Annotated in this window: 73 protein-coding genes, 7 tRNA genes, 1 rRNA gene, 1 pseudogene, 2 riboswitches and 1 other annotated feature; of the genes and pseudogenes, 24 read left to right on the top strand and 58 right to left on the bottom strand. The window is 35.9% G+C overall.

Annotated elements, in window-relative coordinates; all coding sequences use genetic code 11:
• The first annotated feature begins 1415 nt into the window (after window positions 1–1415).
• Together FFM71_RS09490 and FFM71_RS09485 are read left to right on the top strand one after the other, a co-directional pair.
• Complete coding sequence (locus tag FFM71_RS09490; protein WP_137611931.1) at window positions 1416–1877, top strand: universal stress protein; 462 nt, start codon at window positions 1416–1418, stop codon at window positions 1875–1877.
• Between the two features lie 54 nt (window positions 1878–1931).
• Entirely contained in the window at window positions 1932–3299 is a 1368-nt protein-coding gene (locus tag FFM71_RS09485) for an Nramp family divalent metal transporter (protein WP_373278802.1), read from the top strand.
• Window positions 3300–3783: 484 nt separating this feature from the next.
• On the opposite strand, the gene FFM71_RS09480 is transcribed toward FFM71_RS09485, so the two are convergent.
• From FFM71_RS09480 to FFM71_RS09460, 5 genes are read right to left on the bottom strand one after another with little or no spacing between them, the layout of a single operon-like run.
• Window positions 3784–4728: a 3'-5' exoribonuclease YhaM family protein gene (locus FFM71_RS09480; RefSeq protein WP_373278801.1), complete on the bottom strand. Its 945-nt coding sequence runs from the start codon at window positions 4726–4728 to the stop codon at window positions 3784–3786.
• A complete protein-coding gene (locus tag FFM71_RS09475; protein WP_171000526.1) occupies window positions 4715–7147 on the bottom strand; it encodes an ATP-binding protein in 2433 nt (810 codons plus the stop codon). Before FFM71_RS09475 ends, FFM71_RS09480 begins: the two co-directional genes overlap by 14 nt.
• Window positions 7148–7149: 2 nt before the next feature.
• A complete protein-coding gene (locus FFM71_RS09470; protein WP_137611927.1) occupies window positions 7150–8313 on the bottom strand; it encodes a metallophosphoesterase family protein in 1164 nt (387 codons plus the stop codon).
• Window positions 8314–8373: 60 nt separating this feature from the next.
• A complete protein-coding gene (locus FFM71_RS09465; protein ID WP_137611926.1) occupies window positions 8374–8715 on the bottom strand; it encodes a YlbF family regulator in 342 nt (113 codons plus the stop codon).
• 9 nt (window positions 8716–8724) lie between these two features.
• Window positions 8725–10797, bottom strand: coding sequence for a PBP1A family penicillin-binding protein (locus tag FFM71_RS09460; protein WP_137611925.1), 2073 nt, complete (start codon window positions 10795–10797; stop codon window positions 8725–8727).
• Between the two features lie 547 nt (window positions 10798–11344).
• Here FFM71_RS09460 and FFM71_RS09455 point away from each other — a divergent pair.
• Complete coding sequence (locus tag FFM71_RS09455) at window positions 11345–12259, top strand: RluA family pseudouridine synthase (RefSeq protein ID WP_137611924.1); 915 nt, start codon at window positions 11345–11347, stop codon at window positions 12257–12259.
• Window positions 12260–12330: 71 nt separating this feature from the next.
• Here FFM71_RS09455 and FFM71_RS09450 read toward each other — a convergent pair whose 3' ends face one another.
• The 8 genes from FFM71_RS09450 to FFM71_RS09415 form a co-directional block, all read right to left on the bottom strand.
• Complete coding sequence (locus tag FFM71_RS09450) at window positions 12331–13251, bottom strand: prenyltransferase (RefSeq protein WP_171000525.1); 921 nt, start codon at window positions 13249–13251, stop codon at window positions 12331–12333.
• Between the two features lie 11 nt (window positions 13252–13262).
• Window positions 13263–14957, bottom strand: coding sequence for an arginine--tRNA ligase (gene argS / locus FFM71_RS09445; RefSeq protein ID WP_137611922.1), 1695 nt, complete (start codon window positions 14955–14957; stop codon window positions 13263–13265).
• 654 nt (window positions 14958–15611) lie between these two features.
• A complete protein-coding gene (gene arcC, locus FFM71_RS09440) occupies window positions 15612–16553 on the bottom strand; it encodes a carbamate kinase (protein WP_137611921.1) in 942 nt (313 codons plus the stop codon).
• 34 nt (window positions 16554–16587) lie between these two features.
• Window positions 16588–17694 carry an aminotransferase gene (locus FFM71_RS09435; protein ID WP_137611920.1) on the bottom strand — a complete coding sequence of 369 codons (1107 nt, stop codon included), beginning with the start codon at window positions 17692–17694 and terminating at the stop codon, window positions 16588–16590.
• A gap of 12 nt (window positions 17695–17706) precedes the next feature.
• A complete protein-coding gene (arcD, locus tag FFM71_RS09430) occupies window positions 17707–19119 on the bottom strand; it encodes an arginine-ornithine antiporter (protein ID WP_137611919.1) in 1413 nt (470 codons plus the stop codon).
• A gap of 79 nt (window positions 19120–19198) precedes the next feature.
• On the bottom strand, window positions 19199–20242 hold the full coding sequence (gene argF, locus FFM71_RS09425) for an ornithine carbamoyltransferase (protein WP_137611918.1): 1044 nt from the start codon (window positions 20240–20242) through the stop codon (window positions 19199–19201).
• Between the two features lie 54 nt (window positions 20243–20296).
• The gene (arcA, locus tag FFM71_RS09420; RefSeq protein WP_137611917.1) at window positions 20297–21526 is read right to left on the bottom strand and encodes an arginine deiminase; all 1230 of its coding nucleotides are present in this window, start codon (window positions 21524–21526) and stop codon (window positions 20297–20299) included.
• 474 nt (window positions 21527–22000) lie between these two features.
• Complete coding sequence (locus tag FFM71_RS09415; protein WP_137611916.1) at window positions 22001–22483, bottom strand: hypothetical protein; 483 nt, start codon at window positions 22481–22483, stop codon at window positions 22001–22003.
• Window positions 22484–22648: 165 nt separating this feature from the next.
• On the opposite strand from FFM71_RS09415, the gene FFM71_RS09410 reads away from it, so the two are divergent.
• Window positions 22649–22719, top strand: a tRNA-Gly gene (locus FFM71_RS09410).
• Between the two features lie 289 nt (window positions 22720–23008).
• On the opposite strand, the gene FFM71_RS09405 is transcribed toward FFM71_RS09410, so the two are convergent.
• Window positions 23009–23557, bottom strand: a complete 549-nt coding sequence (locus FFM71_RS09405) for a TetR/AcrR family transcriptional regulator (RefSeq protein ID WP_137611915.1) — start codon at window positions 23555–23557, stop codon at window positions 23009–23011.
• A gap of 369 nt (window positions 23558–23926) precedes the next feature.
• Window positions 23927–24049 carry a hypothetical protein gene (locus tag FFM71_RS13815; RefSeq protein ID WP_263390694.1) on the bottom strand — a complete coding sequence of 41 codons (123 nt, stop codon included), beginning with the start codon at window positions 24047–24049 and terminating at the stop codon, window positions 23927–23929.
• A 187-nt stretch (window positions 24050–24236) separates the two neighbouring features.
• On the opposite strand from FFM71_RS13815, the gene FFM71_RS13435 reads away from it, so the two are divergent.
• Window positions 24237–24392, top strand: coding sequence for a hypothetical protein (locus FFM71_RS13435; RefSeq protein ID WP_171000524.1), 156 nt, complete (start codon window positions 24237–24239; stop codon window positions 24390–24392).
• A gap of 110 nt (window positions 24393–24502) precedes the next feature.
• Here the strand turns inward: FFM71_RS13435 and FFM71_RS09400 are convergent, their stop codons facing one another.
• The 7 genes from FFM71_RS09400 to FFM71_RS09375 are packed head-to-tail and all read right to left on the bottom strand — an operon-like array spanning window position 24503 to window position 32845.
• The gene (locus tag FFM71_RS09400) at window positions 24503–25357 is read right to left on the bottom strand and encodes a GGDEF domain-containing protein (protein WP_137611914.1); all 855 of its coding nucleotides are present in this window, start codon (window positions 25355–25357) and stop codon (window positions 24503–24505) included.
• Window positions 25347–26549, bottom strand: coding sequence for a cellulose biosynthesis cyclic di-GMP-binding regulatory protein BcsB (locus FFM71_RS13860; protein ID WP_306437283.1), 1203 nt, complete (start codon window positions 26547–26549; stop codon window positions 25347–25349). Before FFM71_RS13860 ends, FFM71_RS09400 begins: the two co-directional genes overlap by 11 nt.
• A complete protein-coding gene (locus FFM71_RS13855) occupies window positions 26531–27472 on the bottom strand; it encodes a cellulose biosynthesis cyclic di-GMP-binding regulatory protein BcsB (protein ID WP_306437282.1) in 942 nt (313 codons plus the stop codon). The genes FFM71_RS13860 and FFM71_RS13855 overlap by 19 nt, the downstream gene beginning before the upstream one ends.
• Entirely contained in the window at window positions 27417–28670 is a 1254-nt protein-coding gene (locus tag FFM71_RS09390) for a glycosyltransferase family 2 protein (RefSeq protein WP_137611913.1), read from the bottom strand. The genes FFM71_RS13855 and FFM71_RS09390 overlap by 56 nt, the downstream gene beginning before the upstream one ends.
• 11 nt (window positions 28671–28681) lie before the next feature.
• The gene (locus tag FFM71_RS09385) at window positions 28682–30229 is read right to left on the bottom strand and encodes a hypothetical protein (RefSeq protein WP_137611912.1); all 1548 of its coding nucleotides are present in this window, start codon (window positions 30227–30229) and stop codon (window positions 28682–28684) included.
• The gene (wsfD, locus tag FFM71_RS09380) at window positions 30216–31709 is read right to left on the bottom strand and encodes a glycan biosynthesis hexose transferase WsfD (protein ID WP_223876517.1); all 1494 of its coding nucleotides are present in this window, start codon (window positions 31707–31709) and stop codon (window positions 30216–30218) included. Before wsfD ends, FFM71_RS09385 begins: the two co-directional genes overlap by 14 nt.
• 11 nt (window positions 31710–31720) lie before the next feature.
• Window positions 31721–32845, bottom strand: a complete 1125-nt coding sequence (locus FFM71_RS09375) for a hypothetical protein (protein WP_137611911.1) — start codon at window positions 32843–32845, stop codon at window positions 31721–31723.
• A 202-nt stretch (window positions 32846–33047) separates the two neighbouring features.
• Here FFM71_RS09375 and FFM71_RS09370 point away from each other — a divergent pair, with 202 nt between their 5' ends.
• A complete protein-coding gene (locus tag FFM71_RS09370; protein WP_137611910.1) occupies window positions 33048–33329 on the top strand; it encodes a hypothetical protein in 282 nt (93 codons plus the stop codon).
• A gap of 139 nt (window positions 33330–33468) precedes the next feature.
• On the opposite strand, the gene FFM71_RS09365 is transcribed toward FFM71_RS09370, so the two are convergent.
• The 8 genes from FFM71_RS09365 to glnA form a co-directional block, all read right to left on the bottom strand.
• The gene (locus tag FFM71_RS09365) at window positions 33469–33906 is read right to left on the bottom strand and encodes a MerR family transcriptional regulator (RefSeq protein WP_137611909.1); all 438 of its coding nucleotides are present in this window, start codon (window positions 33904–33906) and stop codon (window positions 33469–33471) included.
• 562 nt (window positions 33907–34468) lie between these two features.
• A complete protein-coding gene (locus tag FFM71_RS09360; protein ID WP_137611908.1) occupies window positions 34469–35320 on the bottom strand; it encodes a lysophospholipid acyltransferase family protein in 852 nt (283 codons plus the stop codon).
• Window positions 35317–36276: a glycosyltransferase family 8 protein gene (locus FFM71_RS09355; RefSeq protein ID WP_137611907.1), complete on the bottom strand. Its 960-nt coding sequence runs from the start codon at window positions 36274–36276 to the stop codon at window positions 35317–35319. Before FFM71_RS09355 ends, FFM71_RS09360 begins: the two co-directional genes overlap by 4 nt.
• A gap of 13 nt (window positions 36277–36289) precedes the next feature.
• A complete protein-coding gene (locus FFM71_RS09350; protein ID WP_137611906.1) occupies window positions 36290–37111 on the bottom strand; it encodes a glycosyltransferase in 822 nt (273 codons plus the stop codon).
• Window positions 37112–37113: 2 nt separating this feature from the next.
• Entirely contained in the window at window positions 37114–37887 is a 774-nt protein-coding gene (locus FFM71_RS09345; protein ID WP_223876516.1) for a 1-acyl-sn-glycerol-3-phosphate acyltransferase, read from the bottom strand.
• A gap of 78 nt (window positions 37888–37965) precedes the next feature.
• Window positions 37966–38577 (bottom strand): TetR/AcrR family transcriptional regulator, encoded by a 612-nt coding sequence (locus tag FFM71_RS09340; protein ID WP_137611904.1) that lies wholly within the window; start codon window positions 38575–38577, stop codon window positions 37966–37968.
• Between the two features lie 8 nt (window positions 38578–38585).
• Window positions 38586–39959 (bottom strand): Nramp family divalent metal transporter, encoded by a 1374-nt coding sequence (locus FFM71_RS09335; RefSeq protein ID WP_137611903.1) that lies wholly within the window; start codon window positions 39957–39959, stop codon window positions 38586–38588.
• 298 nt (window positions 39960–40257) lie between these two features.
• Complete coding sequence (gene glnA, locus FFM71_RS09330) at window positions 40258–41586, bottom strand: type I glutamate--ammonia ligase (protein WP_137611902.1); 1329 nt, start codon at window positions 41584–41586, stop codon at window positions 40258–40260.
• Window positions 41587–42361: 775 nt separating this feature from the next.
• On the opposite strand from glnA, the gene guaC reads away from it, so the two are divergent.
• Window positions 42362–43339 (top strand): GMP reductase, encoded by a 978-nt coding sequence (gene guaC / locus FFM71_RS09325; protein ID WP_137611901.1) that lies wholly within the window; start codon window positions 42362–42364, stop codon window positions 43337–43339.
• Window positions 43340–43725: 386 nt separating this feature from the next.
• Here the strand turns inward: guaC and FFM71_RS09320 are convergent, their stop codons facing one another.
• Window positions 43726–44694, bottom strand: a complete 969-nt coding sequence (locus FFM71_RS09320; protein ID WP_137611900.1) for a glycosyltransferase family 2 protein — start codon at window positions 44692–44694, stop codon at window positions 43726–43728.
• 134 nt (window positions 44695–44828) lie between these two features.
• Window positions 44829–47228: a glycosyltransferase family 39 protein gene (locus FFM71_RS09315; RefSeq protein WP_137611933.1), complete on the bottom strand. Its 2400-nt coding sequence runs from the start codon at window positions 47226–47228 to the stop codon at window positions 44829–44831.
• A 755-nt stretch (window positions 47229–47983) separates the two neighbouring features.
• Here FFM71_RS09315 and FFM71_RS09310 point away from each other — a divergent pair.
• From FFM71_RS09310 to FFM71_RS09275, 8 genes and pseudogenes are all read left to right on the top strand, one after another.
• Window positions 47984–48676 carry a response regulator transcription factor gene (locus FFM71_RS09310; RefSeq protein WP_041501423.1) on the top strand — a complete coding sequence of 231 codons (693 nt, stop codon included), beginning with the start codon at window positions 47984–47986 and terminating at the stop codon, window positions 48674–48676.
• Window positions 48660–49973, top strand: coding sequence for a sensor histidine kinase (locus FFM71_RS09305; RefSeq protein WP_223876515.1), 1314 nt, complete (start codon window positions 48660–48662; stop codon window positions 49971–49973). The genes FFM71_RS09310 and FFM71_RS09305 overlap by 17 nt, the downstream gene beginning before the upstream one ends.
• An 18-nt stretch (window positions 49974–49991) precedes the next feature.
• Window positions 49992–50438: an ASCH domain-containing protein gene (locus FFM71_RS09300; RefSeq protein ID WP_137611898.1), complete on the top strand. Its 447-nt coding sequence runs from the start codon at window positions 49992–49994 to the stop codon at window positions 50436–50438.
• A gap of 79 nt (window positions 50439–50517) precedes the next feature.
• Window positions 50518–50658, top strand: a pseudogene (locus FFM71_RS09295) (NAD(P)-dependent alcohol dehydrogenase); the annotation flags it as partial.
• Window positions 50659–50810: 152 nt separating this feature from the next.
• On the top strand, window positions 50811–51695 hold the full coding sequence (locus FFM71_RS09290; RefSeq protein WP_137611897.1) for an ABC transporter ATP-binding protein: 885 nt from the start codon (window positions 50811–50813) through the stop codon (window positions 51693–51695).
• On the top strand, window positions 51688–52449 hold the full coding sequence (locus FFM71_RS09285; protein ID WP_137611896.1) for an ABC transporter permease: 762 nt from the start codon (window positions 51688–51690) through the stop codon (window positions 52447–52449). The genes FFM71_RS09290 and FFM71_RS09285 overlap by 8 nt, the downstream gene beginning before the upstream one ends.
• A complete protein-coding gene (locus FFM71_RS09280) occupies window positions 52446–53546 on the top strand; it encodes a sensor histidine kinase (protein ID WP_137611895.1) in 1101 nt (366 codons plus the stop codon). Before FFM71_RS09285 ends, FFM71_RS09280 begins: the two co-directional genes overlap by 4 nt.
• 1 nt (window position 53547) lies before the next feature.
• A complete protein-coding gene (locus tag FFM71_RS09275) occupies window positions 53548–54153 on the top strand; it encodes a DNA-binding response regulator (protein ID WP_137611894.1) in 606 nt (201 codons plus the stop codon).
• A gap of 99 nt (window positions 54154–54252) precedes the next feature.
• Here FFM71_RS09275 and FFM71_RS09270 read toward each other — a convergent pair whose 3' ends face one another.
• Together FFM71_RS09270 and mscL are read right to left on the bottom strand one after the other, a co-directional pair.
• Window positions 54253–54360, bottom strand: coding sequence for a DUF4931 family protein (locus tag FFM71_RS09270; protein ID WP_223876519.1), 108 nt, complete (start codon window positions 54358–54360; stop codon window positions 54253–54255).
• An 816-nt stretch (window positions 54361–55176) separates the two neighbouring features.
• The gene (mscL, locus tag FFM71_RS09265; RefSeq protein WP_137611892.1) at window positions 55177–55572 is read right to left on the bottom strand and encodes a large-conductance mechanosensitive channel protein MscL; all 396 of its coding nucleotides are present in this window, start codon (window positions 55570–55572) and stop codon (window positions 55177–55179) included.
• Window positions 55573–55737: 165 nt separating this feature from the next.
• On the opposite strand from mscL, the gene FFM71_RS09260 reads away from it, so the two are divergent.
• Window positions 55738–56124, top strand: coding sequence for a hypothetical protein (locus FFM71_RS09260; RefSeq protein WP_137611891.1), 387 nt, complete (start codon window positions 55738–55740; stop codon window positions 56122–56124).
• A gap of 137 nt (window positions 56125–56261) precedes the next feature.
• On the opposite strand, the gene FFM71_RS09255 is transcribed toward FFM71_RS09260, so the two are convergent.
• Together FFM71_RS09255 and FFM71_RS09250 are read right to left on the bottom strand one after the other, a co-directional pair.
• Complete coding sequence (locus tag FFM71_RS09255) at window positions 56262–57518, bottom strand: PTS sugar transporter subunit IIC (RefSeq protein WP_137611890.1); 1257 nt, start codon at window positions 57516–57518, stop codon at window positions 56262–56264.
• A gap of 338 nt (window positions 57519–57856) precedes the next feature.
• Window positions 57857–57941: transfer RNA gene (locus FFM71_RS09250), tRNA-Leu, on the bottom strand.
• 67 nt (window positions 57942–58008) lie between these two features.
• Here FFM71_RS09250 and FFM71_RS09245 point away from each other — a divergent pair.
• On the top strand, window positions 58009–58851 hold the full coding sequence (locus tag FFM71_RS09245; protein ID WP_137611889.1) for an NAD(P)H-hydrate dehydratase: 843 nt from the start codon (window positions 58009–58011) through the stop codon (window positions 58849–58851).
• Window positions 58852–58935: 84 nt separating this feature from the next.
• Here FFM71_RS09245 and FFM71_RS09240 read toward each other — a convergent pair whose 3' ends face one another.
• The 3 genes from FFM71_RS09240 to FFM71_RS13850 all read right to left on the bottom strand — a co-directional run bounded on the left by FFM71_RS09240 (window position 58936) and on the right by FFM71_RS13850 (window position 65175).
• Window positions 58936–60573 carry a putative polysaccharide biosynthesis protein gene (locus tag FFM71_RS09240; RefSeq protein WP_137611932.1) on the bottom strand — a complete coding sequence of 546 codons (1638 nt, stop codon included), beginning with the start codon at window positions 60571–60573 and terminating at the stop codon, window positions 58936–58938.
• Between the two features lie 683 nt (window positions 60574–61256).
• Window positions 61257–63671 (bottom strand): leucine--tRNA ligase, encoded by a 2415-nt coding sequence (leuS, locus tag FFM71_RS09235; RefSeq protein WP_137611888.1) that lies wholly within the window; start codon window positions 63669–63671, stop codon window positions 61257–61259.
• Window positions 63672–63714: 43 nt separating this feature from the next.
• Window positions 63715–63925 (bottom strand) — a binding site (T-box leader).
• Window positions 63922–65175, bottom strand: coding sequence for a glucosaminidase domain-containing protein (locus FFM71_RS13850; RefSeq protein WP_137611887.1), 1254 nt, complete (start codon window positions 65173–65175; stop codon window positions 63922–63924). (Overlaps the previous feature by 4 nt.)
• A gap of 80 nt (window positions 65176–65255) precedes the next feature.
• Between FFM71_RS13850 and FFM71_RS09225 the strand changes: the two genes are divergently transcribed.
• On the top strand, window positions 65256–65906 hold the full coding sequence (locus FFM71_RS09225; protein ID WP_137611886.1) for a phosphatase PAP2 family protein: 651 nt from the start codon (window positions 65256–65258) through the stop codon (window positions 65904–65906).
• Here FFM71_RS09225 and FFM71_RS09220 read toward each other — a convergent pair.
• Both FFM71_RS09220 and metK read right to left on the bottom strand, forming a co-directional pair.
• Window positions 65853–67328 (bottom strand): MDR family MFS transporter, encoded by a 1476-nt coding sequence (locus tag FFM71_RS09220; RefSeq protein ID WP_137611885.1) that lies wholly within the window; start codon window positions 67326–67328, stop codon window positions 65853–65855. The two genes, FFM71_RS09225 and FFM71_RS09220, sit on opposite strands and share 54 nt — an antisense overlap.
• A gap of 73 nt (window positions 67329–67401) precedes the next feature.
• Window positions 67402–68595 (bottom strand): methionine adenosyltransferase, encoded by a 1194-nt coding sequence (gene metK, locus FFM71_RS09215; protein WP_137611884.1) that lies wholly within the window; start codon window positions 68593–68595, stop codon window positions 67402–67404.
• Window positions 68593–68670, bottom strand: a riboswitch (SMK box riboswitch). Its footprint overlaps the gene before it by 3 nt.
• Window positions 68671–68762: 92 nt before the next feature.
• On the opposite strand from metK, the gene FFM71_RS09210 reads away from it, so the two are divergent.
• The gene (locus tag FFM71_RS09210; protein WP_137611883.1) at window positions 68763–69437 is read left to right on the top strand and encodes a hypothetical protein; all 675 of its coding nucleotides are present in this window, start codon (window positions 68763–68765) and stop codon (window positions 69435–69437) included.
• Window positions 69438–69833: 396 nt separating this feature from the next.
• Here the strand turns inward: FFM71_RS09210 and FFM71_RS09205 are convergent.
• Together FFM71_RS09205 and FFM71_RS09200 are read right to left on the bottom strand one after the other, a co-directional pair.
• A tRNA-Val gene (locus FFM71_RS09205) sits at window positions 69834–69906 on the bottom strand.
• A 5-nt stretch (window positions 69907–69911) separates the two neighbouring features.
• Window positions 69912–69983 (bottom strand) — tRNA-Glu (locus FFM71_RS09200).
• A gap of 124 nt (window positions 69984–70107) precedes the next feature.
• Here FFM71_RS09200 and FFM71_RS09195 point away from each other — a divergent pair.
• On the top strand, window positions 70108–70731 hold the full coding sequence (locus FFM71_RS09195; protein ID WP_137611882.1) for a DNA-3-methyladenine glycosylase: 624 nt from the start codon (window positions 70108–70110) through the stop codon (window positions 70729–70731).
• Here FFM71_RS09195 and FFM71_RS09190 read toward each other — a convergent pair.
• The 11 genes from FFM71_RS09190 to lysA all read right to left on the bottom strand — a co-directional run bounded on the left by FFM71_RS09190 (window position 70726) and on the right by lysA (window position 85436).
• A complete protein-coding gene (locus tag FFM71_RS09190) occupies window positions 70726–72525 on the bottom strand; it encodes a heavy metal translocating P-type ATPase (RefSeq protein WP_137611881.1) in 1800 nt (599 codons plus the stop codon). The genes FFM71_RS09195 and FFM71_RS09190 overlap by 6 nt on opposite strands.
• A gap of 683 nt (window positions 72526–73208) precedes the next feature.
• Window positions 73209–73790, bottom strand: a complete 582-nt coding sequence (nrdG, locus tag FFM71_RS09185) for an anaerobic ribonucleoside-triphosphate reductase activating protein (RefSeq protein ID WP_137611880.1) — start codon at window positions 73788–73790, stop codon at window positions 73209–73211.
• Window positions 73720–75930: an anaerobic ribonucleoside-triphosphate reductase gene (nrdD, locus tag FFM71_RS09180; RefSeq protein ID WP_137611879.1), complete on the bottom strand. Its 2211-nt coding sequence runs from the start codon at window positions 75928–75930 to the stop codon at window positions 73720–73722. The genes nrdG and nrdD overlap by 71 nt, the downstream gene beginning before the upstream one ends.
• Before the next feature lie 258 nt (window positions 75931–76188).
• On the bottom strand, window positions 76189–77523 hold the full coding sequence (locus tag FFM71_RS09175) for a hypothetical protein (RefSeq protein WP_137611878.1): 1335 nt from the start codon (window positions 77521–77523) through the stop codon (window positions 76189–76191).
• A 667-nt stretch (window positions 77524–78190) separates the two neighbouring features.
• Entirely contained in the window at window positions 78191–79261 is a 1071-nt protein-coding gene (locus FFM71_RS09170) for an aspartate-semialdehyde dehydrogenase (protein WP_137611877.1), read from the bottom strand.
• 23 nt (window positions 79262–79284) lie between these two features.
• The gene (locus FFM71_RS09165) at window positions 79285–80469 is read right to left on the bottom strand and encodes an aminotransferase class I/II-fold pyridoxal phosphate-dependent enzyme (protein ID WP_137611876.1); all 1185 of its coding nucleotides are present in this window, start codon (window positions 80467–80469) and stop codon (window positions 79285–79287) included.
• A 149-nt stretch (window positions 80470–80618) separates the two neighbouring features.
• Window positions 80619–81392 carry a 4-hydroxy-tetrahydrodipicolinate reductase gene (gene dapB, locus FFM71_RS09160; RefSeq protein WP_137611875.1) on the bottom strand — a complete coding sequence of 258 codons (774 nt, stop codon included), beginning with the start codon at window positions 81390–81392 and terminating at the stop codon, window positions 80619–80621.
• Between the two features lie 11 nt (window positions 81393–81403).
• Window positions 81404–82273: a 4-hydroxy-tetrahydrodipicolinate synthase gene (dapA, locus tag FFM71_RS09155; protein WP_137611874.1), complete on the bottom strand. Its 870-nt coding sequence runs from the start codon at window positions 82271–82273 to the stop codon at window positions 81404–81406.
• A complete protein-coding gene (locus FFM71_RS09150; RefSeq protein ID WP_137611873.1) occupies window positions 82273–83430 on the bottom strand; it encodes an N-acetyldiaminopimelate deacetylase in 1158 nt (385 codons plus the stop codon). The genes dapA and FFM71_RS09150 overlap by 1 nt, the downstream gene beginning before the upstream one ends.
• 2 nt (window positions 83431–83432) lie before the next feature.
• On the bottom strand, window positions 83433–84137 hold the full coding sequence (dapD, locus tag FFM71_RS09145; protein ID WP_137611872.1) for a 2,3,4,5-tetrahydropyridine-2,6-dicarboxylate N-acetyltransferase: 705 nt from the start codon (window positions 84135–84137) through the stop codon (window positions 83433–83435).
• A 15-nt stretch (window positions 84138–84152) separates the two neighbouring features.
• Window positions 84153–85436 carry a diaminopimelate decarboxylase gene (lysA, locus tag FFM71_RS09140; RefSeq protein WP_137611871.1) on the bottom strand — a complete coding sequence of 428 codons (1284 nt, stop codon included), beginning with the start codon at window positions 85434–85436 and terminating at the stop codon, window positions 84153–84155.
• Between the two features lie 77 nt (window positions 85437–85513).
• Window positions 85514–85695, bottom strand: a riboswitch (Lysine riboswitch).
• A 146-nt stretch (window positions 85696–85841) separates the two neighbouring features.
• Between lysA and FFM71_RS09135 the strand changes: the two genes are divergently transcribed.
• Together FFM71_RS09135 and dapF are read left to right on the top strand one after the other, a co-directional pair.
• Window positions 85842–87200, top strand: coding sequence for an aspartate kinase (locus FFM71_RS09135; protein WP_137611870.1), 1359 nt, complete (start codon window positions 85842–85844; stop codon window positions 87198–87200).
• A 16-nt stretch (window positions 87201–87216) separates the two neighbouring features.
• Window positions 87217–88182, top strand: coding sequence for a diaminopimelate epimerase (dapF, locus tag FFM71_RS09130; RefSeq protein ID WP_137611869.1), 966 nt, complete (start codon window positions 87217–87219; stop codon window positions 88180–88182).
• A gap of 338 nt (window positions 88183–88520) precedes the next feature.
• On the opposite strand, the gene FFM71_RS09125 is transcribed toward dapF, so the two are convergent.
• Window positions 88521–88594, bottom strand: a tRNA-Arg gene (locus tag FFM71_RS09125).
• Between the two features lie 254 nt (window positions 88595–88848).
• Between FFM71_RS09125 and FFM71_RS09120 the strand changes: the two genes are divergently transcribed.
• Window positions 88849–89316, top strand: coding sequence for a hypothetical protein (locus tag FFM71_RS09120; protein WP_179951377.1), 468 nt, complete (start codon window positions 88849–88851; stop codon window positions 89314–89316).
• A 70-nt stretch (window positions 89317–89386) separates the two neighbouring features.
• A complete protein-coding gene (locus tag FFM71_RS09115) occupies window positions 89387–89854 on the top strand; it encodes a VOC family protein (RefSeq protein ID WP_137611868.1) in 468 nt (155 codons plus the stop codon).
• A gap of 72 nt (window positions 89855–89926) precedes the next feature.
• On the opposite strand, the gene FFM71_RS09110 is transcribed toward FFM71_RS09115, so the two are convergent.
• From FFM71_RS09110 to rrf, 3 genes are all read right to left on the bottom strand, one after another.
• Window positions 89927–90017: transfer RNA gene (locus tag FFM71_RS09110), tRNA-Ser, on the bottom strand.
• A 14-nt stretch (window positions 90018–90031) separates the two neighbouring features.
• Window positions 90032–90104, bottom strand: a tRNA-Asn gene (locus tag FFM71_RS09105).
• 9 nt (window positions 90105–90113) lie between these two features.
• Window positions 90114–90211, bottom strand: a 5S ribosomal RNA gene (gene rrf, locus FFM71_RS09100); the annotation flags it as partial.

The raw sequence follows: 90211 nt of genomic DNA, 5'->3' as shown, positions 1-90211 counted from the left end.
ACGATTTTTTGTGTGAATATGAAACGAATCCAACAATTGTTAAAGGAAAAAAGCAAAGAAAATAAGTAAATAATAGAAAAAATGGCACGCTAATTGGTTGAAAACATCAATTAACGTGCCATTTTTGAATTCCATGAATCCTTATTAAAAAAATACTATAGTTTTTCAGCAGCCTCGTCTCGCACCTCGATTTGAATCCTTGCACAAACCGCAAGTATCCAAACTCGCCCCGTGGTGTAATGGCTGAAGCCATAACGCCACCTCCACTGCGTACTATATTTACTGACAATCTCCGGCTAGTTTATTTCTTACAACAGAAAAACCTTTCATAAATAAACTAGTTCTTTCTTAAATTTGGTTATAGAAGTATAAAAATATATCAATAATTATTTTGTCAATCATTAAATAACTGAAGGTTGAAAGGTGAAAAATTAATCTAACCATTATTGTTACAGGCCTAGAGCTAATTTATTTAAAGCCTGATTTTAAATAATCAGAAGTTTCCATTTTATTATTCCCATCATTAAAAAAATTAACTAGTTGGAAGAGCTGAGAGTATTCATTTGCAGCGAAAGTGGCGTTATTGCTTCAGCAATTACACCACCGGGCGTGTTGAAGACTCGCGGGTTTTGCGAGGCTTCAACCGAGGTTCGAGACCGCTTCCCAGGCTCGGGCCGTTCCGCGCAGCACATGAATACTCTCAGCTCTGGAAACGGCATACTTAACTAAACTTTCAACCTTGAGTTAAATAGTAAAATCAACAAAGATAAGTTGTATCATACTTAATTATTTGATTATTAAAAAAGTTAAATGCCGTTATAAATATTTTTCAAATAACCAAACAATTTTCTCAATAACTGATACAACTGCAACAATAATAATTATAATTGGGTAGGATGTTATTAATTACATACTGAAGGTTGAAAGGTGAAAAATTAATCTAACGATTGCTATTACAGGCCTAGAGCTAATTTATTTAAATACTCAGAAATCCTCATTTTATTGTTCCGTCTATTAAAAAAATAAACTAGTTGGAAGAGCTGAGAGTATTCATTTGCAGCGAAAGTGGCGTTATTGCTTCAGCAATTACACCACCGGGCGTGTTGAAGCCTCGCGGGTTTTGCGAGGCTTCAACCGAGGTTCGAGACCGCTTCCCAGGCTCGGGCCGTTCCGCGCAGCAATTGAATACTCCCAGCTCTGGAAACGGCATACTTAACTAAACTTTCAACCTTTAATTACACATCAATGACATTATTATTTAACTTGAGATTCAAGCTAAACTATTTTTGTTAGCTACTGTTAACTTAAGAATTATGAACCCTTTTAATTTATTTTTAGAAGCTCCTGACTGTGGTCTCTCCTACTTGCGCTGCCCTTAGACACATGTATGATAAAGGTATCAGGAGGAATATATTATGGATAAAAATGCAGTTCAGGATCCTTTAGTTTACAGACGTATTTTACTTACGGTCGATGAGGATGATCATGAATCAAATACTCGTGCCTTTCGTTTTGCCATTACTTTAGCAAACGACTACGATGCCACACTAGGAATTGTTTCGGTGATGGAAAGCGAGGATATTAATATTTTTGATTCTTTGACACCATCAAGAATCAGTGCCAAACGTGATGATCTCAAACAAGCGGTCGAACAGTATGTTAAAGCAGCCGAAGAGAATGGTTTGGAAAAAGTTGAACCTCTTGCCTATGAGGGTGGCGATGTTGACGACGTCATCTTAGAACGTGTGATTCCAGACTTTAAACCGGATTTGATAGTAACTGGAGCTGATACTCAATTCCCTCACTCTAAAATTAGTGGTGCAATTGGACCCCGATTAGCTAAGCGAGCACCTGTTTCGGTTATTGTAGTCCGTTAAAAAAAGGAACCTCACAAGTAGGATCAACAAACTACGAAAAGAGGTCTTGTCATTTTGAAACATAAGAATGATAAAGAACACGAAAGCAAATTCATTGAGGGTACTGGCAAACAACGAAAGAGCCTTGACGAGATCAATGGCTCAATTGATGTTCCTGACAATGCCGGCTATTTTAAAACTCTGCTAGCATACACGGGCCCTGGCGCATTGATTGCTGTTGGTTACATGGATCCTGGTAACTGGATAACTTCTATTGGTGGTGGTGCTCAATTCAAGTACACCCTACTGAGTGTTGTTTTACTATCAAGTTTAATTGCTATGCTTTTACAGGCAATGTCAGCCCGTTTAGGTATTGTTACTGGAAGGGACTTAGCCCAGTTAACACGAGACCGGACGTCAAAGGTCGGTGGTTTCATTCTTTGGATTATTACTGAAGCCGCTATCATGGCAACCGATGTGGCGGAAATAATTGGTTCTGGTATTGCGCTGGAATTACTATTTGGATTTCCACTGATTCTTGGTATTACAATTACCGCCTTCGATGTTTTGATTTTACTATTTTTAATGCGTTTAGGATTCCACAAAATTGAGGCAATCGTCGCTACTTTAGTGGCTGTCATCTTGTTGGTTTTCGCATATGAAGTCTTTCTATCAAAACCTGATTCCTTAGGAGTCTTGGGTGGGTATGTTCCTAGAGCTAAAATTTTAACTAATCAACCAATGCTATACATGGCACTAGGTATTGTCGGTGCAACAGTTATGCCACACGACTTGTACCTTGGCTCATCTATTTCTCAAACTAGAAAGTATGATATTCACGATCATGCTTCAGTTAAAAAGACGATTCGCTTTACAATTGCTGATTCAAATATTCAATTAACAATCGCCTTTGTTGTCAACAGTTTGCTATTGATATTAGGTGCTGCTTTATTTTATGGAACTCATAGTGATTTAGGACGTTTCGTCGATTTATTCAATGCTTTAAGCAATTCGAAAATTGTCGGTGCCATTGCCAGTCCAATGTTGAGCATGCTCTTTGCAATTGCACTATTAGCATCTGGTCAAAGCTCAACTATCACTGGAACACTTGCTGGACAAATAATTATGGAAGGATTCATCCACTTGAGAATGCCTCTTTGGGCACAGAGACTTTTAACACGATTGATTTCAATCACCCCAGTTTTGGCTTTCGCTATTTATTACAAAGGTAACGAAGCTAAAATTGAAAGTCTGTTAACATTCTCGCAAGTCTTCCTATCAGTAGCATTGCCATTCGCAATGATTCCATTGATTATTTTTACTAGTGATAAGAAATTGATGGGAGCTTTTGTTAATCGGAAATGGGTCAAGTATCTCTCTTGGATCGTGGCTGTCATTTTAGTTATTTTAAATGTGCAGTTGATTTGGACCACGATTTTTTAATGCCGCCTCCAGGTTGGAGGGAGAGATGTAAACCGGCTGTGGGACCGACTTGAGCCAAGGTCTCAAGTCTCGGTTTTGAACTTCGCAAAAACCGCGAATTTCAAAACACGTCCTGTGCTTTAAGGGCGAAACGCCCTAACACCACTACCACTGCTGGTTACATCTCTCCCTCCAACCTTCCAGCTAGTGCGACTATGATAACTAATATTATTTTAAATACTTTAAGATGGTCAATATTCCGGTTTCTTCTCAAAGCGGATATAAAAATAAAAAATTGCCTATTATTTCAACATTTAATTACGATTTAATTTTGATTCAAAAAAGAGTTATTTTTCACTTAAGGATATCAGGTTAATCCAAGTAAAAATAACTCTTTTTTTATTTTCATCAATTACTAAAATAGATATAACTTAGTTGAAAGAGCTGAGAGTATTAACCGGTCCGCATAGCAGGTTAATACTCTCAGCTCTGGAGACGGCATTAATTAGCTATGTTTATAAAAGGCTCGATTATCAAGACCAAAGATTCGTTCGGAAAATTTGCCATTTTCTGTCTTATCAATTGCCTTGGTTATCATATTGATTGAAGCATCCATCATATCAATATTGTGTAACACTTCTGCCTCCAAAATTTTGGGACGTTCAGGAGAGCCGTATTCCAATAATCCGTGATGTGACAAGATCATATGGCGAAGTAAGATCATATCTTCGCTTTCAAGGCTGATTTTGAGCTCCTGTGCCGCTTTTACAATTTCTTCATCAACTATCGTAATGTGGCCTAACATGTTTCCTTCGAAAGTATATTCAATATCTAGGCTTCCTGTTAACTCGATAATTTTACCAAAGTCATGCAAACATGCTCCTGCAATTAGGAGTGCCCGATTTATTTGTGGGTACTGGTCTGAAATACTTTCGGCCATCCTTACCATGCTCAAAGTATGATAGGCTAAGCCACCTTGAAAATCATGATGGTTGCTTTTAGCCGCAGCACTAGTGAAGAAACGGTCATGATACTCTTTGAACAAATATCTGACAATACGGTTCCACGAACCATTGGTAATCTGCAAGAAAACATCATCGAATTCATTTTCCATATCGGCTTTTTTCATTGGAGCAGTCTGAACGAATTGTGACATATCAACTGTTTCAGAATCCAATAATCCCAAACGGGTAATGTTAACTTGGGGTTTGCCTTGGTATAAATCACGACGTCCTTCTAATTGAACAATTGTACCAACGTGAAATTTTTCGGCATCTGACTCACTAGCATCCCAATATTTACCAGGAATCTGACCTGATTTATCTTCAAATACTAATGATAAGAAGTTTTTACCATTCTTGGCTAAACGAAAGTCGGAACGTTTGATAATAACTTCCAAACTCATGTCTTCACCTTTATTAAAATCAATTATCTGCTTAGGCAATTTCATTCTCCTCCAATTTTAAAATATGGTCTTCTGGAACCCCTTCAGGTTGGTTAGCAGTTACATAAATTACTTGATTCGTCTCGGCAATCTCTTGAATCAATTCAAAGACATTCTCTTTACGCGAAAGATCGAAATCAACAAAGGCATCGTCAATCAAAATTGGCAACTTTATCAAATCGGAAATTTCCGTCACAAAGGCCAAACGTAGAGCTAAATACAGTTGAATCGTTGTTGCTTTCGACAATTCATGAACATCGAAGACATTTTTGTTAGCACTTGTAACTACAATATCTCGGCTCTTGAAATCAATTTTAATATAATGATGATTCGTCAGCAAACTAAAATACTGCGTTGCCTTTTCTATCATCTTCGGATAACGATTCTCAGTCGCAATGTTCAGCATATTTCGAATCCAACTGCTGGCCAATTTGTTCGAAATCCATTCATCATAATTCTCAATAATATCCTGTCTATTTTGAGCTAATTCGCTAACAATATGTTGATACTGTTTATTGTCAAAAATCTGTTGCATCTGTTCTTTTAATGAACCCATCTGACGACTAAACTCATTATTCTTATCTGCCAAAGCATTCTTTTTAGCTGTCGCTTGATTCAACTCTTCACTCAAAACATTGTGGTCAGCATATTTTTGTAACTCTGATAAGTCAGTTCCAAGGAAATCTTGATCTTGCTTAATTTGTGACAAAGTCTTTTGATTCTCGATTTGTTGTGTATGCATCTGTGTGAACATATTCATATTGATTGCTTGATACTTCTGCAAAATCGCAAAAATTTCTTTATTCAACTGCGTTAACCGTCTTTCACGATTATCGGCAATCTTTTGTGTTTGGGCCTGACTCTGTTCGGCAATATCTGCCTTGGCTTGAATCTGATCCAAACGGGCAAAGTATTTCTCAATCTGTTCATTATAATTGTCATCTTTATAAGATTCATCAACAACATTTAATTCCAAAAGGATCTTACGCCACTTGTTCAAGTCAACTTCAATCGACTTGATACCATCAGTTAATCCGTTCTGAGTCGTGTGATAATTATCCAGGGCAATCACAGTTCCTTGAATACCTAAAATGGCTTCTCTAGAAAGGCCACCATAACCCTTATCTTGCAAAAATTGATAATTACCTAAGTCAGCTTTAGCACTGCTAACACGATCTTGATACCAATACCAACCACCACTTGCAATGGCTACCAAAATGAATATCCAACGTAATGGACTAATTATAAAAGCAAAAACTACTGCTAACCCACAGACAATCAAAGGAATATTGTTTCCCTTATTGACCTGTGGCGTCAATTGGTCAATCTCATCCCCAGTTAACGGCAACATATGCTCCGACAATTCGGGATGATTTTTGAATAGTTGATCCACTTGAGTATCAACTTTCAAAAGTTTGGAATTCATATCGTCACGATGAAATTGTAGATTTTGTAATTCAAACTTCTGATTGCGAACATAATCTAAACGTGTTTGATTAATTCGATAATTTTTGAGAACGTTTTTTTCAACATTATCTAAATCGGCAATCCTAGTGGACGTTGAAGTTTCCTTGAGTGTACTCAATTCTTGATTAGCTTTTAAAACCAGTTCCCAATCTTCGCTTTGAATCAAACGACCCGAGGTGTGGTTCGGATCTTGGCTCTGCTGCAACTTCTCGTAACGTGACCACTTCTTATCTAAATTACGTAAATTGTTTTCAGCTTCACTAGCCTGCTTCAATAAAACTGCATTATCATTGAAATCTTTTTCAACTTTATCCAATTCTGACTTGACTCGTTGATAAGCTGCTTGCTGATTCTCAATTTCTGATTTCTCTTCAGCCAACTCATCTTGTTTTTTCAAATTGACGATTAACGGTTGCTTTTGACCACGAGGCTTATAAATATCGTCAGCTGAATGTTCCAAACTATCGGCGGTGGATAACCATTCTTTACTACCCACAGCACCAATCGACATCACTTCAGTTTCTAATTTAGTTTCATCTAAGCCATAGATTGACAAAATACTTTTGTCGTCAAATACATGAGTATTCTCAAAATCAGTTTTTGTAAAACTACCGATAATTTCCGACAACAAACTGACTGGAACTTCTTCATCATCATGATAAAGCGTCACTTCTCCGTCACCTTTACCATCAATTCGACGTACTGTCCAAAAGCTATTGTCGTCATCTTTAAAAACTAATTCCCCACCGTATTTACCACTATTACGGGGTTTATATTGTAAAAATTTATTATCGCCACGTGCTGAAGCAAATCCAAAAAGGATGCTCTGAATGAAATTCAACAGTGTCGTTTTCCCAGCTTCGTTGTCACCAAAAATAACCTGATAATCTTGTTCAAAGTTAAATTTTTGGTCGATCCACTTACCGAAACCATAGATGTTTGCTTTAACTAATTTCACGATTACTCTCCAGTATATTTTTGATTGATCGTATTACGAGTCATTTCCGTGATGACTTTCAAGAAATCAGGATCATTAATATGATCACGGATAATACTTGATGAATACAACTTACTATCGAGATCCTTAATATCATCTAAATTAATGGCTTTCTTCTCAGCCTCATCCCAATATTTTTGGTCAATTTGTGACAATTGCGGATTGTCATTGAATTTCAAATAAATTTTATATAGAACACTTTGAGTTTGAATTTGATTAAAATGTTGCAAAATTTCATTACGATTAATAGTTTTCAATACATCAATACTCAACTTCTGTGCGTTATTAATAGTTAACGTCAACAATAATGTTGGGTTGTCCAGAATATCGGTGATTTTGTTGATCAAGGAATCAACTGTATCTTCCGTTCTCGACTCAATCGTTGCCTTATCCCACGTGTAAATACTACTCTTAACAAACTTCATTTCAGTAACATGGTTCTCAACTGTGACGATGTAAAAACCCTTCGGATTGATATCATTTTGGTTTCGACCTTGGATATCGCCAGAATAAACGACCATAGGTGATTCATGAAGAATTTGACGTTTATGAATATGTCCCAGGGCCCAGTAATCATAACCTTTTTGCAATAAATCACTAACCTGAAATGGCGCATAGTTATCATCCCCGACGCCGGCATGTAAAATACCGATTTGGTAGTCAAAATCACCACGACTAGGATATTCCTTGCCTATGGCCTGATTGATATGTTGTTGATGATAACTAAAACCAGTCAATCCAACGTGCTGACCGTCTTTAGTTATCTGCTCAACAGTTGAAACCTCTGGTCCAAAAACTGTCACATTCTTAGGAAATTTAACCACAGCAAAATTATTGCGATAATAATCATGATTACCGTAAATTAAATAGACCTTGATCTTGGCTTGATTTAATTTTTCAAATTCAGCTTTCAAAAACATTTGTGCCTTAAGCGAACTATCGGTATCGTCAAAAATATCGCCCGCTAGAATAACAAAATCAACCTGCTCAGTCACCGCAGTTTCAAAGAGTTTTTTAGCCGCTTGATAAGTTGAATCTTGCAGTTGTTTTTGTAATTCTTTTGAAAAATTACTAATGCCAATAAAAGGTGTATCCAAATGTAAATCTGCTGCGTGCAAAAACTTCATGCTAAAACTCCCTTGTAAAAGAAAAGGACTTGAGCAAATTACTTAAGCCCTAAGTCCTTGTTATTTATCTTGATAAATTTCTGCGATAGGCTTTGAAATGATTTTGTTCAATTCATCCATCATTGAATTCATCTTTTGCTCTTTTTCCATTAAGTTTTGGATTTCAGTGTAATTTGAAAGTTGGTCTGTTAATTCACGCATTCCATTAATGTCGTCATCCGTGATTTCTTGACCTTGCATTTGTTTTTGTTGAAGTTCAAATTGTTTTGTTTGAACCTTGTCAAAAAGTTTGAAAGCCAAGTCATTAGCTTTAACAGCTTCGAAAGCAAGCTTTAAATCAGCAACTTCAGTTGTCTTTCTCAAATCTTGTTCAAGTTGATTAGCGCTATCGTAAATGTTCATATAGTCCTCCTATTGACCAAAAAAGTTCTTAACATCATTATACCATTCTGTGGCTTTATTTTTAACGTTGTTTACCCCATCTTGGATAGATTTAGCAATATCATTATTGCCACTATCAGAAGTATTTCCTTCGGCTAAACTTGACGCATCCTTAACACCAAAACTAGTAGCTTTGGTGTCTGGTAAAATATTCGACATTTCATTCTTAAATAACGTCGACATACCATTCTCATTGGCACCAGATAAGAAGTGATCCTTGTCAGTATTATCGTAACCCATCCAACTAGCGACTACGACATCGGGCGTGTACCCTATCATCCACTGATCCTTAGTACCAGCATAACCATAAGATTCAGGAACTTCAGTACTACCAGTCTTACCCGCAATTTGATAACCAGCCGGTTTAGCAAGTTTACCAGTACCTTCATTGTAGACACCAAGCATCATACTAGTCATTTCTTTAGCAGTATTCTTACTGATAATTTGCTTTGTCGAACTGTTTGTATTATTAACCAACACAGTACCAGTTGAATCGACGACTTTAGTAATAAAGTGTGTATCAGAAAGTTTTCCTTCATTAGCAAAGGCAGTATATGCTCGTGCCATTTGAAGTGGTGAGACACCTGTTTCCAAACCACCCAATGCTAAGGCGAGATTTTGATCATTCTTATGTACTTTGATACCAAAGTTTTCAACTGAATTGACACCTTTTTTGACGCCAATTTTATCTAACAGAGCTACAGCTGGAACATTTTCACTTTGATACAAAGCCTTGTACATTGGTAATGTATCTTGATAAATTCCGTCTGCATTAGTTGGTGTATATTTATTTTTACCAAAACTAGTGATTTTATCAGGTAACTCTGAATCATAACTGTAACCATTTTCAATTGCTGGCGTATAAACGGCTAATGGTTTAATTGTCGAACCAGGTTGCCGCCTCATTTGTGTAGCTCGATTAAAGCCACGGAATGTGTGATCGCCACGACCACCAACGACCGCTAAAATCCCACCATTTTTAGGATCAACAGCAACTGAAGCACCCTGAACCTTGGTTCCATCGGCGGAATTGCTTGGGAACAAGTAACTATTGTCAAACGACGTCTGCATTGAACTTTGAATTTTCTGATCCAAAGTCGTATAAATTTTATAGCCCTTATTCAAAATATCATCTTCTTTAAGACCATACTTATTAACAGCTTCGTCAATAACGGCATCAAAGAAATATGGATACTTGTAAGAACTACCAACTTCATAATTGTCATTCAAAGCAATTGCGGTATTCTTATAATAAGTGGCTTGTGAAGACGTCAATTTATTATTTTCAACCATCAAGTCTAAAACCAAATTTCGACGTGCCGTTGAATTACTCATACTGTCAATTGGATTGTAATTATTTGGTGCTTTTAAAATACCGGCTAAGTCAGCTGCTTCAGCAGGATTCAGTTCAGAAGCATTTTTACCGAAGTATTTCTCGGAAGCATCCTGAACACCCCAGACTCCGTTACCAAAGTAAGCATTATTCAGATACATAGTAATAATTTCCTTTTTTGAATAAACTCGATTAATTTCAATCGATAAGAAAAGTTCTTCACCTTTTCTAGCCAAGGTTTGTTTCTGAGTCAAAAGTGAATTTTTAGCTAACTGTTGTGTTAATGTGCTACCACCACCGGAAATACCGTGATGAATAACGTATCCAAGCGCTGCTCTAGCGTACCCTTTAATACTGAATCCCGGATTGGTCCAAAAAGTTCGATCCTCAGTCGAAGTTACCGCATTCTGAATATTTTTAGAAATTTTATCATAACTAACGTAAGTACCCTTATTAGCATATAATTGACCGGCGTCATCGCCGTCTTTATCTAAAATAGTCGTCTTCGTTTGCAACGATGATTGTAAATCGTCCACGTTGCTCGTCTTAGCCTTGTATGTCCAATAACTACTCAAGACCAAGATCAATGTCAAAACAAGCAAGATCAACCATCTTGTAAGCTGATATCTCTTCCAATATTTTTTTATAAAAGACCAAGCAACTAGTAATTTAGGCTTAAGCCAAGCCCAAAAAACATTGTTATTATTCATTGTTTAAATACCTCTGTATAAGAACAAATTTTATCACATTATGTTGAGATTTAAAAAAGTTGTTTAAAAAGGGCCGTCTCCAGAGCTGGGAGTATTCACCTGCTGTGCGGACCGGTCCGAGCCAAAGTACGGTCTCGGGCCTCGGTTGGAAGCCTTGCACAAACCGCAAGTCTTCCAACACGTCCAGTGATGTAAGAGCTAAAGCTCTAACATCACTCTCACTGCTGGTGAATACTCCCAGCTCTTCCGACTAGTTGTTCTCTATTAATTTATTATTAAAAATATGAAGTTATACTTCTGTGATTCTTTCAATAATGTTTTTGCAGAATTAAAATGCGTATTATTAAAAAATTAATAATCGCATGTCTAGTCAGAAGAACTGAAAAATATTTGTGGACAGTGGAAGTGGTAGATACTTACAGTTTGTGCAAGGATTCAAACCGAGTTTCAAAACGCGTCTACTTTTTGACTCAGACTGGTCCGCACAGCCAATGAATATTTCTCTGCTCTGGGGACGACATAATATATTCACCCGAGGAGTCCTAAAATGTACCAGAAAATCATTACATATCATCGTGAAAACCATGAAAGCTTGACCATTCGAGAACTTTTGAAAAAATGGCTAATTCCAAAAAAGTGGCAGCATTTTTTCCGCATTCAAGAGGATGTGCTTATCAATGGTCAATATCATTCCTTTAACACTATTGTCCACGATTTAGATGTCATAACTTTGAACTTTAATTTTCCACCTCGGACTGAGCAACACTACTTGCCCGGGCATGACCCAATCGAGGTTGTCTACGAGGATGAAGATATTATCGTTGTCAATAAGGCTGCCGGTAAGAAAACCCATCCGAATTTGGCAACTGAGGATGACTCTTTAATGAATGATGTTGAAGCTTATCTTAAAGATGGTCATCCCTACATGGTTCATCGAATCGATATGGAAACCTCTGGCTTAGTTTTGATAAGTAAAACTCCTTATTTGGTTCCAATATTTAATCGCCAACTAAGTAGCAAAACACTTCATCGTGAATACTTAGCCTTAGTTAATCTTGACGCCCCTATTGAGGATTCTGGTACGATAAATCAACCAATTGGTCAGGATCCCACGGATGTTCGTAAACGTATGGTTACTGCTGACGGTTTGAATGCCACAACTAATTATCAAGTTATTGAAAGAAATTCTGAATTTGCACTGTTAAAATTAAATTTATTGACCGGTCGAACTCATCAATTACGTGTTCATTTGGCATATAACCATTGGCCAATCGTAAATGATGTGCTCTATAATCCGCACGAAAAAGCTGGAAACTTATTCTTATTTGCACACAAATTGACATTTAGCCAACCTTTTACCGACAAAAGAAAAATTATCCAAGCAAAATTGCCCGAAAATATGTATAATTTAATATGTGCTATTTTAAAGCAACCAAAAAGCTCACCTAATCCCGACAATTAGGTGAGCTCTTCTTTTATATTCAGAAAGAAGTTTTAGGAGTGATTTTTTGACTTTTTCTGAGCTGGCTGTAATTAAATCACTGACATAACTAGTTTAATAACCGCCCCGACAGCGATTAATAAAATATATGTTACGGAGAATTTACTTACAGCTTTGATTACTAAAGGATACGTTTTTGTCTTAACTTGTTCCTTCAGATAAGGACGAATATCGTCCCAGATATTTGGATAAAGTAGCACGATTAACAGTGTAATGCAAGGTACTACTTTTAAAATAGCTAGAATTGGAACTAGCAGGAAGGCTAAGGACCAACTAGCTTTGAACAAACTTAATGCATTGGCTTTTCCTACTTTACTAACCAATGTGTGACGACCATTTTTAACGTCTGCTTCTAGATCACAAGTTCCATTACTCAACTCCGCACAGAAGAATGCGAATGTATTGGGCAAACAGATTATGATTACCGAAATGGCAGTACTAGAATCAAACTTAGCTGTTCCGACAAGCCCTAGATAGGAGTAGGCCGTTGGAACTAGCTGGCTTATGGCAATAGCCACCGCTGCTTCCCCAAACATTGTTGAGTTCAGCGGCTTAGGACCTGCTGAGTATAACAAACCGATCAAAACTCCTGCGACCCCGATCGCCAAAGTAATCCAACCTGTTCGATATACCAGATAAGCCCCAATAATTAATGGAAAAATGGCCAAACCGTACATCCATTTTCTGACTATTGCCAATGATTCGCGATTAATACCAATGGTACTAATCTTTTCACGATACTCTTCATTAGTTGAATTTTTATAATCCATATAATTATTATGAAAATTAATAAATAAATGAATAAAGAATACAACGACAAAGCCTAAGAGTCCGTATAAGAAATTAAAGGTTCCATAATTCAGATAAGAAAAACCTATTGCCAGTAACAACCATGCTAAGTCTAGCGTGGTTGTTTTTATTTCTGATAGTTCGCTGAAAAGTTTTCTATCCAAACCGATTCACCCTACATTTCTTCTGGAGCTTTAACACCTAATAATCCTAATGACATTTGAAGAACAATTGAAACTGACTTAACTAATGCAAGTCTTGCTTTCAAGCCTTCGTCATCAGATAAAATTTTGCTGTGTGCGTAATATTGATTGAAACTCTTAGCTAACTTCAAAACATACTTAGCAACAACTGATGGTTCGTAATCCTTAGCGGCACGTTCCACAATGTTAGGGAAGTTTTGAAGCATCTTGATAGTGTCCCAAGCTTCTGGATCAGTAACAGACAAGTCTTTAGCATTGCTGTAATCAACATTCCCAGCTTTTCTCAAAATACTTAATGCACGAGCATTTGTATATTGAACATAAGGACCAGTTTCACCTTCAAAACGAACAACTTCTTCAAGATTAAAGTCAAAACTATCACGACGATCATTCTTCAAATCATGGAAGACAACCGCACCAACACCAACTGCTTCAGCAACGGCATCTTTATTCTTAAGATTTGGATTCTTTTCTTCAATTTGTTTCTTAGCAAGGTTAACAGCATCGTTTAGCACATCATCTAACAAGATAACATTCCCTTTACGAGTTGAAAGTTTCTTGCCACCAGTTGTGATCAAACCAAATGGGATGTAATCAATATCGTCTGACCAGGCGTAACCCATCTTCTTTAAAACAATCTTTAATTTAGTAAAGTGCTCTGCTTGTTCACTACCAACAACATAAAGTGATTTAACGAAGTCAAAAGTATCTTTACGGTACTTAGCAGCAGCCAAGTCACGAGTGATGTAAAGTGTTGCACCATCAGTCTTCTTGATCAAAGCTGGTGAAAGATCGTATTCTGATAAATCAACGATCTCAGCACCACGGCTTTCTTTAAGAAGGCCCTTTTCTTCAAGTGTATCAACGATAGCATCCATCTTGTCATTGTAGAATGATTCACCAGTGAAGTGATCAAATTGAACATCAAGACGATCATAGATTGTTTGGAATTCCTTCAATGAAAGTTCCTTGAACCATGACCAAAGTGAAAGTGCTTCTTCGTCACCATCTTCCATCTTCTTAAACCATGCACGAGCCTCATCGTCAAGTTCTGGTTTATCTTCAGCTTCCTTGTGGAAACGAACATAGTATTTCAAAAGATTGTTGATTGGATCAGCTTCAACTTCTTCAACTGAACCCCAAAGTTTGTAACCAACGATCAACTTACCAAATTGAGTTCCCCAGTCACCTAAGTGATTGATTTTTACTGGTTGATAATTTAATTTTGTAATGATTTTAGCAATTGAGTTACCAATAACAGTTGAACGTAAGTGTCCCATTGACATTGGTTTAGCGATATTAGGTGATGACATATCGATAGGAACATTACGTCCCTTACCGTCATCAGCATTACCAAATTCATCTTGTTTAGTTAAAACTTCATGTAGCACGCTGTTTGAGAAAGCTGCTTTATCTGAGAAGAAATTAATGTAGGCACCAGTGTTAACGACTTTTTCAAAACCAGTCGTGTCGATTTTGCCAACCAAATCTTCAGCAATCATATTAGGTGCTTTGTGCAATGTCTTTGCCAAAATAAATGTTGGGAAGGCATAGTCACCAAGATCTGAAGTCTTAGGCTTCTCAATCAAGTTTGAAACTTGTTCCTCTGTAATGTCTTCTGGTAAAACCTTAACTAGTGTATCTACTACTTGTTGTTTAAAATCCATATTTTCCTCCTTTAGATAAAAAAAACGCCTCTCTCAATAAACAGTTGTTCATTGAAAGAGACGAGATTTCCCGCGGTACCACTCTAATTGATTAATATCCACTCATTAATTGAATTATTTAATTTTATTAAGACGGGTGCGACTTGATCTTCGAAATAGCTAACTCTCACCAATGCTTAGCCTCGCTTTAAATCTTATGATCAATTAATCCCTCTTTTGCATGAGTATGATAGCATATAACGCCATCAATAACAATAATTATTTAATATATGCCGTCTCCAGGGTAGAGAATATTCACCTGCTATGCGGAACGGCCCGAGCCAAAATGCGGTCTCGGACCTCGGTTTGAATCCTTGCACAAACCGCAAGTATCCAAACTCGCCCGGTGGTGTAATGGCTAAAGCCATAACGCCACTCCCACATCTGGTAAATATTCTCTACCCTTACGACTAATTTCTTTTAATAAACTAATTCATAGTAATATTTAGTTAATATCATTGTCTGATACTTAATGTCAATCAATTACTCTCAAAAAGGCTTGATAAACCAATCTAAGACGTTTTCTAGATACAACGATAATTAGAAAAAATAACAACAAATTTGATATTTAAGAGCTACAGCTCTGGAGACGGAATATCTAACTGCCACATTACGTTATTTATGAATAACTGTTCCCTTTTTACCTGCAATAATTTCTTTAACATCATCCAAAGCACCGATAACGGCTGGTTTGCCTGTTGCTTTAACAAAGGCAACTGCAGCTTGAACTTTAGGCATCATACTTCCCTTAGCAAATTCGTCATTATCAATATGTTTTTGAATATCGTCGGCAGCTACGTCAAAAATTTCTTCTTGATTAGGCTTGCCAAAGTTATAAAATACTCCCCCCACAGAAGTCAAAATAATCAATTGATCCGCATCAACTAATTGAGCAATCTTTGAGGCACCAAAATCTTTATCAATTACGGCTTCTTTACCGATTAAACGGTCGCCATCTTTCACTACTGGAATACCGCCACCACCGGCAACGATAGGAATAACGCCCGCTTTTGAAATAGCTTCAATTGCTGGATATTCATTGATCTCAACCGGCTTTGGTGATGGAACTACACGTCTGTAACCACGGCCTGAATCTTCAACAATTGTCCAATCTGGATGATCTGCTTGAAGGCCTGAAACCTCATCTTCTTTATAAAATGGTCCGATTGGCTTTGTTGGATCTTTAAAGGCTGGGTCATCTTTATCAACAATTGTTTGGGTGATCAAAGTCACAACTTGCTTATTAATATCATTTTTAAGCATGACTTCTTTCATTGAATTTTGGAACCAATAACCGATACTTCCTTCAGTCATGGCTCCACATGTATCAAGTGGCAATGCTGGATTCTTCACACTATCAGCTGCTGCTTGTTGCAACAATAGGTTACCAACTTGAGGACCATTACCATGTGTAATAATCAAATCTTTGTCACTCTTCACGAATTCAACAAGTGATTCACAAGTCTTCTTCACAGCTGCCTGTTGAGCTGTTGCACTTGCGTCTGTACTTAAAATAGCATTACCACCTAAAGCAACCACAATACGTTCTTTTGTCATAATCGTTTTCTCCTCAGAATAAGCGAATTTATTTTTAATTGTCTTGTAAATATGCTCCTAAAACTTCTAACCCTTTGGTAAGTGTTGCGTGCGGTGCACAGTAACCTAACCTTGCATAGCCGGGTACATCGAATGCTTCACCTGGGACAAGTAGGACCCCAGTATCTTTTAATAAATCACGGCAAAATTCTAAGCTTGATTTCTTCGTGTCTAATTTAACAAATGACGTCGACACACCATTTGGGAAGACACAGCTAACCTTGGGAGTCTCCTCCACCCAGTTTTTGAAATAAGCTAAATTACCTAACACGATCCTCTTATTACGTGCCAAAATCTTATCCCTATTTTCTAATACTAAACAGGCCATTTGGTCGTTGAAAACACCGGAACAGATCATCGTATAGTCACGATATTTTCGAAAAATATCGGCTATTTCACTATTAGTAGCCGTCCAACCAACACGAATTCCGGGCATGGAGTACGTTTTAGACAACGAATTTGTCGAAATACCTTTTTTATAAAGATCAACAATCGGTGCATAATCAACTGATTCGTCGAATGGTAAGTAAACCTCATCTACTAAAATATAAGCACCAACTTCTTTGGCAATTGCGACAACTTGTTCCAGAAATTTCCTATCCAAAATTGTTCCAGTTGGATTGTTAGCATTATTGATACAAATCATTTTAGTATTAGGGCGAATCAATCTTTTTAATTCTTCAATATCTGGATACCAATTCTTTTCTTCACGTAATTTCCAAAAGCTAACATCAGCCCCTAATGATCTCGGGATATCGTAGAGTTGCTGATAACTTGGATAAACGCTGATGACATGGTCACCTGGTTCGATCAGTGAATAAATTGCTAAGAGATTGGCACCGGTAGCACCATTTGTCTGCAGAATATTATCGGGGTCAACATTCTGATACATTTGGCTAATTCCTTTTTTAAACGTTGGTGAACCTTCGATCCATCCATAATTCATTTTCTGTTCATCAAGTTGACCGTAGATATCAGCTTGAGTTAAATTTTGAAGTTCATTCATCGAAAATGAAGTGATCGTGCTTTGAGCTAAATCATATTTAGCTTCTCGTTCGTGGACATTTAACCACTCTTCAACGCCAAATCCGGCTATTTTCATTTCAAACACTTCCTAGATTTTAATTGCTCCCGTTGCGACCATGAAAATACTTATAATTGCGAAAATAACAATCATAATTGACCACATAATTTCCGAATTTGTTAGCTTTCCACCGTCTAAGTTGTAATCTTTCTTAGCTCGATAATAGAAATAAATCCCTGGTAAATAACCAATACAGACTAACATCAAGAAATGTAGACCTGCTAAAACGATGGCAATTACTTGAAAAGCAGCTGCGAAGATACCGATCCAAAGTTGTTTCATATCTTTATTTTGGAGTGAAAATTTGATTTGGTATAAACCAACGAAGATATAGCAAACGACGATAGCTGCCGTACAAAGTGAAAGCGCAAAGTTATAAGCCTCCTTAGAGAACAATAGAACAACTAGGAAAACTTGAATCAATGAAGCTGTTAACACCAATGAAAAGGTTGGTGCACCATTCTTATTTTTTTTACCAAATGAAGCTGGCAAGAGTTTGTCTTCAGCCATCAACATTGTCGTATCAGCTGGTAGCATTGTCCATGACAACCAAGCTCCAACGATTGCAACCACTAGACCAACGCCGATGAAAACGCCACCCCATTTTCCAACCATTTCCTGAAAAATATAAAGCATGGCTGGTTGATCCATTCGAGCTAACTCGCTCTGTGACAAGTAACCATATGGCAAAACTGATGCTAAAACATAAATAACTAATAAACTGACGATTCCAATGATAGTAGCTTTTCCGGCGTCATTCTTATCTTGAGCACGTGATGACAACATACTTGCTCCTTCAACACCTACGAAAACCCACATCATAATCATCAAACAAGACCTAAACTGTCCACTAACACTGGTATTTCCAGCCACCCCAGAGGCCACGTTGGACCAGAAGTGAGCTGTGAAGATACCACCTTTGAAAACAAAAATCCCTACAATGATAAATGCAAACAACGGAATCAGCTTGCAGATCGTAATGACCGTATTCATTGCCGCAGCTGATTCAACACCTCGATTAACAATAAAGGTCAACATCCAGGAAACGATACTCGCAAAGATTACCGACGGAATGTTTTGTCCACCTTTAAAAATTGGGAAGAAATAACCTAACGAACTCATTAAAACGGTCGCAAAGGCCACGTTTCCAAGCCACGCACTCAACCAATATCCCCATCCACTGACAAAGCCAGCAAAATTTCCAAATCCTGCTTGTGCATAAGCTTGAATTCCTTCTGATTCGGGTTGCTTCAGTAAAAGATTATTGAGCGATAAGGCCAACATCATAATACCGAATCCAACCACCAACCATGCTAGTAAAACCGGACCAGGGGCAGCACCACCTGCTAGTGAGCTTGTTAAGGTAAATACACCTGAGCCAATGGAACTCGTAACAACAGTTGCTGTCAGAGCTCCTAGTGATAGACCCTTTTTTTCTTCCATACTAATCATTCCTTTTTAAAAAATTCAGAATGAAAAAAGGGCCAACCATTATATGATTAGCCCCTTCTCCAATAACTGATTAAACCTTAGGGATGAACAAGTTACCTAGAGTTGCTGCCATAATGGCTTTAATGGAGTGCATTCTGTTTTCAGCTTCTTCAAATTGACGTGCATATTTGCTTCTGAAGACTTCGTCTGTTACTTCCATTTCATTTAGACCATATTTAGCCTTGATGTCTTGTCCATATTTTGTATTTGTATCATGGAAAGCAGGTAGACAGTGCATGAAGATGATTTGGTCATCTGGTTGACCTGTCTTCTTGATCATATCCATGTTTACTTGATATGGCTTGAGTAATTTAATTCTTTCGTCCCATTGACTTTCTTCACCCATTGATACCCATACGTCAGTATAGATAACGTTAGTGCCTTTAACACCTTCTTCAATGTTGTCAGTAATCATGAACTTGCTACCTGATTTGTCAGCATATGCTTGAGCTGTATCGATAACACTTTGTTCTGGGAATAATTCCTTAGGAGCAACGATATGGATATTTACACCCAACATTGAACCTGTAACTAAGAAACTGTTGGCCATATTGTTACGACCATCACCAACGAATGTCAAAGTCTTTCCTTTAATGTCGCCGAAAGTTTCTTTCATTGTCATAAAGTCAGCCAACATTTGTGTTGGGTGCCATTCATCAGTCAAACCATTCCATACAGGAACGCCTGAGAATTTAGCAAGTCCTTCAACGGTCTTTTGTGAGAATCCACGGAATTCGATACCATCGAACATACTACCAAGTACACGACCAGTATCTTCAACACTTTCCTTGCTTCCAAGTTGGATATCATTTGATCCTAAGAATTCTGGATGTGCACCTAAATCAATAGCTGCAGTTGTGAAAGCTGAACGTGTACGTGTTGAATTCTTTTCGAATAACAATGCAATGTTCTTGCCTTCTAGATAATGATGAGGAATACCCTTCTTCTTGAGGGCCTTTAAATGTAGTCCGAAATCAATTAAATATTCTAATTCTTCGGGTGTGTAGTCCTTTTCTGCTAAAAGACTTCTACCTTGAAATACTGAAGTTTCTTTACCTTTATAATCCAAAATCATTCCTCCTAGTGAGTATTAGAATTAGTTTATCACTTAGTTCTAATTATATTAAAACTATTTTAAGTCCTCACGAACTAATGGCATACTCATACAACGAGGGCCCCCACGACCACGTGATAATTCACTTGATACTGTCTCCAATACCTTCAAGCCGTGTTGTCTAAGAATTTCGTTAGATACGTAGTTTCTATCATAAGTAACTACGACACCTGGTGCGATTGCCAAAGTGTTAGAACCATCGTTCCATTGTTCTCTAGGTGCAATGATTGGATCACCGTTACCTGTTGGAATCAAGTCAAGGTCATCTAGGTTAAGTACCTTCTTTAGTACACCCTTCAAGTCTTGACTGTGTTCCATAGTCAAATCACCATCTTTAGTTGGATGGATCGTCCATGTATCAATCTTGCCACCTTCGCCAAGAATACCTGGGTGAACTGTAAATTGATCATAGTTGATCATTGTAAATACAGTGTCCAAATGCATCATAGCGTGGTTATGTGGAATTCTGATAGCAACAACTGTATCGTATGTGCCTTCAGCAAAGAGATTTCTAGCAATATCTTGAATAGCAGTTGCTGATGTTCTTTGAGAAACACCAATTGCTAAGACATGATCACTAAGTACTAATTCGTCTCCACCTTCGATACGGTGTGTGTGGTTTCTGTCGCGCCATACATGTAATCCTTTGTCAGCAAAACGTGGGTGATGATCAATAATAGCTTCCATAAACATTGATTCACGTTGTCTTGCAGCGAAAGTCATATGGTTAATACTTAATCCTTCACCAATTGAAGCTGCCGGATCTCTAGTGAAATAGAGGTTTGGCATAGGATCCATGAAGAATGGATAATCTGAGTCTTCAGCGGCACTGACAAGGTCTGTCGGGGTAAAGTCAATGTCATTCTTACGAACACCGATCATCAATTGATTTACTAAAGCTGGTGTGTCGAGACTCATCAAGAATTCCTTCAATGCGTCATGATCGGCACCAGTAGCATAATCAGATTCACGAAGCATCTTTTCAACGAAAGCATCTTTGATGTTTCCGGCATCGATAGCCTCGGCTGCTAAATCATCAAGATAAAGGACTTCTGTTCCGTTATCTCTCAAAATCTGTGCAAAGTTATCATGTTCCTTTTGGGCAATTGGTAAATATGGGATGTCATCGAACAATAGTCGGGGCATTGTGTCGGGTGTAATGTTTTCAACTTCCTGTCCTGGACGTTTCAACATCACTACATCTAATTTCCCAATTTCTGAAGTAACATGGATTGGTTTTGTCATAAAAAATCACTCCTTAATTTTGAATTCCGTTACCGACATCTACTATATCGGACAGGTATATCTTTTGCAAGCGGTTTCATAACTAATTTACTCCATGATATATATATTTTAATTTTACAATCAACCACGATTGGCGCCATATCTGACAAGGGATAGAACTAATTAAAAAATTTTTAATCAAAAATAAATTTTTAAAATACGTAAAATAGCAGACAAAATATTGCAAGTGCTTTCTGAAATAAGCCAATTTACAATATTTTGCGCAATAAAAAAATCAAAATAGAATCAAAAAAAGACCATTCATAAAAATAATTGAATGGCCTGGATGAATTTATTTTTCTAAATTGCCGATATTGTAAGATTTATTTGCTTCAATTACTTATTAAAAAAAGATTATCGTTTTATAAGCCTATTCTTATTTGAAAGTTGAGTACAAAAAAAGAGCGACAATTACTTGTCGCTCCTTACATTACATTATTTACCGTTCTTTTGAACAGCCTTAACTGCTTGCTTGTGTGTACCGTTGTATAATTTCCATTTTTTGCCATCAGGAGTTTTGATAGTTGTTTTGCCAACCTTAACGAAAGTCCAGTTGTTGAAGTCAGGTTCTCTCATAACTCTGAAACCGTCGATCTTAAACTTCTTGGGATCTTTCTTGTACATAACTAACTTAGATTTCTTAAAGTCAGAAATAACTGTCTTTGAACCATTTTTTGCGACACGAACAAATTGAACTGTCTTGTGATCCTTACCAGTAAAGAACGTTAAGTATTCATCCTTGTTCCCGTCACTTACACCAACGTAATCGTGATTCTTTATTTCAGCTTTTGTAATCTTTTTAGCAGAATGTTGTTCTACTTGTTTAGTACTGTTTGTATTTGAGCAACCAGTAGCAACTGTAGCAAAACCACCCATTAATGAAACAGCGGCCAATAAAGTAACCAATGTTTTTTTCATTATAATCTTCTCCTTGAAGCAATTTATTGATAGAAATCTATCACCACTCTTGATTTTATGGTAATGAAAACCAAAAATCAATTTATATTGTAAATTAGCAGAACAATTTTAAATAAACTTTATCTTTTTGAAACAAAATATTGTATAATAAAAGGGTTATGAAATGCGAACTTAGTCTAATGGTAAAATACGAGCTTCCCAAGCTAGTGTCGCGAGTTCGATTCTCGTAGTTCGCTTATAGAGTTTCTTATGGTTTGTTATGTGTTCCAAAACGTTGGTATATCGGCATTTTTGATTTTAAAGTTACTATGTATTATGAATATTTGTGACTTATTGGAGCCACAAGAGAGCCACAGAACAATAAAATAAATGGAACGTGGGAGCCGTTCTTAGTGCTAGTCATAATTGACTAGCACTTTTTTTATGCAAGAAAATTATTTTATTAATATTTAAAAATTTCCAAATCCACATTCAAATTAACACTCCAACATTTCCCATCTGGAAACGGAATACTCAATTGGCTCTTTAATGCGCGGTAAAACAACTAATCCCTTTTCGGAAAAGTTTTTCAAAAAAAGTATCCAATTCTTCAACACTCATTTCAGGATGGCTCAGCCAGTACTTCACTAATCCCAATAAGGCTGATGAAATATATTGTGCCAATAATTCCTTCTGTCTGCTGTCCAATCCATTAAAACGATGAGAATCCTCAATCGTCTTTAAACCTTTAGCAGTTAAAAAATTGACAAAATTATCATAAAACTTTGAATCTCCATTAGGACTCAATAAAATAGTAATTATAGCACGCTTTTCATTAACCGATTCCAAGACCTTCAAAACATGAGACCTATCATCTGCTTCATTAATTCCGCATTGATCAATCTTATCCAATCCATTTAAAATATCATTTTCAATTGCTTCCAAAATGGCCAATTTATTAACGTAATGACGATAAACTGTCGTTCGATTTATTTTGCTGTACTCAGCAATTGCCATGATTGTGATTTCTTCCAAACTCTTTTCCTTCATTAACACCAATAAGGCCGTTTGAATTTTTTCATCCGTATTATTCATACTCGTCTCCTCTGCAACAAGTTCAACTAGTTTGTGGCTTGAAAATATTTCCTTATTTTCTACTATTTTGAGAACGAATACAATACGGTTTTTGAATTAAAAATAATGTAATTAAATGTATTTTATTATGGATTTATTTTTGATTTGAATCATAAATATTCAACAATTATATTGCTAAGTCACAGATTGATAGTGTTTCAGAAGTGGTCTGCTTAACTCCAATTCTATGGTCAATTAATACTTACAACATTTAGCCACACATAAAAAAAAACGACGTAGAATCCAAAATTAAAATTGGCTTCTGCGTCGTTTTTACCATAATGATAAAATTTGAACATGTATTTGTTCGATCTTCTAAATAAACTTTAATTAAACCATCTTTAATTTCCCGACAGCCTCTTCAATTGTTTTACCATCAGCAAAAACATGAGTGTTTTTATCTTCAACAGTAAACAACTGAGATTTTGTATTTAATTCTACACGATACTTCATTTGTCTACCTCCCCATTAATTATTTCTTTATATCTGCTCAACGGATAATAAATGAAAGTATATTCTTTATTTATTAAAATGCAAGCCCTTTCTTTTTAATAATTATTCCCCAAAAAGACTTTTTGGGTGGCAAATTTTTGTAATTCCCGCTATACTCTAAGTACAGAAATTAAGGAGAAGATGCAAAATGAAGAACATGTCCAAAAAAGAATATCCGTCGTGGAACCCTCGTAAACGGGGGCATAACACAGTTGAATTTAATAGACCAGATAAATGGTACGAATGGTCGGCCATTCTGGATGTTATCTTTTTTGCGATTTTTTTACTTATCATCAATCATTAAAGAGAGTATGACCAATTAAGGTCAACTTTCGAGCATTAAATAGGCACCGTAAATCCGATTCTGGATTTACGGTGCCTATTTGTTTTAATCGAAAAAAATTGTGCTTTGGTCTACACATCATACTGAGTTTCACGTATTCCAGCATTCATTAAATCATATGGAGTTTTCATTGTTTCGCCATCCCACGAGGCAATTCCAACTACCATCGAGATTGCCATTGTATTCAAAGAAATGTCAGCTTTAACATTTTTCTCAAAGCCCTCTTTAATTCTCTGAGTAGCAATTCCAGCACCTTTGCTATTAGTATATAAAAGTATCGCCCATGTGGGATCCTCATTATTTAATAAATAAGTAATATCATTAGTTCTAGTTTTCTCTTTAATCGAATCCGTAGTCAATTTTAACAAATGTTGGAGCTGATTCGATCCCATCATCCTTTTCAAATCATCATAGTAACGTATTTTGATTATGGCAGTTGTCACAGGAATTTCAAAACGACGATTGGTTTCTGCAAATACGGCTATATCCTCAATGTAAGCCACTGTAGTACGCAAATTCGTTTGCTCATCAAATGCACCACGCTCAATTAAAGCTGTCCGTAGCTCACCATTAGACTTTTGCAAAGCTATTTGATTCTTGGTCATCTCATAAAGTGCTAATGAAAGTAAGATTGGAGCTACCATCCAAAAGCTTAATTGCCAAGGAATTGCAGTTGTCTTATTCAAATATTGATAAATCATCACTACGGCTTGAATGGCAATAAAAGTCAGATTGGAAATCAAACTTGGTAAAATACCAAAAAAATAAGTCATCATCAATAATCCGATAGTACAGAACAAATAAATTATATTAAGAAAAATGTTCCCACTCAAAGACATCAATATTGCCGTTGCTCCAAATAGCGCCAAAAACATTAATAAACCAATGTCAGCAAAGAGGGAGTTTCTTTCATCTTTATTTTCCACTTTTATTCCCTCCGTTATTTATGCTCTGTTTTCTAAGAGTCAAGAAAATGCCTATACCTATCATGATTAACGCCACAATAGCGAATCCTAAATAAATTAATAATTGGGAATTACGGTTAACAAAATTTTTAGTGTCGAGTGATTTATCAATTGCTTTGTTCTTCTTAAAGCGATAACTATAATGTGCATTATTGGCATCCACTATAATTGCATCGCCATTATACTGTTGGATATTCTTCTGAAAATTAATTTGCGTTGAAGCTAAATATGTAGCTTTGGAACTAGGACCAGTTACAACTAAGAGACCTTTTTTATCATTATACGGAGACCTTAATAATTGATCCGTTCCGATAGTTTTACCATAATCCTTTTCAATGCTTAATTTTTCGTTGGAAATTATTCTATTAAAACTATTCGAATACTTAAAGTATAGTTTCGAGTTCAGTGACTTAACCATTGGATTATTTTCTGGCGACCCGACAACGATTACATTACTATTTCTCAAAACATTCTTAGATGGCGTGCCGGTATAGAACTGAATCTTTCCGGTATTACTTTTCGAAAAATTACCAATTAAGTTAAAGATGTTCGTTAATGTTTGAAAATCATAATTATTTAATTTTTTCGGAATAACAACTGCCAGATTATCGTAAGTTTGATTGTTGATAAATAGTGTTGGGTAGTTACTAAATAATAAATCATTCCCACGCTCAGACTTAACATAGATGCTGGATTGTGGTTCTACTTGAGCCCAAGGAGTGTCAGCATTATCAGACGTATTTTGATCGAGCATTTCCAAATCAAACGCTATTCTAACTTGAAAACTGTTTCCTAGAGCAATACCACGAGGGACACTGATAGTCATAGTATCACCATCCGCTTTTTCGGAACTCAATTTCTTACTGCCAACAATCGTGTTATTGACATATACCGTAGCTAGAGCTCGATTAAAATTCAAATTTTTGCTATAACGAAACTTTAATTTAATCAATGAATCATTAATATTAGTATGATCATTCGGTAAAGTTATAAAGTAACTGGTTTCACGATGTCCTGCTCCTTGAACGTTATCTTCAGAACTAGTCAATTGATAATGCCCATTATCATGTAAGGACGAGGTAAACGTATCCGTAGTCTCATCCACTGATTCTGTTGACTTATCTGTTTCATTCATTAACTCTTCATTTGCCACAAAACGAGCTGCTTTTTTAACAAGGATCCCGTTTGGGCCGTAACAATTAAATAGTACCGATCATTAGTGTAATAAGTTTTGATAACAGCTTGATTCTTAACATCATTTTGACTGACTTGTTTCTTTAAATTTTCTGGCAATTTACTATACTTTGCCACCACCATCAGATAATCATTCTTGTTAGGATGCATGTTATTCATTTTTACAACATGAACTTGATCGTTATCAGTTGAAATCACACGTGATTCGCCTGAAAGAGCAATCATACTTGCAGTCAATTCATCATTGCTTGGGTTATTGCTAGTCACAATCTTAGAATGCTGAAATGAAACAGTATCTTGCCCTGAAAAATGATGATAGAAAGAATGTAAAGTATTTTCAGCAGGTTTTAATGAGTACACAAAATTTATATTCGACCCCTGATTAATCGTCAACCAATTTGCAGGTGTTTGCTGTAACTGATAATTTTTGTCACCATCTTGATTTAAAACTTGACCATTAATTTGAATCTTATTAGTGCCACTTAATAGATTTAGCGGTATCTCAATTTGTTGCGACTGAGAACCTGTTTCATCCTTAGGTCTAAAAGAATCAAACTTTACCCCATTAATTGAAACAGTGATATCTGAAGTTTGTCTTGAAGCCAATTGAGAAATTTGAAAATTAAGATTAAATGTAGCCTTCTTAATGTCCCAATAATCCATCTTTGTAAAATACATATTAGACTGAACAGATTTCCCCGATAGAGTTGTCGTTTCATTCTGAAAGTCTTGAACATATGTATATTCGTCAGCTGCATGAACAACATTACTTTGAGAAAGAAAGCTTAAACATCCCAAAATAAACAGTAAGCTCACGTAAATAAACTTATTGATACCGTTTGGTCTTATACCATTTTGCTTGTTTATGAAAGACTTGTTCACGAATATACCCCACCATTCCGTATGCCGCTACTGCTAGCCACATTTGACTATAAACTAAGTACATAAAAATTATTAATAAGAAATTTCCAAAAGTTAATTCACCTTTTTCAGTGGTAATTGTTAAAAAGGTACTTGCTACAAACATGACAACTGCAAAAAGCCATAATGAATTACTAAATCCTTGTAAATCAGAATGGGCCACTCCTGCAACTGACAACACAAAAACTGTATCTGATAATATCAATGAAGTCATCAGTAAAAAGTAAACTGACAAAAAGTATAGCAAGTCAAATCTAATAGGTCGTCCCTTTTTTTGAAATAAGAGTTTGGCATTTTTTACAATTACATAAATATTTCCTTCGACCCACCGTTTACGTTGATGAAACCAAACATCGAGCGTTTGTGGTTCTTGTTCCCACGTTACCGCTCGAGGTTGAAATTTAATTCGATACCCCATTTGATAAACTCGAAAACTGATTTCAGTATCTTCAGCCAATGCCTTAACATCCCAGCCTCCAACCTTTTCAATCACACTACGCCGAATAACATAATTTGTTCCTGGAATCGTACATAATTTAAATAGTTGTTGTCGACCTGCTTGTGCCATCCATTGAAAGGATAAGGTCTCAATATTGATAAAACGCGTTAGTAAAGAGGCATTTTTATTACGAGTTCGGAACTTTCCAATCACTGCCGCTAATTTATCATTTGCCAACAATTCGGCAACTAAAATCCTTAAAGCTGGTGCTTCTGGCGTATTATCCGCATCATAAATGGAAATCACACTGCCTTTAGCATATTTCAAGCCTATATTTAACGCATTGGATTTACCCTTTCCACCATTAGTCTTGTCAGTATTAATCACTTTAAGACGCTTGTTAGTAAATTCATCTTGTAGATTACTCAAAAGCTGTGCCGAATTGTCGCTGGAATTATCATTAATAACAATAATTTCATACCTATCCTGTGGATAATCAAAACTAAGCAAAGATAACACTGTTTTGACAATAACAATCCCTTCATTGTGCGCTGGAACTAAGATAGAAACGAATGGCGGCTTATCTGGCAGCTCTGGTGAAGGCTTTGGTGATTCTTTCAAATACCAAGTGTAGCCCGCAATTGTTAAAATTAAATTAATTACTAAAGTACCCCAAATAGAAATAATTGCTATTAATAGAAAGAAATCTAGAATTGAAATACTTACACCTCCTATCGTTTAAACATATTTTTATAAATTTTTCGTCCTAATAATGTAAATATAATTAAAATCAGTAACACAATAATAAAGAAACCCATTAAGATATTGCCTTGAAGATGAAAGAAATTGCTAAATAGTGGCTCCTGTTTTGTCGCAAAAATAGGAATATTATTAGTATTTTGGGTATTCTGAATATCTTCTTTTTTACCATTCATGTAATAATCACCGTTACGATAACGCATCAATGAAGTACCGGTTTTCACCGTCGTATTTAGATTAACTGGATCAAACCAATTAAGCTGTAAACCATTGATTTCTTGCTCTAAATCATGCATTCCAACTTTAGAATCAGGCAGTGACACCGTAAGTGCAGTCGGCATTGAAAAAGACATATCATAACTTTTTTTAACCTTGTTCAAAGATGAGACCGACATCGCGTAGAAACTTTTTTTGGTACTCAAAGCATTGTTATCCTGTTTAACATAAACAACTTTCTCATTAGGCAATAAGATTAAATTATTTGCCTTTTTAAGAGCATTATCTCGCAAAATTTCATCCTGATTCCAATAACCAAAAGAACTTATCCCAATCGGATACACATTCTCTCGAGCCAAACTAACCATATAACTGGATACAATTTGACTTAACTCCGATCCACTGCTAATTGGGGGCGCCCCTACGATTGGCATTTGAGCGAAAATCACTCCCCCACGGTTTTCAATACTGTTTAAAACTGTTGTGTAACGGGTAAATGCCTTCATTTGCGTATTATCACTTACAGAACTGGCACTGATTGCAAAAGGAATTTCTTTTTGATAACAATACAAACTTAAAGCATCTAATATTTTCAAATCACTATACGGTGTCACATTGGTTATAGTTAGCATCGGTTGATATGTATCATTTTTGCCAAATAATTTGGCAATCATCTGACTAGCTGCTAATGAACTCAATCCACCGGAATTGAAGTATGGCAAATATCCATTCTGACCATTGATGATTCCATACGGATAGCTTTTTTGATTTTTTTCCTGAGTTGCCAAGATTCCAACTTTTTGGACTTGATTTGATAAACCATCCAATACGGTTATTGTCTCGCTAAATGGCAATAACTGTTCATCTTGATTAATTTTCAAGATGAATTGTTGCTGGTATATTCTTCTAGCATGTCCTCCCAACTGTGCTGCCTCATTAGCGGTTAAATTGTCCCCAATATGTAATCTAATACCGCTAAACTTTTCTCGGTCATGAATAAATACCTTATTAGTCAATCCCACCTGACGCCAATTAATCATCGTTATAACGCCTGAATAATTTTTTAACATCCCAGATTTATAATTATTTTGCGAAATTGTTTTTACTGGTAAATTTAAACTGGTTAAAATTCGCTGTAAAGCATCAATTTGTTTTCCCGATTGTTCCACATCATTTTCAGAATCATATACTAGTAAGACCCGTTCCTGCGTTGCAGCCTTAACCCTATTTGTCGGCATTGACAATAAACTGGAAAATAAAATACCAATTATCAAAATATATGTTAAAAGTCTATTTTTCATCATTATCACCATCTGCAACTTTCGTATTCCATAAACGATGATGCAAAATGTCGCTTATAAAGAGGATAAATGTTAAATCCAATGTGATTGGAACAATGAATTGATGCTTTGCTAAATCAGCTTCACCAGCAGCCAAAACCGAGATAATCGGAATAAAAACTATTATTGTCATCATTCCAAATACCAAGAGGAACCTAACTACACCTTGATAACGTTTCGCACGAAAATCTAAGAAACAGCTGATTGCATAAACAATCGTGTATCCAAAAACATATAAACAAATAAAGCCATATTTATTTGGAAAGAATGTTCCTGCATACGTACTAAAAAGTACAAAATATTTTGTATGCTCTTGTGGTTTATGTCCAGAATTTCTAGTAAAGTTACCAACTGCTTTTACTTGAGTAACCATGATATCTTTCGTAGATACGTCTAATAAGCGCACAAACTGCTTGGGATTTTGTAAATAATACTTTATTAACCAACCCATACCGGTTTTCGCGATTAAATGTTTCTCAACGTATTTACTACCGGGTTGGACCGTATCGTATGTTCTAGGATAATATTCTTGCATACGCATTAGTGAATATTGTGAACTTACACCAGCCTTTGAAAGCTGCTTATCAGGATCACCAGTTTCCATCAAGACACCATGAGTAAAAGACTGATACTGATTTACGTCATTAAACTCAGAATTGATTTTGCTATATGTAAAGGCTCCTGCAAACAATAACGCTATGATTCCACCAAAAATTGCAAACCTACGCGCTTTAAAATTGGGAAGAAACATTAAACCAACAGCAACAACTGTAAATGTCAGTGCCAAAGGAGCATTTTGTTGTTTAACCGTTAACAAAAATATCGTACTAGCGAAAAACAATAATATCATTGGCCATCGTTTCTTAAAACAATCTCGAGAGATAGCTAATATTGACGCGAAAGAATACAGCATCACAATATACATCCCTGGCTCTGCAAAAAACGAGTTGAAATACAAGGTAAAGGACGAATCCGCAAAAATAAATACTACTAAAAGTGCTACAACATAACTTCTAATTCTTCGATATGGAAAAACTAAGGATTTGGTAAGTAAATAAATCGCTCCTAAAAAGAAAACATAATAAATAATTGCCAAAAACCGTATGTCAAAAATCGTTTTACTATAAAAGACTTTATTTAAAAAAACAGCAAACTTAACAATCATCGCCTGTGATGTAAAAACAGCCGCTGTATTTTCATTATAATATTGATAAATCCCAAATTTAGGAATAACGTAATCTAATGATTGACTGTAATGCGTTGGCAATCGATAAACACCATTACTATTCATGGCTCGATAAAAATCGCCATTATCGGCTAACCCATGTATTGGTGAAATAAATAATAAAATTCCACTGATAATTGCTGCCAAGATCATAGCCATCATTGCGGGAGAAATATATTTTTTAAATTTATTAAAACCAATCCTCATGTATTTACTCAAATCTTATTTCCTTAATATTTTGATGAGATCAGGCCTAACAAATTATTAAATGAGTAGGCCTGTTTTTGTTTTTTAACTCCTAATGCACCATAAATTGGCGAATTCTTATCGGTAACTTGTGAATTCCACATTAATTTCATCGTATAACGGTACATCTTTTCATCATGATTCTTGGCAAAAATCATAGCAGCCAACGCATAACTACCAGATGACTGATTTTTATTTGTAACTGCACCATTAATCGAATACTCGTTATAAAGTTTGTGTGTCTTAACTTGTTGAGCCAACCAATTTAAAGTCACCTTTTTAACTTTACCAACCTCTGACAAATGTAAAACCGTTTCAAGCGCCTCAGAGGTGTTTAAGTTGTTGTCACTATATGCCCCAGAATGCCATGAATAACTGGATGCGTAAAGAGGGAAGGCGTCACCAAGATAACCTCGCTGTACCATTTTAACTTGGTTATTATAATATTTCCGTTGCTGTTTAGTATCAGATTCAAAATATTTCAAAGTCAATAAATCATAATAAGCAAGCGAACTATCAGTACTGGCCTTCTTTGCCTTTATGTCATAAAAATCAGAAATTCTTCCCTTTACCATGACATTGCTTTTCAGCATCGTAAATCGTTTTGCCGCCTCATAACGATATTTACTATTACCTGTAGCCTCATAGTACATTTGTAACGCTCGAATAATTCTTAAATCATCTAACGTTGCGTTTACATCTGCTTTTTTATTATTGCTAGGATCATATCGATAGCTAAACTGGCTACCTTGATCAAAAGTTTTCTTCGTGATCCTGTAAAATTCACGAAATTGTTTATACTTATGTTCATAAATTAAATATTCTAACCAAAAGCCAGACGATTCAGATAACATTTCATGCCCAACCGCATTATTTTGATTCGTACTTTTGATATTTAAATAGTTAGTATAAATCCCCTTATTAGTGACCATTTTGTCATCAACAAATTTGAATAATAATTTTTGTTGGCTATTATAATTTCCGTACTTATTTGACACAATAAAATCGCTGTTCTTGTTTTCCGGTAATACTACTTTCACTTCTTTGTGACAACCAGAAACAAATAATAAAAGAGAAAAAATCAACATTAACCATAATTTCTTTTTCATTTTTTGAACCCCTCAATAATAGATGTTCATTCATTTATAAATTATATTATACTCTCACCAACAATTGTCCGATTTATCTAAATCAAATGCAACAACTTCTCAATATTACCTTGTGCTAGTTCCTCTTTTTAATAGGCTTACTAAAAAAACATCTCTTAGAAAAAATAATTTTTGTTATAATTAATGTATAGGAGGCGGTAACATGGCTTTGAATATCAACTTGATGAATGGTCGCAGTATTCACATCACTGAAGAAACATATATTATTGCTTGGAAGTATCAATCATCAATGATGGCAAGTAATGCTGACCATTATTACCTAGATTGTATTTTTAAGGGTGGTTTTGAAGACGGCAAGATTACTGAAGAAGACGAAGAGAACAAATTGGAAGGTCTGATCAGTGCTGCTGATTGGTTGACAATTGGTAAAGATAATAAAAACTCTTTGAAAACTACCGCTATTTTAAGTATTACCAGAGATTAATTTCAAAATAAAAAGGCCTCAGTCAATTGACTGGGGCCTTTATGCTCTCTGGGGGGAAAGCAGTAATCAGAATTTTGATTACGCCAAATCTTAACATGAAAAAAACACAAATTCCAGAGAAAAGCCCGGATACAAATATTTAGTTATTCATAGATTGACTGGCTTTTGAAGCAGCTTCCAAAGTATCACAAAAATCTTCCAAACCTTCTTCTGATCCATTACTGCAAGCAGCCTCAAAATACTTAACTTTATGATCCAATTTTTCTAGATATCTTTGTGACTGCTCGATTTGTTTCATTACCTCATCACGTTGACGTTTAAACATTGCCAATCGCGCCTCTAGGGTATTATTTCCTTCCATTGACATATTGATGAATTCTTTGATTTCCTTTAGTGACATCCCTGTCTCTTTCAAACAGGAAATTAAATCAACAAAATCCATATCGTCTTCTGTAAACTCTCGACGACCTCCATTTCCACGATGTACAAATGGCATCAAGCCCTCTTTATCATAATAACGTAACGTGTAACTGGAAAGACCGGTTTTCTCAGCAACTTCTCCAATTGAATAAGCCATATTGGTCCCCCTCTTTTCTTTAAAAATATTAGTACTAGTATACCTTTACTAACAGTATTTTTGTACTTTTTTAAAATAACTAAATATTGAAAGTTTAGGTAAGTATGCCGTTTCCAGAGCTGAGAGTATTCAATTGCTGCGCGGAACGGCCCGAGCCTGGGAAACGGTCTCGAACCTCGGTTGAAGCCTCGCAAAACCCGCGAGTCTTCAACACGCCCGGTGGTGTAATTGCTGAAGCAATAACGCCACGTTAGCTGCAAATGAATACTCTCATCTCTTCCAACTAGTTTATTTTTTCATGGCAGGAACAAATAAAATGAAAACCTTTGTTCATTTAAATAAATTTGTTCTATGCCTGTAACAACAATAGTTATATTAGTTTTTCACCTTTCAACCTTTACTCTGTGCATAAAGATTTATTAAATTAAATAAAATTTTAAAAATAAATTATTAACGTTTATTCGAGTATTAGTAGTAATTCAAAAATCTAAATATATAAATTTCTCAAGGATTTGACAATCTCAAAGCCAACTATTAACAATTACCACATATAAATTCAAAACTACTTTCTCCATCCAACAATATCCTTTGCTTCAAAATCATAGTTCAATTTTTCGGAATAGGCTGCCTCAAATGCGGCCTTTTTTTGTTGATAATCTTGTGCCATCATTTTTCTACTGCTGTCTCTTACATTGCCACTCTTTGGGTAAATAGGCTTCAGCACGTGCACAATATAATTAGTTTTATCAAATTCGTTATTATCTTTTTTTCCAGTATTAACTATTTCCACAAAACAAGATATTATTGGCACATTAAATTTAGCCGCATAGTAGTATGCTCCACGTTTTACTGGTCTGGGCTTTCGATAATTGAACCACATCTCTTGCTCCGGATAAATCAAAATCCACTCTTTTCGCTTCAAAATTTTTTGAATCATTTTTGGAAACGTATGACCCATATAATTTAAATTTCCACTAATTGGAACGGTATCATAATAGTTCATCAGAAATCCTATAATACCTTTCATACTCAGGTTAGTGTCCTCACTTACGATAAAGAGCCGCTTATGACCCGATTTCTTGGTCATTGTTCGAATTGCAGTATTTTCAAGCGGATTAAAGTGATTGCTAGTAATAATTGCCCCAGTATCTATCCCCCTCAAATTTTCGATTCCAATAATTTCGGTATGGCGATTTATTATCAAAGTCATGAAATTAGAAATACCTCTTGATAACAGGTTATTTATCCGATAATAAGGACTATCTAAATCCTTTAAATATTTTCGGATTATCCGCTCACTCTCATCTCTCGAAAAAATAGGATCTTCAATTTCGACCTTACGATTAAAATCTCTATCGATAATTGCTTGTTTAATATTTTCCCGAACAGCTACCTTTGAGTTTCCAATAATCATTGAATCATATCCTGACTGGCTTCAATCCTTGATTTCGTTTCACCCTTGGCAACAACCTCTAAAGCCTTATTTAATAAGAAATGTAGGTTATTTAAATCATTTTCTCGATCCTCTTTGGAATAATCTGCCAACTCTGACTGCAACAATTCATAGTAAGTGCTTTTTTGAGCATATTTCCAAAAATATGACCGATTTTGAACATCACGATAATGCCAGGGTTTATAAAACAAGCAATAATGAACAATGTGAGGATTTATATCATTTACTTTTTGAGTTGTTGGAGTGGTATTCCAGGTCCGACCTAAAATCAATACCTTTCCCAATGTCATCAAATTCAAATAGTCTTGATCAGCAGCCAGAACATCCAGTTGGTATGTATTCAAAAAATTTAAGAATCTATCAGCAAACTTGACTTCACGAAATCTTTCCAAATCCATCAATAAAACTCCGGAATTAAAATACTGTCTAATTGGAATCCCCAAAGCCTTCTCCACATATTCAACACTCTCAGTATTATCTGCCGCAAAGGTATCTGGAGCAGCAGCTAACAGGTTCCCAGCTAAATCAAGTTCATAAAATTCGGCAATATCACAATTAACAACGGTATCGGCATCAAGATAAATTCCCTTATTTAATTTTGGAAACATTTCAGCAATAAATAATCTAAAATAAATTGTATAAGTAAAGTAGTCACCACGTAATTTAGTATGTTCGTTGCCCATTAATTGTGACAAATTATCGTCCATTGAAACTAATGAAACTTTGACATTAGATTGACTCATTTTGGCCAACTTTGCACGATTATCTACAGTCAAATTCTGATATAACACGATTATCGAATATTCATTTTCTTCAGAAGCATGTTCACTGATTGATTCAATTGACACTGAAAGATATGGAACATATGCGTCGTTAATTGAATAAAAAATTGGTATTTCTCTCTTCTTATTTAGCATTATTATAAGCTCCTCATAAGTTGATTTTTATTTTCTTATATTTTGTTAATATCTGGTCATATTCATGTAATCCTAAAGTCTGATGCATTTGTTCAACCTGCCATGGTTTGACTGTCAAGGTGTGAATCCAAGGAAAGAATCTAATGTTAGTTGTAAAGTGTTGAAAAATTGTGTCAACTTTCAATTTTCCTTGTTCATTAAATTTTGCAGGACACTTTATCTTACTTACCACTAGCTTATTAATTGATGATTGATCTGGCATAAACATTTTTTTTGAGTGGCATCTTTTACGACATTTTTTAAAAAGACCAGTTTCTCTAATTAGTTTTAGATTTAATAGCAAAATCCCAGAATTCAAATAATCAAAACGAATTAAGCTGCGGTGAAAGAACCACTTGCCATATTGGTCTAAAACGCCTGCTAATTCATAATTACTCAAATCTTGATCATAGAAATCCCGAAAATTTTTTCGACAAATAACATCGGTATCTAAATACAAAATTTTATCTGGTAATGCTGAAACTTCGTCGGCATACAGTCGCAACATACAACAAGGTGTAAAAATAGTCTTCAAATTAGCTTCAGGTACATTACTTTCAAATAAAATGGTAATGTCAATTTTGATAATGGAATTATTAACATTCTTCTCTTTCATAATTTTTTCTAAATAGGCAATCGCTTGGTTTGGGATTGGTTGATAAACTTTTTCAGGCGTTTTTATTCGAGCCGTCAGAACATACACATGCAATTCACTATTTGAATTTTTCAATAATGAAAGAATTGATATTAATAATCCATCTTTAATATTGGCATCCCCACAATATAAAATATTCAATTTTACTGCCTCTTTTTATAACATATATATTCATAAGTATTGTTTTTGGCTCTATTTATCATGCAATCTCTGATCTCACGCTCTAACTCAGTTTGATTCTCTTTCTTAGATCCGACTCTAGGAACATGAAACGGTCCATCAATAAAAATTGTTTTTCTTGGCCTTTTAAAATACTTACTTTTTTGATAAGTTGTCGTGACACAAAACGAATCTAAATTATTCTCAACCGGAAAATGAAATGATGCCTTTGAAAACGGTCTAATTTTCGTAGCATACGGCCAAACATGAGCTTCTGGATAAATCATCAATAGACCGCCCTTTTGTAATCGAGAATCAATTTCATTTTTAAATTTTCCAAACTGATGAACATCTTTAGGAATCGGCAGTCCACCACCAAATTTAATCAGTCTACCAATAACTGGTATTTCTAAATTGGCTGGATTCACGATGATACTTAATTTTTGACTATCAAAAATGTAATTTGGCAGCAATACATCTCCATTAATTTGAGTATGGTTGCCATAAATCACATAGCCTTTCGTCTGATTCTGTAGATTCTCACAGCCAATAAAGTTAATTTTTTGGTAATTGACATATACTTTTGCCATGAAACCTAGGAGAGCATTAATAAATTGGGATAAACCTTTCTCACCATTTCCATCAAAAGTCCATCTGTATTGTTTGGAAATAATTGGCTGAGAAATATTAGTGCCAACAAAATCATCTGAAAATGTTTCATAGTAATAGGTCTTAACAAACTCATTTTTTTGATTCATTTGTTTTCCTTTCATTTTCTTTAGTGAGCGTTCAATCACTTCTGGCTTAAAAATATAAAGAAGATCATTAGACCTTCTCTATTTTTTAATCAACTGAATCAGCAAATGTATTTGGGACAAGGTTTTAGTCCGAATATCTTGACTGATTTCTCTACGATTTTTAATGATTAATTCTTCATAAATTGATCTTTGCAAAATTGAAACAATCATATCCGTTAAACTATCAATTTCGTCATCACTAGCAATTTTGGTAAATTCTTGAATTGATTTAACATTTTTAGTTAAACCAGCTTTCAACCTATCCAAAATCTGTGCGATCCATTTAGATTGATTATTTGATAAAATTGCTCTTTCCCGAATGGTAATCATAAAGGACCGATATCCTTCTTCATCAGAGAATAGATTGCAAACGCCTTGATAAATTTTAATAATTAATTTTTCAAAGTCATCTAAATCAATGGCTGTTGCTTGAATTTTACGAACATACTGTTCACGATAGACCATGCCTTTTTGGACAATTAAATCTAAAATTTGCTTTTTTCCATCAGGAAAATAGTAGTAGAGTGAACCATCAGAAATTCCAACGGCCCGATTGATTTCTCTCGTTGTAGTGGCTTCAAAGCCCTTTTTAACAAATAAATCTTGCGCAACTTCTAAAATTTTTTCTTTTTGAATGTCGCTTTTTTTCATATATACCTCTAAGCTCCCATTATTGTTTGGAAAATAAGATAAACATTCAAGATGATCAAGACAATTGTTGCAAACCAAGCACTGTATTTAACCCAATTCTTATTCTTAAAATCTCCCATCAGTTTCTTATCACTCGTGAAAATAACTAATGGAATGATGGCAAATGGCAAAGCCACGCTCAAGAATACTTGTGAGAAAGTTAAAAGATTTTCAATTTTGGCCTCATTATCATGATAGTAAAACGCGAAAATTAAAACTGGTGTTACTGATAAAAGTCTTGTTAACAAACGTTGTGCCCATAAAGGCATCTTTAATCTGATGAAACCTTCCATAATAATTTGTCCGGAAAGTGTTCCTGTAATAGTTGAACTTTGACCTGATGACAACAACGCTACAGCGAACAACATACTCAAAATTGGACTGGCAATTGCACCAACGACTTGCTTGTTACTCAAAGCGTTGAACAAATCAACGAAACGTCCTAAATCACTGTTAGTACCATAAAACAATGCTGCACCTAAGATTAATAGCAAACTATTAACGATAAAAGCTAAGAACAACTGAATATTTGAATCAATTGTTGAGAACTTGATTGCCTTAGCGACGTCCTTCTTATTACTACGATCAATTCTTCTAGTCTGTGAAATTGATGAACCCAAGTACAAATCATGGGGCATAACAGTCGCACCGACGATACCTAATGATAGGTACAGCATTGATTTATTAGTAATAATACTGCTTGCTGGCATGTATCCTTCGATAATTCCAGAAATACTTGGCTTTGCTAAAAATACTTCATATAAAAATACTAATAAAATAACTGTAACTAGAGTTGCTACGATTGCTTCGATTTTTCTAAAGCCTAATTTCATTAGCAATAGCAGGATCAAAACATCAGCGGCTGTTATCAAAATACCCACGATCAATGGGATATTGAATAACAGTTTAATGGCAATACCAGAACCGATAATTTCAGCGATATCAGTTGCCATAATTGCCAATTCAGCAATTATCCACAGGATGAATCCGCCGGTCTTAGAAGTCCTCTCACGCGTTAATTGAGCCAAATCCTTACCCGTTACGATTCCAAGTTTTGCTGACATTGATTGTAATAACATCGCAATCAAACTGGAGATAAGTACCACTGATAAAAGTGTGTACTTAAATTGTGCTCCACCAGCGATTGATGTGATCCAATTACCAGGATCCATATACCCAACCGCTATTAAAACACCGGGACCAGTAAAGGTCATTAATGTTTTCCAGAATCCAGCATTCTCTGGCACTTCGATACTGCCATTGATTTCATCTAGACTCTTGTTATCAGCTGTACTTGAGCTGACAAACTTCTTGTTTGTTACTGTTTCACTACCATCCCTCATAGTAGTACCTCTTTTCTATTGGTTTAGAAATTCGGTGATATATTATCATTTAAACTTATGACGTTATCTCCGTATTTTTTAGATAAATTGAACAGACGATTAAATTATGAAGCTATTTAAACTAGCTTATTTAAAATAATTTGAGCGTGCGCTCAATTAACCATTGATACTATATCATGATTTACAGAAAAAAGCAGGTATTTTTTTAAGATTTTACAAATATTTTTGCAAAAAAAAGACTTATTCCAAAGTATATCGGAATAAGTCTTTTTATTATTTTTATAAAAATATCAAAGTATTAATACTGTGACATATAGGTATCACGTTCCCATTGGGATACAGTTTGTTGATATTTAGCCCATTCAGCATTCTTAGCAGCGAAGAAACTATTAGTTAGTCCCTTGCCAAGTGATTGTTGAACATATTCATCTTTACGTAGTGCTTTCAAGGAGTTGTGTAAAGTTGAAGGAAGATCAATGATGCCTTCTTCGCGACGTTTGTCTTCTGACATTTCGTAGATATTGTCTTTTACTTCTGGCATCAAATCATAGTTGCTTTGAATACCATCAAGACCAGCATCAAGGATACATGCAATTGCCAAGTATGGGTTAGTTGTTGGATCGACACTTCTCATTTCGATACGTTTTGACTTACCCTTAGCAGCAGGTACACGTACAAGTGGTGAGCGGTTCTTACTTGACCAAGCAATGTAAGTTGGAGCTTCATAGCCTGGTACTAAACGTTTATATGAGTTGACTGTTGGATTATTAACAGCTGTTAAAGCACGAGCATGTTTCAAAATACCACTCAAGAATTTCTTAGCTGTATCTGACAACATATCATTTTCATCATCAAAGATATTGTCATCGCCATTAAACAATGACATGTTGATATGCATACCTGAACCATTGATACCTTGCATAGGCTTTGGCATAAATGTGGCATACAAACCATGTTCCTTAGCAATAGTCTTAACAACTAATTTGAAAGTTTCGATACTGTCTGCAGCTGACAAAGCATCTTCATACTTGAAATCGATTTCTTGTTGTCCGGGTGCAACTTCATGGTGACTAGCTTCAACTTCAAAGCCCATCTTCTCAAGTCCAAGGACGATATCTTTACGAACATTAACACCTAAATCAACTGGTGAAAAGTCGAAGTAACTACCATCATCATTGAGATGAAGTGTTGGATTGCCATGTTCATCTGTATTGAATAAGAAGAATTCTGGTTCTGGTCCAATGTTAAAGTTTGTATAGCCCATATCACGCATTTTTTTAACGATTCTCTTCAAGTTAACACGAGGATCACCTTCAAATGGTGTGCCATCTGTTCGATAAATATCACAGATCAAACGAGCAACTTTACCATGTTCTTCACCCCATGGGAATATCAACCAAGTTGATAGGTCAGGATGCAGTAACATGTCACTTTCTTCAATTCGAGTAAATCCATCAATTGATGAACCATCGAAAGTAATCTTGTTTGCTAGAACCTTGTCTAGTTGAGAAACAGGTACTTCAACGTTCTTGATGATACCGTTGATATCTGTAAACATTAAACAAATAAATTCAACGTTTTCATCATTAACCATTTTTGTAATATCTTCTGCAGTATAATGTTGCACTTTTAACCACTCCTATTGGATATACCGATTTTTTAAAGGTCACTAATAAACGTTATTAATATACCGTTCTATTAATAATATGATGATAATACCAATTACAAATCATAGTGTCAAATATTTTCATTATTCTTTTCAATAAATTTCAATATTTAATACTGTAATTATTATATAACTTGTGGTGCTAATTAAATATCCCGTCTACAGAGCAGGGAAATATTCACTAGCTGTGCGGAACAGTCTGAGACAAAGTGCGGTCTCAAACCTCGGTTTGGAGCCTTGACATAGTTCGTCAAGGCTCCAAACGCGCCCGGTGTTGTAATGGCTAAAGCCATAACAACACTTCCACGGCACACAAATATTCCCCAGCTCTTCCGACTAAATAATCGTTATTAATTGAATGTAAAAATAGTCAATTGCTTCTATATCAAGCCTATTTTAAATTCTAAAATATAATTGATGCGAATATTTGTAACAAATGGACTCTAAGTCTATAACACAATGGTCACATAATTTTTTCACCTTTTAACTTTCGGTTATTTAGCCTGTAGTCCTTTTTTATACGCCTAAAAGTAATTCTTTTTTGAAACTAATTCAACAAACTTACAATGAATGATTAAACGATAACGTTCATTTGTATATGAAAATTTTATCATAATTATTGCAATTAAACGCATAAATAATTTGACTTATGGAGCTTTTCCCGTTAAGTTATAGATACGAACGAAATGAATTATAAAAATAATAATTGTTCGTTATTAATGGAGTGGATGATAAAATGCAAGTATTTGATTATGAAGATATTCAACTAATACCGAATAAATGTGTCGTAGATAGTCGGTCAGAATGTAACACTGAAATCAAATTTGGTCCCAAAACATTTAAAATTCCGGTTGTCCCTGCCAATATGCAGACAATCATTGATGAAAAATTGGCTGAAAAGTTAGCTGAAAATGATTATTTTTACGTTATGCACCGTTTCGAACCTGAGACACGTGTTGATTTCATTAAAGATATGAATCAAAAAGGTTTGTTTACTTCCATCAGTGTTGGTATCAAAAAGGATGAATTCAAATTCATTGATACCTTGGTAGCTGAACACTTAAAACCTGATTACATTACAATTGATGTAGCTCACGGTCACAGTGATCGTGTCATTGAAATGATTAAATATATTAAAACTAATTTGCCTGAATCATTTCTAATTGCTGGTAACGTCGGCACCCCAGAGGGCGTACGCGAACTTGAAAATGCTGGAGCTGATGCAACTAAAGTTGGAATCGGCCCTGGTAAGGTTTGTATCACTAAATTAAAAACTGGCTTTGGTACGGGTGGCTGGCAACTGGCCGCTGTAAGACTCTGTGCTAAAGCAGCTAGTAAACCCATTATTGCTGATGGTGGGGTTAGAAATGACGGCGATATTGCTAAATCAATTCGCTTTGGAGCTGATATGGTCATGATTGGTTCCCTACTCGCTGGTCACAAAGAATCACCCGGTAAAATCATTGAAAAAGATGGTCAAAAATTCAAAGCATATTTCGGTTCAGCTTCTCAATTCCAAAAGGGTGAGTATAAGAACGTTGAAGGAAAACGGATGTTGGTTCCTTATAAAGGCGAAATCATGGATACCTTAGCTGAAATGCAACAAGATTTACAATCTTCAATCTCTTACGCTGGCGGTAAAGATCTTAATTCCCTACGTAAAGTTGATTACGTAATTGTTAAGAATTCTATTTACAATGGTGATGTATATTAGTAATTCCATCTGTAACCGGCATATTTTTTAAATTAGATTTTATTATTATTAAATTAAAAAACTTAGTATATGAGTTTGAGTTAAAGCATATTTAAAAACAAAAGAAAAAGAAGCTGACGACTGGGTGTTCGTCAGCTTCTTTTTTTATGAATGGGATAGTTCATGTTCAATTTGATATAATCGGTTGTCCATCAAACAACTTTAGATGTATCAAATTTATCATTACTGTAACACATTACTGGATAATTAAAAAGTGTGAAAACTTTTAAGGTAAAAAAGATTTTTTCTAATTTTTCCAGACTATACATCTAGTAATTAGCATTATTTACAAGCAATTTTAAAATCTAGTCAGACAATTTGTCCATTAAATATATCGGTGATGTCAATTAATTATTCATCTGACGAGCGGTAAAATGATGAATCCCTTTATTCCGTTCCTCAAAGCCTTCAGTTTTGCTGACAATAAATCTTGGACGGTTGTTTACTTGATCTAAAACGCGACCTAAGTAACTTCCTAAAATTCCAATTGACAACATCAATAATCCTAAAGTGAACAATAGAATCGTCACACCCACGCCGGCTAAACTATAACTGCTACTTGCAATCATGTACCCAAGGGATAAAACGCCACTAACTAATGGCACGATTGAAAAGATATTGACGAACTGCAATGGTTTCATTGAGAACGATGTGATTCCATCCAAGGCCAATTTAATCATTTTTGAAAGAGGATACTTTGTTTCACCAGCAAGCCGTTCTTGACGATGATATTGGACGCTCGTTTGCCTAAACCCAATCCAGGTAACTTGTCCACGAACAAATGGATCTTGTTCATGCAATTTCAACAACTGATGAACCGCCTTTCGATCCATTAGTCGAAAATCACCAGTATCAAGTGGCATGTCAATTGTCGCTAACTTTTGGAATGTTCGATAAAACATTTTCGCAGTGAATTTTTTGAAAATTGTTTCACCATCACGTTGCATTCTCTTACCATAAACAATCTCATAACCTTCATTCCACTTCTTAATCATTTGTGGAATGACTTCTGGAGGGTCTTGTAAGTCAGCATCCATAACTACGACCGCATCTCCTTTGGTATATTGCAACCCAGCAGTAATTGCCAGTTGATGACCGAAATTACGGGAGAATTCGACTAATTTGATATTATCGTGTAAATTAAGAGCATTTTTGATAATTGAAACCGATTTATCTTGCGATCCATCATCAACGAAAACTAATTCATAATGTTCCTCTTGTTGTTCAATATAATTTAATAACGTGTCAATTGTCGCTTGAATCCCAGCCTCTTCATTAAAAACTGGTAGGACAATTGAAATTAATTGGTCTTTCATAAGCGAACGTTCCTTTCATTGATTGCTTAATTTGGAAAGCAGTTGCAGCTTTCGGGTGAATTATTTTTACTTGAAGTTTCCAAACTAATTATCTTAAATCAACTAGTCGGAAGAACAAAAAGTATTCATCAAAATTATTTATAGATATTGGATAAATCGTAAAGCGTTCCGGATTGACCGGGGCCACCCATGCCAGCACCCATTGAAGCTGTACCAGATTTAGTTGCTTTCTTCATTTGTTGTTTCATTTTCTTTAATTGTGCCTTAGTCAACTTCTTCTTACTTGTAGAAGCATTAGTACCAGTTGGTGCTTTGGTACCGCTTGGTGCTGTTCCTGAAGGAGCTTGACCACTTTGTGAACCACTTGGCTTAGCAGGTGGCGTTGAACTAGAACTTGATGAACCAGGTGCTGTTCCACTTGGTGCTTTTCCAGCAGTACTTGTAGAACCTGATTTTGAAGCTACTGTAACTGAACTCGAATTATTCGTTTGAGTGCTACTGCTATTAGATAACTTAACTTTCTTAGCATATTTCTTGATCCATGAAACAATTTTGCTATTATTACCACCAGTTTTACCACCTGAGTAGTAATACTTAACCTTGCCCTCTTTAACGAGCTTCTTAAATTGTTTCAAGGTAATTGCATTATCAGTACCATTAAATCCACCCATTGCCATGACAGCTTTGCCAGTGGAAATAATATATGGTGCAGCAGTACTTGAATCATCAGTAGCAAACAAGTATTCAGCATTGCCTTGATGTTTTTCAAGATATTTAAGCATGGTCGAATCTACTGAAGAATCTCCCATACCACCGCCACCACCTGCAGATGATAATAGTGAAGGACCTGCACTTGGAATACCATTACTTGATCCAGCTAAAGTTGGTGTTAATGACCACCAAGTTGGAGCTAGCATGACGATAATCAGAGCGGCAATTGGCCAAATACGTTTGTTCTTTAAGCGAATGGCTATCCAAGGTAATACGAACAATGGAATTGAGATAATGATTCCCGCAATCAACAATACCCAAGCTAATGTTGGATAATAATCTGTCAAATACCAAGCTTGTAAAATACTTGTCGACAGAATCGATATTGGCAAAAGCATTGACCAAATTGACTTTTCACGCCACTGTTTGATCATTGTATACACACCAACTCCGGCTAAAACGGCCATCGCTGGGGCTAACATAATTGTGTAATATGGATGGAAGAAACTAGCAACAGAGAAGAATCCCGCTACTGGCACCATCCAACCGAGCCATAGCCAAAGGTCTTTTCTTTGGTTATTGAGTGAATACCATTTTTTCTTAGGATCTTGATAGTAAATGTAACTAGAAATTACACCAAAGACGGCTAATAACATCAGCCAACTAATTTGAGGTCCCAATTCTTTTTGAAACAGTCTGAATGGTCCAGCTGTACCAATATTGAAAGCACCACCACCGGCACCACCTGTACCAGTACCGCCACCAGTTGCTTTAGTACCACCGGGTGCCCCACCTGTTGAACCAGTTGGTTTAGCTGGTGGATTTCCATTAGCAGATTTTTTGGTTGATCCCGTTGGAGGTGTGGGAGCATTAGTTGAACTAGTTTTCTTAGTTGAACTACCAGTTGGAGGCGTCATTGATTTACTACTCTTCTTAGAAGAATTGCTTCCCATCCCTGGGAATGCGCCACCGGTACCAGTTGTTTGTCCAAGTAAACGTTCAGTTCCGTTATAACCAAAAGCTAATTCCAAGGCAGAATTAGTTTCAGAACCTCCTTCATATGGACGACTATTTGAATTAGTCATATCAACTGACAACGGCCAAATTAATGTGAAAACAGCTAAAAAGACTGTTGCAATTGATAAGTGAATCAATTTCTTTTTCCAGTTAACTTTCGCAGCTAACCAATAATAAAGATATAGTGCTGGTAAAATCATAAAGGCTTGTAGCATTTTGATATTGAATGAGATTCCCATTAACGCGAAACCTATCCAGAGATATCTTTGCTTTTCATTTAAAGCTGCTTTTTGAACAAACCAGACAGACAATAGTAGAAAGAATACCAATGTTGCATCCATATTGTTAGTTCTTGAATCGGCAACCACGATGGGTGTCAATGTCATAATTAAAGCAGCAATTCGGGCAGGAATTCTACCAAAGCGTTTGGAAACAAGATTATAGATCAAATATACCGAACCAATTCCAAAGAGAATTGATGGTAAAACAACACTCCAACCATGCACACCAAAGATTTTGGCACTGATAGTCATAAACCAAAGTGCTACCGGTGGTTTATCAACCGTAATGAATCCGGCTGGATCAAAACTGGCATACCAAAAGTTCTTAAAACTCTTAGTCATACTAACTATGGCTGCCGTATAGAAATTATTGGCCTCGCCCGCCTCCCAAATATTCCATGCATATAAGAATGCCGCTAGTATCAGGATAGCTATTAACCAATAATCATACTTAATATTTCTTAATTTATTGAAAAACCCAGGTTTTTCATTTTTTTGAACACGACTCGGTTCTTTTGATTCCATCATTTATCTTCTCCTATCTCTAAAAGGCTATATTCACAAAAAAACAAATGATTGAATAAATTAAAATCGAAAATAAGATCGGTTTTAAATGTAAGCTATTTTTCATCTGTTAAAGTTCCTTTCTTAACAACAGTGACAAGATTAGACAAACTAACTTAAATTTAGCTTAAATCAAAATTTATGTTTTATAATTGTGATTAGATTATAGGTAATATGCCGTTTCCAGAGCTGAGAAATATTCACTGGCTGTGCGGACCGGCCCGAGCCAAAGTACGGTCTCGAACCTCGGTTTGAAGCCTTACCACAAACCGGTAAGTCTCCAAACACGCCCGGTGGTGTAAGAGCTAAAGCTCTAACACCACTTTCACTGCCCATAAATATTTCTCAGCTCTTCCAACTGGTTTTATTAGTAAGAGATCATTAAATCAAATTGAAACAATAATTACATTTTCGATTTGAATACGACTTCAGCAATGCAATCGTCAATGATGATTTACTCAATATATTCGAGCTAATCAAAAAGTTTGAACCATTAACAAATTAGTCGGAAGAGATGAGAGTATTTACCTGCTGTGAGAGTGGCGTTACGGCTTTAGCCGTTACACCACCGGGCGAGTTTGGATACTTGCGATTTGTGCAAGGATTCAAACCGAGGTTCGAGACCGCTTCTCAGGCTCGGGCCGGTCCGCATAGCAGGTAAATACTCTCATCTCTGGAGACGGAAAACTTAACTATCACACCTAAAGGAGTACTCCATGTCAAATAATATTAGAATCCTAGTAGTTGAGGATGATGAAAATTTAGCTAATAACATTGCTTCCTTCCTATCTGATTTTTCTGAAGTCGATATTGAAAATGACGGTTTAAGTGGTAAATTTGCGGCCACTGAGGATGTTTATGACTTAATAATTTTGGATATCATGTTGCCAGAAATGAATGGTTATGATGTCTTAAAAAATATTCGGAATGATAAAATCAATACACCGGTACTAATTCTGACTGCTAAGGCAGAAATTGACGATAAGATTCACGGTTTTAATCTTGGTGCTGACGATTACTTGACTAAGCCATTCCATCGTGAGGAGTTGCAAGCTCGTGTTAAAGCGCTCTTAAAACGAAGTGGCATTTTAGCTGATGATTCGATATTAAAAATTAAAAATCTTGAGGTTAATCTGAATAATCATGAGATTGATGCTGCTGGCGAACAGATTGCTCTTAATGGTAAAGAATATGATTTATTAGTTTATTTATTGCAAAATAAAAACACTATTTTAACGAAGGACCAGATTTTTGAAAGAATCTGGGGCTTTGATTCAGATACTTCAATCACTGTCGTTGAGGTTTATATGAGTAACTTGCGCAAAAAGTTACGTCCTTCGAAAAATGATAATTTAATCAAAACGATTAGAAATGTTGGGTATATCTTCCAAGATGACACAGAAAACTAGACAAAATAAAATAACCCGTCGCCAGCAATTTAAACTATTTCTTTCAATCATGGCTTCATTTGCCATTCTCTTTTTAACTCTGGGAATAATCATCTTCAACCTCTTCCAGTCATCAACTTATCGCAGCATTGATACGGATATTCGTAATCAAGTCGTCTCAATAAAAAAACAACCTAGCATGGCAAAAAAAGTCGGTCCGGCTCCAAATAATGCGATTGATCAAAATAAAAAGCCAGATCCGAAAGCTCCTTTTCAAGCTTCGATTCTGGTTTTTGATAAGAATGGTAAATTACTAAATAAAACTAGTCTTGGTAATCGATATTCCGTCCTAAAAAACATTAAATTACGTAAGAGAAATGTCAATGTTAAACAAACTTTGGTTGTTAATAATATGAACTTTCGTTCCATGCTAATTAAGGTTTCGAATAAAAATAATAACCCGATGTACGCGGGTCACTATATCTTAATCATGCAAAACATTGATACCCAAATTCAGGCAATTAAAAACTTTGAAGAAATCCTAATTATTACATTCTTCATCTTTTGGATCATTGCATTAGTTATTTCATACTTCTTGGCTCGAATCAATATGTTGCCAATAGTCAAATCTTGGAAACAACAAACTGAATTCGTCAACGATGCTGCACATGAATTGCGTACGCCTTTAACGATTATTCAAGGGAAACTCGAATACATGCTAACAAAGCCTAATAAAACGATTCTCGATGAAGCTGAGGCAATTTCAGTATCACTTGATGAGGTCAATCGTCTCAATTCATTGACTAACAATTTATTAGTTTTGGCCCGTTCCGATTCAGCAACGACAAAATATAATTTTGAAATGACTACACCAGAGTTTTTCTTAAAGGATCCAATCGAACCCTTCAAAGATATTATTAATTCTCAATCAAAAGTCTTCCAAATCAATCTTCATCACCATCCAACACTTCTTTTAGACCGTGATAAGATCAAGCAATTGTTGATTATTCTTTTGGATAATGCAACCAAATATACACCTAAAAATGGCACTATTAAAATTTATGACCAAGTTGAAGGCACCAAATATCAACTCGTTATTTCCGACACCGGTATTGGTATCAGCGACAATGATAAGGAAAAAATCTTCGGACGTTTTTATCGGGTCGACAAATCACGGAATACCAATAGTGGTGGTCACGGTTTAGGCCTAGCCATTGCTAAACAAATTGTCGACATTCACCACGGACACATTTTCGTTCGTGATAACTTACCTCAGGGCAGTGAATTCGTCATTGAATTACCGATCAAACATATCTAAACGATGGAGTATTAATTAATGGACAAAGAAAAGATAAAAACTTATTGGTTTAACTTTTTAGAAGATAAAAATCCACTGGACTATCCTTTAGGCGACATCACACTTTTCGGTGGCGATGATCCTGATGAGCTAGCTCAATTGGTTTATAACGGTACTAAAACTGCAACAACCTCTTCATATGCTCTATACGAACCAACTGAATACATGCCTGTAGTTGGTGACTACAATATTATTCTAGATGGTCAGGAGAATCCACTTTGCATCACTAAGACATTAGTAACCGAAGTAGTTCCATTTAATCAAGTCAGCGCTGAACATGCTTATCATGAGGGCGAAGGTTCGCGGACGTTGGATTATTGGCGTGAAGTTCATGAGAGTTTCTTTAAAAATGAATATCAAGAATTTGGCCAACCATTCACTTTTGATATTCCCTGCTTATGCGAAGTTTTTGAACGAGTTTACTAATTTATGGGCTAAAGATTGAAGGTTTAGGTAAGTATGCCGTTTCCAGAAATGAGAGTATTTTTTTAATGGCCGGAACAATAAGATTGGTATCTTCCCATTTGATCTTACTGAAAAATTCTATGACTTCGACCAAATCAATGAAACCGAAGCTGACTCAGTCAGTGGTAAAACTATCAAACCTATTTTAATTATCGATAAGGATTACAAACCAGAAGCCTAATTGTATATAGTGTTTAAGAGCTCAATCAATCGATTGGGCTCTTTTTTGTTTAACAATATGACAAATGTCATATCAATACATGACATTGCTTACTATTTTGAATTAGATAAATAAATTAAACTTATTTTATCAAATCAAGGAGGCAACAAATCATGACATCCATAGTCACAGTCGAACACCTCAATAAAAATTATGGCAAAAAGGAAATTCTGCATAACATTAACTTTACTGTCAATAAAAGCCAAATAATCGCCTTAATCGGAGAAAACGGTGCTGGTAAAACCACCCTGATAAATATTCTATTGGATTTAATTTCGTCTAATTCTGGAACAGTTAATATTTTAGATAATGAAAAAAACTTCAAAGAACGTATTGGTGTAATGATGCAACAAAACATTTCCATCACACGTATTACAGTTAAAGAAATATTGAAGCTTACCCAAAGTTATTATCAAAGTCCCTTAGCCTATGAAAAAATAATTGAATTGTCTGATTTATACGACTTAGAAGATTCCAAAATGGACAAATTATCAGGTGGACAAAAGAGACGTCTCTCCTTTGCCTTAGCAATTGCTGGTAATCCCGACCTACTTTTTTTAGATGAACCCACTGCCGGAATGGACAGTCAAAGTCGTACTAAATTTTGGCAAACAATCACTGATTTGAAAGAACAACACAAAACTGTCTTTGTTACTAGTCACTATCTAGAAGAACTAGAAACGATTGCCGATAGAATTATGATCTTACAAAATAAATCAATTAGTTTCGACGGATCAATCGCTCAACTACGTGTATTAGAAGGCGAAAGTATGATTGAATTCGATAGCAAACTCTTACCTAATTTATTCAAAGATATGCCTGAAATTATCGATTTCAAAAAAGTTGGTGATCACTATAAATTTACAACTAAGAATGCCGAATTAATTATCGGTCAACTTACACCATATCTAAACGCCATCAACAACTTAAAAGTTCAACAAAATTCGTTGGACTCATTGTTTGTTAATTTCAATAAAGAGGGTGCTACTCATGAATAGCTTTATTTATCAGATCAATATCAACTTCAAACGAATCATTCTTCGCAACAAGCGGTTTTTCCTTTTCGACATGATGCTTCCCATAATATTCTATCTGCTATATTCAAAAGTATTAGTTAATGGCATTCCACAAGCGGATCTGAAAACATGGCAAATGAATTATTTGATCAGTATGATTATTTATAGCTGTCTATTAGGTTCAATCATAACTGTTGCCAATACATTGCTTGAGGACAAGACCAGTCATTTTGACATTCTATCAAGATTGACTCCCCTACCACGCTGGCAATACTACCTATCTCGAATTTTAATTTTTATGTTACTCAATTTAATTTCAGCAATAGTTATTTGTCTAGTCGGAATATTAGTAAATCATTTAACCTTACCAATCGCAAACTGGTCATTAATAATCTTGATATCTGTCCTAGGCACTACTCCGCTTATCTTTATGGGAATATTAATTTCACTTGCAAATAATCCAGCCACGGTCAACCTTTTGAATAACATTGTCGTCTTCCCATTAGCAATAATCAGTGGGCTTTGGTGGCCAATTACCATGATGCCAAAGTGGCTACAATCAATCGGCAAATTAACTCCAACTTTTGAAATATCTAACATCGATCAATCTATCCTTCATGGTACAATTATAAATAGTCATTACATCTTAGGAATCATCCTTTGGCTAATGATCATTGTTGTAATAACTTTACTCATAACTAAGTATCAAAAACATAAGGAGTTAATCATCGAATGACATTCTTAGAGAATCATGTTTTATTTCCCAAAAGATTTGGCATTATGCCGTATTTTTGGGCATTCTCCTTAATTGCCTTATCCAGTCAACCACTGTTCGAAAAGAACAGTTTTAACTGGATTTTATTTTCACTATTATTAATCTTTCTCAAATTATATCGAGATGGATATGAGATCAACCGCTTATTACCATTACAAATAGTAGGTCAATTAATTATCACAACTTACTTAGTCTATGAATATAATTTAGGAACATTATTTATTTTTACAGCCTGGGAAATTGGTTCACTACCATTTAAAAATAAGCAATTCTACAAATATACAGCTATTTACTTAATTTTCAGTATTCTTTGTATCGCTGGAAATATATTAGTTAACTTCACGTCATACGGTATTTACGGAATAACCATTACCGCAGTATTTGCAATAGGCTCCCCTTTTGCTGCCAGATCACTTGGAAACAGTTATCGTAGAATGTATCGTTTGAAACAAAATAACAAACGATTGGAAACAATAATTAAACAAAACGAACGCGAACGAATTTCCAAAGATCTACACGATAATCTTGGGCAATCATTTTCTTTAATAACTTTAAAAGCCGAATTAGCTGATAAACTAATAGATAAGAATGCTGAACAAGCGCGTCAAGAAATCAGAGATATCGCCGCCACCTCTAGAGATGATTTGAGTTTAGTTAGGCAAATAGTTAGTGACCTGAATCAGAAGTCAATTGCTGAAGCGATGATTAAAGAAGAAAACAATTTAAGAGTTGTAAATATAATTCAACAATCAAATAACGAAAAAGTATCCGTTACTTGGCCAATCAAAATTCAAAATGTTTTGGCAGCAATTATCAAGGAAGCATCAACAAATATCATTAAATACAGTAAAGCGCATACAGCCACATTTGATTTTGGTCAAGACAATGATTACTATACTTTAGATATTAGTGATGATGGTGTCGGTTATAAAAAGGTCCGAAAAGATTCATTCGGATTAACGGGGATGTCACAGCGTCTATCTGATATTAATGGGGTTATAGATATTAGTTCGGATCACGGAACCATTTTAAAAATAAAAGTAAAAAAGGCAGATTAGAATGACGACAATTTATTTAGCAGAAGATCAAGAAATGTTAAATACAGCTTTGGCAACTTTACTAGGACTTGAGGATGACCTTGAAGTAATTGGAACAGCAACCGATGGTCAAACTGCTTTATCTGAAATTATTTCTAAAAAACCGGAGATTGCCATCCTAGATATTGAAATGCCAAAGTTATCCGGACTCGATGTGGCTGAACAAATAAAACTACTTGATCCTCCAACTAAGGTAATAATTTTAACAACTTTTGCCAGAGCAACCTATTTTGAACAAGCAGTCAAAACCAATGTCAATGGCTACTTACTAAAAGACAATCCAACTGATCAACTGGTCAAAACTATTCATGAAGTTTTAGATGGGCAAACAATCTTCTCACCAGAATTAGTAACTACTATTTTATCTGCCGAAAAAAATCCTTTGACCAAACGAGAACTAGACGTCTTAAAAGAGATAAAGCTTGGTAAAAATAGCAAAGAAATTGCTAAATCCGTCTTTCTATCTGATGGAACGGTTCGCAATTATATTTCATCCATATTAAGCAAAACTGGAGCTTCCTCTAGGATTGAGGCCCTGAATATCGCCGAAAAGAATAAATGGATCTAAAAAAGGAGCTGTATCTCACTTCGTTTTATAACAACAAGTGAAATACAGTTCCTTTTATTTATCTCATTTCATCACAACCTGCTTCAATCTTTAATTTACTTAAAACATCAGCGGCAAATTTTCCAAAGTATCTTTATTGTCACGTTGTGGCAATTTATATCCGACAAAATATGGTGACGCAACAAATCTCGGTTCCATCTTACAAATAATACCTGTGGTGCTAGTTAAATATGCCGTCTACAGAGCTGGAAAATATTCACTAGCTGTGCGGAACGGTTCGAGCCAAAATACGGTCTCGAACCTCGGTTTGAAGCCTTGACATAGTTCGTCAAGGCTCCAAACACGCCCGGTGATATAAGAACGGGAGGATCTCCCGTCCTTATATCACTTCCACGGCACACAAATATTTTCCAGCTCTTCCGACTAGTTAATTGTTCATAAATTGAGTATAGAAAAGCTCAATTGTTTTATATCCAGCCCGTTTTAAATTTTAATTTGGAAAATATAATTGAATTATAAAATTTGCCAATATAATTGAAGCGAATATTTGTAATTAATTATCAACTAGCACCATGCGTAAATAATATCTCCATCTTCATCGTATAAAAAAATATTGTATGAATCACAAGCCCCATTATGAAAATCATTTAATAAATAATGACTAGAGGTTGAAAGTCGAAAAACTAATATAGCTATTGTTGTTACAGGCCTAGAGCTAAATTATTTTTAAATGATCAGAAGTCTTTGTTTCATTGTTCCAACCATTAAAAAAAACTAGTTAGAAGAGCTGAGAGTATTCATTTGCAGCGAAAGTGGCGTTATTGCTTTAGCAATTACACCACCGGGCGTGTTGAAAACTCGCGGTTTTTGCGAGGCTTCAACCGAGGCCCGAGATCGCTCCTTGGCTCGGACCGTTCCGCGCAGCAACTGAATACTCTCAGCTCTGGAAACGGCATACTTAACTAAACTTTCAACCTTTAGTTAATGAATAATCCAGGTAAGAGGTTCACGTCCACATTCAGATTATTTTACCGGTTTCTCATTTAATGATTCGGAAATTCTCTTAAGGTACATTACGATCTCTTCTTGATTTGAATCGTCCTCTTCTGTTGGCTCTTCATCTGCTTCGCGACCCTTGATAATCTTGTTCATCATTTTGACCAATAAGAATACCACGAACGCAATTATCAAGAAATTAATGATGGACTCAATGAAAGCTCCATATTTGAATGTTGCATCCCCTACTTTAAACACTAAATTGCTGAGATCAATTTTCCCTAAAAACAATCCAATCAGTGGATTTATCAGGTTACCGACCAAAGACTGAACGATAGCTGTAAAAGCAGCACCCATAATGACACCTACAGCCAAGTCCATAACATTGCCACGACTAATAAAATCCTTAAATTCTTTTATCATATTTCAAAGTCTCCTAAAATAATTTATACCCTTAATTATGAATGTTTCCAGTCATTTTGTGCAAACTTTTCGCCAAAACGTTCTATACGTATCGTCAAGAATTTTCATTTAATGGAATTTTTGAAAAGCTTTTCATTTATAATTAATTTGAAAGGCCGTGAAAGTATGAATAAATTTGATATTTATAAAATGATTTTGGAAATTATCTCCGAGAAAAATCCCAAGGATTTTCAAGAGCTCTTAGATGATACCCAAAAGTACCAAATCGTTAAAAATTATATTGCTAGTGATAATCCTAACCAATTTTTAATTCAGGACCTGCAAGATTACGTGACAAGCATGATAAATGACGGCTTAATTGCCGGAACTATTAGCCCATTGAAATACGTTACCTTGATTAAGATCAATGGACTAACTATTCAGGGATTTCAATATCTTAAAAAAATACAGGAAGAGGATGCCGAACAGCAAGTTAAGACAATTTTAAATAGCAATAACCAACCTATGAATTCGAAGAGTTTGACAAAAGCACTATCATCCTTAATATTTTGATGATGATTTAACAAAACATGGTCAGCTTTTTAATATTAACGCAAATAGACACCGTAATCGGAATCGGATTACAGTGTCTATTTGCGTTAAGCAGAAAAATCATATTATTTATGCTTCATATTTAACGACGATAATAGTTATGCCTCAGTAGTATTTGCGGCATCCTTCTTTGTTTCGTCAGCAACCATTTGCTTTTCGGCTACCTTGAAGAATGGATAATACATCGCACCGGCTAGGAACAACTCAACAGCTGACCAAACGGCTGCACGCCAATCCCAACCTGTGGCCATCAAAGGTCCAATGATTGGAGGCATTGTCCATGGAACCATGGCAACTGGAGCATTCATTAATCCTAAACTGATTAATAAGTAACTACATGTTGCTAAAACTAATGGAATTACGATGAATGGAATCATTGTCAAAGGATTCATAACAATTGGGAATCCAAAAATAACAGGCTCATTGATTTCAAACAACGCACCAGGAAATGCTACTTTACCAAGATCACGATACGTTCTGCTCTTAGAAAAAATCATTAATAAAACAAGTGTGATCGTGGCACCAGTACCACCAACGTTGACCATCAAACTAGAAAATCCAGCAGCAGTAACATATGGAAGTGGTTGGTGATGTGCATATGCTGTCGCATTGGCAGCCAAAAATTGAAGAAAAATTGGATCTGCTATACCTTCCAAAGTCATATCACCATGGATACCACATACCCAGAGTAAGCTGACAAGGAATGTATAGACCAAAATACCAGGTAAAGTATTCATAGCAAACAATAATGGATGGAAAATTGCTTGTATAACTTGGTTAATATCAATATTTAAAGGCATTCTGATGAACCAGAATAGTAGCAAGATCACAAATCCAGGCAATAATGATACGAATGAATTTGAAACCGCCGTTGGTACTCCATCTGGTAATTTAATAACAATGTTTCTTTTGAGAAAGAAATTAAAAATTGTAACTGAAACCATAGCAGTAATAATAGCAGTAAATAAACCTGATGATGAAAAATTATCTGTGTCCAATTTGAACTTATCATTGAACGATACAAGAACAAAAGCCATAGTTGAAAGACCGGCACCAGAAATCGGATCAATTTTCAACTCTTTAGAAAGCTCATAGCCAATCCCAATGGCTGCAAGTAATGAAATAATACCGAAAGATCCATTAACAGCAACACTAATCATATTCATATAAGGTTTGATCAGATTAGTCCAAGCTGCAATAGGAATGTTACCTAAAATCAAGAAAATACTACCACTGATAATGGCAGGTAAAGTTAAAACTAACCCATTACGAATCGAAACAAGGTACTTATTGTTACCCACTTTTGCCATGGGTGGCATAACTGTATTTTGAAGCCAGTTCATGAAATTATTCATGACTGTCCCCCCTCTCTGTCGTTAATCCCTAACAACAGTTCAAAGTATAATACTGGAAACGTTTCCACACAATGGGTATATACCAAATTTACTAAATATCTTCATTTTGAGCATTTTTTACAAAATATAAACGTAATTGTTGAGCTTAAAAAATCATAACATAGATGCGAATCCTAATATTATGGATCCACACAATACGTCAAAGGCCGTTCCTGATTAATGAATAAATTTTTTATAATGCTAACTCGTTTGCATTTTCTAAAAAAATAGACAAAAAAAGGCTAAAATCGCTATCAACGATTTAAAGCCCTTTTTGAAATCTTATGAAACCAACGAAATGCCACTGACAAGAGTCGAACTTGCACTCGGGAAACCCGAACAGCGACCTGAACGCTGCGCGTCTGCCAATTCCGCCACAGTGGCATTATAATTCAAATAATTGCTTATTTAGATTACAATGAAAATGATACTACAAATGGAGGGTCTTGTAATGGAAAAAATTAGTAAAAGTATCTTAAATCAAATAATTTTGCCACGTAATCCCGAATCATACAAGGGAAATTATGGTAAAGTCCTAATTATTGCTGGATCGACTCATTTCGGGGGGGCCGCAATTTTATCCAGTAGCGCAGCCGTTCATTCTGGGGCTGGATTAGTAACCGTAGCAACCACTCCTGAAAAGTTCGCTGCTATCAATACTCACATTCCAGAGGCAATGACCATCGATTATCACAATAAAAAAGAATTGTTATCTGCTATTTTAAATAATGATGTTATTGCTATAGGTCCAGGTTTGGGAACATCGAGTGTCGCAATTGGCTTAGTTAAAGCCGTGCTTAATAATACTAAAACTGATCAAACTGTAATATTGGATGCATCAGCTTTGACAATTATCGCCGAAGAAAAAATACCTCTACAAACGACGGCTCACATCATCATGACACCTCACCAAGGCGAATGGCAGCGCCTTTCTCAGTTAGAGATACCCGCACAAACAGAGTTAAATAATTTTGAAAAACTCCAAGATTTAAACCCTGATGCAGTTTTAGTTTTAAAAAAACATCATTCAGAAATATATTTTCGAGACATGTCTTTTAAAATAATCGCAGGCAATCCTGGAATGGCAACAGGCGGTATGGGCGACACATTAACCGGAATCATGGCTGGTTTCATCGGACAATTCGGTTATTCCCTAGCAACAATCCAGTCAGCCCTATTAATCCATAGTATTATTGGTGACAAGTTAAACGAGAAACAATATGTAGTCTTACCTTCAGAAATCATCGATAAACTTCCCAAGTATATGCAAAAGTTCAGTTTACAGACCAAATAAAAACGCCATGATATGAATCCACCCCCTAAAGTGGATAGATATCATGGCGTTTTTCTTACAATTATTACCCGAAGACTGCCCAAATTATCTAATGTTGAAAATTCGTCTAATTCTCTCAACTCGAGGTCCTAATATTTTATCAGCTAAAGAAGTCTTTAGGACTAAGTAGCCATATATTACACCACCTAACCCAGCTTCCAACATCAAAGCAACCACTGAAATAATTCTATCGGAATTACCAACAAAGTGGAAAACGACCCAGTTTACGAACATAACTGAAACAAACATGATTAGTGAGAAAAGAATAATTCCACTTATACGACGAGAAATTCGACCGGTATTGAATGGATAAACTGCATGCAATTCACGAATCATTAGCCAACAAACCACGGCCATACCAATACTTGTAGCGATTAGAGGTCCAAATTCATGAAATAACCAAATCATTGGTAATTGCATAACAATTTTAACAATGAACCCATAAACGAAGTATTTAATGGCCAATCTATTGCGATATAACGCTTGCAATACCGCCGACAAAACAGTGAATAATCCCAGTAAAATCGATATAATTGATGAGAATTGTAACATCAAAACGCCGAGTGAATCATAACGATAAAAAGTTGTCCACAATGGCTGTGCAACGGCGTACATTCCCAATGATGCCGGAATCATAATGAAGAAAAACAACTCCAACGTGTTAGAAATCTGGTCTTCAATTTTATCTTTATCACCTTTAGAATACAGTCCTGACAAGATTGGAACGGCTGTAACGGCCATAGCGGTTGATAATGAGACAATAATCATAATCAATTTATTTGCTTGAAATCCAAATAATGAATAATAATTATCCAATTGCGCTCCTGAAGCGTTAACAAACATTCTCATAAACTGATTAAACGTTGATTGATCAAACAGATTGAAGAATGTAATACCAGCATCCAAGATAATGAACGGTACGGCTTGTTCAAAAATTTCTCGAGTGAAATTTCTTTCATTTACATCTGCAATCGGTTGCCCATTACGTGACAGACGCCTTAGTTTGGGCAAACGCCTCAACAATGCTAAGACTAAAATCCCAATGGCAACTGCTGCCCCAATAAATGCAGCAAATGTTGATTGAACAACGGCATTGATATAACTGCCTTTATTCATAATCATAATGACATATGTTGCTAAAAGCATGTAAATAACACGAGCAATTTGCTCGATAAATTGTGATATAGCGGATGGTGCCATATCAGAATATCCTTGCAGATATCCTCTCAAAATACTCAATATTGGAATAATCAAAACGGCAACAGCTAAAGATTTGATTACGGGAATACTTCTCGGATCACCATCAGTAAATATTGCTGCCAAAATAGGCGCTCCAAAATACATAACGGCTCCAAAAATCACACCCATAAAGGTCATAATCTTTAGACCATGCTTAAACAATTTATTACCAGTTGAATACTGATCAAGTGCATTATAATGTGAAATTTGTTTTGATATTGCGCCAGGAATACCAGCTGTTGAAATAATCAAGAACAAACTATAAATATTATAACCCTTAGCAAACAAGGCATTAGCTGCGGGATAATAAGATCCCATCCATGCCATCCATGGAATGATATATATCGCACCTAAAATACGAGAAAAAATACTACCAGCAGTCATCCAAGCTGAACCCTTCAGCATTGTGTCCTGCGAAGAAGGCTCAGGATCAATCACTGGCATTATATCTTCTTCATCATGGCTATTATTTACGCCCAAAACCTGCACCACCTTAAAAACTATCCATTTAATTATAGCAAAGTTATCTACCTAAAAAATTTAAATTACACTTAAATTACGTAAAAAGCAAATTAATTCAAATTAATTAACTATAGTTTAACTTTATAATGCCGTCTCCGGTCACCAGTACAATGCTTTAGCCTGCACTGCGACCGATTCGAGCCAAGGTCTCGAATCTCGCTGGCTAAAACATTGTACTGGTGACCTACGACTGATTCGTTTCTACATAATAATCGATTTGATGTCTTCATATTCCTAATCCATATATAAAATTAAGCTCCATACATTTCAATAAATATAAAGTGATCGGAATTTTTTTATATACTGGCTCGATTCGGCCACTTCAAACCCAATCCCTCACAAGTTCAATCGGACTTTCTTTACAAAACAAGAAAATTGTAAAGCGCGTTATGGTTTAAACAATGATAGAATAAGCTTGTTGCAGGTTAGAAAGCAAGTAATTAATTAATTGAACTCACCTAAAAATCTCTATTTTGCAATTATTCACACAAGTTTGAAATTCCTTCATATAATATATAAAACGCTTGAACAATATTATTTTCAGCTTGCTTTCGACGTAACAAAAAAAGACTTCGGAAATTTTCCGAAGTCTTTTTTATTTGTAATTATTTAACGACGATATTAACAATCTTGTTAGGAATAACAATTACCTTAACAATATTTTTACCATCAATAAATTTCTGAACTTTTTCATTTGTTGTAGCAAGTTTTTCAAGATCGTCTTTTGAAGTGCCATTAGCAACTTCAACCTTATCTCTCAACTTACCATTAACTTGCACGATAATTTCAACTGTGTCAGAAACAAGTTTTGCTTCATCATAAGTTGGCCATTTAGCATAAGAAATAGATTCTGTGTGACCAAACTTACTCCATAGTTCTTCCATCATGTGAGGTGCGATTGGAGCTAGCAATTGAACTAAGCCTTCTGCGTATGCTTTTGGCATTGTATCAACCTTGTGGGCTTCATTAATGAAGACCATCATTTGTGAAATTGCTGTATTAAAGTGCAATGCATCATAATCTTCAGTAACTTTCTTAACTGTTTCATTATAAACTTTATCAAGTTTACCATCATTTGTGTCAGTCAAGTAATCGTCCTTCAATGTACTGTAGTCATCATCGTTGATAAACAGGTTCCAGACACGATCCAAAAACTTGTATGAGCCTGACAAGCCATTCTCTGACCAAGCAATTGAGGCATCCAAAGGACCCATGAACATTTCATAAGCTCTCAAAGTATCGGCACCATATTGTTCAACTACATCATCAGGATTAACAACGTTACCCTTTGATTTAGACATCTTTTCGTGACCTTTACCAAGAATCATTCCTTGGTTAAATAGTTTTTGGAAAGGTTCTTTAGTTGGTACAACACCCAAATCATACAATACCTTGTGCCAGAATCTAGCGTAAAGCAAGTGCAATACGGCGTGCTCGGCCCCACCGATATATAAATCAACTGGCAACCACTGTTTCAATAAATCGTAATCAGCTAGTTCTTTATCATTATTAGGATCAATATATCTCAAGTAATACCAAGAAGAACCGGCCCATTGTGGCATCGTGTTGGTCTCACGACGACCTTTACGACCATCTTTATCAACTACATTCACCCAATCAGTCAAGTTGGCTAATGGACTTTCACCCGTACCTGATGGCTTAATATTTGTATCTTCTGGTAATTTAAGTGGCAATTCATCTTCCGGAACAAGTGAAGTAGTGCCATCTTCCCAATGAATAACAGGAATTGGTTCACCCCAGTATCTTTGACGTGAGAAGACCCAGTCACGAAGACGATAGTTAACTTTCTTTTCACCGAAACCTCTGTCCTCCATGTAATCAATAGCACGGGCAATAGCGTCAGCCTTGTTCAAACCATCCAAGAAATCCGAGTTGATATGCTTACCATCTGTCGTTATAACGCCGTTATTAAGATCACCTTCGATAACTTGAGTCATTGGCAGATCAAACTTCTTAGCAAAGGCATAATCACGTTCATCATGTGCTGGAACGGCCATAACGGCACCTGTACCATAAGTTACAAGAACATAATCTGAAATCCAGATTGGAAGCTTTTTACCATTAATTGGATTAATTGCATAAGCACCTGTGAAAACACCGGTTTTCTCATCATTCAAATCAGTTCTATCAAGATCTGATTTATGTGAAATTTCTTCCTTATAAGCCTCAACAGCAGCCTTTTGTTCAGGTGTTGTAATCTTATCAACAAGTTTATGTTCTGGGGCCAAAGTCATGTATTCAACACCAAAAATTGTATCAGGTCTTGTTGTAAAGACATTGATTTTATCGTCTGAGCCAGCAACATCAAAAGTAACTTGTGCACCGACAGAACGTCCAATCCAATTTCTTTGCATTTCTTTGATATTTTCTGGCCAATCAATATCGTCAAGATCATCCAACAATCTGTCAGCATAGGCTGTAATTTTTAGCATCCATTGGCGCATTGGTTTTCTAACAACTGGGAATCCGCCACGTTCGGTCTTACCATCAATGATTTCCTCATTGGCAACCACGGTTCCCAAATCTGGTGACCAGTTAACTAATGTTTCTGATTCATAAGCCAAACCCTTTTTGTACATTTGTTCGAAAATCCACTGTGTCCACTTATAGAACTTAGGATCAGTTGTTTGAACTTCACGTTCCCAGTCATACGAAAATCCTAATGAATTAATTTGACGCTTAAAGTTTTGAATATTCTTTTCGGTAAAGTCAGCAGGATTATGTCCAGTATTTAAAGCGTATTGTTCAGCTGGTAGTCCAAAAGCATCAAAGCCCATTGGATGTAAAACGTTATAGCCTTGAGCTCGCTTCATTCTAGCAATAATATCAGTTGCTGTATAACCTTCTGGATGTCCAACGTGAAGGCCTTGTCCTGATGGATATGGGAACATATCTAAGGCGTAAAAATTCTTCTTATTTGGATCCTCTGTTGTTTTAAAAGTCTTGTTTTCTTTCCAATACTTTTGCCATTTCTTTTCTACGGTGTTGTGATTGTACATATTTCTCCTCCTATACAAAAAAATCCTATGATTATTAAATTAATCATAGGACGAGTTATCGCGTTACCACCTAAGTTCCGTACCAAATAAGTACGACTCTCAAAATCCTTAACGAGGATCAATCGTAGTCACTTACTAAGGTTCGGCAACTATTGTTAGTGGATGAGTTCGAAAATAAACACTTACGCATTCACAGCCCCATGCGCTTTCTGAAAAGTTATTTATAATCTACTACTTCCGTGCTTATATCTTATACCATTAATGTTTGTCCGACAACCAGTAAATCAGAATTTAAATTATTTAATTGACGAATATTATCAACCGTTGTCCCAGCACTTGAGGCAATAGAGTCAATCGTATCACCACTTTGAACAGTTACAGAACTACTAGTTTTATTTTCTGAATCACTATCGTTTGAACTATAATCATTTTGAACATTAATTGATGATGAATCAGACGAATTATCTGATGGAACAAACTTCGTAACACCATCACGTTCATCTTGAACCATGACTGGTGCTTGTTGATTGCCATAAGCATCCCCAACATTGTTGGTGTCACTCGTATCATTATTTTTATTAGCCGAACTACTCATTGATAATGGTTGTCCATCAGCTCCGATTACTTGTGTAATAATCAAAGTTTTTCCAGCATAAATGTAATTATCAGTCTTCAAGTTATTCAAACTCATCAAAGTATCAGTCGTCATGTTAAATTTGTCAGCAATCGACTGTAATGTATCACCTTGGGCTACAGTATAAGTTTGATCCTTATCAGTAGTAGCTGTGTCGAACTGTGTTAAATTATATTTTTCGATAACACTATTCAACTTGTCAGCATAAGTTGTATCGGTAGCATAACGCCCAGTCAAATACTTAGTAGCATCTTTGTATGACGTTGTATTGCTCTTCCAAGTACCAGCATAAATTTGCGAATTCCCTGAAGTTCCACCACGAAGTAATGAAACATAATCTTCAAGTGATTCCTTGTATGAAGGATATTTTCTGAAGTTAGAGTTAATTGAATACAGACTACCAGTTCCGTCGTCTTCTTGTGTACCCATATTAACTGATTCGCCGTTATAATCCCCTTTAATACCAAAAAGATTATAATTAGGTGCACTAGCTAGTCCGCTTGTACCCCAACCACTTTCAACCATTGCTTGTGCAATCATAACTGAAGCGTAGAGATCATTATTTGAAGCTAACTTACGAGCTGAATTACCAATGTAATCAATAAATTGTTGATCACCGACACCAGTTGAAGTTACTGGTGTCGCAACTGCTGCTGAGTTTTGATTCAACAAATTATTAACAGATAACGCTTCCGCTTTAACTGGTGTTGGAGCAGAAATATTAGTAATCTCTGCCACAGCTGCACCAACAAACATACTTGACCCCAAGATCGTCATATTTTTGCGTAAGTTTGCGTTCTTACTTTTTTTATTATTTAATCTAGTCAAACGACTATCTTCGATTTTGCGTTCATGACGTGTCATAACCATAAATATCTGCTCTCCCTCAAAATCTTTATACCTTATTATATTTCTTAACAAAAACTTAAACAATAGAGAGATTGAAAAATATGAAAATATCTAAAAAAATATCCATCTTAAATGTATTTTTACTGCTGATTTTTGCTTTTTGGACTATTAACGTTGTTTTAAATACTAATTTGATTCAAAACTTTGATACTACCTTGATAAATCAAATTTATCACCACAATTACCTGACACTTGGCATCTTCCGGATAATAACTAGCATCGGAGACACTTATGCAACTATCGTTGTAACCGCAATTATTTTTTTACTTTTAATTGTTAAAAAATATCACTATGCGGCAATTTATTTAGTGCTCAATAAAGTAGTCATTTCCGGAATCAACAGCATAATTAAAACCATCATTGACCGACCACGACCAAGTCACCATCATTACGTATCTGCTGGTGGCTACAGTTTTCCCAGCGGGCACTCTGCTAGCTCGTTTGCACTGTATATTTCAATTTTGATTATCAGTCTCTATATTTTCAAAAAAATCAGTATAAAAATTCTTATCAGCACCATTTGTATTGCCATGGTTCTCTTGATTGGATACAGCCGTATTTTCTTAGGCGTTCACTATCCAAGTGATGTCCTCGGTGGATATCTTTTGGCAGCTACTATCCTAACTTTCAATACTCTATTATTCAGAACCAAGAATCTTTCGATTCTTAAGTTCAAAGGCGTTAAGAATTAGACCCAATATCAATAATACAAGAGTAGCAACGTAAATATTGTGCAATCCTGAAAAAAGAATTTGTCTCATTTTGGGTAAAAGCTGATGTGGCAAGGAATTGGCGGTCTGTGGATCAATCAATTTATTCATCATATCGATCGTAATATGTTTATTCTCTGCCGCTCCTTTGGCCAAAGCAGTATTCAAAACAATTCCATAGACTGAAACCATCATTGATTGACCAATTGTTCTCAATAAAGTATTAAAACTAGTTGCAACCCCGACATTTTCGGGATCAACAACTGTCTGTGATGTAACTGTGGTTGTAGTAATTGTTAAGCCAAAGCCAAGTCCTGCGATTCCGGCCAACATGCAGAAGTACCAGAACGGCGTTGTTGGTCCTGCGGCTAGTAGTAAAACATTAGCAATTGCTAAGAAGAATAGACTGATATAAATGACTCGATTGGGAGCCATCTTTTTTATCAAAGAACCCGCCCAGAAAGATCCAAGAATCCAGACAATTGAACTTGGCGTTACGGCGAAACCACCCATTGATGGACTCAAACCTAAAATACCTTGCATCCATGTTGGAATATAAGCTTCAAACCCAATCAAGAAGCCACTTACCAATAATGCCAAAACGTTTTGGATAACGAAAGTTTTATTCTTGAATAATTCTAACGGTAGAATTGGATCAGCAACATGTTTTTCAACATGAATAAAAACAAAAATCGAAATAATTGATACTAGAACCAAACCTAAAGGTATCAACATTGTGCTACTACCAATATTTTGTAAGGCTAACATTAATGGCAACAATACAAAAATCAACATGATGGTTCCCATATAGTCAATTCTGATTTTCTCGTGTTCTCGTTTATCTTCCTTAAAGAAAATCCAAATCAAGGCCATCGTTATCAAACCAACTGGCAAGTTGATTAAGAAAACCCAGTGCCAACTCAATTTTTCAACGATAAAGCCACCTAGTAACGGTGCTATAACGGCAGCAATTCCCCAAGCTGACCCGTTTAAGCCTAAAATACGGGCTCTTTTCTCTAAAGGATAAATATCCGCAATAATTGTAAATGTCAGTGGCTGAATCGCTCCAGAACCGATACCTTGAATCACACGTGCCAAAATTAACGTCAACATTGAATTCGACATCGCACACAAGGTCGAACCAATAACGAAAATTACTAAACCAATTAATAGAACTGGTTTACGACCAACAATATCTGATAACTTTCCATAAATTGGTGTCGCTACGGCAGTCATTAGTAGATAGACCGAAAAGACCCAGTTCATCAAACTAACCCCATGTAAACTCCCGATAATTGTCGGCATTGCGGTCGAAACGATAGTTCCCTCAATTGCCGTCATGAACGTTGCAATAAATACTGCAATCGTGACAATTACAACATTCGACTGATTTTTTTGTGCCATTAAATAATTCCTCCCATAAAAAAAGAGACTTTCCTTAAAGTTAAACTTTAAAGAACGCCTCTGTAATCACCGATTAAATTTTCAAGAAACTCTTAATATCATTAACTTTATCAAGTTTTTCCCATGGTAAATCGATATCTGTACGTCCGAAGTGACCGTATGCGGCCGTCTTCTTATAAATTGGTCTTTGTAGATCAAGCATTTTGATGATACCTAGTGGACGTAAATCGAAGAACTTGTTAATAACTTCTTCAAGTTGTTCTTCAGAAAATTCACTAGTACCAAATGTATCAATGTGAATTGACACAGGTTTTGCTACACCAATGGCATAAGCAATTTGAATCTCAACCTTTTCAGCTACGCCAGCCGCAACAAGGTTCTTAGCAATATATCTCGCAGCATAACTAGCTGAACGGTCAACTTTGGTAGCATCCTTACCTGAGAAAGCACCACCACCATGTCGAGCGAAGCCACCATATGTATCAACGATAACTTTACGTCCTGTAAGTCCAGAATCACCTTCTGGACCTCCAATAACGAATCGACCTGTAGGATTGATCAAAATTTTTGTTTGATCATCCATCATGTTAGCAGGTACGACCTCATCGATAACATATTTCTTGATATCCTTTTGAACTTGTTCCAAACTAGCCTCAGCTGTATGTTGTGTGCTCAAAACAATTGTATCAACACGAACGGGATGATCATTTTCATCATATTCGATTGTAACTTGTGACTTTGCGTCAGGCATCAAGTAATCGATAGTTCCGTTCTTTCTAACTTCGGCTGTTTTTCTCATTAGCTTATGAGCTAGAGAAATTGGCAATGGCATGAATTCTTTAGTTTCATTTGTAGCGAAACCGAAAACAAAGCCTTGATCACCGGCACCGATTTGATCCAAAGGATCTTTATCGTTATTGCCACGTTCTTCTAATGCATCATCAACACCCAAAGCAATATCAGGAGATTGTTCATCTAGTGCAACTAGTACGGCACAACTATTACCATTGAAACCAGGATTTGTTCCATCATAACCTATATCGGTAATTGTTTTACGTACGACACTTTGAATATCAACATATGCAGAAGTTGAAATTTCACCTACAACTAGCACTAAACCAGTTGTAACAGTTGTCTCGCAGGCAACACGCGCATCTTTATCCTTTGCTAAAATAGCATCAAGAATTGCATCACTTATTTGATCAGCAACTTTATCTGGATGTCCCTCTGAAACGGATTCAGAAGTAAATAAATAATTTTTTGACATATTTTTTCCACCTTTTCGGTTACAGGGCCTCTCCTTAAACAAAAAAAGGATCCCATCAGGAACCTTTTAATAGGTTAACACAAAATTAATCCATTTTCATGAAAAAACTCGGTTTGACGTGCAACTTTTTCTACATTAATATGTTTTTATGAGCCAAAGGAGTTCACATGGATAAATTAAAATCTAAAAAATTGTTATCAGCCTTTATTGAATTTATTAGCTATCATATTTTCCCTTTTATTTTTATTTTCGTCCACAATTTGAATAATTATTCCCTCCATGGTTTTTTGATTATCATGGTGGCAATGGTAGCTCTGTATAAAGAATTCATTCTAACCTTGAATCCTAATAAATACTTCCATATTTTGTACAGTGCCATTTATATATTGCTGGCCGTTCTATCATTACGATCACTGAATTTATCTGTGATAATTTTGGTATTCGCACAATTAGCCTTCCTATATATGACACGATATTTACCAGACAACTATCAAAATTTAGTTTCACTAGTGGAAGATTTTGTTGTTCCCAGTTTCATGTCAATAGCGTTGGCCTTCACTTATATGCACTTTATTTCAGTTAATTTCGTTGTCCCACTACTATTAGTTAATCTGGCAACAGTATTGATTAATTATTTTGAAGGAACTAGCTTTGATTACATTGAATTGGTAGTTATCTCAGTTCTATGTGTAATTTTATTTTTATTAAATTACATCAGTTTGTGGACTGCCCTAGCAATTATTGTCTTTATTGTTACGATGTCATTATTGAAAAAATATAAGAACTTCAATCAGTCCAATCTTTTTTATAGGGTTATCGGTAATTTGATTCTTGTTATATAAATCGGTGTGCTAGTTAATTATGCCGTCTCCAAAGCTGAGAAATTTAATTTTTATCAGACAAAATTTTTTTTGAGTTCAATTTTTAATTATAAAAACATGGAATGTCTCACACTTGAAATAATTAGGTGTGAGACATTCCATGTTTGCTAAATAAAACAATTTGTTACTTTTCAACCTTCAGTTGGAACTTAAAATAATCCAGATATAAAAGCAATTGAATATTTTTACATTCAATTAATAACGATTAATTAGTCGGTGGAGCTGGAATATTTAACTAGTGCAACACGTACCCTTAATAGAATCTTTTACTTATAATTTAATTACTTTCATAATCATTATAAAATTAGGGACAAAAAAACACCTAACATTAAGTTAGGTGTCTATACGCTTTTGGTATGGAGGATACAGGGATCGAACCTGTGACCTCCTGCTTGTAAGGCAGATGCTCTCCCAGCTGAGCTAATCCTCCAAAAGTGACTCCTACGGGATTTGAACCCATGTTACCGCCGTGAAAGGGCGGTGTCTTAACCACTTGACCAAGGAGTCATAAATATTTAATCGATATATTGCTCTCTCAAGCACAAGAAATATAATACAATAATAATAAAGGCGTAGCAAGCCTTTTTTTACATTTTTCGATTTTTTTTCAAAAACAGGAGGATAATGGACTTTGAATGTTCAAAAATACTTTGAAACAGCTAAAACTATGGATTTGGCTCAAGATATGCTCGGACATACCTTTACCTATAATTCGGATCAAGGCACTTTCTCCGGTCTAATTGTTGAGACTGAAGCTTACTTAGGGCCAATCGATATGGCATCACACAGTTACAATGGTCGTCACTCACCTGCTAATGATCCACTCTATCAAGCCGGTGGTACAATTTATATTTATTCAATTCACAGTTGGCTAGACATGGATATTAGTATCCAACCAGTAGGTACTCCAAATGGCATTCTCATTCGTGCTCTACAGCCTCTTGAAGGTATTGAGCAAATGGAAGTCAATCGTAATCGAACTGGTTTTGAGACGACTAACGGCCCTGCTAAATGGATGGCAGCCTTTGGCATCAAAGACAAATCGCTTTCTGGCACTAAATTAAATGAAAATAACTTTATTTTTTCAACAGAAAAAGTCCAGACTCCTCAAAATATTTTAGCAACACCACGTATCGGTGTGAAAAATAAGGAACCATGGACTTCGAAAAATATGCGTTTTATTGTTGAGGGCAATCCCTATGTTTCGAAACTACCCAAGCGTGACATGAATCTTGAAACTTATGGTTGGTTATAAGCGGTCACTACGAGCACGTAATGCATAAAGAATTGCGACTGTATCAACAACTTCTTGAAGCAAAGCGCCGATAACCGTTGGAATCAATCCAAATGCGGCAATAATCATTAAACCAATACATATGAAAATACCAATCAAAACGGCCTCACGAGCAACCTTCATCGTATCATGGGCAATTTTAACAACTAGACTGACCTTACTTAAATCATCCTGTAAAATTACAGCATCAGCCGATTCACTAGCAGCATTGGCTCCCTTATAGCCCATCGCAATACCTACATCCGCTAATGCTAGGGCTGGAGCATCATTAACACCATCACCGACCATAACAGTTGGATGATATTCTTTACTTAAACCATTGATAATTTTAACTTTATCTGCTGGCAAACTTGAAGGATAAGCCTTCGTAATCCCTACTTCTGAAGCAACCATTTCGGTGGCTTCTTTTTTGTCACCAGAAATCATCAAGATGTTCTTGATTCCAAAATCTTTCAATTTCTGAATCGTTGATTTAGACTCCGGACGAATTTGATCAAGCAGACTGTAAACACCAGCATATTTACCATCGATCGAAATGTAAACCCCTGACCCTTTGACATCATCAACAATCTCATCAGTTACGAATTTGCCTTGACCGACTTTAACAACATGTCCATCGATCGTACCAACGATACCTTCAGCGGTAACTTCCTTTAGATTCTCAGCATTAGTTAAATTCAAATTGCGCTCTTTAGCATAATTGATAATTGCCTCTGCCATAACATGACTAGAGTTTTGTTCAATTGAAGCTGCATAAGACATGACAGTCTCTGGTTTGAATCCGTTAGCAGTCTTAAATTGATCAACCACCAACTTGCCCATTGTAATAGTACCTGTCTTATCGAAAGCAACTGTTTGAGCCGAATTCAATTTTTCCAAAGCGGTACCAGATTTAATGATGATACCGTTTCTGCTCGTACGACTCATCCCTGATACAAAGGCAATGGGTGCTGCCAAAATCAATGGACAAGGTGATGCAACAACCAAAACCTGTGCAATTCTAATTGGATCTTTGGAAATATACCAAGCAATACCTGCAATAACATAAGCAATCAAAGTAAATGGCACAGCATAACGGTCTGCTAAACGGACGAAATGTGCTGGGTGTGTCTCTGATTCTTTAACAAGCTTAACAATTGCCTGATATTCAGAATCTGCCGCAATCTTATCAGCTTTAATTTTAAAAGGATTTTCGCCATTAATCGATCCAGACATAACATACTTACCTTTTGCAACATTAACAGGTACTGATTCACCCGTTAATGATGATTCATCAACTTCAGATTGTCCATCAAAGACTGTTCCATCAACAGGAACTTGTTCTTTAGGACGAATCAATAACTCATCACCGATTTTAACATCATCAATATCAACATCCTTGATATGACCATTGTCAATCATATGTGCTTTTGATGGCGTATTATCTAGTAAAGATTTCAACTCACTCTTTGCCTTATTGGCAGCATATTCTTCAAGAGTATCCCCACCAGTTAGCATCAACAGGACAATCCATCCAGCCCAGTATTGACCAAGACTGATAGTTGCCACGATGGCCGTGATTGCTAATAGATCAATACCGAAATTACCTGACTTGAGGACTTTGACCATATCGACAAACATAATTAATGCCAACAATAAACCAAGAATACTAATAATCAGTTGGGCATAACCGTTTAAATGAAACCCGAATTCCAAAACGGCTGCAATAAAACCAATCGTTAACGTTCCATATAGTTTAATCTTGTCTGAATTCATAAAATTACACCCCTCCCAAAAAATAATTCTTCTTTTGTCTTGATTATACATTCTTTATATAAAAAAGTGAATACTTATTTAGAATCATTCTCATTTAGCTATCATTTCAATTAGTGCCGCTTTACTAGCTACATCAGTAGACTTCTGGCATACTTTTTCACTTGGAAAGATATTCAGGTACGTTATAATCATACCCAAATACGAGAGCTACTTAAAAACAAGATCAGTTCTAAAACTTCAACGCAAACAGGCACTGTAATCCAAAATTGGATTACAGTGCCTGTTCATTTTAAGTAGATAACTAAAGGTTGAAAAGCGAAAAATTAATATCACCGCTGTTGTTACAGTCCTAGAGTTAATTTATTTAAATAATCAGAAATATTCGTTTTATTGTTCTTGTTATTAAAGAACAAAATTAGTTGGAAGAGCTGAGAGTATTCATTTGCAGCGAAAGTGGCGTTATTGCTTCAGCAATTACACCACCGGGCGCGTGGAAGACTCGCGGGTTCTGCGAGGCTTCAACCGAGGCTCGAGACCGCTCTTTGGCTCAAGCCGTTCCACGCAGCAATTGAATACTCTCAGCTCTGGAAACGGCATACTTAACTAAACTTTCAACCTTTAGTAGATAACGTAAATTTTTAATGAAAATCGTTCAATTAATTTGATTTATCGCTCGATAAAAACTATCGAACCAATTTATCCCAGATCACTACATCTCCACTAGCTAGAGACTTTGGAACATCAATAATTCTTTGATTGGATGATCCCCGAAATTGTAGTGTTAAGTCTTTTTTACGTAACAAAAATCTACCATCAACCAAAATGTCTATCAAGGATAACATTTCCAATTTATCGCTCGATTCTTTCATCAACTCGTCCCATGAATAACCAGTCCATGACCAGATATCTTTCGTGTGTCCAAATTCTTTTCGAATTCTCTTGCATAACGATAAACAGACCTCAGTATTTAAAAAAGGTTCACCACCAAGTAAAGTTAATCCTTGTACATAGCTTTGACCAAGGTCTTTGATGATCTGATCTTCAAGTTCTTTAGTGTAAGGTTTTCCGTAACGAAAATCCTGTGCTGCAACGTTATAACACCCCGGACATCTAAAAAGGCAACCTGAAACATACAAACTACATCTGACACCTTCACCATCTACAAAATTAAATGGTTTGTAATCAGCAATCATTTTAAGACTGTGGTCCTTGCTTAACCATTCTTTGGGAGTCGGATTGTTTGGTTCTCTCATATTCTGCCGCATGCTGTATCATCTCCGAAGTCATATTTTTTCTACGTGAAGCAATTTCAACGTGTCGACCGTGAATCATAGGACGTTGTTGTGGATTACCTAAATATCCACAGGTTCTTTTAACAACATCACATGTTTGTGGGTCGTGATTACCACATTGTGGACAAACAAAGCCACGAGCTGTTGCTTTAAATTCACCTTTAAATCCACATTCGAAGCATTGGTCGATCGAAGTGTTAGTACCTAAATAACCAACATGATCATATGCCCAATCCCAAACAGCTTCTAAGGCCTTAGGATTTTGACGTAAATTAGGATATTCACAATAATGAATAAATCCGCCTGAAGCATATTTAGGAAAAATCTCTTCAAAGGTCAACTTTTCAAATGGATTTGGATGCTTTCTAACATCATAGTGAAAGCTATTTGTGTAATATTCTTTCTCCGTTATGTTTGGTATAACGCCAAATTTCTCCAAATCATCGCGACAAAATGTGTCAGTCAATGATTCGGCAGGTGTGGAATAAAGGCTGTAGTGATACCCACTTTCATCAGCCCATTGAACACATTTTTCATGTAACGCCTTAACAATACTTTCGGCAAAATCATGAGCATCTTGATTACCTTCCCACTTGTCACCAAAGAACTCACTACATACTTCATATAGGCCGATATATCCTAATGAAACAGTGGCACGTTGATTCTTGAACAATTCATCAATACTATCATCCTTCTTCAAACGTTTGCCAAACGCACCATACATATATAACAACGGAGCATTTTCTGGTTTGGCTTGTTTTGTTCGTTCAATACGATATGCCAAAGCAGTGTGACAAATCTGCATTTTCTCTTCAAAGATATTCCAGAATAAATCCTTATTACCCTTGGATTCCAGAGCAATTCTTGGTAAGTTGACCGTTACAACGCCTAGATTCATTCGGCCTGAGTTGACTTCTTTACCATTTTCATCTTTCCATCCTTGAAGAAACGAGCGACAACCCATTGGTGTCTTAAAACTACCGGTAATCTCTTTAATTTTGTCGTACATCAATAAATCTGGATACATTCGTTTAGTCGAACACTCTAGAGCCAACATTTTGATGTCGTAATTAGGATCACCTGGATCTAGATTCAGGCCACGTTTAACGGTAAATGTCAGTTTTGGAAAAATTGCTGTTCGATGTTCTTTACCTAATCCTTTGATTCTTATTTCTAAGATGGATTTTTGAATAGCACGTTCCAACCAGTTTGTCCCTAAACCGAAATTAATGGTCGTGAACGGCGTTTGTCCTTGCGATGAGTAAAGTGTATTGATTTCATATTCAAGTGCCTGCATGGCGTCATAAATGTCCTTACGAGTCTTCTCTTTGGCAAACTCCACTTGCTTATCTTCAACGATCCACTTCTGGGCATCTTTCATGTGTTTTTGATAATTTATTTCTGCATATGGAGCGAGCAACTGATCAATTCGATTAGCTGAACATCCACCATATTGTAATGAGGCAACATTGGCGATAATTTGTGACATCTGTGCCGTGGCCGTTTGGATTGATCGTGGCGATGCGACCCAGGCATTACCAATTTTAAAACCATGACTCAACATTTCATCAAAGTCGATCAAACAACAATTGGTCTCAGGTGTAACTGGTGAATAGTCAAGATCATGCCAGTGAATATCACCACGTAAATGTGATTTAGCAACCAGCTCGGGCAACATTTTTAACCCCATAGCACGACTAGCCACACCAGCTTCCAAATCACGCTGGGTATTAAAAATATTACTGTCTTTATTAGCGTTCTCATGAACAACTTCATCATTACGATCAAATAAACGTTCAATATTCAATTGAACATTTGTAGCTCGGGCAAATTTCTCTTGGTCATTTTGGAAATATTTTTCATAGGAATCGGCTTGACTATCCATACCATTGTCTTTTAAGACACGAAAAATAACGCTGTGCAGTTCTGTCGCTGTAATCAATTCATGGTTATGAAAACTATCTACTAAACTGTCAACAACCAATTGTTTCTGGGCTGTCGTTAACTCTAATTGATCCAAAACAAATATAATTTTATAGGCATAAAATTTAGTTTTGACTCCGCTGCGTTTTTCTACAGGAATAGTAACTAATTCATCTAATTTGGCATTCATATAAAAAATCCTCCTGAACTTCTGACCATAAGGTAACGTTAAATACTGTTACCATTCTACAAAATTATTAATGAAAAAATAAGACTACCAAATACTATATGATGTGTTATATAGCACAATCATACAATATATAGTAGTCTTATTTTAGATTTACCCAAAAACATCGCTCTAACGATTTCACAAATCGTCGTTACGTTTAAAAGTAAAGCTGATAATCAAACATCCGTTCTTGTTCAAAAATTCTTGATTTTTTTAAACTTATAGCGTTGTAATGGTCGATTTTTGCTCACTTTTATTAACAAAATAATATGTAATAGCTGCACATATGAAAACGACGGCAGTGATAAAAATATGCACACCATACAAAACACCGATTGTAGGACCATCAGTAATAGTATTATTGAAAAATCCTAAGGCATTAATTTTAATAAAGTAACTGACAAAATAAATGGTTGTCATGTATACCAATTGTTGTGACACATTACCAACACTTGATAGTTGATACTTGATCAAGAAAGCACGTTCATTGTCGATATTAGTATTTGAATATAATTCATCATTCAAAATTCTGTTATCAGCACCAACGAAAACGGAACAAAAGAACAGTCCTACAAAATACGTTGGATTGAACAGAGCCATGATAAGTCCAATCAACAATAATGGATAGCGCAAATTGCGATGGCGCTTATTCAGTAGTGGTCCTATTTGAAAACCAATTAAATAAATTGCATATACAAGCATCAAACTATTGAATCCAAATCGAATAGTACTGTCAAAAATGGCATAAAGCATAACGTAGTTCATCACTACCCCACGGTTGACCGCAGCCATACTCAATGGAAAAAGTTTTTTATGAATATCAATTTGATAATAAGCTAAGAAAAAGAATAAGACGATAGCTGCAATACTAATAACTAGGTCAAATGAATTTGAAACTGCCTTAAGTCTCGTATAGCGAATAATAAAAATCAACATAACCAAACTGGCCATGACAATTAGACTAAAGAGCGAATTGACTCGAAATTTTGGTTTCTTTTCCATCCCTTGATAAAAGGTCAATCGATGTGTTATCTGCATTCCACCGACCATCGCTGCAAAGAATAGCACGGCTAACAAAAGGAACGAAAGATTTAAAAATTTTGTCTTCGTAGCAATCAATTGTACAGCCAGCAAAATAATCAAAGTCAAAACAACCGATAATCCGTGCATTCGATTGAATTTGAACTCTTTATCCATCTGTCCTCGTGAACGAACGGTTAAATAATAGGGCCAGATCCAACTGGAAGCCAGTCCCAACAGGACACCACCAATAATTCCCATGACTGGATTAGCGGCCCCTAAGATGAATAGTGAACCCATAACTCCAAACAGACTGGACATGGCCAACATCGTTGAAGCCGGAAGTGTTATGAACGTCGTCAATAACATCCCTAACGCCCTAAATGTATAAAGCATTAAGAATGGCAAAGCATACGCGAAAACACTCTTATTTTGATTGTATAATGTCAAACAGAAAAAGTACGGTATTGCAACTCCGGCGTTAGCCAAAAGGTCTAATACGCCTTCGTTAAAGATACTCATTATTCGCTTCATTTTTTTCTCACCTGAAATTAAATGTCTTTAAACATTCTAACAGAAATCGTCAAAAAAATATGGAACCCAAGCCAATTTCTATATTCCGTATTCTCAATTATTACTTGCTTTTTTAAGATGTAACTAAAAGGTGCCATCTCAAGAGCCGAGAAATATTCACTGGCTGTGCCTGGTTCAAGACCGCACTTTGGCTCGGACCGTTCCGCGCAGCAATTGAATACTTTCAGCTCTGGAAACGGCATACTTAATTAAACTTTTTAACTTTTAGTTATTTAACTGAAAGGTGAAAGGTGAAAAATCAATCTAACAATTGTTATTACCGGTCTTTTAGCTAATCTATTTAAGTAACTCAAACGTCTTCATTTTATTGTTCCTACTATTAAAAAATAAATTAGTTGGAAGAGCTGAGAGTATTCATTTGCAGCGAAAGTGGCGTTATTGCTTCAGCAATTACACCACCGGGCGTGTTGAAACCTCGCGGGTTTTGCGAGGCTTCAACCGAGGTTCGAGACCGCACCTTGGCTCGGGCCGTTCCGCGCAGCAATTGAATACTCTCAGCTCTGGAAACGGCATACTTAAATAAACTTTCAACCTTTAGTTATTTAATCAAAAAAGAGCCGTTTTCACTTGAATCAAGTAAGAAACAGCTCCTCTTTATTTTAACTTTCTATTTTTCAGCAGTGGGCACTGATACTAAATCATCAGCAACTAATCGTTCTGCAATCTGAACAGTATTCCAAGCCGCACCTTTCAATAAATTGTCAGAAACAACCCATAAATTGAAGGCTCCTTTGTTTTCAAGATCAGGACGGATTCGACCCACAAATGTATCCCGACTGCCAACTGCATTGATCGGCTGTGGATAAACTTGATGTTTAGGATCATCTTGTAAAACGGCTCCTGGTGCTTCTCTGATAAGTTGTTGAATCTTTTCAGTTGTAGCCGATTTATCTGCAACTTCAATATAAACAGATTCCCCATGACTGATTGGCACTGGGACTCTGACACAAGTGGCTGTTACTTTGATTTCAGGTGAATTCATATCACCCAACATAATCTTCTTTGTTTCATGTATCATCTTCCACTCTTCATGTGAATAAAGATTGTCTTCCAAAACATCAATTTGAGGTAAGAGGTTGAAAGCTAAAGGATAATGCTCCTTATCACCCTTCGTTGGAAAAATATCGGCTTTCATGTCTTTACCGTCCAAATAATCCTGTGCTTCTGAATACAATTCATTTAAGGCACTCTGACCGGCACCACTAGCAGCCTGATAAGTTGAAACGATAATCTGTTTTAAACCAAAGGCTTTTCTAATTGGTTCCAGTGCAACCATCATTTGAATTGTTGAACAGTTAGGATTTGCGATGATTCCATGGTGATTATACAATGCAGCTTCATTAACTTCTGGGACAACCAATGGCACATCTTCGTCCATTCTAAAAGCACTGGTATTGTCAACACAGACCGCACCACGTTTAACTGCTTCAGGCAAGAGTTTCTTAGAAACGGCACCACCAGCAGAAGCCAACACGAGATCAACTCCTTCAAAGGACTCTGGTTTAGCCTCTTCAACAGTTACTTCTTGACCTTTAAATTGTAACTTTTTACCTGCAGAACGATAAGAAGCCAACAACTTGATTTTGGTTACAGGAATAGTCGACTGTTCCAGTTGTTGAATTAAACGTGTTCCAACGGCACCTGTTGCACCTAGAATTGCTACTGTATATCCGCTCATAAAATCCACTCCTTAACTATTATTTATAAATTATCAGTAAATTTTCTCAAACGCTTCATGGCTTCTTGAATATCTTCCATTGAAGCAGCATATGAAATTCGGAAGTGACCTTCGCCACCTTTACCAAAAGCAACTCCTGGTGTAACACCAACAAGTCCTTCTTCGGCCAATTTATTTGCAAATTCAATTGAATCTAAGTTGTATTTAGCAGGAATCTTGGAGAATGTGTAGAATGCACCTTCAGGCAAAACTGTTTCATAACCCATATCATTTAATTGATCAACTAAGTAATCACGGCGTTCTTGATAAATTTTACGCATGGCAATGGGATCATCAATACCATTCTTCAATGCTTCTTCTGCAGCAAATTGAGCCGGATTTGAAGGAGCTGTAACGGTAAAGGCGTGCATTTTGTTAGCTTCTTCGACGAAATCTTTCGGACCAGCAATATAACCAATACGGTAACCAGTCATTGCATGAGATTTTGATAAGCCATTGATTAAAATAGTCTTACCAGGCATCAACTTAGCTAGTGACAAATGTTTGTGACCATAAGTTAATTCGGCATAAATTTCATCGGAAATAACAAACATATTCTTATCTTTAACAACATCCACGATTTCTTGTAATTGTTCTTTTGAATAAACAAATCCAGTGGGATTACCAGGGAAATTCAGCATCATAGCCTTAACTTTATCAGGACCTTCTGCTTGGATAACTTCTTCCAAATGCTTTCCAGTCATACAGAAACCATCATCAGTCGTATCAACTTGCACAGGAACACCACCTAGGATCTTAACAATTGGAATGTACAATGCAAAAGTTGGTGTAGGAATGATCACCTTGTCACCAGGATTGATAATAGCAGCAAGTGAATCAAAAATAGCTTCCGTAGCACCAATCGTGACGATAATTTCTGTTTCTGGATCATATTTAAGATCAAATTGCTTGTCCAAGTAACCAGAAATTGATTCTCTTAAACTCAAGAAGCCTTTTTGATCTGAGTAATGTGACTCATTTTCTTTGATACTTTCAATGGCAGCATCCTTAACATGTTCGGGAACGTTAAAGTTTGGTTCACCAAGTGTCAATTTTACTAATCCAGGAATTTTTGCAAATTTTTCGGCAAATTCTCTGATCATTGATCTACCCATTGGGGCAATTGTTTCATTTACTACATTTTTTACTGACGAATCTAATTCTGGCATCCTTCAACACTCCTTAAAAATTAATGTAATTTAATAATATAACAAATCCGATAAAATTATTAGAGTTTTTGTAATCTTTTTAAATTATTTCTTAATTTAACTAAAAATAACTTCTTCATGTTTAAAAATTTGTTCTATTTGGAATCACTTTAAATGATTTGCTCCAAACCAATTACCAACTCGTTTTGTTTCATTACCTCATGAACAGCCAACTTAACACCAGTCATAAAACTTTGACGATCAGTAGTACTTTGGGAAATCGTTAATGTTTCACCCACTCCACCAAAAATAACCTCTTCATCGGCTACAAATCCTGGCAAACGTAAAGCATGAATTTTCGTTCCATGATAATCTCCGCCTCTCGTACCCATTGGGTCATCGTCACTATGCTGTGGCTGATTGTGACCACGAGCTTCATAAATCAAACGAGCAGTATTTAAGGCCGTTCCTGAAGGTGCATCGAGTTTATCTTCGTGATGCTTTTCGACAATTTCTGATTCCTCAAAATACTTGGCCGCAACTTGCGCAAATTTCATCATTAAAACAGCCGATAGTCCAAAATTAGATGCAATGATTCCGCCAAGATTTTTAGCATCAGCTAATTGTTTTAACTCCGCAGTCTGTTCTTCACTCATCCCACTTGTACCAATAACTGGGCGAATCCCATGTTCAATGGCAAATTTTGTATTGTCGAAAACTGCACTTGGAATTGAAAAGTCGATCCAAATATCTGCCGCAATATCGATATCAGTTAATCTATTAAAAACCTTCACATTTCTGTCTAATCCATAAGTCTGCGGATTCAAATCAGTCACTAGCGGATTAAATCCTGCCACTAACTCCATATCACTTGAATCGGCAACCATTTTGATGGCCTTTTGCCCCATTGATCCATTGAAACCTGAAATTATAACTTTTATCATCAAGAAAACTCCTAAACATCTAAGATTTTAAATAATTTATCTTGCTCGACCTTATTTAATGGCAAAATTGGCAAACGACAACTTCCAACATGATAACCGGCTCTATTTAATGCCGCCTTAACTGGTGATGGCGATGGATACATGAATAATGCAGCCATTTTTGGTGTCAATTGACGTTGAATCTTACCAGCAATTTGATAATTACCTTCATCCAATGACTTGAACATTTCAGTCATCTCATTGCCATAAATATGTGACGCTACGGAGATAACTCCATTAGCTCCGATAACTTTGGCAAACAATGCTTGAGAATCTTCACCACTGAAAACCACAAAATCATCATCAGTATGTTCCACGATGTATTCCAGATCTTCCATCGTGTTACATTGCTTAACACCATAAATATTGCGATTCTTTGACAATTTAACAACAGTCTCTTTTTCCATCAAAACGCCTGTTCGACCAGGAATATTATAAATCATGATTGGCAATGCCGAATTCTCAGCAACTGTTTCAAAATGAGCTAACATCCCTCGTTGATTAGGTTTGTTGTAATAAGGAACCACAACTAAAGCCATATCAATCCCATCAATTTTTGCCAACTTGTGGATAAAATCAATTGTTCCAACAGTGCTGTTACTACCGGCACCGGCAATAATTGGGGCCCTTCCGTTGACAATTTTGACAAATTTTTGATATAGGTCAAGTTTCTCAGTTTCAGTCAAAGTCGGAGTTTCACCAGTTGTACCACCAATAACAAATCCTTTTGAACCCGTTGCCAATAAATGTTCGGTTAACTTCTCCAAAGCTACATAATCAATTTGATCATTATCATCAAATGGTGTAATGATTGCTGTCATTAAATCAATTTCATCATCCATTAATCTTCCTCCAAATTCATCCGATAGCTTAAGAATCCAACCATCGCCTCAATACCTTTTTGAATTGCCGCTTCATTCGGTAAGAAGTCCGCTGAATGGAGTGCACCTTTACTTTCAACGCCAAGCCAAAACATCGTTCCAGGAATCTTATTGATCAAATAACCAAAATCCTCTCCCGTCATCTTTGGTTCGGTCTCTTCGAAAGCAACTTTTTTACTTTCCTTCATATACTTAATAAATCGCTTTGTTAATTCAGGATTATTCTCCACTGGATAATAGCCACCTTGGTTGTAATCAACCTCAATCTGACAATTGAACGATTTTTCCAAACCTTCGGCAATTTCTGAGATTCGTTGACGAATGAATTCAATCATCTCTTGAGTTAAACCACGAATCGTGCCTTCGATTCTGGCTTCACCGGCAATAACATTTCTAATTACCCCCGCTTCCATTTTGCCAAATGTGATCACACCACACTTAATTGGATCAATGCTTCGTGAAATTACGGTTTGAACTTGATTAATGAAATTAGCAGCAATCACAATCGCATCATTAGCCAAATGCGGATAAGCAGCGTGACCACTCTTCCCATGAATTGTGATATTAACCTCAGTTGTTCCAGCGAATAGTGTTCCTATTCGACAACCAATAACTCCAGTTTTCAAAAGTGGATTATCGTGTAAACCATAAAACTCATCGATATGGAAAGCACCACTGAAAGTTCCTAAGTCGTAAGCAACCTTGCCTCCACTTTCACTTTCTTCAGCTGGTTGAAAGAAGAATACGAGATTGTCCTTTGGTTGATGTTCACTAAAATAATTCAAAATACCTAATGCAACTGTCATATGCAAATCATGACCACAAGCATGCATCACCCCTGGATCAGTTGATTTATAGCTTAGATTATTCGTTTCCGTTACAGGCAAAGCGTCCATATCACAACGATAACCAATATTCCTTCGTGGGTCTGAACCCTTGACTAACACCAACAGAGCAGTTGGTAATTCTGGTAGCTCTTTAATTTCCAAATTAGTCTGAGAAAATGATTGAATCACTTGTAAAACGTAAGCATGTGTCTTAACCTCATGCATTGCTAATTCCGGAATGGAATGTAAGTGTCGTCTGATTTGAATCAACTGTTCATTTGATAATGTCATAACTACAACTTCCTTAAAGTACTCTCAATTTGAGTTTTATCAGTTGTTTTCTGATCTTTGACTTTAAGAATCTTAGCCGGGACACCAGCGACAACCGTTCCAGCGGCCACGTCTTTTGTCACGATAGCTCCAGCACCAACCACTGCATCATCACCTACTTGGACGCCCTCTAGAACTACAGCATTGGCACCAACAATAACGTTATTTCCAATACGGACTGGTTGTGCGGAAGCAGGTTCAACTACACCAGCCAATACCGCATTAGCACCAATATGTGAATTTTCACCAACGATTGCACGACCACCCAGGACAGCACCCATATCGATCATTGTTTTAGCTCCAATTTCGGCACCAATATTGATCACTGCACCCATCATTATAACGGCGTTATCTCCAATCTCAACTCGGTCACGAATAATAGCTCCTGGTTCAATACGCGCATTAATATGCTTGATATCTAACATTGGTACTCCAGTATTTTGACCATCTGTTTCAACATAGAAATCAGTTAATGAATTAGCCTTCAGAACTGGTTCAATCAACTTGAAATCGCCAATAATAATTGCTAAATCATTACTCTTAAAAACTTTGATTTCAGAAGGAAATTCAATGTGGGAAACATCCCCTTGCAAGTAAACCTTTACCGGCGTTAATTTTTTTGAGTTTCCTATATAATTAATAATTTCTTGCGCATCCATTTTTGACATTAAAATTTCCTCCAATTAATAATCCAAGTCTAAACTAGTTAAATCTTGATAAGTTTCTCGTTTAACAACCAATTTATCCTGACCATCTTCAACAAAAACAACGGCGGGTCGTGGATTGCGATTATAATTCATTGCCATTGAATATCCATAAGCGCCAGTATCAAGAACCGCTAAGATATCGCCTGGATCTGTCTTAGGGAGTGGCTGTTGATCAATCATGATATCGCCAGATTCACAATACTTACCTGCAATGTGAGCTGTTTCAACAATCGACTGATCCATTTTATTAGCAACGACCGCTTCATATTTAGCTTGATATAATGCTGGACGAATGTTATCCCCCATACCACCATCGACTGAAACATATGGTGTTAAATTAGGAATATCCTTACGCGAACCAATTTCGTAAAGTGTATATCCCGCAGGTCCAACAATTGACCGACCAGGTTCGATCCAAATTTCAGGAACATCGTCGCAATTTTGCTTTAATTCATCAGCAATTTGTTTGATGAATTCATTTGCAGTAATCGGATCGTCGTCTGCGTTATAACTGATTCCAAATCCTCCACCAAGATTGATTACCTCTGGCCAGTAGTTGAATTCTTTTTGTAAATCTTTAGAGATAGCAATCATTTTCTTTGCCAACATGACAAAACCTTGTGTACCAAAAATTTGTGAGCCGATATGTGCGTGAATTCCTAATAGATTCATATTAGGATCATCCAGAACTTGTTTCATTGCTTCTTTTGCTTGTCCCGATTCAACATCAAATCCAAATTTACTATCTGTTTGACCAGTTTGATCGTACTTATGAGTATGGGCCGAAATTCCCGGAGTCAATCGCAACATAACATTTATTTTTTCGTGATCTGTATTTAAAATACGTGATAACAATTCAATTTCGTGAAAATTATCTAACATAATTACACCGACATGATTTTGAACGGCCATGACTAACTCATCAAATGTTTTGTTATTACCATGAAAACTGATTTTTTCACTTGGAAATCCAGCTGCTAAAGCAGTATGTAACTCTCCACCAGAAACCACATCAATGTGAACATCTTCTTGCTTCATAACTTGATAGATTGCTTTGACTGCAAATGCCTTACTGGCATAGCTGACTTGATACTTCAAACCAACTTCTTCAAAAGCTGATTTGAATTTTCTTATTTGGTTGCGGATCTGAGAAACATCAAAGACATATAGTGGTGTTCCATATTTCTTAGCTAAATCGACACTGTCGACTCCACCTATCATTAAATGTCCGTTATCACTTGTTAAATCATCTGTAATCATAATATTTTCTCCTTTTTCCAAATAAAAAAGACCTCTTTGCTTAATAACAAAGAGACCCATCAATAATCTGCATCAATTTTGTCATAAGCTCAACGTGACCTACCAATAGCCACGACAGTTCGTATTCTCTTATTAATACGCCCCAGCCTGCCAAATTCTGTAAAATTTGGTGCTTCGGCAATCTTCCCTTTCAATAAGTTCACGGCTTTTACAGAAGCTCCCTCATTTACTAATGTTAATTGCGACCTCTTTTGTTGGTACTAAGATTATAACAGTGCTCATAATTCGTCAAGTAATATTAGTAAATTTCTCATTTTTATAAATAAAAAGTATTTTTTTCTTGTCATAACAACGAAAAATGATACACTCATCATTAAAAACAATTTAATTTTAGAGGTGTATTGTATGAAGGTCGTCAAGTTTGGGGGTAGCTCCCTCGCCACCGGAGAGCAATTTGAGAAGGTCATCAATATCGTAAATGATGATTTTGAACGGAAAGTCATTGTAACTTCCGCTCCCGGGAAACGTTTCGCTGGTGATACCAAAGTTACTGATTTATTAATTGAATATGCTACTGCAGTTATTGAAAATGTGGATCATACTAATATTCTCAAAAAGATTATCTCAAGATACCGCGAAATAAGCGACTATTTTAAACTCGATGATTCAGTTATCAAACTTCTAAAAGAAAAATTAGTTAATCTTGCCACTACTAAATTTGTTGATGATGAATACTTGATGGCTGCATTTAAAGCTCACGGTGAATTTCTTAACGCAATTCTTCTAAATGAAATTCTTAACGCTAAAGGCATCAAATCAATCTTCGTTGATCCTAAAGATGCTGGAATTATAGTTCACGGTCAGCCAAATGATGCTGATATTTCACCAGAAACCTATCTCAATTTAAATAAGCTTGAATTGCCAAAAGATACCAAAGCAATTTTTCCAGGATTCTTTGGTTACAGTCAAGATGGCAATATTTATACATTTTCTCGTGGTGGCTCAGATATTACTGGTGCCCTATTGAGTCGAGGATTGCACGCTGATCTATACGAAAACTTTACAGATGTTGATGCGATTTATGTTGCTAACAACCACGTAGTCAAACATCCTCAGGCAATTAAGAAAATGTCATATCGTGAAATGCGCGAGCTTTCCTATGCTGGCTTCTCAGTCTTTCAAGATGAGGCCATCATTCCCGCTATTAAGGGTCAAGTACCGGTTAACGTCAAAAATACTAACAATCCCAGTGCTGAGGGAACCTTGATTGTTCCGGAACAATTTCTCTTCAATCCTTCTAATCAAATTACGGGTATCGCCTGTTCAAAAAGATTTTCAGCCTTATATATTCATCGATATTTGTTAAACAAAGAAGTCGGTTTCACATTAAAATTACTTAAAATTTTTTATAAATATAATATTTCTTACGAGCATATGCCCTCTGGTATCGACGATCTAACAGTTATCTTTGACCGAACTAAGCTTGATAAAACAACCATCAAACATCTTTGCCACGATGTTAAAGAAGTCCTCCAGCCTGATTATTTGGAATGGATCGACGATTATGCAATTATTATGGTAGTTGGTGAAGGTATCGCCCATAACGTCAACACATTGGGTCAAATCATTGATTCGTTAACTAACAACAATATTGCCATTCACATGATCAACCAAGGTGCCTCACGCATTTCCATCATGATTGGAATTCAGGAATCTGATGCTGATGAGGCTGTTAAACAAATTTATAAAACATTTTTCGATTAATAATGAGGTGAAAAATTTGGTAAAATTACTCAAAGTACATGGTTCAGAAAATAAGTTTTTTATACTTGATCAAACATTACTAGAAACCCCTTTGAACGATAATGAATTAAAATCAGTGGCAATAAACTTCTGTAACAATATTCTTGGTGGTGCCGACGGACTGCTAGTTATCGGTACTAGTGAAAATTGTTTGGGAAAAATGCGTGTAATCAACGCTGATGGTAGTGAAGCTAAGATGTGCGGTAACGGCTTAAGAACTGTTAGTCGTTACCTATCCGAAAAATATCAGTTAAACAATTTTAAAGTTGAAACGATGGAATCAAACTTAGACGTCGCAAAGGCTCCAGATTTTTATAACGGCGTTCCAGCATTCAGCGTGGAGATTTCACCAATTTCTTTTAATAAATCTGATTTACCTTTCTCATATAAGCAACAAAATGAAATGATCGACATGTTGGTACCAGAGTTTTTACCCGATCAAAGTTTCACCGCTATAGCGGTGCCTAATCCCCACTTAATCAGCTTTGTTCCCGAGGTTAGTCAACTCGAATTGGGAGACTTGGGACAGAAACTTAATGGCAAGAATGAATACTTCCCAGAGGGTGTAAATGTTAGTTTCAGTCAAATTATTGACACTAACAAAATATTTGTCCAAACCTACGAGCGTGGCGTTGGCTTCACCAATGCTTGTGGAACCGGCATGTCTGCCACCAGCCTAGCTTTTGCCATGCTACATCCAGATAAATTTGATTCCACTAAGGAAATAAGCGTCTATAATCCTGGAGGAATGGTTAGAACTAGAGTCACTTTGGATCCTATTAAGGAAAAGAGTAGCTTAAGATTAATTGGTAATGCAACATTCACTCACAAAATTGAAATCAGCGAATTCAACTTGCATAATAATCTTCTTAACGACATCAACGTTACCGATACAAATGAGGAGAAAGATTATCAAGCATTCGTAAAGAGTATTTCTCAATAATTATAAGCCTGAAGTGTGTTTAATATGGCTAGCTTTTAAGTATTCAACTAAATGTTGAAAGGTGAAAACCTAATACACCCATTGTTGTTACAGGCCTGGGGCTAATTAATTTAAACAAATCAAAAGTCTTCATTTTATTGTTCCTGTCATAAACACTAGTTGGAAGAGCTGAGAGTATTCAATTAAATAGACACTGTAATCCTTTTTGGGATCGCAGTGTCTATTTAATTTAGTGGAAAAAATTATGGCTCATATTTAATGACCATATTAATTATATCAAAACTCGTTTGTATAAAAAAAAGACCTATGAGATAAACTCATAAGTCTTTTTAAGTTAGTGCGCCTAGTAGGAGTCGAACCTACAACCTTCTGATTCGTAGTCAGACACTCTATCCAATTGCGCTATAGGCGCATACCAATAACTCAACAAAAATAATTATATCATACATATTGTAAATTTGTACACGACTTTTTTTATTATTTTCCCTCCGCACTTTTTGAATCAAAATTAGTTTATTGTTTTCAAATATCATCAAACATTATATTAAGCTATATCATTTTACAATTACATTTGGCGCCTTTACGTCGCATCATTATCATATAATATAGGTTAAGAACATGATCCTTTTAGGGGGATAATTCTAAGTTCTTATAGGAGGAACTGTTTTGAGAATAACTAAATTAGTAGTAGGCATTTTAATGATTGTCTTATCAGTCTTTATTGTATTTCAAAGTATGGCAGCTGGTCTTTTAAATGCCATTGAGAACAAAGGCGCAACCAGTGGTTCTGCTGGTATCTTGATGGCACTTGCCTATCTAATATCTGGAATTGTTTATCTTGCAACGAAGAGTAAAAAAGGTTTAGGTGGAGATATCGCTAACGCAATAATTCTTGGTTTATTCGGAGTAATGGCTCTAGCCAGTGCCAACAAGAGTTTTGGTGACTTGATGATTTGGATCGTTTTAGGATTCATAATTGGCCTGGGTTTTCTAATTTGGCATTTGCTAACCAATAGAGGTGCTAAGAATAATATCGTTACTGACCAATACATGAACAATGGCTACAATCAGAGTAACGGTCAACAAAGCCAATACCCATCAAGATTGGAACTACATTCAAGAAGACATCATTAATTATTTTTATATTTTCGTTTGAATAATCTGGTATAATTTGAGCATAAAATCAAATCTGGAGATGATTCTGATGCAGTCACAAATTTACCCATACCTTGCATTTAAAAGCGCTAAGGAGGCCATAGAATACTATCAAGATGTCTTCGGCGCTACTGAAGTTTATCGTCTAAGTCCACAACCTGAACAAGCTAAACAATTCGGTATTTCAGAAGATACTGATTTAGAAAGTCTAACGATGCATGCTGGTTTTACTGTTCTTGGAATGAAAATAGAATGTTCTGATGCCTTCAATGGAAACGATGAACCATCTGGACAAATATCATTATTACTAGACATCAACAGTGAAGATTCAGAAAGTGTTAAAGCCGTTGATAATTTTTACAAACATCTTGAAGAATCTAAGCAAGTTGAAATAACCATGCCCTTTGAGGAACAATTCTGGGGTGGAAAAATGGGTGGTTTCACTGATAAGTATGGTATCAACTGGATGTTACACACATCTCCTTGGTCAAAATCACAAGATCATAAAAATGATTAATCAAAAAAGTCACCATATCGAATGATATGGTGACTTTTTTATTGGTATATTACCCTTTTGAATTAGAGTCTACGGAGAGTAGGGGGTTCGAACCCCTGATACAAGTCAATACTCGTATACATGATTTCCAATCATGCTCCTTCAACCACTCGGACAACTCTCCAAGATAAAAAAAAACTCCGGTTGTCAGACTCGAACTGACGACAACCTGATTAACAGTCAGGTGCTCTACCAACTGAGCTAAACCGGAATAATAACAGCGTGGCAGCTCCCTATCCTCGCGGGTAGTTTCCCACCAACTACTTTCGGCGCGGAGAAGCTTAACTTCTGTGTTCGGCATGGGAACAGGTGTATCCT

Source organism: Companilactobacillus huachuanensis, assembly GCF_005404815.1.
Classification (GTDB): Bacteria; Bacillota; Bacilli; order Lactobacillales; family Lactobacillaceae; genus Companilactobacillus; species Companilactobacillus huachuanensis.
The sequence above is the reverse complement of the archived record's forward strand: the minus strand, read 5'-3'. Positions and strand labels throughout refer to the sequence as shown.

Coding starts and splice junctions, on each gene's coding strand:
- FFM71_RS09490 (WP_137611931.1), top strand. CDS start 1,416: ATGGATAAAAATGCAGTTCAGGATCCTTTAGTTTACAGACGTATTTTA.
- FFM71_RS09480 (WP_373278801.1), bottom strand. CDS start 4,728: ATGAAATTGCCTAAGCAGATAATTGATTTTAATAAAGGTGAAGACATG.
- FFM71_RS09470 (WP_137611927.1), bottom strand. CDS start 8,313: ATGAAGTTTTTGCACGCAGCAGATTTACATTTGGATACACCTTTTATT.
- FFM71_RS09465 (WP_137611926.1), bottom strand. CDS start 8,715: ATGAACATTTACGATAGCGCTAATCAACTTGAACAAGATTTGAGAAAG.
- FFM71_RS09460 (WP_137611925.1), bottom strand. CDS start 10,797: ATGAATAATAACAATGTTTTTTGGGCTTGGCTTAAGCCTAAATTACTA.
- FFM71_RS09455 (WP_137611924.1), top strand. CDS start 11,345: ATGTACCAGAAAATCATTACATATCATCGTGAAAACCATGAAAGCTTG.
- argS (WP_137611922.1), bottom strand. CDS start 14,957: ATGGATTTTAAACAACAAGTAGTAGATACACTAGTTAAGGTTTTACCA.
- arcC (WP_137611921.1), bottom strand. CDS start 16,553: ATGACAAAAGAACGTATTGTGGTTGCTTTAGGTGGTAATGCTATTTTA.
- FFM71_RS09435 (WP_137611920.1), bottom strand. CDS start 17,694: ATGAAAATAGCCGGATTTGGCGTTGAAGAGTGGTTAAATGTCCACGAA.
- arcD (WP_137611919.1), bottom strand. CDS start 19,119: ATGGAAGAAAAAAAGGGTCTATCACTAGGAGCTCTGACAGCAACTGTT.
- argF (WP_137611918.1), bottom strand. CDS start 20,242: ATGATTTTGGATTATAAAGGTAAAGAAACTTCAGTATTTCAAGGTAGA.
- arcA (WP_137611917.1), bottom strand. CDS start 21,526: ATGACAAAACCAATCCATGTTACTTCAGAAATTGGGAAATTAGATGTA.
- FFM71_RS09415 (WP_137611916.1), bottom strand. CDS start 22,483: ATGAAAAAAACATTGGTTACTTTATTGGCCGCTGTTTCATTAATGGGT.
- FFM71_RS09405 (WP_137611915.1), bottom strand. CDS start 23,557: ATGAATAATACGGATGAAAAAATTCAAACGGCCTTATTGGTGTTAATG.
- FFM71_RS13815 (WP_263390694.1), bottom strand. CDS start 24,049: ATGAAGTATCGTGTAGAATTAAATACAAAATCTCAGTTGTTTACTGTT.
- FFM71_RS13435 (WP_171000524.1), top strand. CDS start 24,237: ATGAAGAACATGTCCAAAAAAGAATATCCGTCGTGGAACCCTCGTAAA.
- FFM71_RS09385 (WP_137611912.1), bottom strand. CDS start 30,229: ATGATGAAAAATAGACTTTTAACATATATTTTGATAATTGGTATTTTA.
- FFM71_RS09375 (WP_137611911.1), bottom strand. CDS start 32,845: ATGAAAAAGAAATTATGGTTAATGTTGATTTTTTCTCTTTTATTATTT.
- FFM71_RS09370 (WP_137611910.1), top strand. CDS start 33,048: ATGGCTTTGAATATCAACTTGATGAATGGTCGCAGTATTCACATCACT.
- FFM71_RS09365 (WP_137611909.1), bottom strand. CDS start 33,906: ATGGCTTATTCAATTGGAGAAGTTGCTGAGAAAACCGGTCTTTCCAGT.
- FFM71_RS09360 (WP_137611908.1), bottom strand. CDS start 35,320: ATGATTATTGGAAACTCAAAGGTAGCTGTTCGGGAAAATATTAAACAA.
- FFM71_RS09355 (WP_137611907.1), bottom strand. CDS start 36,276: ATGCTAAATAAGAAGAGAGAAATACCAATTTTTTATTCAATTAACGAC.
- FFM71_RS09345 (WP_223876516.1), bottom strand. CDS start 37,887: ATGAATCAAAAAAATGAGTTTGTTAAGACCTATTACTATGAAACATTT.
- FFM71_RS09340 (WP_137611904.1), bottom strand. CDS start 38,577: ATGAAAAAAAGCGACATTCAAAAAGAAAAAATTTTAGAAGTTGCGCAA.
- FFM71_RS09335 (WP_137611903.1), bottom strand. CDS start 39,959: ATGAGGGATGGTAGTGAAACAGTAACAAACAAGAAGTTTGTCAGCTCA.
- guaC (WP_137611901.1), top strand. CDS start 42,362: ATGCAAGTATTTGATTATGAAGATATTCAACTAATACCGAATAAATGT.
- FFM71_RS09320 (WP_137611900.1), bottom strand. CDS start 44,694: ATGAAAGACCAATTAATTTCAATTGTCCTACCAGTTTTTAATGAAGAG.
- FFM71_RS09315 (WP_137611933.1), bottom strand. CDS start 47,228: ATGGAATCAAAAGAACCGAGTCGTGTTCAAAAAAATGAAAAACCTGGG.
- FFM71_RS09310 (WP_041501423.1), top strand. CDS start 47,984: ATGTCAAATAATATTAGAATCCTAGTAGTTGAGGATGATGAAAATTTA.
- FFM71_RS09305 (WP_223876515.1), top strand. CDS start 48,660: ATGACACAGAAAACTAGACAAAATAAAATAACCCGTCGCCAGCAATTT.
- FFM71_RS09300 (WP_137611898.1), top strand. CDS start 49,992: ATGGACAAAGAAAAGATAAAAACTTATTGGTTTAACTTTTTAGAAGAT.
- FFM71_RS09290 (WP_137611897.1), top strand. CDS start 50,811: ATGACATCCATAGTCACAGTCGAACACCTCAATAAAAATTATGGCAAA.
- FFM71_RS09285 (WP_137611896.1), top strand. CDS start 51,688: ATGAATAGCTTTATTTATCAGATCAATATCAACTTCAAACGAATCATT.
- FFM71_RS09280 (WP_137611895.1), top strand. CDS start 52,446: ATGACATTCTTAGAGAATCATGTTTTATTTCCCAAAAGATTTGGCATT.
- FFM71_RS09275 (WP_137611894.1), top strand. CDS start 53,548: ATGACGACAATTTATTTAGCAGAAGATCAAGAAATGTTAAATACAGCT.
- mscL (WP_137611892.1), bottom strand. CDS start 55,572: ATGATAAAAGAATTTAAGGATTTTATTAGTCGTGGCAATGTTATGGAC.
- FFM71_RS09260 (WP_137611891.1), top strand. CDS start 55,738: ATGAATAAATTTGATATTTATAAAATGATTTTGGAAATTATCTCCGAG.
- FFM71_RS09255 (WP_137611890.1), bottom strand. CDS start 57,518: ATGAATAATTTCATGAACTGGCTTCAAAATACAGTTATGCCACCCATG.
- FFM71_RS09245 (WP_137611889.1), top strand. CDS start 58,009: ATGGAAAAAATTAGTAAAAGTATCTTAAATCAAATAATTTTGCCACGT.
- FFM71_RS09240 (WP_137611932.1), bottom strand. CDS start 60,573: ATGCCAGTGATTGATCCTGAGCCTTCTTCGCAGGACACAATGCTGAAG.
- leuS (WP_137611888.1), bottom strand. CDS start 63,671: ATGTACAATCACAACACCGTAGAAAAGAAATGGCAAAAGTATTGGAAA.
- FFM71_RS13850 (WP_137611887.1), bottom strand. CDS start 65,175: ATGGTTATGACACGTCATGAACGCAAAATCGAAGATAGTCGTTTGACT.
- FFM71_RS09225 (WP_137611886.1), top strand. CDS start 65,256: ATGAAAATATCTAAAAAAATATCCATCTTAAATGTATTTTTACTGCTG.
- FFM71_RS09220 (WP_137611885.1), bottom strand. CDS start 67,328: ATGGCACAAAAAAATCAGTCGAATGTTGTAATTGTCACGATTGCAGTA.
- metK (WP_137611884.1), bottom strand. CDS start 68,595: ATGTCAAAAAATTATTTATTTACTTCTGAATCCGTTTCAGAGGGACAT.
- FFM71_RS09210 (WP_137611883.1), top strand. CDS start 68,763: ATGGATAAATTAAAATCTAAAAAATTGTTATCAGCCTTTATTGAATTT.
- FFM71_RS09190 (WP_137611881.1), bottom strand. CDS start 72,525: ATGAATTCAGACAAGATTAAACTATATGGAACGTTAACGATTGGTTTT.
- nrdG (WP_137611880.1), bottom strand. CDS start 73,790: ATGCGGCAGAATATGAGAGAACCAAACAATCCGACTCCCAAAGAATGG.
- nrdD (WP_137611879.1), bottom strand. CDS start 75,930: ATGAATGCCAAATTAGATGAATTAGTTACTATTCCTGTAGAAAAACGC.
- FFM71_RS09175 (WP_137611878.1), bottom strand. CDS start 77,523: ATGAAGCGAATAATGAGTATCTTTAACGAAGGCGTATTAGACCTTTTG.
- FFM71_RS09170 (WP_137611877.1), bottom strand. CDS start 79,261: ATGAGCGGATATACAGTAGCAATTCTAGGTGCAACAGGTGCCGTTGGA.
- FFM71_RS09165 (WP_137611876.1), bottom strand. CDS start 80,469: ATGCCAGAATTAGATTCGTCAGTAAAAAATGTAGTAAATGAAACAATT.
- dapB (WP_137611875.1), bottom strand. CDS start 81,392: ATGATAAAAGTTATAATTTCAGGTTTCAATGGATCAATGGGGCAAAAG.
- dapA (WP_137611874.1), bottom strand. CDS start 82,273: ATGGATGATGAAATTGATTTAATGACAGCAATCATTACACCATTTGAT.
- FFM71_RS09150 (WP_137611873.1), bottom strand. CDS start 83,430: ATGACATTATCAAATGAACAGTTGATTCAAATCAGACGACACTTACAT.
- dapD (WP_137611872.1), bottom strand. CDS start 84,137: ATGTCAAAAATGGATGCGCAAGAAATTATTAATTATATAGGAAACTCA.
- lysA (WP_137611871.1), bottom strand. CDS start 85,436: ATGATTACAGATGATTTAACAAGTGATAACGGACATTTAATGATAGGT.
- FFM71_RS09135 (WP_137611870.1), top strand. CDS start 85,842: ATGAAGGTCGTCAAGTTTGGGGGTAGCTCCCTCGCCACCGGAGAGCAA.
- FFM71_RS09115 (WP_137611868.1), top strand. CDS start 89,387: ATGCAGTCACAAATTTACCCATACCTTGCATTTAAAAGCGCTAAGGAG.